The sequence below is a fragment of the Alteromonas sp. ABD4_190 genome (assembly GCF_056160105.1).
The window spans coordinates 1,095,761-1,211,103 of sequence record NZ_JBSWWN010000001.1 but is presented as its reverse complement, the minus strand read 5'-3'; the positions used below and the strand labels follow the sequence as shown (position 1 = coordinate 1,211,103).

Here is a 115,343-nt window from a genome sequence, read left to right as displayed (position 1 = left end):
CGCTCACCGCCGTGTTGGCAAGCTTTGCTTTTCCTACAAGCTTAAGCTTAGTGACTTCAGAAGTTAGCCAAGCTGCACCGAAAGGTGTGTCGGAAGTCCTTACTACTTTGCTTTATAACATGGTAGATAATCCGGTAAATGCATTAGTAAATGGAAATTATATTGGAATTCTCACGTGGGCTGTAGGTCTAGGTTTAGGTCTTCGTCATGCTAGCGAGGCAACAAAAGCGCTACTTCAAAATATGGCAGATAGCGTAACAACCGTAGTGAGTTTTGTTATCAGGCTTGCGCCTTCCGGTATTTTCGGCTTGGTAGCCAATACCATTGCTACAACGGGCTTTGAAGCATTGCTTGGCTACTCTCATTTATTAACGGTACTCATCGGCGCAATGCTATTTATCGCACTAATAACCAACCCGCTGTTAGTCTTTTTGGCAACCAAAAAGAATCCGTACCCTCTGGTGTTTAAATGCTTAAAAGAAAGTGGCATTACGGCATTTTTCACTCGGAGTTCGGCGGCGAATATTCCGGTAAACATGGCGCTGTGTAAACGCTTAAAGCTTGATGAGGACACCTATTCGGTATCTATTCCGTTAGGCGCCACCATTAATATGGCTGGGGCTGCAATCACAATAACCGTGTTAACACTGGCTGCGGTTAATACTTTGGGAATTGCTGTAGATTTCCCTACTGCTGTATTGTTAAGCGTTATCGCTGCGGTATCAGCATGTGGAAGTTCAGGTGTTGCTGGCGGGTCGTTATTGCTTATTCCGCTTGCCTGTAGCCTGTTTAATATACCCAATGAAGTGGCTATGCAGGTGGTTGCGGTGGGCTTTATTGTTGGCGTACTGCAAGACTCTGCTGAAACAGCATTAAATAGCTCCACCGATGTCTTGTTTACCGCCGCTGCGTGTGAAAGAGCCGGTGGCAAGTAAACGCAAATGTTTAACGCATCAAGTGTGCGAGCTTATTGCATCTACCGCTTCAAAAATTAGCCGTGCAGCCAGCTTTGCTGTGCGGCTATCAATATCATAATTTGGGTTCATTTCCGCAACGTCACACAGTCTCCATTGATATCCATAAGTACTTTGGTGCTGTGCTAAAAAGTGCAGCGTATTGATAACAAGCGCTGGGGAAATCCCCAACGCACTGGGAGCGCTAACGCCAGGTGCCTGTGCTGCTGGAAATGCATCTAAACATACTGTGACGTAAAGCTCATCGATGTCTTTTAGCATCGGAGATAGTAGCTCATCTATTCGCTGCATACACAGTGATTCATCATTTAACGCCACATCGGTTAAATAGCGCGTGTTGGACGTATTGGCAAAGTTAAACAGCGCTGGTGTATTGGCTGCTTTCGATACGCCCAAACAAGCGTAATGAAACGGTGTATCGTGTAGCTGGCAGTGATCATACACTTGCCTGAATGGCGTACCTGAACTGGTGTTTGGTGAAGGCTTTCTTAAATCAAAATGTGCGTCGAAATTAATAATTCCAATGCGGGCACTTTTCGACTTAGCATTGAAAAACCCTTGATAGCTACCCCATGCAATTTCATGTCCCCCTCCCAGCCCAATGACCAATCCATCATTTTGCTTGAGCGCATAACAAATGGCGTCGGCATATTGGGTTTGTGCCTGGGCTAAGTTCTCTTTAGCGGTAACATTCCCTAAATCAGCCAATGCTGCGCTTGGCCAGTGCCAGGGTAAATTTGCAAGCGCCTGGCGAATAGCGTTTGGACCAGCAGCTGCACCTACGCGGCCTTTGTTAAATGCCACACCTAAATCACTTTCAAAACCAACAAGGGTAACGGGGTTGGCTAATGAATTATCTTCGCCCACTTCAAGTTCGTTAATTTTTTGATGCCAACGCAAACCATGAATTCCGTCTTCACTATCTATTCTGCCTTGCCACTTAAACATGTTTACCTTCCTTAAACACCGCAACGGGGCGGTGGCCATTAATACAATAGGCGAGCTCTGCCGGCGTTTCGATATCCCACAGCGTTAAATCAGCAAGCTTGCCTGCTTCAATAACACCTCGGTCGTGCAGTCCTAGTGCACTAGCCGCGTGTGCAGTAGCGCCGCGTAGCGCTTCTTCTGGCGTAAGTTGAAACAGCACACACCCCATATTTATCGCGGTAAGGATTGAGGCTAACGGCGAACTACCTGGATTAAAGTCAGTGGCTAAGGCCATGGGCACATTGTGCGCCCTTAGAGCATCTACCGGCGGCTTTTGCACTTCACTTAAGTAATAAAAAGCGCCTGGTAAAAGCACGGCAGCGGTGCCACTTTGGGCAAGTAAGGGAATATCGCTGTCAGCTAAATATTCGATGTGGTCTACCGATAGTGCGCCGTACTTAGCCGCCAAGACTGCACCTTTGCTGTCGCTAAGCTGCTCTACATGAGCTTTAATGGGTAAACCGTACTGCTGTGCGCAGCTAAAAACACGTTCTGTTTGAGAAGTTGAAAAACCGATAGTTTCACAAAATACATCAACGGCGTCAGCTAAGTTTTGCGAAGCAATGTGAGGAAGTGCCTCGTTGCAAATGAAATCGATATATCCTTCTGAGTCGTCAGCAAATTCATTGGGCAGGGCGTGAGCGCCTAAATAAGTGGTTTGAATGCTAACAGGAAGGTGTTGTTCAAGGGATTTAGCCACGCGCAACATGCGCACTTCAGTGTCTAAATCCAGCCCGTAACCTGATTTAACTTCAATGGTAGTAACACCTTCTTCGCACAGTCGCTTTGCTCGCTTTATCGCGGTATTAAGCAAAGTGCGCTCATTAGCACATCGAGTTTTTTCAACCGTCCCTTTAATGCCACCGCCGCGCTGCGCAATGTCTACATAACTTGCGCCCTGCAATCGCATTTCAAATTCTTCGGCGCGATCGCCGCCATACACTAGATGCGTATGACAATCGATAAAGCCAGGCAATAGCCACGGGTGTTTGAGCGTTGAACCTTCATTTTGAGGAATTAATGTAGTGGCATCTACTACGTTTTTGGCCTGCTTAAACACTTCGCCCAGTGAGTGGTGGCAAGGAATTAACGCAGCAATTTTGCCGTCTTTTATGGCGATGGCGTGTGAAGGCAATTCGCCATAAGGCAACCCATTGTCTTGCATAGATGCAATGCGAACGTTGTAAATAAGCGTGTCGTACTGATAACCCATATTGCGCTCCACCTTAAGTCACCTATTTCCTAGCTCTTTGCCTACTTCTGCCCAGTGCCTTCACTGAAACAATGTGCAGATTTTAAAAGTCAGTGTACTTGTGTATACTTGTATATACAAGTATGCTGTTATCATATTATTAACAACTGAGTTGTGAACCCACGATATGCAACCTCGATACAGGGTAATTAAAACAGCAATTTTAGATGCCATTGAAAGCGGTGAAATGAAGCCGGGTAGTCAAGTGCCCTCAGAAAACCAACTTGCCCAGCAGCACGGTGTAAGCCGGATGACTGCGCGACGTGCGCTAAGCGAAATGGTGGACGAGGGCATTTTGATGCGCAGCCAGGGAATAGGCACATTTGTGTCAGATAGCCGCCCTATGAGTTCAATGTTAGAAATCAAAAGTATTCGCGATGAAATTGAGCGGCGGGGGCATAGATACACTAACGAGATATTGGTGCTGGAAACTGCGCCTGCCAGTGATGCTATTTCACAACGCCTAGCCGTTGATGTAGGAGAGCCTGTATTTCACAGCATTATTGTGCATTGCGAGAACAACTTGCCTGTTCAGTATGAAGATCGGTGGGTTAACCCAGCTTGGATTGACGACTACCTAGATAAAGACTTTAAAGCGCAAACTGCAAACTTTTATCTAAACCAAGTCGCGCCTCTCTCTCAGGCGGACCATAGTGTTGAAGCTGTAATTGTTGAAAAAGATATTGCACAAGCGTTACTGATAAAGCCTAAAGAGCCCTGCCTAAAGATTACTCGGCGAACATTTTCTCGTGGAGCGGGGAAAGCAACTGATGCAAGTGCTGTGGTTAGCCACGCTGTGCTTTTCCACCCTGGCAGTAGATACCGACTGGGAGGACACTTGGAGTTTTAAGTGCAAACGCGCCTAAGACGCTAACTCTCAAGGCGCTTTTTTAAAGATACTGCTTCTTATAACAAAAATATTTCAGAAAAAGATGCCTAGGAGAAGTTTATGAAACGCCTCGACCCTACAAGAGAAATACGTGCCCCAAGAGGCAGTATGCTAAATGCGAAGAGTTGGCAAACCGAAGCGCCGCTTCGCATGTTAATGAATAACCTGGATCCAGAAGTGGCGGAACATCCGCAAAACTTGGTGGTTTACGGTGGCATTGGGCGCGCGGCTCGAGACTGGGCGTCATACGACAAAATTGTTGAAGTGCTTAAGCGCTTAAATACTGACGAAACATTACTTATTCAATCGGGCAAGCCGGTTGGCGTATTTCCTACCCATGAAAACGCACCTCGTGTGTTGATTGCAAACTCTAACCTTGTACCGCACTGGGCTAATTGGGAGCACTTTAACGCTCTGGATAAAGAAGGTTTGATGATGTACGGGCAAATGACGGCAGGGTCATGGATATACATAGGCTCGCAAGGCATTGTGCAAGGCACGTATGAAACCTTTGTGAGCGTGGCAAAAACACATTTTGAAGGAAGCGCTGAAGGACGCTGGATTTTAACAGGCGGCTTAGGCGGTATGGGTGGGGCACAGCCCCTTGCGGCTACTATGGCCGGCTTTTCAATGGTGGCAGTGGAAGTTGATGAAACCCGCATAGATTTCAGAATTCGAACGGGCTATCTGGACAAAAAAGCGCATTCCTTGGAAGAAGCTATGGGCTTGTTAGATGAAGCTAAGCAAGACGGCAAACCCGTTTCAATAGGCTTGCTCGGCAATGCTGCTGAGGTATTTCCCGATATGCTTGAAAAAGGGATTATTCCTGATGTGGTAACCGATCAAACCAGTGCCCACGATCCGCTTAATGGCTATTTGCCTGTAGGTTGGACGCTGGATCAAGCCGAAGCACAACGCAAGAAAGATGAAGCGTGTGTTGTTAAAAAAGCAAAACAGTCGATGGCGCTGCAAGTTAAAGCCATGCTGGGCTTTCAACAGGCGGGCGCGGCAACGCTCGATTATGGCAACAACATTAGACAAATGGCGCTGGAAGAAGGCATTGAACATGCTTTTGATTTTCCTGGTTTTGTACCCGCCTACATTCGACCGTTGTTCTGTCAGGGCATTGGCCCCTTTAGATGGGCTGCTTTATCTGGCGACCCAGAAGATATCTATAAAACGGACGCTAAAGTTAAAGAGCTTATACCAGATAACCCGCATCTACATAACTGGCTAGATATGGCCAAAGAACGTATTCAGTTTCAGGGCCTGCCCGCGCGTATTTGCTGGGTTGGACTAGGTGAAAGACAAAAGTTGGGGCTTGCCTTCAATGAAATGGTGCGCAGTGGCGAGTTAAGCGCACCGGTAGTGATTGGTCGAGATCATCTAGACTCTGGCTCGGTCGCTTCCCCGAATAGAGAAACCGAGGCCATGCTCGATGGTTCTGATGCGGTTTCGGACTGGCCTTTACTAAACGCGTTATTAAACACTGCGGGTGGCGCAACCTGGGTGAGCCTTCATCATGGTGGCGGTGTAGGAATGGGCTTCAGCCAGCATTCGGGCGTGGTAATTGTTTGTGACGGCACTGATGCAGCAGCTGAGCGAATTGCTAGGGTACTACATAACGACCCTGCTACAGGCGTAATGCGTCATGCGGATGCTGGCTATGACATCGCAAAAGACTGTGCGGTTAAACATAACCTTGATCTTCCTATGGTAAATCCCGAGGCTAATAGTCAAGGGGCTGGCAGTGCAGATTCAAACCATAGCTCACACCAAAACTTAGACGGGGAGGCGTGATCATGTCCCGGAACTCTTTTTTCGCGGAGCAAGACGGTATTAAAAAGCTTACGCTTGTTCCTGGTACCTTGAACCTAGAACAGTTAAGAGAAGTACATCGAAGTCACGTTCATTTATCGTTAGATGAAAGCGCAGTACCCGCTATAAACGCCGCCGAGCAAGTAGTGCTTAACGTGATTAAAGAAAATCGAACCGTGTACGGTATCAATACCGGCTTTGGGTTATTGGCTAATACCCGTATTAATGTTGACGAGTTAGAGTTATTACAGCGCAGTATTGTGCTATCGCATGCGGCCGGCACGGGCGACTTTATGCAAGAAGATACTGTGCGCCTGCTCATGCTGTTAAAAATAAACTCGCTGGCCCGCGGTTATTCGGGAATCCGTTTAAGCGTAATAAAAGCGCTCATTACCTTATTTAACGCACAGCTTTACCCCGCTATTCCTGAAAAAGGGTCGGTAGGGGCCAGTGGAGACTTAGCGCCTTTAGCACACATGAGTGTAGTGCTTTTAGGAGAAGGGGAAGCTTTCTACAAAGGTGAACGTATAAGTGCGGCTAAAGCATTGGAAATAGCGGGCATGGAGCCAATTGCGTTGGCACCTAAAGAAGGCTTAGCACTATTAAACGGTACACAGGCATCAACAGCGTTTGCACTTCAGGGGCTATTTTACACTGAAAATGCGCTTCACAGTGCTATCGGTATTGGCGCGCTCACGGTTGAAGCCGCGTTAGGTTCTCGCGTGCCCTTCGACGCGCGCATTCACGAGGTGCGCGGCCATAAAAGCCAATGCGATGTAGCCTCGGCTTTTAGAGCATTGCTAGATACTTCAGAGATTGGCAACTCACATCAACGATGTGAAAAAGTACAAGATCCGTATTCGCTGCGCTGCCAGCCACAGGTAATGGGCGCTTGTTTACAGCAAATGCGCTACGCCCAAGACATTTTAGTGACGGAAGCTAATGGCGTTAGCGATAACCCGTTAGTTTTTGTAGAAAGCGGCGATAGTTCAAGTGTTGGCGATGCTACCGCTGGCGATATTTTGTCTGGCGGAAATTTTCATGCGGAAACGGTGGCGATGGCAGCAGACATGTTGGCTATTGCGCTGTCTGAAATTGGTGCGTTGTCAGAGCGCAGAATGTCGCTAATGATAGATACTCACTTAAGCGGTCTACCGCCATTTCTAGTTGAAAACGGTGGGGTAAACTCAGGGTTTATGATCGCACAGGTTACCTGTGCGGCACTTGCTAGTGAAAATAAAACCCTTGCGCACCCTGCTTCTATTGATTCTTTGCCAACGTCTGCAAACCAAGAAGACCATGTTTCTATGGCTACCTTCGCAGCCAGACGTTTAAGAGATATTTTCGATAACGTGGCAGGTATATTGGCCATTGAGTGGTTAGCGGCCTGCCAAGGTTTAGATTTTAGAAAGCCGCTTGCAACAAGCGAAAAGCTGCAGGTGCTGATGCAGCTATTAAGAGAGCAAGTGCCGTTTTACGATAAAGACCGCTATTTTGCCCCAGACATAGAAAAAGCCAAGCAACTGATTAAGCGATGCAACCTTATGGATAAAACGCAGTTAAACCTGTTAGGTTAGTATGATCCAGGCTTGGTGTTTCGAGTAAACACTTGTAGATCATAAATAGAGTAGAGGTGGGAATGATATGCAAACAAATGGACGTTGGTTAATTTCAAATGAGGCTCGTACTTCTATGAATCGTACTTCGATGAAACGCGCTGTGAAGAAGGGCACTTTTGTAAAAAGCACTGTGCTGGGTTTATTCGCCGCGTCGGTGTTTACGTTGGCAGGCTGTAGCGACAGCGAAGTGGGCGATGTGTCTCTTGGTCTTTTCACCACAAAAGATATCAAAATTGATGCGCTTCAAGACCCTGTTGTCACTGGCGTCACTTGTCATATTTCAAGTATAGAAGCGAATCTAGATTTGTCTGACCCGTCAGACAGTTCTATTGCGTGCAGGCAAACCGGCCCCATCACTGCCGAGATGCTAGACGCTATCGATAAATCAGATTCTGGCGAAGTGATTTTCAAAAAATCAAAGAGCGTGTTTTTTAAGAATATGAAGCTTCGACGAATTTATGATGCTGACTCAAAAACGCTGATTTACTTGTCGTACAGCACGAAAGAAACATCGGGTAGCTACAAACATAGTTTATCTACCGTTCCCCTTTGGGAAACCCTTGCGTTTAAGACGTCCGCGTAAATTTCAATGTGCAATTAACGAAAATGCCCCTTAAATACTGGGGCATTTTTTGTTGTGTCTAGTGAAAACGGTGCCGATGTTCATCGCACACCTTAATTGAGTAGAATATATTTAACAGTAAGGTTTCGCCTTTACGTTCTTGATCGCACCACTTCTTGAACCGTCAAAAAAAGCGCGTATAAACCAGCATGGCACTCAGTGCTGTATCATCGTCTGTCAGCGGGCTATCGCTAATGCTATCGTCAAAGAATGTGGCGCCAACCTCTAAGCGGGTCATGCCACCCAAAAATTGGCGGGTGGAAACAGCAACGCGAACCTCTGTGTTAAGTGCGCTATCGCCATTATATGCGCTTCGCAACGCTGTGGCTTCCTCGGGGCGTACACCGTAATAATAGTCGACATAGTTGGCGTCTTGGTAGTTAACGCCTACCGATGGCTCTATCATGAAGTTATTTACTCTAAACTGTTTGCCTATTCGAGCAGATGCCTGGTAGCCATCGAACTTACCAAGAATGTCCGCGTTGGTTGACAATGAATACACCCAGCTTCCGGTATTATAATTGAGGCCAACGCCAGCCGCGTAACTAAAGTCTCTGTCTTCCATACCAGTAAACACAGCGCTGTCATCTTCTTCGTAACCTGCAAATACCGGCACAAGCTGGGCATCAAGGGTAAAGCCCTTTTCTCTAAATAGTTCGTAGCCTATGAATGGCCCGTAAACACGAAGCTTTTCACCGGTGTAGCCAACAATAGGAATAGGCACAATGCGGTTATCAAAATCGGTATACACATCTTGGGATGCGGCGACACCAAAACCCCACATCCAGCCTTGGGGCTGTTGTGATCCCGTTGGTTGTTGTGCAGTGACAGTGGAAGAGAATGCGAGTAATGTTGATAGGCTAGCTACGCCTAAACACTTTAGTAGAGTCATCAATAAATTTCCTTTTTTATCACAATACAGCCTAAGCTTCCGGTTCGATCATTTTTGAGCGTGCTCTTTACGCTTACCTATTCAAATGTGTAATTTAAAAGGGCGATATCTTTCTCAAAGTGGGTGGAGACTAGATCAATTAACGCACTATTATAGTAACGGCGGTAATCATCTCTGTTGTTTGCTTTTCGTCTGTGAGGCAGCGCTATATTGGGTAGTGCCAACTTATTGCAAATGTGCTCAAAATCGCGGTCTAATTGCTCATAACGCCCGATAAAATCAGTAAGCAACTGCCCATGAAGGTCGATAAGGTAATCCGTTTGCAGCTGAAGCGATGTGTCTATGTGGTACTGATAAGGGCGCGAATTATCAAATTTCCATTTCATAAAGCTTTCAAAATCATCATAACCTTGCATGACAGCAGGACGCTCTCGTTTAATGTGATGATAAGAGCTTACCTGTAAATCCCAAGGGTTTCGTACCACTGCAAATTTAAATAGCTGATTAAAGTACGCTTCGGGCAACATTTCTTTTGCAGCAATAATACGTGAGTGTCTAGGAAAACGGCTTCCAATTTTGTGTTCGGTCAATTGACTCATTTTATTGCAAATAAACTGAGGTACAGAATAACGATGGCCCCACCGATATTTATTGAGGGCGGCGCGAACACTGGTTCCACCGGTTTTGGCAATATGTACAAACAAGAATTGCTTACTATGAGATAACAGCACTGACTTCCCCGATTCGTAAAATGATATGCAGGTGATTTACGCGATGAAAATTTTCCTAACCTCAACTCAGTATGAGGAATGTTTATTACAGTGAGATTTAACGCAATATTGAAAGTTTAATAGTAAGTGATACTGCAGCTCTCATAGAAATCGAGCGTGATATAGTTCGCATCGACCACTTGTAGAGAAGGGAAGTAAGGTTGTATTACCTTTAGCGCCATTTTATGCAAAACCAGAAGAGTATAAATTTAGTATTAAGCTTGATGGCTTTTAAATAAGGAAGTGATATGAAATTCGTGACAAGGCTTGGTGCGCTGGTCGCTGTATCAATGCTTGCAGCAGGATGTGTAACACAAAAAGGTATGGACTCAACTGATAGTATGCCTACCGAATCGAATGTCGAAACAACAAGTTCAGTTGCTAAAACAGACAGCGAAGCGTTGAAGCAAGGCGTTAATACTTCAGGGCAAGAAAGCGAAAACGCAGCCGAAACTGCTGACAAGCCGGCAGAATTACCCAAGCAAAAAGTAGGGGTTTTCATTAACGTTAATGAATTTCCCTCGCATACTCATATTGGTACCACCAAGTTTAATAACTTCACGAAAGAGTATGCATACGACTGGCAACTAGCCTCTACGTTTTTTACCAAACTAAAGACAGCAATCGAACAATCAAACCGCTTTGAAGTGGTTGATGTAACGCCCAAAGTCAAAGGTGCATGGCAGCTAGATTTCGTGGTGAAGCAGAATGATAATTGGGCTTTTAACGAAAACCAAAATGCCCTTAGAAAGTCGCTGCTAGCTGACGGTGTTTCAAGGATCATTGTCGTCCAAGAGGCACCTACGGTAGCCATCACTGAATGCGGTACATATGGCTGCTCAGAACATGAGAGCAAAGGCGTTGGTTTATTTACAAGAAGTTTTTTAGGAACCGATCATTACGTCGCGTCTGCTAGTTTTGATGTAAGCTTTGAGCGCTTAGATAAACCTGTAGACATTGCAGCGCAACCCGAATTTAGCGAATTACAAGATGACGCCGCGAAGAACGTGCGCATTGAAAAGTTTGTTGCACCTGAAAACTTCGATGAAGTCACAGAAAGCGAGTTAGCGCCTATCAAAAAATCAATTATTAGTTACTTCGACCGTGTAGCTGAAACGGTGGCCAAACACTTATCAAATCAGTAAACCTAATAAAATGTAAACTGGGCACTAAATCAAGTGCCCGTTTTTTTTATGGTTTCCAATAAACCTAAAGGTTTGCAGATCGCGTTAGCGGTTTGTACACGCTTTATTATGCACTTTCTTTATGCGCCAAAAACTCTTCGTAGTTTCCATCGAAGTGATTCAGCTGTTTGTCTTTTATCTCTATAATTTGTGTCGCTAGCGATGAGACAAACTCGCGATCGTGGCTAACAAAAATAACCGTACCGTCAAACTTGTACAGTGCGTTATTTAACGCTTCAATGGATTCCATATCCATGTGGTTGGTAGGTTCATCCATTACTAATACGTTGATGTCTTCAAGCATAAGCTTTCCGAACAATAAACGGTTTTTCTCACCACCAGAACATACCTGAACACGCTTATTGAAATCGTCAGATGTAAACAGTAAACGGCCTAACATACCTTTAATTTGAAGGTCATCGTGTTTCGGGCTGCGCCATTGGCTCATCCACTCAAACATAGTGATATCTTCAGCAAAGTATTTGGCGTTGTCCTGCGGAATGTAGCCAATTGCGGCATTTTCTGCCCACTTATAGCTACCAGCGGTAGGCTCAATGTCATTCACTAGGCATTTCAAAAGTGTGGTTTTGCCAGCGCCGTTTTCACCAATAATCGCCAAGCGCTGTCCCGCTTCCAACAGCAAGTTAGCATTGTCAAATAACGGAAGGTCTGGATAGCTATGGCCCAAGTCTTCAAGAGTGATTGCAAGACGGTGAAGCTTCTTATGCTGCTTAAATACAATATAAGGCTTACGACGGCTCGACGCTTTTACCTCGGCTAGTTCAATTTTCTCAAGACGGCGGGCGCGCGAGGTGGCTTGTTTCGCTTTTGACGCGTTGGCAGAAAATCGTGCTACGAAGCTCTGTAGCTCTTCAATTTCCGCTGACTTCTTAGCATTCTCTGCATGAAGCTGCTCTTGAACTAGCATGGCAGCTTGAATGTAGTCGTCGTAGTTACCCGGATAAACGCGCAGCTCACCGTAGTCGATATCGGCCATGTGGGTGCATACAGAATTTAGGAAGTGTCTGTCGTGCGAAATAATAAGCATGGTCGATTTACGCTTATTAAGCTCTTCAGCAAGCCAACTGATAGTGTAAATATCCAAGTTGTTAGTTGGTTCGTCTAGAAGCAGAATATCAGGATCGGCAAATAGGGCTTGGGCTAAAAGTACACGTACTTTTTTACCGGGTGCGACTTCTTTCATTAGACCAAAATGATAGCTTTCGTCGATGCCTGCAGAGTTTAAGATATCGCCAGCGCGTGCTTCGGCGGTGTAACCATCCATCTCGGCGAATTGGGTTTCCAAGTCCGCCACGCGCATGCCATCTTCTTCGCTCATTTCAGCCTTGCTGTAAATGGCGTCGCGCTCTTGTTTAACTTCCCATAGTTCACGGTCACCCATGATTACAGTATCGACTACGCTAAACTCTTCAAAGGCAAATTGATCCTGACTTAAGATACCTAGCTTTGTGCCAGGCGCCATAGAAACGTTGCCCGACGAAGGAGTAAGTTTACCGCTTAGAATTTTCATAAAAGTAGACTTGCCACAACCGTTTGCGCCAATCAGGCCGTATCGGTTGCCGTTGCCGAATTTTGCGGAAATATTTTCAAATAATGGCTTAGAGCCAAACTGCATTGTGATATTTGCGGTGGTAATCAAAACAGGTATCCAGGGGTAAAACGATGAGAAGAGATAATAATGAAAGCGGTTGTCACTTCACTAATATATAAAAGCGCGCGCACTATAAGGAATTGAGGGCTACATGTCGAGGGAATTTTGAACAGTTTTTGCGCGGGCGTTATTAGAGAGCTGGGCGTAATATTTTTTTGCAGCATGTTGTTTAGGTTAACAGCAAGCAAATAATTCCAGCATAAAGAAAATATTACATAACAATCAGCGCGCGGTGATGCATCAATACAGTATTAACGAATAAGGCTTTGTTCACCACTTTTCGCATAAAGGTTGTTTAAATCATTATTTTAAATAGGAAAAAATGAAACATTGTCTGTTATGAAAAAAGGCCTTTTTAGTTGGTCCTAATCTTGCTGTGCTTATCTACTGAAAATAAACCGCAGCGCGCAAATGCGTCTGCTGAATTAGTGCGAAGTTTTATTTCACTCTAGTTTATCGTGGGTTAGATAACGCAAAAGAAGAATAAAACTGTGCATTTCAAAGAGGGAAACATCATGAAGTTTTTGAAAAAAATTGCGATTGGTTGCTTTTCGGCAACGGTTTTAATGTCTGGCAGCGTGCATGCAGAAGCAATTAGCTCAGATTCCGTAATGCAAACTCAAGCCGCTCACTACAATAAGCAGCAGTTAATTGACATGGTTAACCGTTCAGACGTACAGAGCAAATTGGTAAGCTTAGGTGTTGATAGCAACCAAGCTATCGCCAGAATCAACGGCATGACCGACAGCGAAATTGCCCAATTAAATGATGAAATTAATCAAGCGCCAGCGGGTGGTGTTGTGGGCGCAGTGCTTACCGTACTTGCTATTATCGCAATTTTAGACCTAATTGGTGTAACTGACGTTTACCCATTTATTCGTCCAGTGAACAGCTAATTGAATGATCAATTCAGTTAAAAAGGCCTGCGCGTTAGCAGGCCTTTCGCTTCTATTTTTGCTTTCAGGCTGTCAGTCCACACCTCAAGCTGACAAGCTGCGGCAAGAGGGACTTGCCTCTTTACCTGAATCTCACACTATTCAATCTGTTCCGTTTTTTCCCCAAGAACAGTTTTATTGCGGGCCTACCACACTATCTGAAGTGTTTGGTTACTATGGTGAAAGCACCTCTCCAAATGACATTGCGCCTAAGTTATTCATTCCCAATAAAGAAGGGAGTTTACAACTAGAAATGGTGAGCGCTACCCGACAATTTGGTTTTTTGCCATATTCTGACCGAGGGACTTTATCGTCAATTATGTCGTTAGTTAAAGACGATATCCCAGTGATTGTTTTTCAAAATTTGTCCATCCAGTTATTACCCCAATGGCACTACGCTGTTGTTATTGGGTTCGATAGTGATAAGGGGACGGTTACTTTACATACCGGCCTTACGCCTAATCACGAAATGTCGCTTGAGCTTTTTGAAAGAACGTGGGGAAGAGGAAATTACTGGTATTTGGCACCAGTTCCTCCTAATGTAACCTCGCCTGAGATGACACCGTTCACTTATGTAAGTGCGGCTTACGATATGCTTAAAGTGGGAGATAAAGCGCGTTCATTGGCGTTTTTGGAAACCGCGTCGCATACATGGCCAACGTACTGGTTAAGTTACTTCTTGATTGCCAATTATTACTTAGAGCAAAACGACAGCCAAGCAGTGGCTTGGTTTAAGAAAGGCTATGAAGTAGGGCAGAACCAACATGTTTATGTTCACAACTACGTATTAGCTTTGCGCGAAAATAATCTGCAAGCAGAAGCAAATGCTATTTTAAAGCAAGGGCTTGAGCGATTTCCTAACAATGAAGCACTTTTGAAATTGACTGATAAGTAATTTTAAATCTCGAGCGAGTTCGCATTTTCTACAATTTATCGGCTACTATTAATTTAGGAAGTAACCGTGAAGGTAGGCAATGTCGAAAAAACTAAGCTCATCAACAATCTCATATCAAAATGGAATAATCTTCAGTCGACTCCATGGTGCTTTCAATGAAAAAAGTGCCGAAGAATATAGTGAAAGTCTGTTTAAATTAGTCGTAGGACTTAATAAAAAGCCCTTTTCCCTTCTGGCGGACATCAGCCAAGTCGAGGGGGCGACTCCTGAGGCCTTCGACATACTCAAACGTATTATAAAACGCCTCCCTGAAATGGGATTAATAGCGAAAGCTTATGTCTATCGAGGACCTGTTATACGCGGAATAATGTTTCAGAGGATCCCCGAACTCAAAAATATGGATTATCTGTTTTTTACGGATATTGAAGACGCTTCTTCATGGTTGTCTCGCGAACATGAACGCAAATTAACTCTTCTTTCTAATTAGTACTAAGCGAGAAATAAACTAATCACACGCTCAACTGTCTCATTTCTCAAATTTGGTTGGTGCAGTTAACCACTAACTGTAAATAGGCGCTTTGCTAGAGCCCTATAAAACCAAGCCCTATGTTGTGAGAATCGCACGTTTTTTATGGTGTTAGTTTGATTGCTGTCAAGTTGGATGAGCATTGTGAGTAAATAACTGGTGTGCCTTTTGCGTCTTCTTTCCCGTATTAACGTATAGCTTATGTTAAAGCGCCATACTTTCTTTACGCAGGAGCACCGTCAGCCGTGGATAGCCCCCAATTTTTTGAAAATTAGCAGGTACTAGCAATAGTCGGATTAGTCGGTATTGTTATTGTGCTTTTCATCATTAAACGCCTTATATTGGTGCGCTTGAAAGCCAAGGCCCGTTCCGAAAGCAGCAGCATGTCCGATATTTACCGCGTGCTTGTACTCTCTCTAAATGCACCGTTGAATTTACTGATTTGGGTCATCTTTCTGCTGTTAGTAAAAAGTATCGTTTCAGTATTTCAGATAGAAGATGAAAGGGCTATTGAGGCGTTAACCACTGTTATCGAGGCAGGTCTTATAATAACGCTGTTTCTTTTCTTCGAACGCTTTGTTACCTACTCGTTAAGCCGTTATCGCGACCAATCAACCATTGTGAAAAACACCAGCGCTATAGCTGGTGGTGCTGTAAGAGCAGTGTTCGCCGTACTCGCCATTTTAATTATTTTGAGCACAATGGGCGTATCGATAACGCCCATCGTTGCTTCATTAGGTATTACGTCACTGGCAGTAGCATTAGCCTTACAGCCAACGCTTGAAAATTTCTTCTCAGGTATTCAGTTGGTAATGGATAAGCCCATTCGCATTGGTGACTTCGTTGAACTTGACTCGGGAGAACAAGGGTTTGTTGAGAAAATAGGCTGGCGCTCTACGTGGGTAAGAATGCTGCCCAATAACATTGTAATCATGCCAAACAGTAAGCTTTCAAATTCCAAACTAATTAACTACTACTATCCCGAGCGCGAACTGTCGGTGCCCGTAGAAGTTGGCGTGCACTATAACTCTGATTTAGAACATGTTGAAAAGGTTTGTTTAGACGTAGCCAATACTATTTTAAAAGAGCACGAGTACGGTGTTAAAACCTATCAACCCTTCGTCATTTTTCACACCTTTGATAATTCCAGCATTAACCTGACCATAATGCTGAGAACCCGTGAATACTTTAATCGCTTCTTCATTAAAAGTGCGTTTATAAAAATGCTGAAAAAGCGGTTTGATGAAGAGGGGATCATAATACCGTTCCCAATTACCGCGCTCAATATAGAGCAAGAAGGCGCGGCAAGTGTGTTGTCGTCAGCGAATGAGCACGAAAGGCCGCAAGGCTGAGCATAGGTAATGACGCTAGCGCATGGCTTTTCGATTGTATTGAGATCATCGGAAGCACAATTATCTAGTGCTTTTTCAAAGTGATGCAAATGGCGATACTGGCAATACTTAGCGCACAAGTCATTAAACTGAAAGCCTCGGTAGGCTCTAGCGTTAGCAATGTTACTGCGTAAGCGCCTATGGCGGCCCCTGTTAGGTGAAAAAAGCCAGTAAGTGCAGCTAAAAAACCGGCAGATGTTTCAGAATAGCTAAGCATAATAGTTACGCTACAAGGCATAGCAATACCGATGAAAAAGAACATTATATAGCAGTAAGCCAAAATACTGATTAACCCACTCTTTATGCTAAAGAAAACGGTCAATGCAAAAAGCACGGAAAATACCGCTAAACAGAGACTAGATACCTTAAATTTTTGCAAAGGCGACAAAGAAGTCAGCCGAATATTGAATACGCTGCCTACAACGAAAGATAAGGTGGCTAGCAGTGAGTAAACCGAGAACAGGGTTTTAGAAAGGCCGAACTGCTGCATTACCATAGAGGGCGCAATGGTAATGAAGCAAAACACAATGCCATACAAAAGCCCACTGGCCATGCCTACCGAGACAAGCTTTACTATTGTGCTTTTTATAAGTACTAACGTGTGACTAAAAACACTGTCAGATACTGGCGGCGTAAAATGACTAAGAATACTAGAGACTGAAAATAGCAAAAGTATGGCAAGTAGCCCCATTACCAGCACGAAATAAAAAATAGCGGAAATACCCAAAGACTCGCCAATTATTGTACCTATTAGCGGCGCTATTGCTGGGGCAATAGCAAAGGCAATATTGATAAGCGAAAGTGAAGTGTTGAGCTGCTTTTCGCTAAATATTTGACGTGACAGCCCTCGCGATACTGATACGCCAACGCCCCCACCTAAGCCTTGCACCACACGACCTATGAGAAAAGTACACTCTTCACTGGCAAGCGCCACCACAAGCGTACCTGCAATAAATACTAAGATTCCGTAAAACAAAAATATTTGCTTGTTTATATAGTCGCACACTATGCCAGACGCTAACTGTGAAACTGAGAACGCGACTAAAAACACAGCGACGCTTTGCTCGATTATGCTCACCTGACTGCCATACATGGTAGCTAAGTCAAAAAAGAAGGGGCTGTAAATGCTGGTAGAGACTTGGCCAAGAACAGACAAAATTGTGAAGGTAACCGTTAGCGAGTAAAACGCCTTGCGCGACATGGTGTGCTTCATCTAATAAGAAACCGGTAACAAAGTAGACTAATTATAAAGATAGGCTACAGATGAGGTATTACAGTTTTAATAAAGGCGCTTTTTTTAAGTTTGAGTAGTAGTGTACAACGGACCTCATCATGGGAAAGGGGCGGTGTTAGGCTCTTCATCATTAACGGGGGACATCCGCATTCATTAAACTGATTTTGCGAAGAATCATTTAATGGAGAGTACAGATGTCCCACGCAGGTACTATTTTAGGCATAAGTGAGTTAGAAATAGAACGTGTTCATCGACATGATTTTATTGAAGTGTGGGCAAAGCCCACTAAAAAGCCGCTATGCAAACATTGTGAGAGTCGACATTTACGCATAAAAGCCACACATAAGCGTACTGTGAAGCACACGCGCCAAGGTAATCAGGTGCTAACACTACATTTAAAGGTACCTAAGTATCACTGTCGATGCTGTGGTCGTTATTTCAGGCACCCTTTTGTTGGGATCCGGCCACGCTATCGGGCGTCGGAGTGCTTTCGCTTAGAAGTCTTTGAAGCGCACCACGGTGGTGTTACGCAGCGTGGTATCTCACGCACACATCGCATTAGTCCCACTACGGTAGAGCGTTGGTACCAATCACACATCAGCCAAAAATATAAAGAGATTATCAGTCGCCCCTGCCCAGAGATGCTGGGGATAGATGAACACTTTTTTACCCGTAAGAAGGGTTATGCGACGACGTTTGTAGATTTACGACATCGTAGTGTGTTTGATGTAAAACTGGGACGTTCTGAATTAAGTTTACGCTCGTACTTACGCCACCTTCCCAATAAAGAGAACGTTAAGCTCATCGCGATGGACTTATCGGAAACCTATCGTGGTATTGCCAAACGCTATTTCCCTAATGCTACGATAGTCGCTGACCGTTTTCATGTGGTGCGCTTGATAAACCATCACTTCTTAAAAGCGTGGCAGCAACACCACCCTGAAGGACGTAAGAATCGGGGTTTACTTAGTTTGATGCGACGACATCAATGGCATTTAAGCGAGGAGAATAACAACAACCTACAACGCTACTTAGCTGACTATCCGGTGTTAAAAACACTGTATGAGGTCAAACAGAAGCTCATCAGGTATATGCTGTTAAAGACTATGAATGAAAAACGAATGGAGCAGACATTACCGAGGTTCTTAGACTTGCTTGAACAGTTACATCACAGTCCACTTCGTACACTGGCCAAAACCTTAACTTCGTGGTTGCAACCTATCATCGCCATGTGGCGCTTTACACGAAACAACGGGATCACTGAAGGCTTCCACAACAAAATGGAAATGATATCGAGAAGAGCGTATGGTTTTAGAAACTTTGAAAATTATCGAATAAGAGTGATGACCCATTGCGGATGGGATGGTGTTATCAATCGTGTAAGGTGAATGCTGATCCCCCGTTTATGGGGTAGAGCCGAAAAAATGGTGGCCCCACCCTGACTTGAACAGGGGACCTGCCGATTATGAGTCGGATGCTCTAACCAACTGAGCTATGGGGCCATTTTGAGATGTGCTGTGTAATTATGTCTGCAAATTGCTTTGCATAACAACCACAAGCGAGCGCAAGTATAAGCAGTTTTATTTACCTTGTCACGCCTAGCTGATGGCTTTGTGAATTGTTTGCTTTATTTTTGTTCACTTTGTCGCTGTTTTGCTTGTTTTATGAATAGCGTTAGCAAACATTATTCGAAATCCAATACTTCCCACCCCCCTAATTACTTAGAAGAAAGCACTAGAAAAAAGCAATACGGAAAAGTACTGGAAGAAAAGCTAACACTTTTTTGCCCCAATAACGCTTATTTACTCTTTTGGCATGTTAGCGAGCCTTGACTCACAAACGCTAAAAGCAGCACTATTGCGTTTAAAAATAGTGCGCTCATTTTATCGATTATGTGGTGAGTGAAAGTGCAGCGGTTTTTGGCTGTGGAATATTTGAAGGAATTACTGAAGTAAATGAAAATACCTTTTCACATGAAAGTTATATATACGTTGCTTTTCTCTACATTGCTTACATTGGTAGGGTGCGACGTGATTAACCTAAAAGGGCGCGAAGCGGGAGAAATACCCTTTAAACTTGTGGGTGTGGATACGGGCGCGTGCCCAATGATCATGAGCATTGGGCAGCAGCGTTGGAATATCGATTATTTCGGATTCTATCTTAGTAAACCCGAAGTGCGCATAGATGGAAAATGGCAACGGGTGAAGTTCAAGCAAACTCAATGGCAAACGCCAAATGAAGCACTGTTGAAGTTTCACAATAAGTGCAGCAACCCAGACGATGCTAACAGCAAAATAGTGTTAGATGTGTCAGAGGAACTCTTAAAGTTAGCAACTAACCTCCGTTTTACTATGGGGTTACCTTTTGATGTTAACCACGCTGATCTCCTTACTCAACAAACGCCTTTGAACGATAAAACGATGTTTTCAAGTCGTCAAAATGGGCACCAGTTTTTAAGGCTGGATGTTTCAAAAAATGGTAAAGAAACACGTAAATGGTCTTATCATTTGGGAAGCGTAGGGTGTTCATCTGAGTCAGCATCAGCGCCCCCTGAAAAGTCATGTGCATTTACTAATCGCGTAGAGTTTATTTTGCCAATGACTCAGTTAGATACTGACTTAGACTTGGAGGTTTCTGTTTCAAACATAGTGGCACAAGTTGATATAAACGAAGCTGAAAGCTGTGTTTTCAAGTCTCCTGAAACTAAGCCCTGTGAGAAGCTTATCCATAATCTCGTTTATAGACCGTGGATAAAATGGCAGTAAAATTGAAATAAACATAATTAAACACTAAAAATTAGCGATTTATTGCTCACATTTCGCAATTTATGTTTATACTTTGCACACATATATCAACCAAATGCTTATGTGCTGATTATTAACATCGTGATAGACTCGACGTTCACAATTTATGTTAATTATAAAAAAAGCAGGTAAGCGGTCGCGGAGATGAGAATGACTGAAAAACCCTTCATTACAAGTGGTCGAAACACCATCATTCATAAAATTAGAAAGTTAGATCTATTGGTTATCAATGGCGATGAAAACCCGCCAATCATTGTAACCTACAAAGGCATTAAGCAATACGAAGGTAAAGTACCTGAGAATAAGCGAGATGCGAAAATGATGGATATGGAACTAGTCGATGTAACGTCTAGCGATGTTTTCGGCGACGAAAAAACGTTAGTGTTTATTCAAACGCTAAATGGAAAAGAATATAAAATTGATTACTCGAAAATTGGTACGGGTATGTTTATTAAAATTCACCAAGACAGTATTTTCTAAAAGCAGAGCTACCTCTTGCAGGTAAGCCGGCTTTTAGCAAGGTGGGGTTAGGCAATCTGACCCCAATTGTTTGGCTCTTGAGAGTTAACACCTGTTATTACCCCCCTACTGATTTAAGTTCTTCCGCTACTCCCTCTCACCTCCTGACTGTTTCAAAGTGTGTCTTCAGCGCGACTAATAACAGTTTAGATAGATAGTTAAACCTTATCTTTTGTGCGCTTATCGCTACAACTCAGGTAACCGTATTTTAACGCTTCTGTAGCGTAAACATCATAAAACTTAACTAGGTTATGGGTGCGGCGACAAGTAGAGGTCGTCACCGCGTTGCCTAATATTATCAGAGGAAATTGTTATGTTTACGTTACGCCGTGTTACCCAAATCGCTTTACTAGGAACCACACTTTCTTTAACTGCTACTGCTGCTAATGCTGGCTCTTACCCAGCAGAGATAGAAGATAAGCTAATTGCTGTATGTGAAGCCGTAAAGAGCGATAGCCGCTTTAAATTACATCGCGCGGTAAAAGCAACAGGCTTAAATATGAGAGACCTGCACGAGGGTTTGGTTTGTAATGGCCAAGATATGTTGACCTTTGCAGCTACTCATAACGCGTCTAAGAATGCTCAGCATATCGCGCGCCGAGTAAATGCAAGCCCAAGCATATTGACCGCTAAACGCTAATTTGAGTTTTTTGCCCTGGACTTAGGGCTATGTGATGCATAGCCCGTTTTTTTTCATCTTTCTTCAGCTATTTCTTTAAACCGCAGCGCCATAGGGCCTAGCAAGTTATAGCATCAATTAAATTGCAAAGGGAGTGCAGATGATCTCATTAGTATTCTTACAATCTGCATCTAAGCAAGCTTCACTTTGCAAAATCTTGAAGCAACTAAACCTGTTTAGCCATGTTTTTGGAGCTGAGTCGGTGGGTCACTGTTTAGCTTTGGCTGAAAAGTACCCTCAATCAATCGGTTTCTATTCGGTTTCAAAGTCATGCCGTAATCTTGCTTCAAAGTATTGGTTGGCGGTGGGCGACATGGATGAAGAGGCACTTCTGGCGTTCTCGCACAACGCATCGGGTTTTATTACACCGCCTTTTGAAGAGGACCAGTTAATACGTGCTATTGGATACGTTAAAAGCAAATTTGACTGTTTCGAACGTGATTTTCAATTTAACACAATGGTAAAAGGGCTGTGCAAACAGTACGGGGTATCTAAGCCCGCGTTGTTAGCGACATTACGCCAACAGTTAAGCAAGAGTATCAAACCTCATGTGGTTAGTATTAGAACTGAGAATGGGTGGTGTTGCTTAAATCCCGCCGATATTAAATGGATAGAAGCGGCAGGGGACTACATGTGTGTACAAACACTGTCTGAATGTTATGTGGTTCGCACAACTTTGTGTGAATTACTGAAGCGTCTTGGCGAGCAGTACTTTAAGCGCTGTAATCGCTCAGTAGCAGTAAATGCCAAGCACGTCGCGCATTTAGAACAAAGGCTAAATCAGCAAAGAGTGGTTATGCAAGATGGCGAGATCTTTAAAATAACCCACAAGTACTACTATCAGTTTTGGCATGTCGAGGGCCAAGAAAATCAAGAAAGAACATAAGGCCCATAAGACCATAGTCCCGCTGGTGGTGGAACTCGCTAATCGTTACACTTAGTACTTTATACTTAAAGGCAAGGACAGAAAGTGCGAAATGTAAGTAACGCAGTAGTGGGGGCCATAGTGGTTTTCGCTGCGTATTATGCTGGGCTTTTCGCCGTTACCATGTTGGCGTTACCTATTCCAGGGCCATTGGTTGGGCTTTGTTTGCTGCTTGGTATGCTTTTCATATCTCCAAAGCTGGAAATGCCTACTGCTCGGTTTGTTACTCTTCCCTTAAAACATATGTCACTGTTTTTCGTTCCCGCCGTACTTGGTGTGTCTATCTATTGGGATGATATTGAAGCCAATGCGCCAGCAATCGCCATTGCCATTCTCCTTACTACTTCATTAAGCTTAGGCGTCACAGCTTGGTTCGCACAGAAGTTATTTTGTAGCAAATTGAATAAACCTTCCAGCGCTTCACAAACGGAAGGGGAGCTTGAATGATTGATGCTTTGAATCAGGTAGTTAGCTTAAATGGGCTGTTATGGCTATGTATCACTGTTATCGGTTACCTTATTGCGCTTTGGGTTAATAAAAAATGTAACGGTCACCCAATCGCGCACCCCATTATTTTTACGGCTGCGTTTGTTTCTGTACTCCTTTATTTGACTAATACTGAAGTTGTTGAGTATCAGAACTCGGCATCATTATTTCATTGGCTATTAGGGCCTGTTACTGTAGCGCTTGCATTACCAATTTATCGGCAATGGCAGTATTTAAAGCACTACGGATGGAGGTTAATAGTCAGTATTGGCTTTGGTGGAATAATTGCGCCTGTTACCGCATGGCTCACGCTTTTTGCGTTGGATGCACCATCGGCCCTAAAAATGACCATGTTAGCTAAATCAATCACCACACCTCTTGCGATGGAAGCCAGTGCTCACATCGGCGGAATTCCCGCGCTAGCAGCCGTTTTTGTTATCACTACAGGTATTGTGGGCGCTATTGTAGCGACCGGGGTATTCTCTGTATTTGACGTGCGTGACCGACAGGCACAGGGCATTGCTTTAGGTACTGTTGCGCATGCTATTGGAACCGCCAAATCAATACAAATGGGTGAGGACGTCGCCGCTATGGCTACCCTTGGGCTTTGTGTAAACGGGATATTTACGGCTTTGATACTCCCCCTAATCTTTGGCGTTTTTGTTTAAACTTTCAGCCCGAGACTTCAAACTTATAGCTATGTTGTAAGCTTATAGTTAAATGTAAAACACGCTGGCAATATTCCCCAAAAGTGCTATTTCTTAGTGAGGTGTTTCGTATCACCATATACAGGTTATCTGTTTATAACGCCGATAGGGCACTACCGCTTACTGTACCTGAAGCAGAAATCATTACTTCAGTTCACAGTAGTTGTGCCGATACAGTTGAAATTACTAGAAAATATCAGCGGCAGCTGGTTGTAAAAGCTAGGTGGTAAAAGAACTTAATGTTTTCAGTACTCGTATGTGACGACTCGTTAGTTGCGCGCAAGCAAGTAGCTAAGTGCCTTCCCCAAGATTGGGACGTAGCCGTGCACTTTGCAAAGAATGGCCAAGATGCTTTGACTGCGCTCGCCGATGGCAAAGGCGATCTTTTACTTTTAGATTTGAATATGCCAGTGCTTGACGGGTACGGCACTTTAGAGGCTATCCAACAGCGTGGTCTTAAAACTAAGGTTATTGTGGTGTCTGGTGACATTCAACCGGAAGCGCACGAAAGAGTGACGTCGCTCGGGGCGTTGGACTTTATCCGCAAGCCTGTAGACCCCAAAAAGCTTGCTGAGGTTCTTGATAAATATAATATTCTTCACGCCGAAGAAGAAGAGCCAGAAGAAATTACGCCGCTTGACCCTGATATTCGCGATTGTTACCAAGAAATAACCAATATAGCGATGGGGCAGGCGGGCGATCACCTCGCGCGCACCATGAATGTCTTCGTAGAACTTCCTATACCTAATGTAAACCTAATTGAAGTATCTGAACTTCACATGATGCTTTCTGACATTGAAAGTCACGAACAAGTCACTGCAGTTTGCCAAGGCTTTTTAGGACCCGGTGTTAGCGGTGAAGCGCTTTGTATTTTGAGCGATTCAAGCTTTGATGATGTTGCTAAAATTTTAAACGTTGAAGGTGAAGTAGACGACCAGCTTCAATTAGAGCTGCTTATGGATGCGGCGAGTATTCTTATTGGAACCTGCCTGACGGGGTTAGCAAACCAAATGGATATTAACTTCAGCCAAGGCCACCCTATTGTGCTTGGTCAGCACCGTGCCATCACTGAAATTATTGGTATGAATCAAATTAAGTGGAAGCGAACATTGGCGATAGAGCTTAGCTATGGGCTTGAAGGCTACAATGTTCAATGCGATTTGATTTTGTTGTTCACGGAAGAATCCATGAAAATGATGAATTCAAAGCTTGCCCACTTGTTGGAGGATTTCTAATGAGCCAGCATTTAGATGAGTTACAAGAATTCCATTGGATGATGGACATGCTACAAACGGTAGATGTGGGGATTGTTGTACTTGATCGTAATTTTACCGTACAGGTATGGAATGGCTTTATGGAAAGTCATAGTGGACTTTTGCCGAGCGAAGTAAGAGATAAAACGTTATTTTCGCTCTTCCCTTCAATTAAGCAAGACTGGTTTATTAAAAAAGCTAAGCCCGTCTTCGACTTAAAAACTCGCGCTTTCATGACATGGGAGCAGCGCCCGTATTTATTCAAGTTTCCTAACTACCGGCCGATTACAGGTAGTGAGTCATTTATGTATCAAAACATCACACTATCTCCACTTACTTCCGCAACGGGAAAGGTGGACTTTATAAGTATGATGATCTACGACATGACTGATGTGGCGGTGGGTAAAAAACAGCTCGAGGCACTGCAAGTTACGATGTCCGAAGAGCAAGAAGCGAGATTAGTCGCGAGTAAATTAAAACACACCTTATCTTAACCACAATAGGTAATGCAGCAGAGGCTTATAGCCACTTTGCAATTTCATCTACATTGAGTTTTTCACGCACTACGCCTGAGGTTTTAGCATCAAGTGCGGCGGGAGTATGTATGCAATTAATCAAGTCTTCATTTTCAGGCTATTTACCACGTACTGTGGCGCGTGGGTTAGCCATTTTGGGCGGCGCATTTATTTTAGCTGCCTGCGGTGGTGGCGGAGGCGGCGATGGTGACTCGAGCGATGGTGGAACGGGCAATGATAATTTAGTGATAAATGCTGGCCCTGATGCAACAGTAACAGAAGGCGTAACTTACTCGCTTAGCGCAGAGGTGAGCGGAGGTGATGGCAATTACACGTATAACTGGAGTGCGTCCCCTACGCTATCGATTACTCATGAAGATACGAGCTCTTCTGCAGCAAGCTTTGTGGCACCGGTGGTTAATAGTGCCACTGAATATACACTTACTGTTTCAGTTAACGACCAAAGCGGAAATACAGCCAGTGATTTTACTGTAATTACGGTCGCACCTGTGAATATTGCCCCCGAAGCCAGTATAGACGTTCCTGAATGGGACGACTTAGCAGAGAACACTTTCCCCGGTGGTGTTGAAGTTGTTTTTGATGGTACTGGTAGTAGTGACTCAGATTCGACTGCCACAGAGGGCGAAATAGCCGATTACACGTGGACTCAAACCAGCGGAACTAATGTGATAACCGGTGTAGAAACTAACCTTTCTACTTTGACTATCGTAACGCCCATTGCCAACGATGCACAGCAGCTTACCTTTCAGTTAGAAGTGACCGACAGCGAAGGCGCAACTGATACTGATACCGTCACCATTTCTGTTCAATCTGAAACTGAAACCTTGCCGGTTGTTGACGCAGGGTTTTCGCAGGGCGTTTTCAGTGGCGAAGTGGTTATTTTAGAAGGCGAGGCCAGTACCAGTATTCCAAGTGCTTTACCGCTAATCTATTCGTGGGAGCGCAGTAATAATGTTTCTTCGAGCAGCAGGGCTACCGCTGACGCGACTAATCGCCCCGTAGATGACAGCGATGCGCTATCCACATTTGCCATAGCACCTTCGGTATCGTCTTCTACCGTTGTGGCCTATACCCTCACTGTGACCGACGCCAACGGTAACAGCGTTGAAGATACGATTAACGTAAATGTACGCCCAATGCCTACGCCGCTTTTAAACGACACAGGCTTCTTACAGCAGGCTACCAATAACGCGTTAACCGAGGCGCAGCAAAACGACTTTCCTGGGCAGGACGGGCAGCGTGGCGCTGATATTATTGAGCAAAATGGCTTAATAGAAAAGGCTGGGCGTGGTAAAGCTGGCTTCGACTTCACGCGCTTAAACGCTAACGGTGATGAGCAAGATGCCAGTGCTGATACCTGGTCATGCGTTCGAGATAATGTAACCGGGCTAGTATGGGAAGTGAAAACTGACGATGGTGCATTTCAAGATAAAGACTATACCTATTCTTGGTACAGCGAAGAGGTAAATGGTGGTTTTGAAGGCGACCAGGCAGGCGTGAATGCAACGTGCTTACTGACCAACTGTAATACGTCAGCGTATGTTGCAGCAGTCAATGCGCAAGGCTTGTGTGGCTTTTATGACTGGCGTTTACCCACTCATCATGAACTATTTTCTTTAATGCACTTAGGCATTGCCGACGATGTTGCTATTGATGAAGATTATTTCCCTAATACAGGTGCAGTCTCTACCGAACCACTTTGGTATTGGACATCCGTGCCTAGTGCAGACGGGGTAAATAGCGACGACGCGCAAAATGCATGGGCATTGGACTTTGACTCGGGCGTAGATAACTTTCTAAACAAGTCATCAGCGGCGCGTGTTCGTTTAGTAAGAGCAGGGAGATAGTCATGAGTAAGCTAGTTAATACGATCACCAAAAAAGTGATGAAAAAATCAATGATTACTTCAATTAACCTGTTCGCTACATCTGCACTACTTATAGGTACGTCTGTGTCGGTTCATGCCCAAGAATGTTTATCAGATGGACTAGAAACCACGCCCAACGATAATTTTGAAGCAGTGACTACCAGTACTTTGTTGGATACCACTACAGATTTAGTCTGGAGACGATGTTCCGAAGGGCAAGCCTGGGATGGCTCGACGTGTAGCGGTGAAGCGGTGAAATATACTTGGCAGCAGGCGCTACAGCTTGCGCAACAGGCGAGTAACGAAGACCTTCTAGGGTGGCGCTTGCCCAACGTCAAAGAGTTAGCCACCTTAGCTGAACGCGACTGCGTGCGACCAGCCATTAACAGCTCACTTTTTCCGGCAACGCCTCCGGATGATTTTTGGACTTCTACGCCTTCAGCGGACGATCCGGACCGTGCATGGGTTGTTGCGTTCTTTAACGCTAGCCATTCCATTAAAGAAAAAGACCGATTCATATATGTACGTTTGGTGCGCACCTACACCGATGAATAGGTGCAGGTTAAAATCTGCATCCTTTCTAATTAGTCTTTCGTCTAATATCTGATGCTGAGACTTTTTATCAACAAAGCACGCTCTATAATGCGTGCTTTGTTGTTTTAGGTCTGAACGTAAAAGATACAGATATTTATCGTTCTCATTAATGACCCGTTTACGTGTTGCGTAAATTGATCATCTCGACATGTTCAACCTGATTTTTAGCACGTTAGACTCATGATGGCTTTTTATTTCTTAGTAAGCTAGCCACAATGATGGTATGAAAATGATATCGCGCCTTAAGGCTTTTCTCTTCACAATTTGTTTATTAACTGGGCTTAGTGCAACGGCGCAAGCTGAATATACGTGCAATATCGATTTTGCCTACGGTATTGCCGTAAATAATGCGCAGCTGCGCGTAATGGATAAAACCCGTACTGTGGTTCAGATTAATGACCAAAACCAACTGTTTGTAGGCGGACGTTGGCAAACCTTAAGCGAACAAGACAAGCAGTGGCTTAACGAGTATTCTTCAGGTTTGCACTATGTGGTTCCCAAAATGATTGTTTTGGCTACCGAAGGTGTGGACTTGGCAATTGATACCATTGAACACGTGTATTTAGGTTTAGTTGGTAGCGACCACGACAGCTACGAGCGTTTGAACGCCGCGATGAAGCGCGTTCAAAACCGCGTGAAAGATAAATTCAGGCATGCCAGTAACCACTATTTTATAGGCCCCGGATCGCTGGAAAGCGTTGATGAATTCGTTGATAGCGAAATTGAAGCGCAGCTTGAGGAAGCTATTTCTACTTCAGTTGGCGGCATATTATCGGCAATTAGCGGCATCAACACTGGAAGCGGCGAGGTTAACCAAGAGAAAGTAGCGGAAATTACTCGTCAGCTAAATAACGTAGGTGAGCACCTAGATGTAGGTGATAAAGCTACCACCTTGCGTAAAAAAGCAGAGTGGTTTTGTGAAAAACTTAAACGCCTAGACGTAGCGGAAGAGAACCTTCGAGCAAGTGTGCCTGCTTTCAAGCCTTACAATATCATTACTCGTCATGACGAAAGCGAAAACTAGACGCAGTTAGAAGAGTAATACTGTCTATTAAAAACTGATTAGAATAATAAAGCCTGCGCGAGCAGGCTTTTTCGTTCTAAGTGCTCATAGAAACCAGGAAAGCAAAGAGCTTAAAAGAGCGGGTTTAAACGAAGCACGACAGTAGGGAGTTAAGGTATCTTCGTCCTTTAGCAGTTACCTGCCAGTGACTATCTGAAATAGAAAGTAGCCCTTGGAGATGAGCATCAGACAATGCGCGCTTAACGTCATCCGTTAACTCAGTACCTGTAAAGTCACTAAAGTCACTCATCGGGCAAGGCTCAACTAAGCGAAACCTGTTCATAAAGAATTCAAACGGCAGATCGTCTGCACTAACCAGCGTTTGCGTATCTAAATACGGGCGGCTCATTTCCATATAGCCTCTTGGATGCTTCACTTTGACGGTACGATGAATGGTGCCGTTAGCGGCATCAGTAATCTTCCCGTGTGCACCACAGCCAATACCTAAGTAATCGCCAAAGCGCCAGTAATTAAGGTTATGGCGGCATTGGTGCCCCGCTTTGGCGTAGCCTGAAATTTCGTACTGGTGATAGCCTGCACGCTCTAGGAGGCTGTGGCCTTTTTCCTGTATTTCCCACAGAATGTCGTCGTCAGGTAGCTCTGGCGGCTTGGAATAAAAAGGCGTGTTTGGCTCGATAGTCAGCTGATACCACGACAGGTGATAGGGATTTAACTCAATACCTTGCTTTAGATCTGCCATGGCATTGTCGACGCTTTGTTCCGGCAATCCATGCATAAGATCTAAATTAAATGTAGGTAGCCCCGCGCTGTGCGCTTGTTTCACCGCATTTTCGGCTTGGCTTTCATTATGAATACGGCCTAGCACCTTTAAATGCTTAGGCTGAAAGCTTTGAATGCCCACCGATATACGGTTTACGCCTGCCTGATAAAAGCCCGCAAACTTACCTGCCTCAACGGTACCCGGATTGGCTTCCATGGTTATTTCAGCTGTATCGCTTAGGTTAACCCGCTGTTTAACGCCGTTTAAAATGTCAGCCATGGCTTCGCTTGAAAACAAACTGGGCGTGCCTCCGCCTATAAAGATTGTCTCGACAGGGCGGTCGCCAATGCGTTTGGCATCAATGGCTAAATCGTCCAGTAGATGCGCCACATACTCTTTTTCGGGCAAGTCAGACTTAAGCCCGTGAGAGTTGAAATCACAGTACGGACACTTTTGAACACACCAAGGAATGTGTATATAAAGGCTAAGCGGTGGATTACGCAAAAGTCGCTCTCATATTATCAAGCAAAATCGCTAGGGCGTTGCCGCGATGGCTAATGCGGTTCTTTTCAGCTTTCTCCAATTCTGCCGCAGTGCATCCATGAGTTGGCACGTGAAAAACGGGGTCGTAACCAAAACCGTCGTTACCCGAGCGAGCAGTTAAGATTTCACCTTGCCATTTACCTTGGCTAACCAAGGGTACTGGGTCATCTGCATGGCGCATAAACACTAAGGTACAAAAGAAGTGCGCTTTACGTTGGGTTTCGCCATCAAGGGCAGCTAATAGCTTGTCGATATTGGTATCGTCAGTTGCATCAGCGCCAGCATAGCGGGCTGAATAGATACCGGGTGCACCGCCAAGCGCGTCGACGACTAAACCTGAGTCATCGGCAATAGCTGGCAAGCCTGTTACTTGCGCCGCATGACGCGCTTTAATAATGGCATTTTCAACGAATGTTGTACCGGTTTCAGGCACATCAGATACACCTAATTCTTTTTGCGCCACAACGTCTACGCCGTAGTCTGCAAACAAGGATGCAAACTCACGCACCTTGCCTTGATTACCTGTGGCTAAAACAATTTTTTCTGGGAATTTCATTGTGCCAGACTCCTCGTTCTTTCTTTATTCCTGAAATAAGCTCGAATGCATTAAACGAGTGCTTGAGATTATTCAGGACGAAGGTTGGGAGTGGTTTGAGCAAACCCTCTGCCGCAGGGATGCGGCAGCGGAGCGCACATGGATGTGTTTACCGCGTGTTTGCGAAAGCCACTCCCAACCTTCGGCCTTCGCATCAATCACCCTCAACGTGCTCGTGTTTTACTTTTTCTTTTTAGGCTTAGCTTTTGCCTTGGTTTTATCTTTGGCCTTCACTTTTTTCTTTTTGGGGCCAATCTTAGGCGTTTTGTTTTTAGGGCGTAGCTCGTCGATGACGCGGGCTTTCAGTGGCTCGCCCATGTAACGTGCGGTTTTGGCCACCATGTCAAAATCGTGGGCTTCAACCAAAGATATTGCAGTACCCTTGGCACCAGCACGACCGGTTCTGCCAATGCGGTGTACGTAAACGTCGGCCTTGCGCGGCATGTCGAAGTTAATAACGTGGCTTACATTAGGTACGTCGATACCACGAGCTGCAACGTCAGTTGCCAATAAAATAGGAACTTCACCACTTTTAAAGCGAGCCATGGCTGCATTACGCTTGTCTTGTGGCATTTCGCCCTGTAGCCAACACACTGGAATGTCTTTAGACGCTAAGAAATCTTTTAGCATCTGTAAGCGGTCGCGAGTTTTTACAAAAACAACAGCAGATGTAGTCGTCTCTTGCTTTAAGATATTTACCAGCAGGGCTTGCTTGTGATTCATGTCATCAGCAAGGTGATACCACTGATGAATTTTGTTCTTCTCTTTGCGTGACGGGTTCGCTTCCACAACTTCAGGGTTGTTAAGAATGTCGTGGGCGAAGGTTTTAACCCCTTTACCTTCTAACGTGGCTGAGAACAGTAGGTTTTGCTTGCGCCAGCGCGCTTCGGCAGCAATTTGGTTAACTACCGTTGAGAAACCCATATCCAACATGCGGTCAGCTTCATCAAGAATTAAACACTCGATATCTCGGCAATCTGCGGCTTCTTTTTCGATATGCTCAAGCAAGCGACCTGGTGTAGCCACAAGAATATCAAGATTCTTGCTTAAGGTTTCTTTATCGGTACCGTAGTTAATACCGCCGGTTATTACGCCGCACACAATTTGTGTATGCTTTGTTATGGCTAGGGCTTGTTCATAAACCTGTAGCGCTAACTCGCGGGTAGGCGTTAGGATCAAAATACGTGTAGCACCAGGCTGTCTGCGCGGGTAATCAAGTAAAAATTGGCACGCAGGCAATAAGAATGCGGCTGTTTTACCGGTACCTGTAGGAGCAGAGGCCAAGATATCTCGTCCATCTAACGCATGCGGGATAACCAGTTCTTGAATGCTAGTTGGAGTTTCAAACCCCATATCGGCAGCTGCGTGACACAGTGCTTCGTCTAATTCGAGTTCTTCGAAAGTCATAGTATAAAAAACGCTCTAAATGAATGGGGCGTATTGTAGCATTGCTATACCAAAACATTGAGAAAAACTGGCGTTAAATTCGCACACCGTAGGTAAACTTTCACCAAAACAAAAAAGTCGACTTACGCAATGGCCTTTAGGGTATAAGATTATTCAGTTGTCAAAGCAATGGCAGCAAGCTTTGCTTGGTTAAGCGCGTCTTTTATTTCAGGGCCTTTAACGCCCGTGGCAATGATATTTTGCACGTTCACTTGGTTGGCGGAGGCTAATGCATTTTCAATGCGTTTTTGTTGGTGTTGCCAATCTACGCCCTTGTTATGAGCATAAGGCGCAAAAGCGCTAAGTAACAATGTGAAACGTTCCTCTCTACGCCACGCATCACAGCCATTGAACAAGGCAAGTAAATCGGCGGGCGAGTTCTGCGCGTTCAGAAGAAAGCCTTTGAATTTACAGGCAAGGCTGACTATTTCACTAACTTGGTTCTGCACTTTCAACCGGCTGCACAAACGTTTCGCTTCTTCCTCATTAAGGTGAGTGAGCAGGGCAGTAAACCTTGTTATCAGCCTAGCGGTTTCTGAAGCGATGCTTTCAGGTAATGGGGTTTCTGAACCCATGTCTTTAACAAGGCTCTCGTTTTCAGCTTTTTCTAGCGCTACCGCCGTTTTTAACGTTTCCAGAGCTGTATCTAGTTTACTTTCAAGCTCAGCAAACCAGTCATTAAGGCCATGAGCTTGGTTTAATACAATGAAAAAAACATGCGGTGTTTTCTCTAAAAGACTGCGTTTTGTTTCTTGCCATACCCGCTCTGCACTTAGCGTGCTTAACTCGCCGCTTTGCGCCATAGACTGCATAAGAGCCATGGTTTCAGTGGCGATAGTAAAGTCCAAATAAGCATAGCGGGTAGCAAAGCGTGCCACGCGAAATACCCGAAGTGGGTCTTCACTAAAGGCTTCTGATACGTGGCGAAGTATGCGGTTTTCTAAATCTTTTTTACCACCATAAGGGTCGATAAGCTTTCCAAGGTTATCTTGGGCTATTGCATTAACGGTAAGATCTCGGCGTAACAAATCTTCTTCTAACGTGACCGAGCTTGATGCATCGCACACAAAGCCTGTGTAGCCTTTCCCTGATTTACGTTCTGTGCGAGCTAGCGCATATTCTTCCTGTGTTTTTGGGTGTAAAAAAACAGGGAAGTCTTTGCCTACTTGGGTAAAACCCTGGCTGAGCATTTCTTGCGGTGTGGCGCCCACCACGACATAGTCGCGTTCAACAACTTTTCTGTTCAACAGTGCGTCGCGTACTGCGCCACCAACGAGATATACTTGCATGCTCTTCCAACGATTTTTTAGTCAGTAATACTTTTTAGATTGGGAATGCATCGACTTTTGACGTGTAACAAAAATCAACCTTCCCAAGGTAACAGAGGCGCAGTATAGCAATGTTACAAATAAAATTCGTCGCCACATCGTTATGCGCTTTCACTTCAAGGTTGCGTCTGGTAGTTTAATCGTCGTTAAAAATTAAAACAGATAGGCGCTTCAGCAACCATGTATTTGAACTACTTCGGGTTAAATGACAATCCTTTTTCGATTGCGCCTAACCCCGATTATTTGTATATGAGCCCAAGGCACAAAGAGGCTTTGGCCCATTTGACCTTCGGCCTTAGGGAAAGCGGTGGCTTTGTGATGCTTACCGGAGAAGTGGGCACTGGGAAAACTACAGTTTCAAGAAAATTGTTGCAGCAGTTACCAGACAATACTCAGGTAGCTATGATATTAAACCCTACCTTATCTGCCCTTGAGCTATTAGCTACGGTTTGTGATGAACTAGGCTTACCCTATACACCAGAGAAAGCCAGCCTTAAGTATTTTACTGATTTAATTTTGTCTAAGCTGGCCGAAAATCACCAAGCAGGCATTAACACAGTGCTTATGGTAGATGAAGCACAGCATCTACTGCCTGAAGTATTAGAACAACTTCGTTTATTGACCAACCTTGAAACAAACCGTGAAAAGCTGTTAAAGGTCGTACTGATTGGTCAGCCTGAATTACAGCAGCTGTTAAAGCGCAACGAGTTACGCCAGCTTGCCCAGCGTATTACTGCTAGGTATCACTTGCTGCCCTTAACTGCGCCCGAGGTAAGCGCCTATATTGCTCATCGCTTGAGCGTAGCCGAAGGTGATATCAGTATTTTTAGTAAGTCTACATTGCGCGCGGTGCATCAAATTACGGGTGGAATTCCAAGAGTGATTAATTTGCTGTGCGACCGAGCGCTAACCTTATCTTTTACTAAACAGCATGCGGTCGTGCAAAAGCCTATATTTTTGGCCGCGGCGGAGCAAATTCTAGGTGCAGATGTAGTAAGTCAGCGTGTGCAAAGCCAGCGTAAATGGTACCTGGCATCGGCGTTTGTTTTGGCCATTATTTTCGGTTACGGGTTAGGGAGCTTGTATGTCTAATATCGTTGCCATTGACTATTTGAAACCCGGTATGGTGATAGTTCAAATAACTAAGCAGAACGGGCCGGTTAAAATTAGAAAGTCGGGCTTAGTGACCAGCGCCGCCATGGTGCAGGGCTTGGCTGAAATGGGTGTGCAAGAGGTTGAAATAGACCCTGAGCAAACCGTGGAAATAGCACCCGCGACTACACATCACAGAACGCAAACCCAAGCTTTGCTTCGCGGCGAGCATGATACAAGCGCCACGTTTGATAGATCGCTCAATGAGCAGTTTAATCGAAGCTTGTTTTTACCCACAGTAGAAGGGCTTCCGTCAGCATGGAAGCTTTACACCAAGCAAGTAGCGCTTTTTGCCGTCGTTATTCTTGGCGGTTTATGCATTGGCTTTTCCGCCGCTACGGCAAAACGCTGGTGGCCAATGCTAACTGCACCCGCTGCTGTACCGGTGGCAGACTCTGAAAGTTCAGTTTCACAGGTTGAAGCAAGCGGAGGCGCTTCAGCGCTTACGACTACGCAAAGTAGTAATGAAGCACCAGGCACTTCAAGCAACAAAGGTGAACAGGTATCTTCTAACATCCAGGGAAGTGGGCAAAGCGCAGGTTTAAACGAAACTGCTAACACAGCGGTAAATGCCAACGTTAGTAACGGCGGTGCAGCTCAGCAAGGCACGCAAGCGAAAGCTATGGTAAATAACCAGTCTGTTGGCAACTTAGCTGCAACGCAAAATACTGATTTAGGTGCAGTTCCAAATACAAACCCAAACACAACAGGTACTCAGAGTCGCTACAATAACGACGTCTCCCAACGCTCTGGCGCCGAGCCAAGTAGTGGATATGAGCGTAGCTCTTCAACAGATTCAAGACAAACTGAGACTTCAGGGAATTATGAAGGGAAAGTATTAAATGAAGCTACGTCTCAATCTAACGTATCCGTGTCACCAGAGCTCATGGCGCGTTTTAATGCTGCCGTTGAAGCGCTAGACTCAAAGGCACAAGATAATACACCCGCTGAAGAGCAAACAAGGGTGACGGTTAAAGACGAACTACCCCGTGTAGATCAGCTACCCGTTCGCTTGTTAACACGACTTCCTACCATGAACTTTAGCGCGCATATGTATGCGTCTCGTCCTGCCGATAGATGGGTGAGAGTCAATGGCCGTCAAATAGGTGAGGGCGACTGGATTGCTGATAGAGTGCAAATCGTAAATATTGAAGCGCAGCGCGTAGTACTTTCTTTTGAAGATGAGCTCTTTACTATGGCGGCACTGACTGACTGGTAATAGCTATGAATAGAGGCTAACGGGCGCAATGACGAAATGTGGCCACGTTAATTTAGTCACGGTAAAATGAAAAAGGGCCTTCAAAATGAAGGGCCTTTTTAATGATGGCAAAACCTACGCTGGCATCTGATTTATGAAAACGTCTTTGAAGAATTTAGGTAAGTTCAAACTAAACTCTTCGGGGCGAACGCCTGACACAATCTCATCGTCGTACTGACTTAAATCAACGCGTTTCACTTCATTGAAATGCTGCGACGTAACGCTGTAAAAGGTCATAACGTGAGGGCTTACAGGGTCTTTAGGGTTAATCTTGCTCACAATACCTAATTTACCGCTCTTTAACCTCACCAAGGAGCCAACAGGGTGCACGCCAATACACTGGATAAATTGTTTTACCAATTCTTGGTCTAAGTTCTCTGTCGCAGTTAGTCGCTTTAGCGCCTGAGTAGGCGTGATACTGTTTTTGTGCGTACGATTAGATGTCATGGCATCGTATGCATCCACAATGGCAGCAATACGCGCGAACTCTGAGATTTCGTTACCAACCAATCCTCTCGGGTAGCCGCTTCCATCAACGCGCTCGTGGTGCTCTTCAATGATGCGTAGCGATAGGTCAGAAATATCGCCACACTGTTCAACTAGGTCTGCACCAATTTCAACGTGGGTTTTCATCACTTCCCAATCATCACTGGAAAATTCTCCTGTGTTATTGCGAATTTCATCTGGCAGGGAAGACATGCCTATATCCATCAATAGGGCGCCTAAACTCACTTGCTCTGTGGTATCTCTGTCATAGCCAAGAAATTCACAGAAAATGCCGCTCAGTACACTGCAATTAATGCTGTGCTCAAGAAGGTATTGGTCTGTATCTTTGATCATGGTAAGGCAGCTGAGCGCGTCCTTATTATCAAATACACTTTCTATGATGCTATGGGATAGCGACTCCATGGGAGACAGATCGGTAACTGCACCTTTTTGAAGTGATTTTAGAAAGCTGCTCTGTATGGTGAGTGCACTATTGTAAAGATCACTCGCCTCGTTAATTGAATCGCGGCCTATAGGCTTAACCTGTGATTTTGTAGTCTGTGGAGTTTCTTCTTTTGATGGCTCTGGCGCTTCTGGCGTTTGAGGAAGTTTTGACTTGGCTAGGTCTACTTCTACTGTAAGAATTCCCTTAGCTCTAAGACTATCAATGATGGCTTGGGTTTTCACAAGGCCTTTAGAGCGCATTTTAAGTGAACCTGTTTGTTCAAGTACTTGATTGACGTACATCCCTGGCTGCAAATCATCAATGGGTACCTGTTCTAACATTATCTCTCCTGCGGGGCACAACGTTGCCATCATCTGTTACTACAATAGGAATGAATAGTACGATATTCCAGTGAAAAAAGTGAGGAGTTTATTATCCTTTAGTATAGCTAGAGTCGGCGAATATAGGATTAACGAATTCGTGAGAAAACGTGTGACGTGTAAATGTGCCGAGAAGTTGCTTATAGCTCAAATCAGGTGAACTGATATTTTTAATGCGGATTGGTATTAGACGTCTTGATGCGAAGTTAAGGTAGAGGCATAGATGAGAGAAATAAACAGGGTGCCATCTCGCGACAGCACCCATGTGTCATGCTAGGGCTTTGTTAAGCGCTAAAGCCCCACGCTTTTACAACCACACGGGCTGTTTATCTTCGAAGGCTTCTATAGCGCTTGTGAGTTCAAGCGTTTGACCGATAGCATCTAAGCCTTTGATTAGGTTGTTTTTGTGATGCTCAGCAATAACGAAGCTGAAGCTTGTATCGTTAAAACTCACGGTTTGCGCCGGAAGATCAACGGTGATCTTAGTTGCTGGATCTGCCTTCACTGCAGCAAACAAAGCGTCCATTTGTTCGCTTGATAATGCCACTGGCACTAGCTGATTGTTAATGCAGTTACCGTAGAATATATCAGCAAAGCTGGTGGCAATAACCGTTTTAAACCCAAAGTCTGCAAGTGCCCACGGCGCGTGTTCTCGGCTTGATCCACAACCAAAGTTTTCGCGAGCTAGCAACAGACTCGCACCTTTGTGCTCAGGCTTATTCAGCGCGAACGCTGGGTTTGGCTCTTTCTCTTCTAAGTCCAAGTAGCGCCAGTCGTGAAACAAATGTTTGCCGTAGCCAGCACGCGTTACGCCAGTTAGAAACTGCTTCGGAATAATTTGGTCGGTATCGACATTGGCCTGATCAAGTGGCGCAGCAATGCCTGTGTGTTGTGTAAAACCTTGTTCAGACATAACTTACTCCTGATAATCTCTAACGTCAGCAAAGCGACCGGTAATCGCTGCAGCGGCGGCCATTGCAGGGCTTACTAAGTGAGTACGCGCACCACGGCCTTGACGGCCTTCAAAGTTACGGTTACTGGTAGAGGCACATCTATCGCCTGCCACTAGCTTGTCGTCATTCATACCAAGGCACATAGAGCAACCTGGCAACCGCCACTCAAAGCCAGCATCGATAAAGATTTTATCTAAGCCTTCTGCTTCAGCTTGGCGTTTAACGTTACCTGACCCTGGAACGACAATCGCGGTAACTGAATCGGCGACTTTACCGCGCTTGGCAATTTGTGCCGCTGCGCGCATATCTTCAATACGACCGTTGGTACATGAGCCGATAAATACGTGGTTTACTGCAATATCGGCAAGCTTTTCACCGGGTTTTAATCCCATATACTCTAGTGCTTTTACCGCGCTTTCTTTTTCAATCGGGTCGCTGAAATCTTCAGGAGCCGGTACCGGTGTGTTTACGCCAATAACCTGGCCTGGATTGGTGCCCCACGTAACCTGAGGAGCGATATCTGCCGCTTCAAGTTCAACCACAGTGTCAAAGGTAGCCCCTTCTTCGGTATAAAGGGTTTTCCAATAAGCGACTGCGTCTTCCCAGTCTTGACCCTTAGGTGCGTATTCGCGGCCTTCAAGGTAGGCGAAGGTTTTCTCGTCTGGTGCAACAAGGCCAGCTTTCGCGCCAGCTTCAATACTCATGTTACACACCGTCATGCGCTCTTCCATGCTCAAACCGCGGATAGCTTCACCTGCGTATTCGATAACATGGCCAGTAGCGCCAGCGTGGCCAATTTTGCCGATAATGGCAAGAATAATGTCTTTTGCGGTAATACCGACAGGAAGCTTGCCATTTACGTTGATAAGCATGCTTTTCGCGCGGCTTTGTTTCAACGTTTGCGTGGCCAATACATGCTCTACCTGAGAGGTACCAATACCAAAGGCTAGCGCACCAAATGCACCGTGGGTTGCAGTGTGTGAGTCACCACACACCACCGTCATACCAGGCTGAATTAGACCTAATTCAGGGCCCATAACGTGCACAATACCTTGCTTCTGGTGGCCCACTGGAAATAGCTGAATGCCGTGTTCTTCACAGTTTTTTGCCAAGGTTTGTAGCTGAAGCGCATTCGCCGGACCACAGGCATCAATTGCCAATGAACGGGTTGATATGCTGTGATCCATAGTACCAACAGTGCGATCTGGGCGACGTACTTTACGGCCTTTTTCATTAAGGCCAGCAAATGCCTGAGGTGACGTTACTTCATGAATTAAGTGACGGTCGATATAAATTAAGCTGTCTTCACCAATTTGGTCGATAATGTGGGCTTGCCACACTTTGTCATATAAGGTCTTGGCCATGAGATGTTTTTACTCCTGCGCCATTAATTGTTTAACGATTTCATCGCCTACTTGCGACGTGCTTGCCGCTTGGCTGCGTTTATCGGCAGGTAATAACTCGCCTGTAAGTACACCTGCTTCTAATGTTGCTACTACGGCTTTTTCAATAGCATCCGCTGCATCACCTAAGTTCATGCTGAAACGCAGCATCATGGCGGCTGATAAAATTTGTGCGATTGGGTTAGCAATGCCTTGGCCAGCAATATCAGGGGCCGAACCGCCTGCTGGCTCATAAAGGCCAAAGCCTTCCTCGTTCATGCTTGCCGATGGCAACAAGCCCATAGAGCCCGTCATCATCGCGCATTCATCAGAAACGATATCGCCAAATAGGTTTGAACACAGCATCACATCGAACTGCGCTGGGTTCTTCATTATTTGCATAGTGGCGTTGTCGATGTAGATGTGGTCTAGCTCTACATCTGGATAGTCTTTTGCGACTTCTTCAGCAATTTCACGCCATAAGCGGCTGGTTACCAGTACGTTGGCTTTGTCCACCGACGTCACTTTGCCGCGACGCTTCTGTGCTGCTTCAAACGCTGCAATAGCAATACGGCGAATTTCACGCTTGCTATAGCGCATGGTGTCATACGCGAACTCTTCTTCGCCTTCACCTTCTCGGCCCTTAGGTTGACCAAAGTAAATGCCGCTGGTTAGCTCACGCACAACTAAAACGTCTACGCCTGATTTAGCAATGTCTTCACGAAGGGGAGACAGGCTTTCAAGGCCCGGATAAATGCGAGCAGGGCGCAAGTTGCTGAACAGGTCAAAATGACTGCGAAGAGTAAGCAGTGCGGCACGCTCTGGGCGCTGCTCTAGCGGTAATGTGTCCCATTTAGGGCCGCCGATACTGCCAAACAAAATTGCATCGGCTTGCTCGCAGCCCAGCAAGGTTTTAGAGGGCAGAGCTTCACCTTCAGTATCAATGGCGTAGCCACCTACAGGGTATGCAGTACGGTTTAAGCTAACGTTAAACTTCTTTTCAACAGCATCTAAAACCTTATTGGCTTCCTGCATAACTTCTGGGCCGATACCGTCTCCGGCTAATACGGCAATTGAATACTGGCTCATTTATACTCCTGCAACGCGTTCTTGTTGATTTTTTTGCTGATCAATCTGATCGGCCAAATATGTGTTGTTTAATACAAAGATAAGGGCTTTAACGCCGGCTTCTACAATATCAGTAGCAAGGCCAATCCCATGGAATCGGCGGCCCTTATATGTGGCGATAACGCTCACTTGCGCTAAAGCGTCGGCACCTTCACCTTTTGAATCTAGTTTGAAGTCGACAACTTCTAAATCTTCGTGACCAAGTATAGACATAATGGCCTTATAAGCCGCATCTACAGGTCCGTTTCCTATGCTTGATTGGGTAATTTCTTCGTCGCCCACTTTCATTTTGACCGTAGCGCTTGGGATTATTTCACGGCCTGAGTTTGCTTGAAGGTAAAGCAACTGGAAGTGTGCTTGGTCGTGCTTTTGCTTATCGAAGAACAATAATGCTTCAAGGTCGTAGTCGTATACTTGACCCTTCTTGTCCGCTAACTTTAAGAATGCGTCATACACGGCTTCTAAATCGTAGTCTTCTGCTTTGTAACCCAACTCTGTTAAGCGGTGCTTAATTACATGGCGGCCAGAGCGTGACGTTAAGTTTAGGTTGTTCTTATTAATGCCCACACTTTCCGGGGTCATAATTTCATAGGTATTTTGCGCTTTTAAGACACCGTCTTGGTGAATACCAGATGAATGGCTAAACGCATTTGCGCCAACAATAGCCTTGTTTGATTGAACTGGCATATTACAAAGCTGGCTGACTAGCTTAGATGTGCGCGATATTTCGGTAGAATTAATGTTAGTTTCAAAGCCCAACATGTTCTTACGGGTTTGCAAGATCATAGCAATTTCTTCAAGCGATGCATTACCAGCACGCTCGCCAATACCGTTTATCGTACATTCAACTTGTCTAGCCCCTTGCTCCACAGCTGCTAATGAATTTGCTACCGCTAAGCCCAAGTCGTTGTGGCAGTGAACTGAGATTGTCGCTTTGTCGATATTAGGAACACGGTTAAACAATTGCTGGATAATACCGCCGAATTCTGTAGGTGTGGTGTAGCCCACTGTATCCGGGATATTAACGGTAGTTGCACCAGCATTAATCGCAGCTTCTACCATGCGGCATAGATAGTCGATGTGCGTACGACCGGCGTCTTCACAGGAAAATTCAACGTCATCTGTGTATTGACGTGCATGCTTAACCGCCTTCACCGCCATTTCAACAATTTCATCTTGTGACTTGCGAAGCTTGGCACCTACGTGAATCTCTGACGTTGCGATGAAAGTATGAATACGGAATTGTTCTGCGACGCTTAGCGCTTGACCACACGCATCAATATCGCCTGGCAAAGCACGAGATAGGCCACAAACAACAGAGTTTTTAACCTCTTTCGCAATCATTTGGACAGAGCGGAAGTCACCAGGAGAAGATACGGGGAAACCCGCTTCAATGATGTCAACGCCTAAGCGTTCGAGCGCCAGCGCGATCTGTAATTTCTCTTTGGCACTTAGGCTTGCAGGTAAGGCCTGCTCACCGTCTCGCAATGTGGTATCAAAGATCTTCACTTGATTTGTCATGACGCTCTCTCAGTTTAATAGTTAAAAAAAAACCCGTGCTTGGCACGGGTTTTTGTGAAATTAAATCGCTGGTCGCAATCTACCCGTGCAGTCTGGCTGCCATAAGGAGTAGAGATAGAAGAAGGAAACGAATACGCATTTGTTGTTTCTTTGCTGACCAAGTTGATAGCGACAATGTACCCATGTGGCATGAAGAGGTCAACCATTGTTTACAATAATGAGTATATTTTTCGTATATAAAAGCTATCTTTTAATTATTTAGGATGTGCATCCTAAATAATTTCGGCCCGAAAGCATTTTGAGCAGCGGTTTAACGCACTTAAGAGGGGGTGATTCACTCTGTCTGATGTTGGTTAGGATGTTTGTACTAAATTTAGCTGTGGAGGTGTGAGTGAAATTGAGGTTTTTTATGCGAATTTACTGGGTTTTTATTCTTTTTTTTGGGGCTTTGCTACCTATTGAGCAGCGTAAAGCTCTTCCAGTTGATTTGAGTAGATAGGCGCATTTCGCGAAGGGATAAAGCACGCGGTGAACGCTTGGATTTAAAACTCCATGCGTGGCCACAGCATGCAGCGGTCATTATCGCCTTTGAAGGCCGCAGCAGTATTTTGTTTTGAACTGAAAGTGCCGTGGCCGCTTCAATTTCATCGCGTAGTGGAGTTGAAGAAATGCACTCCCCTGTATTAGCAAACCATCCATTTTTGTTCAGATGGAGCTGGGTATTGTCTTGGTTTACCATATCAATTGAGTCAAGCTCAATGTGAGAGCCTTCCATATTTAAAATTAAAACAGGTACAACAAGACCATACCTAGCGTTTTTTCTATACCACGCTTCTCGCTTTTCTACATCGTCTAAATGATTAATGCCGGGGCACTTTGCAGATTGTTTGGCATACCAGCTTCCATTATGAGTATCTGTTTTTAGCGGGGATGGATTGTTTGAGTTGCCATTACCAATCATATATCGAGCAATAGCTTTCACGTGATAGGGAAGCCCGCCCATTCGACGCTTAAGCAGCGATAGGTTTTTTATCTCGCTATGAGCTAGAGAGACGACTTCTCTTTCATACAGAGCTGTACATATTTCATTGAATTGAGGGTGGCTTCCACCTAACTCTCCCGATTCGCTAAAAAAGCCTGCCTGAGATCGAGAAGAAGGTTTCTCTGCTGTCATCACTTATCTGCACAAATTTTTGATTATTGAATAACCGTATCAAGAAACTGTAATAAGTGCCATATAGGCGCTTTAAAAGCTGATATTGCTTTTAGTTAAGCAAGTGCGAGGGGACGGGTTCTAGCGATTGCTTTATCTGATACTCATTTCATGATGATTTATATTACCAATTTTATTATGCGTGGAAATGGATTTGAAAATTAAAATTTACCAATTTTTATATATGTGTATCTTTTTTAAGTTACTGTTAAATAATGTCTTAATTACTTTCTATGTTTCTTTAATCTCAAATTGTATAAATTTTATTTCTTATTGGTAAGGCTGTTTTCGTAATTTAGTTAAGACCAATTTTGATATTTTGTGTTGACCAATATGTGAGATTGATCTACTGTTTGTAACATCCTTGTAAAGTAGGTGTGAGGTAAATTTACAAGGTGGGTAGCAAGCGAACAACTTAAGCGGTAAGGAATGGGTGATTAGACATTTCTCAATCCTTAACAGGAAGACACACATGACACACAAATTATCTAAAATTACACTTGCGGTACTTTCGGCTACGACACTAAGCCTAACCGCATCAGTAAACGCACAAGAAACACAGCAAGAACAAAACGAAGATGTTGAAGTCATTGAGGTATCGGGCATTCGAGCGTCACTGGCTAGCGCAATGAATGAAAAACGTTTTAAGAATAACCTCGTTGAGGTTATCGAAGCAGAGGATATTGGTAAGTTACCAGACCAGAACTTAGCAGAAGTACTAGAGAACATTACCGGTATTCAGATCACTCGTGAAGCGGGTGTCGGTACAGGCGTACAAATTCGTGGTACAGATGCTAACCGTACAGAAATCAACGGAGTTTCAACAGTTGGTTCTGGTGCAGGTCGAAGCGGTATTGATTTTGAAGACGTTTCAGCCGCAATTATTGCTGGCTTGGAAGTGACTAAGTCGCCCGACGCTAAAACCATCGAAGGTTCAGTGGGTGGTACGATTAACCTAAAAACCATCCGACCCTTACAGCTTAATGAACAGCTTGCAGCATTTCGTGTACAAGGTGAGAACAGCAGCTTAACCACCGATAGCAACTTCCAACCTCGTATTTCGGGAACATTTGGCGATAATTGGGATACCGACCACGGTACCATTGGTGTGGTAATTAGTGGTAGTTATGCTCAGCAAGACGTAACGGCGTTTCGCCCGCGTGCAGACAGAGATAATATAGTGCGCTCTGACAGCGATTTTCCAAGTGCGCAGTCTTTCAACTTTTTGCCTATCCAGTTCTTTGTTCAAGACTACGATAACTTTGAGTACGAAACTAAAAACCTAGTGGGTACTATTGAATGGGCGCCGAACGACAACACCAAGTTTTTCTTTGACGCTATCATCAATGACCAAGAACGTTTGCAAGAAAGTTCTCGTGTCCAAGCTTCTGGTGTAAGTAATTTACGTCAAATTTCGGTTCCAGATGAATTCGAGACGATTGATTTTGGCTCCTTAGGTGGCACCGACCTGGGGTCAATAGAAGCAGCGCTACGTGGCGTCATACCGGTCAACTTAGATCATGACGACGATGATCCAAATTTACGATTTTCAACTGATACTAATTCTCGGGTAACAAAAAGCGAAATTTTCCGCTTAGGTGGTGAATGGCAAGGCGAAAAGTGGAGCGTATTTGCAGAAGTTGCATCAACGACATCTGATACTACAACCCCAAGCTTTAATACAACGCTTAACTTTATTAACCCGAATGCACCGTTAGATGCCGGTGGCGGTAACGATAACTCCGTTCCATTCGCTTACGATCTTACTGGCGGTGCATTGACCTTTGGTATTGCTGAAGGCGCTGAGTATGCGCCTACGGTTGAACAATTACTTGACCCGAACAATGTAGTGCTTCGTGATGTGAACATTGGTCGTGACACTACCGAAAACTTCGAAGATGCATTCCGCGTAGATTTCACTTATTTTGTAGACACCATGATTACATCAGTTGATTTTGGTTACCGCTACAACAAATCTGGAAGTAAACGTGAAGATATTGGAACAAGCGTTCCATTGCGTACAATGGACGACAGCCCTCGTGGCAGCTTATTTAGTGACTTGTTGGTTGCTGGACCTGACAACTTTAACGATGCGGATGGACGTGAGCTTTATGTCAGTGACTTCCTGTTGATTGATCCAGAGCAAGTGTCGTCTGACCCTGATGCAGTACTAGCCACGCTGCAAGCAGCGTTGGAAGAACACGGTTCTTCGAAAACGTTAAATGCGCCTTCAACGAGCTCTTCCGGCTTCTTTGACATCGAAGAAGAAACCCATGCATTGTATGCGCAGGCTAACTTTGAGTATGAAATGTTCCGCGGTAACTTTGGTGTACGTTATTTACAAACAGATGTAACGTCTGTGGGTAATTCAATAACAGTAGATGAAGACGGTAATGAGTTGGTTTCTCGAGTGACTAACACGGGTGACTACGACTTCATTCTACCTCGCTTCAACTTAGTGGCAGATGTTACTGATGACGTAGTATTAAGGTTTGGTGCGGGCAAGGATATTCGTCGTCCGAATTTCAACGACCTTTCAACGTCGGTAACTTTTAGTACAAGCCCTAACCCTAATGTAGCTATTGGCAACCCTAATTTAACGCCTGAAGAAGTTATTTCTTATGACTTAGCGGCCGAGTGGTACTTTGCTGAAGCCAGTGTTTTTAGCGTGGGTATTTTTCATAAAACTCGCAAAGACCTTTTCGTAGATCAGATTGTGACTCCTGTTGAGGATCCTATAACAGGCTTTCGCGATCTTACTGACCCGTGTGAGGGCGGCGGCATTTTCAATCCAATTGCTGATATTAACGTGTTCGGTCCCGACCTAGGTGCAGGTGTTTGTGTAGGTACAGAAACAAAAGTAAATGACACCGCCGAAACTACCCAGAAAGGTATTGAATTCGCGGTTCAATATGATTTATCTGGCTTTGAAAGTGAGCTTGGGTGGGCTTCAGGCTTTGGCGTTCTTGCTAATTATACAATACAAGAGTCCTCTGGCGGAGAAGTGGTAAACACTGCCACTAATAGAGCTGGTCAAGTATTTGCAGCAACCACAGGAAGCGAAGAAGAAGTTACTAGAGTTCAAGGTCTTCTTAACCTTTCAGAGAACGCCTACAACATTACGCTTTACTACGAAAAGTTTGGTTTATCTGCTCGTATGCGTTACACGTGGCGTGAAGCTTACCGTACCGATGACTTCGGCAGTACGTCAAGCTTCCCATGGGGGTTCCCTGCGGTACAAGCTGACCGTGGTCAGTTAAATGCAAGTGTGACTTACGATGTTAACGAAAACCTTAATATTGGTGTTGAGGCAGTAAACATTACTGAGTCTGAAGTAGAGCAGTACTGTGTTAATGAAGGTGCGCTTCTGTGCTTCCAAGGTCTGACTGACCGCCGAATCACCCTCGGCGCCAACTATCGATTCTAATAACCCAATATTGTGTTCAGGTGTCTGGAGAGCAATTTGCCAGGCACCATTTCAATCATGAAATTTGGTTTTACCAATTGTGGTGTGGGATTAGATGGATCTAGTATTTTTAATTTTTCCATATCAGAGTTTTTCAATCATATCCTTAAGTTCAGCTGTATCTAGATGTGTCTTTTTGGTATTACAGATTTATTGTTTTATCTGATTATTGGTTGACAAATTGGTAAGTAAGTAATACGGTGGATACATGCTTGAATTGGCAACAAACGAAACTAGGTGCCACAACAGAGCTCTATTCCTTTAATTTTCAGTTCGAGAGATAAGTTCGAGCAAACAACGAATATCGTCATTAGGAGACAGTTATGTCCAAACCAACTATTGGTTTTATCGGTTTAGGCCTTATGGGCGGCAATATGGTAGAGAACCTTCAAAACAAAGGTTACGCCGTGACAGTGATGGATTTAAATAAAGCCGCAGTAGATAAATGCGTAGAACGCGGTGCAAAAACAGCGCAAACAGGTAAGGCACTCGCTGAAGCATCAGATATCGTGATGTTGTGTCTAACCACCTCAGAGATAGTTGAAAAAGTTATTTATGCTGAAAATGGCGTATTGGAAGGCATGAAAGCCGGTTCGGTATTAATAGATTTCGGAACATCAATACCCGCTTCTACAAAGAAGATTGGTGCAGACCTGGCGAAAAAGGGTGTAGGCATGATCGATGCGCCTCTTGGCAGAACACCTGCCCACGCTAAAGATGGTCTTTTAAATATTATGGCAGCAGGTGATATAGAGACCTTCAACAAGGTTAAAAGCGTACTTGAAGACCAAGGCGAAAATGTATTTCATTTAGGGGCGTTGGGCGCAGGTCACACAACCAAGTTAATTAATAACTTTATAGGAATGACCACAGTTTGTGCCATGTCTCAAGCGTTTGCCGTTGCAGAAAAAGCGGGCGTAGATAAACAGCAACTTTTCGACATCATGTCAACGGGACCGTCTAGCTCTCCATTTATGCAGTTCTGCAAAAACTATGCGGTTGATAATGTAAGCGACTTAGGTTTTTCAATCGCAAATGCCAACAAAGACTTGGGCTACTTTCTGAAGATGGTAGAAGACCTTGGAACCGTATCGAAAATAGCGGAAGGCTCTTCAGCTAATTTGAACGCCGCGGTCGATGCAGGATTAAGCCAAGGTAATGTACCTGAGATTTTCGAGTACTTTAAAACGCTGACTAAGTAACGTATCGACTACGTCGTCATCGCTCTTAAAGTGATCAAAAGGCAGGTATTTTATGCAAGTGCAATTTATTAAGTGGTTAGCTGTGTTTATTGTTATTAGCGCTATGTCGTCAAACGCGGGCGCTAAACAATATACCGTTAGCTCACCAGATGAATACAACGCAATAGCATCGTCTCTTAAGGCGGGTGACGACGTAATTTTACAAAACGGTGTTTATCGAGACTTTGAAATTTTACTAGAAGGGGAGGGTAGCGTTGAAAAGCCCATTACGCTGACTGCGCAAACTAAAGGTAAGGTTATTCTGTCTGGTAGTTCTAACTTAAAGTTAGCTGGGCAGTATTTAGAAGTATCGGGTTTGGTATTCAAAGACGGATATACCCCTAGCAGCGCTGTTATCGCGTTTAGGAAAGATGCACAAACGCCAGCTAACTATTCACGAGTAAGTGAAGTAGTCATTGATGAGTACAGTAATCCGGACCGCCAAGAATCAGATTATTGGGTTGCACTTTATGGTAAGCACAACCGGTTTGACCATAACCACCTGACGGGTAAGCGTAACAAGGGGGTTACTGTTGCTGTTCGGCTTAACGGCGAGGCACATCAAGAGAACCATCACAGTATCGATCATAACTACTTCGGTTATCGCCCTGTATTCGGTTCAAATGGAGGAGAGACGTTAAGGATAGGTACAAGTCATTACTCACTGAGTAATTCGAATACTAAGGTTATCAATAACATATTCGAACAAACTAATGGCGAAGTTGAAATTATTTCTGTTAAGTCTGGTGAGAACCTGCTGAAAGGAAACGTTTTTCTATCCGCTAAAGGTACCCTAACCCTTAGACACGGTAATAATAATCGCGTTGAAGATAATGTGTTTTTAGGCAATGGCGTGGACCATACCGGTGGAATTCGCGTTATCAATGAAGGCCAAGTGATAACCAATAACTACTTGGAGGGGCTAACGGGCTATCGCTTTGGTAGTGGCTTTACGGTTATGAATGGTGTGCCTGACTCGCCTATCAATCGTTATCATCAGGTTAATAACGCGCAAATCACAAATAACTCATTCATTAACGTGTCACACATCCAACTTGGTGCTGGAAGCGATGAAGAGAGAAGCGCGGCACCTATAAATTCATTGTTTGCCAATAACCTTATTTACAATGCTTCGCTAAACCAACCTTTTACATTATTTGATGATGTGAGCGGCATTACATTCGCTAACAATGTCGCTAATACCAAAATGATAAAAGAACTTAGCGAAGGTTTTACTACTGCATCGCTACCCCTTGCTAAGGGAGAGAATGGGCTTACCGTCACTAAGTTAAACGAACCTGAGGAAAAAGGCGCAGAAACAAAAGATGTTGGTGTTGCTTCTGACATGAACGTCGTATCAAAAAGTGACGTCGGCGTAAGCTGGTATCCCAAAATAGTACCTGAAGTGAACTTCGCTGCAGGTAAAACAATTAGCGTAAGTGCCGATGCTGCTGAACTTATGACAGCACTTGAAAATGCCAGTGACGGAGATGTTATTACAATCGCACCTGGCACAATCGTTGTGCCCAGTGTTCTTATTATCGATAAGACAGTAACGGTAACCGCACAGACTCCCAAAGCTACAACACTGTCGTTCGAACGCTCCGCCTTGTTCGAAATACATGACAATGGAAATTTGAAGCTTGAAGGTTTGGTGCTTTCAGGGAAAGACAGCCCAGATGCTTTTGGCAATAGCGTTGTAAGAACGAAAAAATGGGGCATGCTCAACAATTATGTTTTGAACGTAGAAAACTGTGATATTGAGCATCTCGATATCAACCACTCTTTCAACTTCTTTACGTCTGGCAAAGGCGCGTTTGCCGATGACATATCGCTTTCGGAAAATAGTTTTAACGGTATTACGGGCCATGTTTTAAGTCTTGATAAAGAGATAGAGGACTACGGTATTTACAACGCTGAGTATGTCAGCATAACCAACAACACGTTTAGCAACATAAGTGGTAGCGTTGTAAATCTCTACCGAGGCGGTACCGATGAAAGTACCTTTGGTCCGCACTTAGATATGCAGGGCAACGTGTTAACTAATGTAGGCAGTGGTAAACGCAACAAACAAAGTGCCAGCGTTTATCTTCATGGCGTGCAAGTTTCAACGCTAAGTAATAACAACTTTAATGAGTCTGAGCCTGTTGTGGTTAATCACACCGTTGGTGAACCAATTACCGCAATAACAAACAATACTTTCCTAAATACATCTATGCCAATGATTAAAGAGCTGTTTGTACCCGGTCCGCACACTGCGGTCTTGAATGACAATGTTTCCACGAAAGCGAACGAGAGGTAATAGGCAATGATTAAAAACCTCTGTTCCCTACAACAAATGTCAGCGCTTTTACTTTTCATTTTTTGTTCGCTTTCTTTTTCTTCTCTTGCTGCTCACTCCAATTCAGTGATAAGGCAAAACAGTGTCGTGAAAATGCCCAATGCTGATAAACAAAGTAGGCATCTTCAAGGCGCTTATTTATGGGCAACGCGCGACACATTGCTTCAACGTGCTGCAAAGACTAATAAAAAACAGCGTCTAGTGGCCATGAATACTTTGGAAGTCAGCGAGCCTACCACGCACGTTTCTTTTGATTTTGATAAAAACCGTTACACGCTTTCAAGCCGTTTCGCTGTGTATGCGCTGTAATTTTTTAGGATTTACGTTATGAATAAGCAAAGCGAACATTTTTTATTTGGCAACGAGACAGAGATTGAAGACTTAGGCAATGGCTTAAAGCGTCAAATGCTGGGGTTTAATCATGAACTTATGGCAGTAAAGGTATTTTTTGATAAAGGTGCAGAAGGGTATACCCATGCACATCGCCATTCTCAGGTAACGTATGTTGAAGAAGGCGAATTTCATTTTAGCATTGGTGGCGAAATGAAAATCTTAAGGAAGGGCGATAGCTGCCTAATTCCACCTCATGTAGAGCATGGAGCAGTGTGCCCTACAGGTGGCATTCTAATTGATACATTTAGCCCAGCTCGTGAAGATTTTGTGGGAGAATAATAATGAAAATTAATGGCTTGCGATGGTGGGTAATTGCCCTTATCGCGCTAGCAACCATAATTAACTACATCGATAGACAGGCACTCAGTGTACTTTGGCCAGACATTGTTGAAGATCTATTTCCCGACGAATCTGCATTAGAGCGCAAACAAATTTATGCGAATATTTCTATTGTCTTCGTTTTCGCTTACGCCTTTGGGCAAGCTATTTTCGGAAAAATCTTTGATTGGATAGGTACCCGTATTGGGTTTGTATTATCAATAGGCGTGTGGTCTCTTGCTACCGTGCTTCACGCATTTGCACAAGGCTTTCTAAGTTTTGCTATTTTTCGCGCCATTCTTGGTGTAGCAGAAGCGGGTAACTGGCCAGGCGCAGCGAAAGGCAATGCCGAGTGGTTTCCAACCAGAGAGCGTGCATTGGCACAAGGTATATTTAACTCCGGCGCGGCTATAGGTGGAATAATTGCCATCCCTGCTATCGCTATGATGACTATTTACTTTAGTTGGCAGCTTATTTTTATTGTTGTGGGATCTCTGGGCTTTTTGTGGCTAGTGCCGTGGCTAGTGTTAGTCAAAGCACCACCCGGCTCACACCCGTGGATTACCGAAGAAGAAAAGCAGTACATACTCACAGGCCAGCGTGCGGAGTCTAGCGATGATGCTATTGATTGTGAGAACGAATATAACCCTTCTACAAAAGAGCTGCTTTCTAAAAAGCAAAGCTGGGGCGTAATTATCGCGTCCGCTGCTATCGACCCTATTTGGTGGCTATTTGTATTCTGGATCCCAATTTACCTGAACGAAGTGTATGGGATGGATGTTAAGTCTATTGGTCTGTATGGATGGGTTCCGTATGTTGGCGCCATGCTGGGCGCATGGTTCGGCGGCTTACTCGCGCAGAACCGCATAAAGGCAGGCTGGAATACCGATAAAACCCGGAAGCTAGTTATCACACTGGGTTGTGTGATTATGCTTCCTTCGCTACTGGCAATGGCTAATCCGGGGTCTGCAATTACAGCAGTCTTGATTATGGCGGTCATTTTATTCGGTTTTCAAACGGCTATCGGTAATGTTCAAACATTGCCAAGCGATTTGTTAGGCAAAAAGTCGGTGGGAACCTTGTCTGGATTTTCCGGTATGGCAGCCAAACTAGGCGCTGTGGGGTTAACTTCATTGGTACCCATGTTAACTGCTGATGGCAACTATACACCTGCCTTTATTATCGGCGCATCGCTTGCCATTATTGCCGTTGCTGCGGTGTGGCTTCTTATCCCCAAAGTTGAACCAATAAAACAATAGTTATTTTGCTGTGGGTGCTACTTAGGTGGCCCCGCAGTTTTATTGGATTAAAAAACAAGGCGTACCAAATGAAAAAGCTAAGCTTTATGGGCGAATGCATGGTTGAACTGCGCTCAAATCAAAGCTCTGATACTTCGTTACATCAATCGTTCGCAGGTGATGTATACAATTCTGCCGTTTATTTAAAGCGATGCTTTTCTGATGTGGAGGTTGGGTTTGTCACTGCTGTGGGTAACGATACGTTTAGTCTTCGCATGAAGAAAAATTTTGAGAAAGAAGGGCTAGATACTTCTCTTGTTTTTTCAAATGAAAATCGCTCTGCCGGTTTGTATTTAATTGATACCGATGACTCGGGCGAACGCAGCTTTACCTATTGGCGCTCACAATCAGCTGCTAAAACCGTCATGTCATTTATTAATCACGAAACACTTAACGCCTTGTCTGGCAACGACATGTTTATGTTCTCTGGCATTTCCATTGCCATTATCCCAAGTGACGAACGCCCATCGTTCTTCCGCTTTGTTGGGGCATTAAAAGAGTCTGGCGTAAAAATAGTATTCGACCCTAACTATCGTGCACGACTTTGGGAAACTACTGTTGAAGCAAGCGATTGTTTTAAACAGGCACTTTCAATGAGTGATGTAGCACTCGTTGGCGTTGAAGATATGGTTGAACTTTTCAACATCGAAAATGCAAGTGATGCATTATTACTATGCGAATCATATGGCGTTAAAGAGATTGTTATCAAAAATGGTCCCTCTTCGGTGTTTACCTTGTTCGATGGTAAGCGTTTGGAACATACCATTACTCCTGTTGCTAATGTGGTAGACACCACGTCGGCAGGAGATGCATTCAACGGTGTCTACTTAGGCAGCAGACTGAATGATGTTTCTATTTCCCGTTCAGTTGAATGTGCAGCTAAAGCTGCTGGCACTGTTATTCAGCATCGTGGCGCCATTATTCAAAAAGGGATTGTTGAAACAGCATTAGCAGAAACGAGCTAAATAACGCCTGGGTAATTAAAGCTCATTTCAATTAAGTGCAAGTGGTGGCACTTCTATCACACCGCTTGATATTAACCAAGTAAACGTTTTACAGGTCAAGGCCTACCAATATTAACTAATAGAGAGACCATTTATGACACGCTTTTCTGAACTTATGTCAGGCCAAACCCTGTTGCCGATCATTCAGGCAGACTCCCCAGAACAAGGTGTAAACATCGCCAAGGCAATGTCAAAAGCCGGTTTAAGCCTTGTGGAGGTTGTACTTAGAACTGAGGCCTCACTTGAAGCCCTTAGCGCTATTAAGTCAGAAGTACCTTCGTTAATTGTGGGGGCAGGAACTGTGATAAACGAAGAAATATTATCTGCAGCTATTGAGGTGGGGAGCGACTTTATAGTGACCCCTGCGGTATCTAGCTCGCTACTAAGTGCGTTAGAGGCATGCCAGATACCTGTATTGCCTGGTGTGTCGAATACCGCGGACATTCTTATGACGCTTGAAGCTGGTTTCACTGAACAAAAGCTTTTTCCAGCATCTTTATCAGGTGGTGCCCCTTTTCTAAAAGCAGTGTCATCGGTATTTCGCGATGTTAAGTTTTGCCCTACAGGCGGCGTGAATCAATTAAACAAAATTGATTACCTTTCGCTACCTAATGTATTTGCAGTCGGTGGAACGTGGGTCGCTAAAAAAGAGTGGGTAAGCGAAGAAAACTGGGAAGCAATAACGCAGTCTTGCCAAGAGGCAAACGCATAATTTTTTGCTTAGAAGGGGCGTTTATCCGCCCTTTGTTCTCATTAACTAACCTACTTGTATGACCAAATTGTAGTTTGATACACTTTTTTTTTGATTTTTTGTTTTAATTTTGTGCAATCATCAAAAGGTGATTATAATTAAGTTGTTGATAATAAATGCTAATGTTTTTATTTTTCTTGCTTTAGAGCTTGAATTGAAATATTACCAATTGCGTGTATATTGACGCTATATAAAGTTAAAAATAGCAATTTAGTTCGTTGGGTACTCTGCAAGGGCAGAGAAACAACAATACCGCGAGAGCTAAAGAAAATTGCACAGTGGGTGCGTAAAGCGTACTACGATTAATTGAAAAGGTTTCGAACATGAAAAGTCGTCGAATGTTCTGGCAAATTGCAGAAAAAATTAAGGCGTTGATTGCATCAGGTCTGTATCCACCAGGAACGCGTTTGCCCGCCGAGCGTGAGTTAGCCGAGACTTTCGATGTAAGCCGTCCGACGATCCGAGAGGCTATTATTGCCCTTGAAGTGCTTCAGCATGTTGAAGTGAAGACGGGGTCTGGGGTTTACGTACTCGATAAGCCTAAAGACAAGGAAGACGCTACCACAGAACAAATAAGTGCGTTTGAGCTTACTCAAGCTAGGGCACTAGTTGAAGGTGAAGCGGCTGCTTTAGCTGCATTGTCGATTACTAATGAAGAGCTTGCTGCCCTTGAGAAAACGTTAGAAGCAATGAAAACCGGGGTAAACGCTGAAGAAGCCGACCGTGATTTTCATATTATTATTTCACGTGCAACGCGCAATAAAGCCATACTGTTGGCAGTAAATAAGTTTTGGTCGTTAAGAGATTCTCAGCCTCAAATTATTCAAGCCTACAGCACGGTGTGTAGTCAGTCTGACCAAGATAGACTGGAAGAGCACTATGAAATCTTTGAAAGCTTGAAGGCTAGAAATTCACAGGCAGCGAGAGCTGCTATGCATGCTCACTTTAATCGCTTAATCGACGCGCTGTTCGCAGCGAGCGAGGCGCAGGCGCTAGAAGAAGTAAGAAAGAAAAGCAGTCAAACTCGCGACCTTTACTCTCTAAGCCATTTGCGTACTAACTAAGCCATTAGCGCGCAAAATGAGCCATTAGCGTACAGAATATGCCATAAGCGTACAAAACATGCCATTTGGGAACGGATTTCTCCGTTCCATCTCATATCAGTAGTTGCTAGTTACCATGTTCATTCTCAATTGAATAAAAGCTGGCAACTGCACGTTCTGCTTCATTTGCAGAATTGTTTACGTGATACACACCTACCTTGAAATACAGATATTGATCATCTTCATCATAACCACTATTTCCAATATTTAAAGAACGGGTGACGTCAGACTTTCCTTCTCTCGAAATTGCCACAGTAAGCATGTCATCTTCAACATCAATAACGTAGGTGAAACGCTCATTAAGTGCTATGCCATCAGTGGGGTTGGCTGCATTACTGTCTCGTGAGCCGATCATTTCTACCCATATTTCCTCTTTCTCACCATTTTCTGTTGCCACTGCTCTGCGTTCGTGGGCAAAGTAGATAGCGCCTAAGTTATTATTAGGCAGCTTGCGGTAGTACAGGCGTATCGGCTCGTCATCGTTGGCATGTATTTGACCTATGATTACGCGTCCTATTTGGAAGTTCTCGCCTGTAGTGGTAACTTCGTTTACCGCCATATCAACCTGCAAACGACCATCTACGCCGCCGGCAGCATCCTGATTGGCTTGAGAGGCAGAGGAGAGTACCCAGTTGTTTTTATTAACGCCTTGGGTCTTAGTACTGGTATCGCCCCGTCGCAACATTTCACGCAACTCAACGCGAACATAATTAGTATTTACAGAGGTTTTAAAACCGCGTGTGGGAGAACGCATCACTAAGGCGCCATCATTACCGACATAAAAATATTCAGAGTTGGTATATCCCTGCTGAAGCTTTGTTTCGCTTATGTTATCTGCTGTACCTGAGTCATCATTGTCTGTTGGAACGCTTAAATACCAGTATTGTAAATCGATACCCGTAGTTGAAGTAAGTGCAGATGAAATTTCACCGTCGCCTTCAGTGCAATTGAATACCTGAACCTCAACTATTGCGTTATCGTTATTAACAGAGTTTCCAAAAGTGGCAATGCGAATATGGCGAGCCGTTATAGAAGCGGGTAATGAATAAAGCTCGAAGCCTGCAAGCTGTGTATTTGAATTGATATTTGAGCCCTGTGTGTCCCAACTTTCACCATCTAGTGAAGTTTCAATAGAAAAGCGATAAGCGCGAGTTTCGCTGTCATACCACTTGATTTGAAGAGCACCTAATTGTTGTTCGCTATCAAATGAAAGCACGAGCGCGGAATTAGTGCCTGTTGATTGCCAACGGGAGGCGTTTGAGGTATCGCCGTCGATAGCTTTAGATGCAATAAACGGCGCATTTTCTTCATTCGCCGATGCGCCTAACCCTGTTAATGGTAACGAGTTACATGCTTCCGTCTCATTTGTTGGGAGAGTGGGAGACGGTGTTGGCGCAGAGCTACCGTCTGGAATAGGCGTTTGCGAGTTTGTGGACGATGAAGAAGAGCCACACCCATTTAGCGAAGTAAGCGTTAGTAAAACAAGCAATAAGCGAAACATATGCATTCCTTACTGGCGTTGAAAAAAAAAGGGCCCATGTTAGGGCCCCAATTACTCACAGTGAAACCCTGATCAATAGCGGAATTGCACGCCAGCGAAGACTCTTTGACCGTACACATTAATTTCTGCAAAGTTGTCTTGAGTTGGGCGATACTGGCGTCTAGGCTCATCAAAGATATTGATAGCCTCTATACTGAACTTCCAATTCTTATTCAGGCGATAAGACACACGAGCCTCAAATACTTCCGTATCGTCGATGAATCGAATAGCGCCAGGCGTATTAACATACTGTTGGAAGTAGTTGCTTCTATACTTGTAGTTAATAGATGCGTTTAAGCCTTCCCATTGATAATAGAGTTGCGTAGAAAGAACATGCTCTGAAAAACCGAACAGGTTAGCTGGTGCAACAATACCCGTACGCGAAATCAAATCACCCGAGCTAGGGTCGATTACGGTTGATTCGCCAAAGTTCTCATCTTGAAATTCAAAATTCGAATCTGCGTAGTTGTAGCTAAGCTTTATACCAAAACCACTTAACCAGCTATCTAGGTATGAAAACGAGTGTGTGGCGGTAATTTCAGCACCATAGATAGTGCTGGTATCGTCGCTAGTTTGAGGCGCAGTAACGATGGTTTCTAACTCTTCACCGTCAACTTCAAAAATTTCCGTTTGAGATGTATTTGAGAAGCCACCTTCAAAGCTTTTGTAATACAAACCAAGAGCAAGAATAGTATCTTCATTTGGATACCACTCAATAGCGGTGTCTACATTCCAAGATAGGAAAGGTTCAAGTACCGGATTGCCTACTGCCACTGCGCGCGCCAGTGCATCTGATATCTCGCCGGTGTCACTGTCTTCGTCTAGGCCTAAGAAGTTTCGGCCGAAACCTAAATCTGATGGATCTGGGCGTGACAGGCCGCGATAAATAGCGCCGCGAAACATAACGTCATCCGAGAGGTCGACGATTAAATTGAAGCTTGGAAGTAACTCGGTGTAATCACCGCCGCCTTCTACTTGAATGAGTTCGTCCGTAATGGGGGCAATGCCTGTAATTAGGCCATTTTCATCGCGTGTAGCCTGTAAGGGCCCTCGATATGACAGAGACGATACTTCTGTTCTTACGATGCGAAGACCAAAGTTGCCACGTACACCATAATCATTAATGAAAGTGTCATAGTCTGCCTGTAGATAGGCCGCGATGGTTTTCTCTTCAACGTCAACAGCTGCAATATCTTGTCTATCTGAATCATCAACTGTTGGGAAGGCGTTAGCTATCGTTAGCACCTCACCCGCATCGTTAGTCACTGTGCCAAGTAATGTCTCTGCTAAACAGATTGGATCGAACGTAGCGAAAGAGTTACCTGTTCCTGCGCTTATAACATTACCTTCGCTATCAACGTTAGTAAAAAGCGGTGCGCCTCCGGTCTCATCGTCAAAAAAGCCTGACTCAGGAAATGCGTTGTTTCGACAAGCATCATTAGCCATAGCTGCCGCCTCATCACTGAACGTTACCTCTGTTCGGTTGTTAGTACCACCGCCACCAGGTACGCTGTCGTATTCTAACTTAGATAGCCTAACACCACCTTTTACACCAATGATAAATTCAGAGTCTGGTATGTAGTCGAAGTCAGCGCGTACCGCTGAAATCTTGTTATTTCTGAATTGGTTTAGATCTAGGCGTGTTCTTGCTTCATCAGCAAAAGCACCGTGGTAGTTTACGTCGAAGTCTTGAAGTGTCCATGTAGGTACAAGAGAACCGTTGGCAAATATCTGTGCTGCAGTTCTTACTTCACCGTTACCATCGGCTCCCAGTACATCATTACCGTAGATGTCTACGTCTTCCGACTGAAGCCTGGTTTGAATAATATTTTCGCGTCGTTCAGTTTCAGAGGTAGATAGGTCAAGAGATAGGCTTAGTCTATCGTTTACCGTATAGTCGAAACGTAAGCCTCCTCCAGTGTACTCTTCAAGGCGTTCTGCAAATTGGCTGTTTGTTTCAATATTTTGTGTAGCTGTGAATTGCCTAAGTGCGCCGTTAGAGGTAGCCACAAGGTCAAAGGGCAGTCTTTCTGACGCCGGCGTGGTATAGCCATCAATGTGGTTGACTTCGGCAAATACGAGGTCGTTTCTTACTTCACTAAAGGTTCTATCTGAAAGCTGTACGTCGGCATTTATCTCTAGCTTGTTATTAGGGCGCCACTGAATAGCACCGAAGAATGATTCTCTATCGTCGTCAGTAACGTTTTGTCTAAACGAGTTTTGCGAACGAGAAAAGATAAACGGCTCCGAAGCATCAGGCGCTGCGCCGGTACTATCAGTAATTAAATTTAGCGCGCCGCCGTTGTCTTCACAGTCTGTGCGGCTGCTGTTAATTCCGTCACCAAATGCTGGTGAAACTCTGCATGCATTCCAACTCGTTCCTGTTCGAGCTTCCTGTTCGGGGTTTGTCGTTACGTTCTTTTGATAGCCTACAGATATACCTATGTCGCCGAATCGATCAGTTTCAAATTGGTCCACAAAGCTACTGGTGATACGCTGGCCAAAGTCGCGAATAGGGTCTTCTAAATCTGTATTGTCTGGATTCCAATTACCTTTGTATTCAAGCTGAAAGCGACGTTTACCGAAATCTAATGGTTTGATGGTATCTAAATGTATTTGACCTGAAACACCGCCTTCAATTAGCTCAGCAGACTGTGTTTTATAAATTGCAACTTTACTAAAAAGCTCTGATGGAAACTGAGAGAAGTTTACAGAGCGGTCACCACTCCCGTTCGCTGCTTCACGACCGTTCATTACCGTACTGCCTAGATAAGGGCCAAGGCCTCGAATTGAAATCTCCGTTGCACCGCCTTGCTCTCTGTGAGAAGACGCGCCAGTAAGGGTTTCTAATGCCTCACCAATAGACAAAGCTGGCAGGTCGCCAATGTCGTCAGCAGAGATACCATCAACAATTTCAGTCGATTCACGCTTTATCGAGATTGAGCTTTGAATAGTGCCTCGGATACCTTTAACTTCGATAATTTCTGTCGTTTCTTCATCTGAAGTGTTTGCCTCTTGCGCTGAAATTGGGTTGCTAATAAGCAGACCTGCAGAGCATGCAGCATAAACCAAAGCTGGGCTAAAATATTTGGTGCGAATGGCGTGTACGAACGGATTTGGTCTTCTCTGATTTATCATCGTGTCTTCCATAATGCTGTATCTTTTGTTTTGTAGGGCTTTCAGCAATTTAATTGGTTATCAAGTCTAACCAAAAAGCATGTTTGTTGTTACCAATTTGCTGCATGGTGTAAAGCCAATGCTAAGGGTTTGTTTACGTATTGGCAACAAATTTACAATAAAATAATTAAAATTGTCATTATTTAGCATATCTATGAAACGGTTAGTCAAAAAATACAGACTGTATTTTTATCTACTGGAAACTTATTAACCGTCTATAAATCAGTGGTTTAAAGATTATGTGGTTAGTAAGGATTAGTTCTTAATGTCAAAAAAATGTTATCAGTTTGTATTTGTGGTGGTAATGGTGGTTTCTTTGTGGTTACATACCAATAACTATTTTGGTTGTATTTATTGGTAAGGCTGATTTTATCCATTGGTAAGTTGTCGGCGGTAGGGTTTATCAGCATCAAAGAAAAATAAGCAGCGAGAGCAATAATGAAAAAAGTAAGTATTTTAACACTTAGCGCCTTAAGCCTAGGGCTTGCAGGGTGCGGTGGTGATGGTGGCGCTACGAACCAGCCTGGTGCCTTATCTCTATCAGGAACAGCCAAGGAAGGAGAGACGTTAACTGCATCAGTCAGTGATCCTGACGGTATTGATCAAGACACAGTGGTGTTTACGTGGTTTGCAGACGGTACACCAATAGCAGATGCAACCGATGCTTCTTACACGCTTACGGTAAATGAAGCCGGTACGCGTATTCGTGTAGCGGTTACGTACGTCGACCAGGGCAACACGCGTGAAGGTTTTACTACTGAAGAAACCGAGGTGGTAGAAGCGTTGCCTGTTAACTTTGAGGGTGTTATTACCATTTCAGGCTCTACAACAGTGGGGCAAACATTAACGGCAGACATAACAGACGATAATGGTTTGTCTGGCACCGCAACTTACAGCTGGGCTTCAGACGGTGCCGTTATCGAAGGAGCTGTATCTAATTCGCTTGAGCTTGTTGAGGCTTACGAAGGAACTGTGATTACGGCTATGGCTTCATATGTTGACGATAGTGGGTTTGACGAATCAATTACCTCTGAGCCCACGGAAGCTATTGCACCAGTGCCAGCTAATAATGAAACGGGCTCGCTTGATGACCCAATTACTGGTGAGTTAACAGTAGGTGCCACGCTTACTGCACCTACCCCTGTTGATGCCAATGGCGTTTCAGGTGAAATTAGTTACCAGTGGCAATCGCGTAACGTTGGCGAAGATTTATCTGCAGCGGTGAATATCGATGGTGCAACAGAAGCAACATTAGTCGTAACAGACGCTGACTTAGGCAAAGTGCTTTCAGTTAACGTATCTTACACCGATGATGCGAACTACGAAGAAAGCCTGTCGAAAAGTGCAGACGACCAGATATTCACGTTTTATGTGCAAGGTGAAGTTTCGCTTACTGCAGCGCTAGCTAACGCACAAGAAGGCGACTCGATTGGTATCGCGGATGTATTAAATACGAGTGATACTGCAGATGATTATGAAGATATGGCTGAGCTTTCTATCGCACAAAATAATCTTCTTATTAAACGTGTAGCTGAGACTAACGCGATTATTTCAGGCACTACATGTATTGCATTCAGTTCGTCAGTTAGCGGTGTCGTAATAGATGGTCTTGTGTTTGAAGAGTTAGTGATTCCGGTTGCGGGTAGCTGCGGTGAAGGCCGTGGTTCGATTGACCTTAACGGCTCTGGCAATACTATTAAAAATTCAAGTTTTCTAAGCGACTCAGGCGCTACGAGACCTAATTTGGGTTCAAGTGACGAGTCTCATTACATTACGGTTAGCGGCACAGACAATGTTATTGAACGTAACTTATTTACTGGTAAAAGCGTAAATGAAGCTGAAGAAGGTTCTGCTATTAGCATGTTCCTAGGTGTCGGTGACACGCCTAACTCATTAGGCGATCATCAGCGCAATATTGTTCAATACAATCTGTTCAAAGACTTCCTACCTACCACTATTGACGGTGACGGAGAGTTTGATACTGATTCAGGTAGCCACGCTGTTCAGGTTGGTCGTTCTGGTAGTGGCGATGGTGCTGGTCGAGGCGAACATGTGGTTCAATATAATCGCTTCGATCGCGTACTGATGGATCGCGGCCTTATTATTGTTCAAGGTGGTGGAAATAGTATTCATGCCAACACAATTGTAAATTCTTGGGGTAATGTCGAGTTGCGAAATGGCTACGGTAATACTGTATCGCAAAACATTATCATCTCAAGCGGCGAACCTTATACCGCAACAGTGGATGGTGTAGAAGGTACAAATAATAAAGACGGTGGCATTGCTTTCACGCCTTTAGGCCATGCAATTACTGATAACTTTGTTGCTAATGTAATTACTAATTCGTCAGACCGCGCTGCACTGCATATCGATTCTGATTATATAGATAGTGGTAATTCATCTACGCAAACATTGATTGATGCAGGGCTAGATTTAAATACGGTTATTGCACGTAACACCATATTAAATACGACTAACGCCATTCAATTTGAAGATAGTTCATCTCGCGATGGCTTGGAAAACTGTACTAACCTTGATTACACACTGGACTTCGACAGTAACCTTATTGCTAACCAAAGTGCTGAGAGTAACATCTTCGGAACTACTTCTGGTGCTGGCGCTACAGCTATTAAACAAGATGAATACCCTGCCCATGGTTGTGCACTAGATAATGACTCTGACTATGACAATAACCATATTTATGCTCAAACCGTTGCTGATTTAACACCGATAATGCCTAAGCGCGATAACACATCTTTGGTTGATGGTGTTGATGGCAACATATTGGCTGACAACTCAGAGGACGGTGCAAGCTTAAGTGACCCCACTGCTAATAACTTAGTAGAAGGTACGGGCAGCGATGCAGGTATTGGTGTAGCACTGGACGACCTTATCTTTATTGAAGAGAATATGGTTGGGCCTTATTCAACGTGGGAAGCACCGGCTCAGGGTAACTAAACAAATTAACTAGGCACACTAACTAGGCACATTAACTAGGCAAAGCAACGCTGCAAAGCAGTTTGGTGTATCAGTTAAGCGAGTATTGAAGCTGTAGCCTTTTCGCCAACAAGTATTTTTGTCGGTAAGGCAAACAAAAATGCCCCAATGAATGGGGCATTTTTATGTATTCACAACCGCAATGAATAACAAAAGCTCTCTAATTCTCTTCTGGTGTACTTTCTGTCACTGTGAGTTCAGTAAAGGTTACTCGCGTGTAGTCACCATTTTTTTCATCTTCTTCCCAATTACCCGTACCTAAACAGGCCGGATACCAGAATGCGGGGTCGTCTTTTGTGCTGCATTGGTTATAGGCGCCAGCTTTGAAGTAGTTCCAATCAAGCGTATAACCGTAGGGGTGATCGTATTTATCTACCTGTCCATACGCATCAACGGCATTGGCAAGGTTAATGGAATACTCAACAGTTTCATGATTATCTGACTCAAACCTAAGGTGCATGATATCGCCATGAACGTTCACGGTGTAGCTGAACGTCTCATCAAGCTTAATGCCTTGAGCGCCAGGGTCGGTACTGTCAGTCCACAGATTTCCCCAAACAGGATAGGCAATGTCTTTGCGTTTTGGGTCGCTTTTAGGAAGGTTTCGCTCATAGGTCCAAAATACCGAGCCGGTTTCGTGTTCAGGCCATTTTTTAAAATATATTTTTAGCGGTTCATTGCCCCAGCCAAAGCCTTTTACTTTCTTTTTCCATTTAGTTGCGTGAATTTGGCCTACAACCACAGAATATGCTGGTGGTTTCTCGGGATACTTAGCTCTTAGCGCTACGTGATTCACTTTCAATGTGGCCTGCATTTTTCCACCCACACGGGCAAATCGTCGCGCTATGGGATTACTGGCAACGGTAAAGCTATTTTCTGCTGACTGTGTTTTAACTGACTTATTGTTGCCACGCAGCATGTGGCGCAGTTCGCTTCGCGTATTTGTAGAGTTCTTTGTAGTTAATGCTTTGTTAGGGCTGGTGAACACCAATCCACCTTCGTTATTCAAATAGAAAAACGAAGGATGAGTAAAAGATTGAAGGTCTTCAACAGAAATGTTGTCAGCTTTTCCATCGTTGTTGTCGTCAGTAGGTAACGTTAAATACCACTCACTTAAATCGTACTGTTGTGCAGGCAGCGCGAGGTTGTCCGCCCATACTGGACTTGTAGTAGCTAATGCAGTGGCGAGTACAGTAGAGAATGTACTAGAGATAACAAGCCAGCGCTTTTGGGTTGGCAAAATTGCTTTCATAAACAGGCCTTATTATGTAATTAATGCTGTATACGTAGGGCTGCGGTTGCATAGCATAGGTTAATGTTTCCGCAACTTCATAGTAACAATATTGCCATTGGTTTACCAATGTGTTTAATTTGGTTTTACATTTTTTGGTTATTGGTAAGGTTTGTGGTGGGTTTGCTAATGGGTTTTATGGAGGGGTAACAAAAAAGCCAGGTAGCAATACTAACTGGCTTTTAAAAATAGGATGGTTAACAACAATGTTCTGTTAACTGTCGATAATAAAGACTTTTCAATGAGCCTTTTTTATTGACCTTTAATTTCGCTACGGCCTTTATAGGTAGCTGCATCGCCAAGCGCTTCTTCAATGCGAAGAAGTTGGTTGTACTTAGCAACACGGTCAGAACGACATAGTGAACCCGTCTTAATTTGGCCCGCCGCTGTACCTACTGCTAGGTCAGCAATGGTCGCATCTTCAGTTTCGCCAGAACGGTGAGAGATAACTGCTGTAAAGCCAGCGTCTTTCGCCATCTTAATTGCGTTAAGGGTTTCAGTTAATGAACCAATTTGGTTGAACTTGATAAGGATTGAGTTACCAATACCGTTATCGATACCGCGCTTAAGAATCTTAGTGTTAGTAACAAATAAGTCGTCGCCAACTAGCTGTACTTTGTCACCAATCTTCTTAGTTAGGCTTGCCCAGCCGTCCCAGTCGCTTTCGTCTAGGCCGTCTTCAATTGATACAATTGGGTACTGTGAAGAAAGGTCTGCAAGATAGTCGCCAAACGCTTCTGAATCGAAGCTCTTGTCTTCACCAGAAAGTACGTATTTACCTTCTTTGTAGAATTCAGACGCTGCACAGTCTAGTGCTAGCGTAATGTCTTCATTCATCTTGTAGCCGGCATTTTCAACGGCTTCAACGATAACTGCTAGGGCTTCAGCGTTTGAGCTGAGGTTAGGTGCAAAACCACCTTCGTCGCCAACTGCTGTGTTAAGGCCTTTAGCAGAAAGTACTTTCTTAAGTGCGTGGAAGATTTCAGCACCCATGCGTAGTGCTTCTTTGAAGCTCTTCGCGCCAACTGGCTGTACCATGAACTCTTGAATGTCTACGTTGTTGTCAGCGTGCTCACCACCGTTGATGATGTTCATCATAGGTACAGGCATTGAGTATTGACCAGATGTGCCGTTAAGGTCTGCAATGTGCTCGTAAAGCGCTACGCCTTTTTCCGCCGCTGCCGCTTTAGCTACAGCAAGAGAAACAGCAAGGATCGCGTTTGCGCCAAGGGTCTCTTTGTTTTCTGTGCCATCAAGGTCAATCATGATGCCGTCGATATCAGCTTGTGCTAGTGCATCTTTGCCGATAAGTGCTGGCGCGATGGTATCGTTAACTGCTGCAACTGCCTTTGTTACACCTTTACCTAGGTAACGAGACTTGTCGCCGTCGCGTAGTTCTAGTGCTTCGCGGCTACCAGTAGAGGCACCAGATGGTGCTGCAGCTCGGCCCATTACGCCCGATTCTAAATATACGTCTGCTTCTACAGTAGGGTTACCGCGTGAATCTAAGATTTCGCGTCCGATAATGCGACTAATTTTCGCCATGTTTTTTCCTCAACAATTGAATGGGGTGCAACGGGAGAGAGCACCCCTTTTATTAGAAATTAGTGATTTTCTTTCTGGTATTTTCCTGCCGCAGCAACGAAACCAGTAAATAGTGGGTGTCCATCCCGAGGAGTTGATGTGAACTCAGGGTGGAATTGGCCCGCAATGAACCAAGGATGATCAGGGATTTCCACCACTTCTACAAGTCGCTTGTCAGTGGACAAACCACTTACTTTCAAGCCTGCTGCTTCAATTTGGTCACGCAGGTTGTTATTGACCTCGTAACGATGACGGTGACGCTCGTAAATCTCAGCATTGCCATACATCTCGTGAACCTTGGTTCCTTCAATAAGGTGGCAAAGCTGGCTACCTAAGCGCATAGTACCGCCAAGATCTGAATTTTCGGTACGCGTTTCCGTAGTGCCAGCGGCATCTAACCATTCAGTGATTAGGCCTACAACAGGATAAGGCGTGTCTGGATTAAATTCAGTACTGTTCGCGTTTTCCATACCTGCCACATTACGCGCATATTCGATTAGCGCGACTTGCATACCTAAACAAATGCCTAAGTAAGGCACTTTGTTTTCACGAGCGTAGCGGGCAGCTGCGATTTTACCTTCAATACCGCGCTCACCAAAGCCGCCAGGTACCAAGATAGCATCTAACTGTTCTAGAATTTGTGTGCCTTTGCTTTCCACATCTTGTGAGTCGATGTGATGAATATTTACGGTCAGGCGGTTTTTAAGGCCTGCGTGCTTAAGCGCTTCATTAACTGACTTATAGGCGTCAGGTAATTCAACGTACTTGCCAATCATACCGATATTTACTTCAGCTGTAGGGTTAGACTCAGCGTAAAGCACTTGTTCCCACTCAGACAGGTCTGCTTCTTCACACTCAAGACCAAAGCGATCTACAACTAGCTGGTCCATACCTTGCGCTTTAAGTGCAGCAGGAATACGGTAAATGCTGTCTACGTCTTTAAGTGAAATAACCGCTTTATCAGCAACGTTGGTGAACAGCGCGATTTTAGAACGTTCGCTGGCTGGTAATGCACCAACTGAACGGCACACAAGAATATCTGGTTGAATACCAATAGAGCGGAGTTCTTTTACCGAGTGCTGAGTAGGCTTAGTTTTTACTTCGCCTGACGCTGGCATATAAGGCACTAGCGTTAAGTGCATGAACATAGCGCGTTCACGACCCACTTCTGTACCAAGCTGGCGAATTGCTTCCAAGAAAGGTTGTGACTCGATGTCACCTACGGTTCCGCCCACTTCAACGATAGCCACATCGTGACCTTCAGCACCTTCAATTACGCGGCGCTTAATTTCATTGGTGATATGAGGGATAACCTGAATAGTTGCACCAAGGTAATCACCGCGACGCTCGCGCTTAAGTACTTCTTCGTACACGCGACCAGTAGTAAAGTTGTTGCGCTTAGTCATGCGGGTGCGAATAAAACGCTCGTAGTGACCAAGGTCGAGGTCGGTCTCAGCGCCGTCATCGGTAACAAATACTTCACCATGCTGGATAGGGCTCATAGTGCCTGGGTCGACATTGATGTAAGGGTCGAGTTTTAACATGGTTACGGTGAGACCGCGAGCTTCCAGAATTGCGGCCAGCGATGCTGCAGCAATACCTTTACCTAGCGATGAAACTACACCACCGGTGACGAAAATATAATTTGTCATGCGAAACCTAGAACGTTTGGGTTGTATGGTAAATATAGGCTGAGTTTAGAACAAAACCAGCTACACTTTGGACGGGGCGATAGTATACGCAAAATCATGTGGGCAGACAATCAATTTGCCCACATGATGCGCAATTTATACGCGCTAAAGCTTGCTTTAAGATTGGCTCAAGCGCTTAAGTGTGTAGATAAGGTCTAGCGCTTGGCGCGGTGATAGCTCATCGGGGGATAAGTTTTCAAGTGTCTCTACCACGGGGTGCGGTTTATCTGGAAATAGCATTTCCGCTTGGCCTTTGGTATTTGATGTAGCTTTACCTGATGCGCTTGTTTTATTTAGGTCTTTATGAGTACGCTTTGACTCAGTTGATTTACCAGTAGCTTCAGCCTCGTCACTGGTCATAAGATGTGACGACTCTAAAACGGCAAGCTTTTGTTGGGCCGCTTTTATTACCGCTTTAGGTACACCTGCAAGTTGCGCAACCTGTAAACCAAAGCTTTTACTCGCAGCGCCTTCTGATACGGTATGCATGAAGCGTATAGTATCTTCAAACTCCATCGCATCTAAGTGCACGTTCACCACGCCACTTTGCGTATCTGGAAGTTCAGTTAGTTCAAAGTAATGCGTGGCAAAAAGGGTATAAGCATTCAGCTGCTTTGCTAAGTAACTTGCACAGGCCCAAGCCAGTGATAAACCATCATAGGTACTGGTACCGCGTCCTATTTCATCCATTAATACCAACGAGTTTTCTGTGGCATTGTTTAGGATGTTCGCCGTTTCTGTCATCTCAACCATAAAGGTTGAGCGACCTGAGGCTAAATCATCCGATGCCCCAATACGGGTAAAGATGCGGTCAAGCTTTCCTATGTGGGCGTTTTCTGCAGGTACAAAACTGCCAATACAGGCTAACAGGGCAATGAGCGCGGTTTGGCGCATATAGGTTGATTTACCGCCCATGTTCGGACCGGTAATAATCAGCATGCGGCGCTCTTTGTCTAGCTGTAGCGGGTTAGCAATGAAGGGGTCTTTCATTACATTCTCAACAACAGGGTGGCGACCGGAATCATAAGTAAGCGCACATTCTTGACTCAAGTTAGGTCGATACCAATCAAGTGACACGGCACGTTCAGCAAAACAGCACAGTACATCAAGCTTGGCTAGCGCAGAAGCCGTTTCAATTAACTTGTTTAGGTATGGCGCAAAATTGTCGAACAGTGCTTCATAAAGTTGCTTTTCAAGGGCAAGGGCAGCGCCTTGGCTACTTAATACTTTATCTTCGTGCTCTTTAAGTTCTGGCGTTATGTAGCGCTCTGTATTCTTAAGGGTTTGTCTTCGAATATATTCTGCAGGCGCTAAAGCACTGTTTGCACGGCTAATCTCAATAAAGAAACCGTGGACCTTGTTATAGCCCACTTTCAACGTGGAAATGCCGGTGCGCTCGCGCTCTCGTTGCTCCATAGCGTCTAGGTAGTCAGTAGCGCCTTGTGATAGCTTGCGTAGCTCATCAAGCTCTGCGTTGTAGCCCTCGGCAATTACGCCGCCATCCCGTATTACTACTGGCGGGTTATCGATAATGGCATCGTTTAATAAGGCTTGTAGCGCTGGGTAAGTGCCAATGGTTTCGCTGATACTACTGATTTGCCCTGTATCGAACCGAGCTAAGGCATCTTGTAAATCAGGCAATGCATTAAATGCATTTTTTAGGCGAGCAAAGTCACGTGGTCTGGCTGAACGAAGGGCTAAGCGCGCCATAATACGTTCTATATCACCAATGTGTTTTAGCGCTAGTCGAATATCTTCAGGGTCATCATTAATAAACGTTTCAACAGTATCTAAGCGGCTGTGCAATTCATGTTGGTCTGTTAAAGGCGAATGAATAACGCGCTGTAGCATACGACTACCCATGGCCGTGGTGGTGGTATCCATCACGCTAAACAGCGTACTTTCCTGTCCGCCCGACAAATTATGGGTAAGTTCTAGGTTCCTGCGGGTGGCGGCATCAAGCTGAACGCGGCTGTCTTGCTGTTCGGTCTGAATGCGGCGAATGTGAGGCAGAGCAGTGCGCTGGGTATCCTTTACATATTGTAAAACGCAGCCCGCTGCGCCTAATCCTTTAGTAACGCCTTTTATTCCAAAGCCATCTAACGTTTTGGTTTCAAACTGTGCGTTTAATTGCTCTGTGGCGGTATCAATGTCGAATTCCCATTCAGGACGGCGTCTAAGCCCTTTACGATTTTCAACCAGAGCCAAACTTTCAAACCCTTCAGGGTAGAGGAGTTCTGCTGGGTTAATGCGCTGAATTTCAGCAAGTAAGCTTTCATCGCTGTCGCATTCAAATACAACAAAACGACCGCTAGTGACATCTAGGGTTGCCAGACCATAATGCATACTATGACCGCAAACAGCGGCTAGGATATTGTCGCGGCGTTCTTCTAACAGCGCTTCATCGGTCACTGTACCAGGCGTAACAATACGTTGTACTGCACGTTCAACAGGGCCTTTACTGGTGGCCGGATCGCCAACCTGTTCACAAATGGCAACCGACTCGCCCATCTTGACTAAGCGTGAGAGGTAGCTCTCCACTGCATGATAGGGCACACCCGCCATTGGGATAGGCTCGCCGCCAGATTTCCCTCTTGCTGTTAGCGAGATATCCAGTAATTCCGCAGCTTTTTTGGCATCGTCGTAAAACAACTCATAAAAGTCGCCCATGCGATAAAATAGTAGAATATTCGGATGCTGCGCCTTAATAGTCAGGTACTGGCGCATCATAGGAGTATGTGATTCCAAAAAAATTGCCTCTGCGAATTTGTTGCTGGGTTTAATGCTTGTTAAGGAGAATAAATGATAAACTCACGCCCACTAAGATCAAGCGAAGATCTGATAAAGCACAACAGGTGTAACTAGGTATATTCAAATGAGCACAACATTTTCAACTGATTCGACGGTAAACACCACCCCTTTAACGCTTGATAGCGCATTATCTGCGCAGGTTCAGGCACTAGGAGATGCACTTAGAGCAAAAGGTTGGAGTGTATCTAGTGCAGAATCCTGTACAGGTGGGGGAATTGCTTTTGCTTTCACCAGTGTTTCGGGAAGCTCCGACTGGTTTAACCAATCTTGGGTGACCTACTCTAATGAAGCAAAGCAAAGCGTTTTGGGCGTAACAGAACAGACGCTTAAAGAGCATGGTGCAGTGTCGAAGCAAACGGTAGAAGAAATGGCAGAAGGCGTGCGACGTAATAGCGGTGCGCAGCTAGCTGTGACCGTAAGCGGCATTGCTGGTCCTGGCGGAGGCAGCGAAGAAAAACCGGTGGGCACTGTGTGGTTTGGCTTTTTATGTGGTGAGAAAAAAGAACAAGTTAAAAAGGTGTTCAGTGGTGATAGAGACGAAGTGCGAGAGCATGCTATTACCTTTGCCATAATGCACTTAGTTAAAATGTTGAGCAAAATTTAAAAACACTGGTTGAAACTGTATGCTTGTACAGTATAGAATGTGATCATTATTTGGTAACTTCATACAGAATATGAAAGCACCAAAACAGAATTTAACCGCAAATCCTAGAGGATACATACGTGGACGATAACAAATCAAAAGCTTTAACCGCCGCAGTTGGCCAAATTGAAAAGCAATTTGGTAAAGGCGCTATCATGCGCTTAGGCGATAACCAAGCCATGGACATTGAAGCGATTTCTACTGGCTCACTTACCATTGATATCGCTCTAGGTATAGGCGGTTTGCCATGTGGACGTGTTGTTGAAATCTACGGGCCAGAATCATCAGGTAAAACCACGCTAACACTTCAAGTTATTGCTGAAGCGCAGAAGAAGGGCAAAACTTGTGCGTTCGTAGATGCTGAGCACGCCCTAGACCCGGTATACGCTGAAAAGCTAGGTGTAAACATTGACGAACTATTAGTATCTCAGCCTGATACTGGTGAGCAAGCGCTAGAAATTTGCGACATGCTAGTACGCTCGGGTGCGGTAGACGTGGTTATTGTTGACTCGGTAGCGGCGCTTACACCTAAAGCTGAAATTGAAGGTGACATGGGTGATTCTCACGTTGGTCTTCAGGCCCGTCTAATGTCACAAGCGTTGCGTAAGCTTACGGCGAACATTAAACGCTCTAATACACTGTGTATCTTCATTAACCAGATTCGTATGAAGATTGGTGTAATGTTCGGTAACCCAGAAACCACCACTGGTGGTAACGCGCTTAAGTTCTACTCTTCTGTTCGTTTAGACATCCGCCGTATCGGTGCAGTTAAAGAAGGCGACGAGGTAGTAGGTAACGAAACTCGCGTTAAGGTAGTGAAAAACAAAGTAGCGCCTCCGTTTAAGCAAGCCGAGTTTATGATCCGCTACGGTGAAGGTATTAGTAAAGAAGCTGAGCTTATCGATCTTGGTGTTAAGCAAAAGCTAGTTGATAAAGCGGGTGCTTGGTATAGCTACAAGGGCGACCGCATTGGTCAAGGTAAAGCGAACGTAATGAAGTTCTTGAAAGAGAACCCTGAGATCGCAAACGAGATTGAAACTAAGATCCGTCAAGAGTTATTGCTCTCAAAAACCATGCAGGCTGAAGAAGCATTGCCACAGGGCGAAGACGACGTACTTCCTGAATAAGATAGGTTTTACAAGTATCTTAAAAACCCACCGAAAGGTGGGTTTTTTTATGCCTTTGCTACGCAGGATATATTAAGAAATATTTACTAACACTTAATATCCGGTTGAAACTTGTACAAAAAATAAAAACAGGGAATGCTGTAATAAAGTACGATAAGCGAAGACTACAAAGAAAAGGTTGGCTTTTGGTGTATTTCCAAGGTTCAACGTTTCAGAATATAAATAAGGAAAGTTTGCGGCTACAGCAAACAATGCCTTAAACAACAATTAATATTGAGAATAGCTTACATCAAGAGGGAAAAGGGAATGATTGAAATATCAGGTCTCGCTAAACGCTTTACGGTGGAGAACCCGAAAAAGCTTAGCGAACAAGAGAAGAAGGATCCGCGTTTAAAAGGGCGTTATTTTCAGTCAGTAAGGGATGTGTCTTTTACTTGCGAAAAAGGTCAGGTTCTGGGACTGCTAGGGCCTAACGGCGCAGGTAAAACCACTACTTTGCGTATGCTTTCAACAGCGCTTAAACCCGACAGCGGTAAAGTGCTCATTGGTGGTGAGGACGTACTTTCTAATCCAAACATTGCGCGAAAAAAGATTGGTTTTCTTTCCAGTTCAACAGGTCTATACGGCCGTTTAAGTGGGCGTGAAAATATTAGCTACTTCGGAGAGCTACACGGCATTTCAAAAACTGTAATTAATACACGTATTGAAGAGCTAGCTGATTTGCTCGATATGCAAACCTTCCTTGATAGAAGAGCGGAGAATTTTTCATCAGGCATGAAGCAAAAAGTGTCGATTGCCCGTGCTGTTATTCACGAGCCAGAGTTAGTGGTTCTCGATGAGCCTACAACTGGCCTTGATATTATGGCAACGAGTACCGTGATGGAATTCATTCAGCGCCTTAAAGATAAAGGTACACCGGTAATCTTCTCTACCCACCACCTCGACGAAGTACAAGCTCTTTGTGACAAAGTAACAGTTATTAATCAAGGTGAAACAGTATTCAACGACTCGCTTACCGCATTTAGTGCGCTTTCTGGTAATGGTGGAGAGGCAGGGCAAATGCATAAAAGCTTCCTAAAAACACTTTCAATGGATTCTGAGGAGATGGGCAATGTGGTTAATCTTTAAAAAGGAATTCAAAGAGCTATTAAGGGATAAGAAAACCATCATATTCATGATTGGTTTACCGCTTTTGTTATTCCCAGCTATTTTCGGTGTCGCGTTCTTTTTTATGAGTTCAGCGGCGGACAAAGCGGAAAATAAAGTACTGAAATACGCGATAGTTGGTGAAGCGTATGCGCCAGCAATTGTACAGTCTTTTAACGATGCCTCTGATAAATTCGAGCCAGTTACGATTGGCGATGAGACTGACTATGCCAAACTCATTAAAAATGAAACGTTAGACTTTGTGTTGGTTATACCAGAGAGTTTCGATAGTGACGTATTAAGTTCAGGACAACATAAGATTGAGCTTTATCTCAACGATGCTGGTTTAAATAAGGTGATGGGGCGTGTGTCCGACATCATTGATGAATATACTGATGCTTTCCAACAAACCGCTTTTTCGCAGCTCAATCTAGATGAAACCCAGCAAGAGGCATTGCTGAAGCCAATCAAGATAGAAAAGCAAAATGTCGCAGACGATCGCGAAGTGTGGGGTGAACGCTTAGGCGGTATGCTACCATATTTCATCTTCATCTTGTGCCTTCAAGGCGCCATGGCGCCAGCGGCCGACTTAGGCGCTGGTGAAAAAGAACGTGGTACCTTAGAAACCCTACTTATATCGCCAATGGATCGTCACAAATTGGTGTTGGGTAAGTTCTTTACGGTAGCCACCGCCGGCATTGTTACTGCGCTAATAACGGTGTCTTCCATGGCCATATGGGGGCTAGTGCTATCCCAAGGAATGGCTGTTGAATTTGTCGTAGAGATCATGTCGATGATCGGTCTTGTAGACTTCTTACTGATATTCTTGATGTTAGTGCCTGTGGTCGCAGTATTTGCGGCGGTACTGTTATCGCTTTCTATTTATGCTCGCTCTTTTAAAGAAGCGCAAAGCTACATGGGGTCACTAATTATGGTGGTTATCTTCCCCGTAATCATAGCCATGATGCCGGGCGTAGAGCTAAAAGGAGGCTGGGTTTGGGTACCGCTGACTAACGTTGCCCTTGCCATGAAAGAGCTGTTCAAAGGCACCATGGATTACTTTGCACTCTTTGGCATATTTACGTCTACCGCAGTGATTGCGGCAGGTCTTATTTTCTTTTGTATCCATTGGTTTAACAAAGAGAAGGTTCTGTTTAGATAGCAAAGCTGCTTACCTAGCACCATGTGGATGTTTAGCATCTTTGTAATATGCCCGCTAAAAGCGGGCTTATTCTTTATGGCAGCGAGGTTTTTTATAAGGTGGACAATTTAACACTTGAAGTGCAGGTTCTATACGCTTTAGTTTTGTGTTTACTACACTTCAAAGTCGATACGCTTGATAATACCCTCCCAACCAGGAGGGATTTTTCCTTGAAGGACATAAGAATAGGCGAGTAACTCGGCAATCACATAATAAAGCGATTCAGGGATATCTTGGCCCACATCAAGGGTAGCGAGGATTTCGCTTAAGTAAGGGTCTTCGTGAATTAATATCCCGGTTTCTTCAGCCATGGCTATGATGGCTTCTGCCAAATCTCCATAGCCTTTCGCAACCACTTTAGGGGCGTTTTTCTTATCGCCGCCATCATATTTTAGGCCGATGGCGCGTTTTGTCTTTTGAGAATCAGTCATACTCCTTCTACCTATACCCTAGTTTCAAAGATCTGATGAGGGCGTGAACTTAATGACTCAGGTATGTGTCCCCGTTGGTAGCTGGTGTTTTCAACAACCAGACCGAGCGAAGTAAGACGTTTATGTAAATAGGGTAGGGTGTCTCCGATACGTTTAAGTACCTCATCGCTTGAGGCATAAAAGTCTAAAGTAATGGTGCTTTTATCAATTTTAGATTTTGCCAACACTTGTCCACTGTCACCAATATCCAGTTTCATCGTGATATTCCAAAGAGAACGCTCGCCTGTTTGTGCGTGCTTGTTGTTGTGCCCACCTTGCTCTCGTTTTATCAAGAGTTCTGGCGGACTGTGGTGCTGTGAAAGCGATGGCAAAATGTAATAAAAACTATCTTGTCCTTGAATACGGCTGTCCACATTAGCAATTTTGTTTTGCTGGTGACTACTTAACAGCGTTTTAAGTTGAGAAAGCAACTGCTGGCGCCCGTCTAACTGGTGGATGTCTTGGCTAACACGACTTGGTTGAGCGGTTACCCCCATATTCGCCAACGTTTTTGAAACGATAGAGTCGGGCGCGTCTATTTGCGCTTTTAAGTTAGGCTGACGCTGCATGGCGCGACCCGCTAGAGCCAATTGAACTAAGGCGACCAGTCCTTGAACAAAGCTGGAAGCGTTTACAGGCGAGGTTAAGTTTATAGGTGTGGTAACTAGTGCCTGCGTGGATATTAGCTGCTGCAAGCGTTGCGACAAGCCTTGTTCATTCATATCTAGCGCGAGTTTCTTTGTTCCGCTTTTTACCCCCTCGATAGCAGGTTCGCTCTCGCCAGTTACGCTCTCATTTGTTTTTGCCCCTGCTAAACTGGCGTGACTATCTAAAACCACTGATGGTATCTCTGCGCCTTTACCTTGTGCAGCAGCCAGCTGCGCAGCGATGTTGCTCAGTAAGCTATTTGATAAGCCTTTGGCCTGTGAGCTTAACGCTTGTGCGAGAGAGGCAAGTGACACAAGGGAGGATTTACTCCCACCGTCTTTTCCTTGCATGCCATTATTCTCTGCTGAAACGGCAGCTTTCTCTTCAGTAAATATAGCTTTTGCTGTTGCAAGCAGTTGTTCATTAGATGGCTTGGGCGGGCCAATAAACTCGCCGTTGGATACCTTGGTTTGAGAAGGCTTTGCGTTGAGTGCATCAAGGCCTTTTAGGTGCTGCAAAATTTTATCAAAGTGGTGGGCTTCATGTGTTTTGGGCGCACCCTGGCTGGGCAATAATTTTTCATTCTCCACAATAGTTATAAGTTGATTTAGTGCTTGGTTGGTACTGCCTGTTTGACTCAGTAATACTCGAGAAAGTGCAGTGATTGCATTGTGAACATCTGTCCCTTTAAGCGATGTTGGAATTTCAGTTTTAACGTTTGGTGGGGAATACGAGAGTAAGCTAGCGCTATTGCCAACGTTGGCTTCTAGCCCTTTCGCTGCCGCTTTTGGTAATGTCGAAAGGTTAAGTTTATTTACCTGTTCCTGTGTCAGAGTTGGGGCTGCAAGGGAAGGGTTCTTGCTCTGAGGTAGATCAATTTGTAATACCGCGCCTTGTTGTGATGTACGAATCGAGAGCTTGTTGTCGGTCAAGGTCAACGCAGAAAGCACTTTTATCGCGTTAGTGTCGGCACCAGAACTTTTTAGCAGCGCGTTGAGTTGAGCCGGGTTACTCAAGTTATGCTCAACGGCTACGCCACCTTGCTTGAGCGAGCTGGAAATAAGCTGTTGTTGTAAGTTGGTACTTACATTTTTATGGGTTATGGCGATCAGCTGATTGTAGTTGGCTCGTGGATCTGTGCTTTGATTGGACAAACCTTGAGAAATTTGCAGAGCGATTCCACCGTTGTTTGCTCGGCTTAGCCCTATTACAACCTGCTGTCCAACTAGCTTTTGAAGCGCTGCTTTAGCCGTGCTATCCAGCTTTTCAGTGTTTATGCCTGTTAGGGGAACAACCTCGTTTTTAACCGTAGTGAGCAAGAGTTGCCCGAAGTTTTCACTCTTTGTAGAAATAGACAGCTGACCTTTAAGCGTAACGGCGGCGTTATTTGCAGCAAGCGCTTGTGCCACGGCTTTCAGTAGTTCAGCTTTATCGGGCGCTGACAATGACGCGCTTTGTTGAGACAAACTTGTAGAAAGGAGCATTGCAGACTGAGCGCCTAACAGACTCTGAGAAGCATTTTGAACACTTTTCGCTTCTGGGTTTGAGACCTGGTCAGAGGTATTAGGCAAAAGTGCAAGCTGTGCATTATTAATCGGTTGGTTGGAAAGCTTGGCGCTGACATCTGCGGGCAAGACAACGTTCAATACTTGGGCCGCCGACGGCGCTAAATTTGACGATGCATTACTCGATGTTATTGATATCGACAGCACTCGTTCAGGCAAGCGTTCAACTATCACTTTCGCGGCATTGTCTAACGCAGCAGCCTGCGACAACGCGGTATTGCTTAGAACAGGCATTGCTCCTCGACTCGCACCTTGAGTAGTGGAATCTGAAGATGATAAAGCGGCTGCCAATAGAGATGATAGTGGTGTTGTCATAATTGAGATATCGGCAATGTCGCGCTTTTCCTTACTTATTTGAGTATAGCAAAGCTCTGTTTGGAAGTTTCGTTATTGGGCCTGTCGATAAGGTGAAGCAAAATAATTCATCTTTTAGGCAGCTGGGCAACGCTTACTCACGACGGATGGCTGTCAGGAAAAATGCCTTTGTCATTGAAGTAAATCATATTTAATTGGAATTCGCGACTGCGAAAAAGCGTTCATGTGGTAGACTAGCGCCATTTTTTAGAACCTCTTTTTAAGGTTGGAGTAGCCAAGTAGTGTTAGAGGCGCGCGGATTAACCTGCAGCAAACGAGATAGAACCCTTTTTGAAGGGCTTTCACTGGTTGTCGAACCCGGTGAGTTGCTGTATTTACGCGGTCCCAACGGTGCTGGGAAAACCAGCTTACTTCGCATATTAACTGGGTTGAGTGCACCTGAGTCGGGCGCCGCTTTATATAACGGTGTAAACATTTCCGAAGACAAAACCGGCTATTATCGCGATCTTTTCTATTTGGGGCACAAAAGCGGTACTAACGGCAGTCTTTCTGCCCTAGACAATCTATCGTTTTGGCTAGCTCAGCACAATGTATCAGTGCCCGTTAACACGCTTTTTGACGTATTAGAAAAAGTGGGATTAGTGGGGCTTGAAGATGTGCCTGTTAGGTATTTATCGGCAGGACAACAGCGGCGTGTTGCGCTATCAAGGTTATGGCTTAAGCCAGCAAAGGTGTGGATTCTGGACGAACCGTTCACAGCGCTTGACGTAAAAGGGGTTCACATGCTTGAAAAAAGTATGAATGAGCACGTTGGTCGAGGCGGTCTTATTATTACTACTTCGCATCAACCCCTGTCAGAAACTGCAGGGAAACACCGTGTATTCGATTTGGAGTATCGCTTTTAATGTCACTTTATCAAGGTATTTTTAAACGCGACATGCACATTGCGTTCAAGCAAAAAGCGGAATTGGTGCAACCTCTGATGTTTTTGCTAATGGTGGTGACTTTATTTCCCTTAGGCGTTAGTCCGTCTCCCGACACCCTTCAGCGCATTGGGCCAGGGGTAATATGGATTGCGGCGATTTTGTCATCGCTCATGGCGATGGAAAGGCTGTTTCGCGATGACTTCCAAGACGGGTCGCTAGAGCAGTACATGTTATCTGGTATGCCATTACCAGCGGTGAGTGCAGTAAAAGTGGCTGCCCATTGGCTGGTTAGCTTCGTGCCTTTATTATTGCTTTCTCCACTGCTAGCGATGTTTTTAAATTTAACGGTCGATATGTATATCGCGCTCGTTTTAACATTGTTGCTGGGAACGCCTTTACTTTCTTTAATTGGTGCTATTGCAGTAGGGCTTACCGTTGGATTGCAAAAAGGTGGGGTGCTGTTGGCATTGCTACTTATCCCTGTCTTTATTCCGTTACTGATATTTGCCACGTCGGCTGTGGATTCTGCCGCACTGCAATTACCTTATCATGCGCAACTTGCTATTATTGCCGCCATGCTTTTATTGGCTGCGGCATTGGCACCGTTTGCCATCGCGTATTCTTTAAAAGTGAGTCAAAACTAATGTGGAAGTGGTTACACCCCTACGCAAAGACAGAGCGCGCGTATCAGCTCTGCCTAACTTTACAGCCTTGGTTTTGGGTTGGTGCTTTAGTGTGTCTGAGCATTGGCACTGTATGGGGGCTGGCATTTGCGCCTCAAGATTATCAACAAGGTGATTCATTTAGAATTATCTATATCCATGTACCTAGCGCCATTTTGTCTATGGGCACTTATGTCGCCATGGCAATTGCAGCCTTGGTGGGTATGGTGTGGCAGTGGCGCACTGCCTATATGAGCATGATTGCTATGGCGCCTATCGGCGCAGTAATGACGTTTGTCGCTCTGTTCACCGGCGCCGCCTGGGGCAAGCCAATGTGGGGCGCTTGGTGGGTGTGGGATGCACGCCTAACTTCAGAGCTTATTCTGCTTTTCTTGTACATGGGCGTGATTGCACTTTACGGTGCGTTTGAAGATAAGCAACAGGCGGGCAAAGCCGCGGGTGTAATGGCGCTTGTAGGCGTAGTAAATATCCCCATTATCCACTACTCGGTAGAGTGGTGGAACACGTTGCACCAAGGTGCGACCATTAGTAAGTTCGACAATCCTTCGATTGCTCCTGAAATGCTGTGGCCGCTGTTAATCAACTTGCTGGGTTTCGCGCTTTTTATCGGCGCGGTAACGACAGTGCGTTTACGTAATGAAATCGTGTTGCGAGAGTTGCACAGACCTTGGGTACAAGCCTTGGCAACAGCGAAAGTGTCGAAACAGACCAATGGCTCACCTAACGTCAATTTAAAAGAGGGCAGTTAACATGCAGTTTGACTCCTTTACCGATTTTTTAAATATGGGCGGCTATGCATTTTATGTATGGCTTTCGTTTGGCGTTACCTTCTTAGCAATGGGCATTATCGCCATTCAGAGTTTTATTAAGCACAGCACCCTCTTAAAGCAGGTTGTAGTGGAAAAAGAGCGCAAAGCGCGAATTAAAAAAGCGCGACAACAACAGCAAGACAGCATGTAGTGTTAATGCGAAAAGTGAACTTAGCATTCATTTGCGTTTTTATCGTTTATTAGTTTTTTCGAAGTGAGAGTTGCATGAACCCGAGACGAAAGCAGCGATTGACCGTAGTAGGAATTATCGGTTTTTTAGTAGTAAGTGCAATTGGATTGATGCTTTACGCTCTAAACGACAGTATTGACCTTTTTTATACGCCCAGCGAAATTATTGAAGGTAAAAACGGCCAGAAACCACAAGTAGGCCAGCGTCTTCGTATAGGCGGTATGGTGGTACCTGGCAGTGTGAAGCGGGATCAAGAAAGCTTAGCGGTGAGCTTTGACCTTATCGATACTGGCCCAACGGTTACCGTAACCTATACCGGTATCCTGCCTGATTTGTTCCGCGAAGGTCAAGGCATTGTGGCAACAGGAGTACTCACTGGTGCAAGCAACATTAAAGCGCAGGAAGTGCTGGCGAAGCACGATGAAGAATACATGCCGCCTGAACTAGCTGAAAAAATGAAGGGTATTAAACACGTTAAACCTGACAATATGCCTTCCTACGAGTCGTCTAACGGCACTGGAGGCAAATAATTTATGGTGCCTGAGATTGGAAATATAGCGCTAACGCTAGCGTTAGTATTGTCTATTTTATTAGCCGTTTATCCTCTATGGGGGGCGCATCGTCAGCATGAAACGTTAATGGCTACAGCCAAGCCATTAGCCATTGGCTTGTTTACGTTTACGCTTATTGCCTATGTGTGCTTGACCTACGCGTTTGTTACCGATGACTTTAGCGTGGCTTATGTTGCGCAGCATTCAAATAGCCGGCTTCCTATCTATTATAAAATTACCGCAGTATGGGGCGGTCATGAAGGTTCATTCCTACTGTGGGTATTGATGCTTTCAATCTGGACAGTGGCAGTGGCGATATTCAGCAAGGGTATTCCACTTGCTATGGTCGCGCGGGTGCTATCGGTATTGGGCATGGTAGGCATTGGTTTTTACTTATTTATGCTGCTTACCTCAAATCCCTTTAACAGCATGCTGCCGTTTTTCCCGGTTGACGGACGAGATCTGAATCCGCTGCTGCAAGATTTTGGTATGATCATTCATCCGCCTATGCTTTATATGGGCTATGTAGGCTTTTCTGTCGCTTTCGCGTTTGCTATTTCTGCGCTTATCTCGGGTCAGTTAGATTCAACTTGGGCGCGTTGGTCAAGGCCTTGGGTTATCTCTGCCTGGGCGTTTCTCACAGTGGGCATTGCACTAGGTAGCTGGTGGGCGTATTACGAACTGGGCTGGGGCGGCTGGTGGTTTTGGGACCCAGTCGAGAACGCCTCTTTCATGCCTTGGCTGGTCGGTACTGCCTTAATGCACTCGCTGGCTGTGACCGAAAAGCGAAAGGCTTTTAAGTCATGGACTGTGCTACTTGCAATTGCCGCATTTAGTTTGAGTTTATTAGGGACCTTTTTAGTACGTTCCGGGGTCATCGTTTCGGTGCACTCGTTTGCAAGCGACCCTACACGAGGCTTGTTCATTTTAGGCATATTGATTGTACTTAGCGGTTTTGGCTTGCTGCTTTACGCTATGCGTGCAGCTTCACTTAAAAGCCCAGGCCGCTATCAAGCGTTTTCCCGTGAAGTGTTGTTAATGGGTAATAATGTCTTTCTGTGTGCAGCAACATTAGTTGTTCTTCTCGGTACGCTACTGCCTCTTGTTCACAAAGAGTTAGGCTTGGGCAGTATTTCCGTAGGCGCTCCATTCTTTAACCAAATGTTCACCTTGTTAATTGTGCCCTTTGTATTGATGCTAGGGCTTGGTCCGCTAACGCGTTGGAAGCAGCAAAAAGCCAGCGAACTGCAAAAACAACTGTTGGTTGCAGGTGGAATTGCGCTAAGCGCAGGTGTACTAGTGAACTTTGCCTACGACGAACCAACTTACATGGGTGTACTGGGAATGGTGTTGGTGTTTTGGATCCTCGTCACCACAGTGCAAGAAGTCATGCAGCGTTTATCAGCTATGCCTTCAAATAGCTCTGATAATGCATCGGTACTATCTAAACTTCGCAAACTTACACCAAGCCACTGGGGCATGGTGTTAGGGCATGTGGGCTTCGCTATTTGTATCATCGGTATTACCCTTGTTTCAAACTACGAAATGGAGCGGGATGTGCGCATGGACATTGGCGATACGGTTTCTCTAGGTGGTTATGATTTTACCTTCAAAGACGTACGTAAAGTACAAGGCCCGAACTTTGAAGCGGACAAAGGCGTATTCGACGTTTATAAAAACGGCGAACAAATAGCGCATTTAGAGCCTGAGAAACGTTTGTATATTGTTCAGCGTATGCCAATGACAGAAGCGGCTATCCATTCAAACCTAGCACGAGACTTATTTATTGCTATGGGTGAACCGCTAGACAACGGTGCGTGGGCCATTCGTATTTACATTAAACCGTTTGTTATCTGGCTATGGGCTGGCGCAGTGGTTATGGCTATAGGCGGTATTTTCTCCATTAGCGACAAACGCTATCGTATGGCTAAAGTGAAAAAGATAAAACGTGTATTCGGTGGTAAAGGTGAAAATGACGCTGAGCAATCTCATGGTCAAGTATCCACTTCATCAAATGCATCAGTGAAAGGAGGCGCATAATGAAAAAAGCTCCACTTGTTGCCATTCCATTGGTGCTGTTTTCTTTGCTGGTTATTTTCTTATTCAAAGGGCTTTTTTCTGACCCTAGAGAGCTAGACTCTCAAGTTCAGGATAAGACGTTACCTGCATTCTCACTGCCAGATCTTATGCAGCCGGATATCACCTATACCCCAGAAGATTTAAAAGGAAAGGTGACTATCTTAAATGTATGGGGTGTATGGTGCGTGACCTGCGCTGTCGAAATGCCGTACCTTACTCAGCTAAAGAACGAACAAAACGTTCATATTGTGGGTTTGTATTTTGATCAGGACTTAGACCCAGACTTTGGCACAAAAACACTCAGTCGCGTTCAGAAAGAAGTTACCGACATGCTCAGCCGTTACGGCAACCCTTATGCATATAATATTTTTGATGTCTATCGCGATACGTCGCTCGACCTTGGCGTTACTGGTGCGCCAGAACACTTTGTTATCGACGCTGAAGGCATTATTCGAATGCACCACATAGGTGATATTAACGAGCGGGTGTGGAATTCAAAAGTTGGGCCGCTTTATAACAAGCTGGTGGCAGAAGCGTCTGGCAAAGTTAGTAAAGATAGGAAAGTGGACGTTGATGCTGTAATGAGTGACGCCCAAAGTGCTCAAGGAGGTGAGTAAGGATGTTAGCTAGAAATACTACTCATATACCTTGTGGAGCCTATGAGGTTGATTCAGATGTACGTGTTGCTGACAATTTAACTTTCAAATTTTCCGTTTTCAAAACGCTAGTGTCTAGTTTTTTTGCCCTTTTGCTGGTAATTGGCCCTTTCTCGGTACACGCCGCTGAAGATAAATTTACCTTCGACACTTCAGCACAACGTGAGAGCTTTCTAAAACTTACCGCTGAACTGCGTTGCCCTATGTGTCAAAACCAGAATATTGCCGATAGCGACGCCATGATTGCCCACGACATGCGCCGAAAAGTATACGCACTATTAAAGCAAGGCAAAACAGAGCAGGAGGTGATTGATTTTATGAAGTCGCGCTATGGCGATTTTGTGCATTATCAACCGCCGGTTACGGCTGCGACCTTGTGGCTATGGGCTGGTCCTGTCTTGTTTATTTTTATTGCCCTTATTGTGGTGATTCGCCGCAAATCGGTAACACCACCAGAAGATATGGCCGCTAAGTTAGCCAAAGCAGATGAAATGTTGGAGCGAGAAAAAGAATGAGTTGGTCTGAGTTTTATATCATTGTTTCAGGCTTGATCACGCTTGTTCTTTTAATTATCGCTTTCCCATGGTTGCGTAATAAAAACCACGCAAAACAAGACAGTTTAAGCAATACGCAAATTGTTAAGCAACGCCTTGCTGAACTTGACCGCGAGGTGCTAGAAGGGCTTATTAGTGAGCACGACAAGCGCCAGGCGGTTGATGAACTTAAACTGGCACTGGTGGATGAAAGTGCATTTCAATCTCATAAAACGGGTAATGCTAAATTGCCGCTGGCAATAGGTTGTCTACTTGCATTGGTATGCGGAGCAATTGTGTACTCGCAAGTTAACCAAATGGAACGTGTTGCTAAAGCCCAGCAGGCTGTTGAGGCGCTACCCGAATTGAGTCAACAGCTTGCCAGCGGTAATGCGAATAACCTGACACAACAAGACATTGCTAGTCTTGCTCTTGCTATACGTCAGCGTCTGAGAGAAGAGCCCGAAGACGACACCGGTTGGATGTATTTTGGCAGATTAATGCTGAGTATTGGCCAAGAAATACAGGCCATTGAAGCTATCGATAAAGCAGTGAGTTTGGCGCCGTCTAACGCTGCGAATCGCATTACGCTAGCTCAAGCTTTGATGACCACAGGTGATGTAAACAATCTGGAACGAGCACAATCTATCTTATTAGGCTTGCTTAATGATAACCCTGAGAATGATAATCTCGCGCTTATGATGGCAGTGGTGTCGGCTCAACTTGGGGACCTTGAAAATACTCGCCGTTTTTATCTGCAAGTTGAAGGCAAACTGCCAGCAGATAGCGATATGGCCCAGCGTTTAGTTGCGCGTATAAAAGAGCTAGAAGGAAATACCAGCGAAATGGTAGCGTTGCAAAGTTCTTATGCAGAACCTACGGGTGAGACGGATGTACAAGGCGATAACAAGGAGGCCGTTACTGGTTTTACTATCACCGTTAATTTGTCCGATAACGCTAAAGCAAACGCGCCTAATGAAGGCTTTTTAATTGTGTTTGCTCAAGATGCCAACTCAGATAATAGAATGCCTGCTGCAGTGGTTAAGTTGCCAATAGATGACTTTCCGGTTTCTGTAACATTAACTACCGAAAACGCTATGATGCCACAATTTACACTTGCTACCCTTTCTAATGTAGTGGTTACCGCAAGGCTATCGGAAGATGGTAATGTGGCAGTAGCTCAGGGAGAATGGCAGGGAAGTGTAAATGCAAGCGTTGCTGCCAATGAGCTATCTTCACTAAGCATTATTATTGATAAGGAATTATAAGTATGGACTTGTCTAAATCACTCGCGACCGGGTTGATTATTGCCGCAGGTTTTCTAGGGGGCTGTGCGACCAACAATGCGCAGCCTCAATCGCAGGAGGCTAATTCAAATGCTGCTGTAGTGGACACATCGGACCCACGGGATCCACTTGAACCGGTTAACCGTAAGATTTGGGACTTCAACTGGGATGTATTGGATGCCTACATCTTGCGCCCTATCACAGTTACCTACGTTACCGTTATGCCTCAGCCTGCACGAACTGGCTTAGTGAACATTACGGATAACCTACAAGAGCCAGCAAACTTTTTAAATAATATGTTTCAAGGCAAAGTGGATGATGGTTTAGACAGCCTAGCACGCTTTTTAATAAATACTACGGTAGGGCTAGTCGGCACCTTTGATGTCGCGTCAAAAATTGGCATTGAGCGTAAACGCGAGCAGTTTGGTGAAACTCTAGCTGTATGGGGATTAGATACTGGGCCTTTCTTGATGCTTCCATTTTTAGGTCCAAGCGACCCGCGAAGCTTTACCGGCGACTATGTTGACGGGTTTGCTTTCCCTATGTCGTTGCTTGAAGGTTCTGTAAACTTTGCTCGTATTGGTATTTCAGTATTGGAAACAAGAGCGCAATTACTTGACCAAGAAGCGCAGCTTGAGCAATCGGTTGACGATTATGCTTTCGTAAAAAATGCTTATTTTGAGAATCTAGAATTCCGCGTTACTGATGGCAAAAGTGGTGACAAAGCGATAGATGAAGAGCAGCTAGATGACTTTGCTGATTTTGAAGCTATGCTGGAAGGCAGTGACTTTGATAGCTATGAAGAAGCGTCAGAAGAAGCGGTTGATGAGTCTACAGATTCAGAAGATACATCAGCTGATGTCAGTGAGAAAGCTAAGCTAAAAGAAAAAGACTTCAAGTCGAAAGACGGCAAATAGAGAGTAGAGTAATAAATAGAACGAAGTTGGATAAAGTTCGGGGCCGAGTTATTTATTGTTATCTAATCTCAACTTCAACGTCACTCTAGCTATAAATGACCGCACAAAAAAAGCCATGCTTAATAGCGTGGCTTTTTAGTTTTTAGAATGTGAACAAGCCTATTAGCAGTGTTTAGGCGTCAAGCTAGTCCTTTGGATAGCCCATCGGGTTTTGCGACTGCCAGTTCCATGTGTCTGCACACATATCTTCTAAGCCTTTTTCAGCATGCCAGTTGAGCTCTGTAGCAGCTTTAGTTGGGTCGGCATAACAGGCAGCTACGTCACCGCTTCTACGTGGAGCAACTTTATAAGGCACAGTTCTCCCCGATCCTTTTTCGAAAGCCTTGATCATTTCGATGACTGAATAGCCCTGGCCAGTACCCAGGTTGTATTTGTCCAAGCCCATGTTGAGGTTCAGACGATCGAGCGCTTTTAAGTGACCACTAGCAAGGTCTACAACATGAATGTAGTCGCGAACGCCGGTGCCATCAACGGTATCGTAGTCGTCGCCGAATACGCTAAGCTGCTCCAGTTTACCTGTCGCTACCTGCGAGATATAAGGCATTAAGTTGTTTGGAATGCCGTTAGGATCTTCGCCAATTTGACCAGACTCATGCGCGCCAACTGGATTGAAGTACCGAAGCAATACTATGTTCCATTCATTGTCCGATACGTAAAGATCGCTAAGCATATGTTCAACCATCAGTTTAGACATACCGTAAGGATTGGTCGGTTGCCCTGTGGCCATGTCTTCGCGTAGCGGTAGCGATGCTGGGTCGCCGTAAACCGTAGCAGATGAGCTAAATACGATATTCTTCACATTGTGCTTTTGCATAGCTTTACATAGCGTTAGCGTGCCATACACGTTGTTTTCATAGTATGACAGTGGCTTTTGTACAGATTCGCCAACGGCTTTTAAACCGGCAAAGTGAATAACAGCATAAATATTATGCTCGCTGAAGATGTCATCTAAAACAGCAGTGTCGCGAATATCGCCTTGCACAAATGTCACCGACTTGCCCGTTAGTGTTTCCACACGACGCAACGATTCAGCACTTGAATTTGCTAGGTTGTCGAGTACGACAACGCCGTAGTTTTGTTCAAGTAACTGTAGAACTGTGTGGCTACCTATATAGCCTGCACCACCAGTGACTAGGATGGTCTTCATGCATTCTCCTTGCTAGACGGTTGCGCAATGTATTTAGCGCAGATGGAATATTGAAAAGGTTTTATAACCAATGGATAAAATAAAAATACCACAAAAGCCCAGAGTAACGAGGTCCAATTTGATGCGGTTTGAAGAATAAGTGCAAACACAGGCACGATAACAAGTAGCTTTAGAACATTCAGTAAGGTCTTTTCTGGAACAGTAAGCCGTTTTGCTGCTTGGTCGAGCAACTTAACGCGCTCTGTTAAAGGAAGACCTTGTAAGGCAGGAATGTCTCTTGTAGAAAAATAAAACTTCATAGGTTTGCTCTAAGCCTTTATTTCGAAACCTTAAATAAAAAACCGCCGGAACATTACGTTGCGGCGGTTATTGTAGGGTAATTGGTCAGCACTTAAAACATGCTAATGATAAATTACGCTTTTTCTTCAATACCTGCTTTTTCCCAGAAACGAGACTTAAAGCTCATTAAACCAATCACGATAGCAATAGCTATACTGAATAGGGCAATTTGAAGATACAAGTCAGGCATTTGCTCAACCTTTTCTGGATCAAAGTTACCAGAAAGCAGGCCAGCAATAATGTTACCGATAGAGTAGGTTAGTACAAACACCCCCATCATTTGCCCTGCAAAACGCTTAGGCGAAAGCTTACTTACGGCGCTAAGTGCAACTGGGCTTAGGCAAAGCTCACCAACCGTATGCAAGAAGTAGGTTGTAACTAGCCACATAGGCGCAACTTTAAGGCCTTGAGCGGCGTATTGTGACGCCATAAACATTACCAAGAAGCCCGATGCCATAATAACGATACCAATGGCACATTTGATGGTGTACGACGGGTCTATCATTCGCTTAGCAAGGTTAATCCAAAGGGCGGCGAAGAAAGGTGACAAAATTATAATAAATAGCGAGTTTGAAAGCTGGAACCATACGGTTGGAATTGCATCCATTCCGAATAGAGAAGTGATGAGCGAACCGCTTTCAAGTACACGGTCGGTATAGTTCTGTGCGAATAGGTTTAACGAAGAGCCTGCTTGCTCAAAACCAGACCAGAAACAGGCTGACGCAACGCACACTAAGAACAGCGCCCACATACGCTTCTTCTCGTTGTCGCTTAGTTGGCCTTTAAAATAAATAAAGCCGAAATAAAGGAAGAAGATGACCGTAAAGGCAACGGCAACCTGTTGAGCAAGGGCAACAGGCTCAATAACGATGGTGCCCATGTGCGCAAGTACAATAACTACAACAGCGATTGCTACTACTGCCCATACGCCCATCCATGCACGCTGCTTAGCGGCACCTTGATATGGGTTGGCAGGCGCAACAGAATCAGCCGATAACGAACGGTTGCTGAAGTAATATTGAATTAGGCCAATAGCCATACCAATAGCAGCTGCACCGAATGCATAGTGCCAACCCCAATTTTCCTGTAAATAACCAGTCACTAGGTAGGCGATAAGAGAACCAATGTTAATACCCATGTAATACAGCGCATAGCCACTGTCACGACGGCCATCATCCTCACCATATTGCTGACCAACCATGGCTGAAATATTGGGTTTAAGTAAGCCTGTGCCGGAAGCGACAAGAATAAGACCCACGAAAAATAGGTTTTGTAAGTCTATAGCAAGCACTACGTGACCTGCGAAGATGATAATGCCGCCGTACCATACGGCGTTCTTACCACCAATCAAGCGGTCAGCTAGCCAACCACCTGGCAACCCTAAAAAGTATACCGCGCCAGTGTATAGGCCGTAGATAGCGCCAGCCGTTGCAACGGTAAAACCTAACCCTTGGGTTTGTAAGCTTGCTGTCATGAAAAGAACAAGTAGCGCGCGCATGCCGTAGTAACTCATGCGCTCCCACATTTCTGTAAAGAATAGCGTTCTTAGGCCCCCTGGATGGCCAAAAAAGCTCGTATCGTTAGATGATTTCATAATTATATTTTAATTCCATATTGCTTATGGTTGTTATTGTAGAGCACTTATAGGATAGGCTCTTTGATAGTAGTCCGTAAGGCGGATAGCTTCTTATACTAGAGCTTGCTCAAAGACACAAGATTTGGGCGACAAACTTCATTAAAGCGTTGTCAATCGACTAAGTCTTGAACGACTTAGTCGATTGAATTGTTTGCTCGTTGAACTTATGGGGGTACTAAAGCTCGCGGATAGTAGCCACTACAATTCTTACGATGCCGTAAATAAGCAGCAATGAGACACCGAAAAGAACCAGGTTATAGATAACTGTGGGGTAAGCATTATCATCGGGAAGGGTAGGTGATTCTACGGTTACCAAGTGTTGCAATTTTTGATATGCCTCTACGCGCGCGTTTTCAAGGGTGATAAGCGATGAAGAATACGCTTGAATAGCCAACTGAAGCTGAACCTGAAGGTTGCTGTATTGGGCCATAAGTTCACTGACTGACAGAGCTTCACTTTCTCCTTCAGCTGTACTAATGCGCTCTTTCTGCTTTTCGACTTCTTTTTGAAGTGCAGCTATTTCACGCTTGATGTTTATCACTTCAGGTGCGACGTTAGACATCATAGTGGACATGGTACTTAGCTCAGCTTTTTTCTGGGCAAGGGTTGCTTCTAATGAAAAAGCAATCTGCTGAAACGCCGCGCCTTCAGCTGTAGGGTCAAGTACGTTGTATTTAGATTGAAAACCTAAAATTTCCGTCTTTGCTTGCTGAAGCTTTTGTTCAACAATCTCGTGTTCACCTTTGGCAAAAGTGAGCTTTGATTTCGCCAAGTTGTTATTGATGTTGTTGATAAACTCTTCCGCCTTATCAACAATTGCCTGGTTGATTATTTGCGCATATTCTGCGTCAAAAGCTCGGGTACGCAGGCTAATTACTGAAGATGCTGAATCGACGCTTACCTCAATATGATTTAAGTAAAACTGGTAAAAGTCTTCTTGCTTATGAGAAGACGACAGGCCGCTAAACATATCAGCTTTGTCTGACATGTAATGCTCTCGAAGGCCAATAGTCTCATCTAGATACTTAATCATATCGGCAGATTGAATATAAGCTTCTACAAGCTGACTTTCTGTGCCGCCTGATGCACCAGAAACACCAGCAGCCATCAATAGGGAAGATGGGTCAAAGCTGCTGCCGCCATCGCTTGATTTAACGATAAGCTGACTTTTACTTTCGTATTGTGGTGCCGCCCATAGAACAAGGTAGGCGGCATACAGTACCCATGGAAGTACAAGCAACAGCATTTTGTGTTTACTTAGAAGCGCATTGAGCTGTGTAAGAGATTTTTCCACTGTGATTTGAACCTATTTAAGTGATTTCTTATTGTCTGCATCCTGCGTATAAACGTCGATGCCTTCTTCGAGATCGTGATAATAAGTGAGTTTTCCATCGTCAATGATGACGGCAGAAGTACAGAATTCGCGAATTTGGTCAAGTTCATGGCTAACCATAATGACCCCGGCTTGCTCACTCTTTTCCTTAAGCGATAAACGTGCTTTTTTTCTAAAAAGCGGATCGCCTACTGATGTCGCTTCATCGATAAGGTAAATATCGAAATTAATATTCATGCAGCACGCAAACACCAATTTGGCACGCATGCCCGACGAATAGGTGCGAACGGGAAGATCAAAGCGTTTACCTAACTCAGCGAACTGTTGCACCTTTTCTTCGTATTCAGGGAGGGATTTAACGTTATTGATCCGTCCCACAAAGCGGGTGTTTTCACGCCCGGTCATTTGCGGGTGCACACCGGTTTGCAGAGCCACCGGCCACGACATCGATTTGTTCGTTAAAACACGGCCTTTGTCGGGGTATTCACTTTTCGCTAGCATGCGGAACAGGGTTGACTTACCCGCACCATTTTTACCTAGAATCGCGACGTTATTCTCGGTTGGAAAATCAAAATTGAGATTTTTAAAAATATATTGAGGACCCATTTTACTGGGATAGCTCTTTGTTAAATTTTCTATTCTGATCATCGAGATAACACCCTCTTCCACGTGATGTGGTACATCGAAAGGCTTAGAAATAGGGCGACTGTTGTTACTTCTAAAATGTAGCTTAATTCAACGCCATGTTTCCCGTATGACTCAAAGCATGCGAATCTGGCTAACTCGTTAAAGTGAACTAAGGGGTTCCAAGTTAGATAAGGCCAAACTTCTTCGGGCACGTCCTGTAAGCTGAAAAATACACAAGAGATGAATAGTAGAGGCCTAGAGAGCATAGACTTAATTTTGTCTACTTCGGGAACAAATGCGCTAGTGATAGCGAATACTATTCCGACCGCGACACCGAAAACCCACAATAAAGTGAAGAGAAATATGAGAAGCAAAGGATCATTTAGTACAAATGTTTCATCTAGAAGGTACAGAGCAATATAGAGAAGAAAAACCACGGTAGTTTTTATTATTAACTCTAGAAACCCAGCAGTTAAAATTGCAGCAAATGGCTGGACTTGTCTAAACGCGTAGAGCGGTTTATTCCTTCGTATTGAAGTAGAAACACCATTCATGCAGGAAGTGAACGTTTGAAGCCCCATCAATCCAATCATCATAAATATAAAGAGTGGGATTGAGTGAACGTCTCCATCGTGTAGAAGGCTTCGGAAAAATGAAAGAGCAAATATGAAAATAAAAGGCTCTAAAAATGCCCAGCCCAAGCCAAACTTATCGTTAAATTTACTTTGAAGCTCACGCAGGAAAAGCGCGAATATCACGCCTCTCCATGCATAGAGCTGATCTTTAAACGTTACCATGCTTAGTTAGTAGCAACGTTAGCTGCAATAGCAATTTGATAAACGATTTGGGTGATATCTTTAACAGCTTGCAGTACTTTGGTATCAATTGCAGGCAGAACGATAATCTGATCTCCTGGCTCAAGCTTGCTTTCATCGCTTGAAAGGAATGAGTCGTTCACGCTTGAAAAAGTAACGTTCCCATTTTTGCGAACAATAAGTATACGCTCGTCTTCAGCGCGTTCAGTAAAGCCGCCAGCCCAAGCTACGTAATCTTCAGTAGTTGCATCTGGGTTAAATACTACAGATTGCGGTAGTAGTACTTCACCGCCTACATGTATCAAGTCAGTCACTTCAGGAATAACGATGGTGTCATTAGGTTCAAGCAGAATATTAGCTATGTCGCCGTTTTCAGATACAACAACACGGCCTTGGGGCTCTACTTGCCTTGCTCGAGCTATAAAGTCTGCAACAAGCTGTGCTTCTTGAGCGCGTATAGCACCTTCACCAGTCGAGCTTATCGGAGCGGTATACATGCTTCTCTCAAGACGCTGTAAGCCTTCTTCAATGATTTCCTTTTGCTTGACGGCAACACTTTCTCTAAGTAGGTAAATATTTTGCGTGTCAGAGAGCGTGGTATCAGCTTCAATGTGGTCTAACACGTCAAGTAGGCGTGCACCTTTATCAACCATGATTTGTGATGCGCCTGCGAATGCGCCAGCAACATTGATTCGATATATTTGCGGCTCGTGATCCGCAATGTATTCTACCGTGTCGCCTGCGCTTAGCTCTAAAGAAGCGAACTCTTTTAAATCTAAATAACGTGCGAACTGTTTATTGTTTCGAACACCTGATACTGAGGCATGAGAAGCGAATTCACCAGGACGTGCAAAGTAATTAACCACGCCACCGTTAAGCTCTTCATTTAAAAATTCAAAGGTAAAGCTATTGCGAGCTCCGGTTTCAACAACGATAGTGTTGCCAATTGGGTGCACTAAAATGGTGTCGCCGTCTTTGAAGGATACTTCTGGAAGCTTTCCACTTCTAAAAAAGGCATACAAGTCTGCGGTTGCTACGACTTTACCATTGCGAACGACATCTATTTGCCTAAAACTGCCACGCTGGAAGTCGATGCCGCCTGCACGTTTTAAATAGTAAAGCACGCTATCTGAAGCCAGACCAGCGTATTGACCGGGGCGCAACACTGGCCCTGATACAAATATAGACACCGGTGTAGAGGTGAGAAGGTTCACGTAAACATTCACATCATTGGTATACACCTGCCTGATTTTCGCTGTAACCGTTTGGTTAACGCTTCCTGCTGGTGTATTTGCTACTCGAATAGGGCCAATATTAGGAATAAAAATATTGCCTTGGTTATCTACGGTAACTACGCTAGAGAAGTTAACCGCGCCCCATAACCAAATATTTATTTTATCGCCAGGTGCTACTAAGTAATTGTCGTTTAAGCCTGAACTGCGCTCTGATTCAAATCCACCAATAAATAAGTTTGCAGCAAATGGCGGGTTTTCCATAGGAGCTTGGGCAGGGAAAACCGTCTCAACAGTAGGTTCTCCAGGTAAATTTACACCGTTTCGCGGCTGAGTGGAAAATTGCCCCATTGAGTTCGCAGTACCTGTTGCGCCCGGTAGAGTTCGCTGTGTTGAGATACTAAGAGGAGAGACTGACTGCGCAGCGCCTCCGCTTTGCGATTGTTGAGCCCTTTCTCTTAGCTGCTGTAGTTGTTCGACACTTTGTGCGAAAACAGGTTGTAAAAGAAAGCAGCCAATTACTGCTGAACACGCTGTTACTGAAAGCGTTTTGATTGTGTTTTTTATATCCATAAACTTCATTAACTTATTCACCTTGCGCGGTAGCTGAAACTACGAGAGGAGAAACTACTTTCCATCGCCCATCCCGCTGGCAAGTGGTTACTTTGCGCTGTGCATCAGTCTGAACAGAGTCACTGTCTTGTAAAGAAAAGCGGATACACTTATTGCCAGTGGCTGAAATGTAGTGCTTGGTGGCTTCGTAATCATAGCCACCAAAGCGTATTGAAAAAGATTCTTTTTTATCAAAATAAATATTGGCTTTTGGAATATTTATTGCAGACTCTTTTTCCGGCGCTAGGGAATATGCAAGGGAAGAGTGCACCAAGGGTATGTCAGCTTCGGTAACTGTAGGTGAGTTTGTACACCCTGCTGCGCTCACAATTAGTGTGAACGGCAAAATTAAACGTTGGAATTGTTTGAACATTAGCCTTCATATCCATATAGCAATTTCGCGCTAGGATAACATAAGTTTTAAAAAAAGCATGTTTGCTATCGCAATAGCGCTACGGTTTAAGACTTCAAAATGACTAAATTATTATTGGAAAGTTCACAATAAGTAGGAAATTTAATAGTTAGTGAAATAATTTAGCTTGTGGTACGTCTAGATTTTGTATTTGAGAGTAACTGCGATGTCACGAAACGGCTTCATGTGGCAATTAGCGTGATAATTGTGCGTGGTAATCGTAGTTTAAACTGTAACTATTACGAAATGTTTTGAAACGATAATTTTGCAATTGGGGTGGTTACTTAAACAAATGTTTTATATCATATGGCAGTTTTCGACCCGCATAGTTATAACGATAAACCCTCACCGCGCTGGAAGAAATGGAAGTTGTACAAATATGGATTCGATATTGAGCTTTTTAAACAAATTTACAAGTGCATTGGTCAGGCTGAAAAACGCGAGTGTTTCTGTAACCAGTGACGAGAGGTTGTGTGTTTTATGCTAGCGTACTTGCAGTTCGTCCCGCTTTTTACTGCATTTTTCGTAGCCCTAATTCTTTTAGTGGTGATGACGCCTCTAGCGCATCAGTTTGGTTTAGTTGATCAACCTACAGCACGTAAACGCCACGCAGGTATCGTCCCTTTAACGGGGGGCGTGGCTATATTTATGGCAGTACTTGTTGCAAGCGTCGCCACCGATGTGTGGATGAAAAACAACCCGCTGTTCTTTACCGCATCTGCTTTTGTAGTATTGCTTGGTATGCTGGATGACCGCTTTGACTTAAGTGCGAAAGGTCGCCTTATGTGTCAATTTGGCGTGGCCGCCATTATGGCATGGAGCGCGCAAAATTATATTACGTCGTTAGGCAATATCTTTGGCACTGGCGAGGTGCTTCTCGACCTCGGTGGCTATTTCTTCACCATCATTTGTGTTGTCGGTGTTATCAATGCATTTAACATGATAGACGGCATTGATGGTCTTGCAGGCGGTATGAGCTTGGTTATATTGCTTACCGTGGCAGGTTTTTTAATTTTCACTGGCAATGGCGCCTCTATTATGGAGCCACTTATTATTGTGGCTGCTATTGTTCCTTTCTTGGCGTTTAACCTGAGTTGGAAAGGGTTCAAAGGGAACAAGATATTTATGGGCGATGCAGGCAGTATGTTTGTCGGTCTCACCATCGTATGGCTACTTGTTGATCACACCCAAGGTGAAACGGCAGCGTTTAGACCTATAACGGCGGTTTGGCTTGTTGGGCTTCCGTTAATGGATATGGCTGCAATTATGTATCGTCGCGCGCGCAAGGGGCAGTCAATGTTGAAACCAGACAGACAGCATCTGCATAATATTTTTATGCGTGCGGGTTTAAGTAGTAGACAGTCATTGGTGGCTATATTGGCGCTTGGCGCGTGCTATTGTCTGATCGGTATCCTGGGTGAAGTTTATCGCGTGCCAGAAGCGGTGATGTTTTATGGTTTCATGGTGCTCCTAATTATTTACAGCCTTGTGATCCAGCATATTTGGAGCGTACTTCGCTTTGTTAAGCGATTTAGGTCTTAGATTAGGTAAAACCCGTAGCGGGTTTAGAGAAATCTCTGTAACATACCTCCAAAAAAAGAAGCGCATAAAAGCGCTTTTATTTTCTTTGTTATTCTTTTAGCTGGTAAAAAATTCTTGATAAATCAATTCTCTGTCATTCACAACGAAAATAAAAAAAAGCATGTTGAATCGATTGTCGCCATGGCCGTTTACCAGGCGGACAATGCGAGATGGCTTCAAGAATCGATTGAAAGCATAACAAAGCAAACCTATTCGGATTTTCTTTTCATAATTGTTATTGATGGGCCGGTACCTAAGCCTATAACTCAAGTGCTTCAAAGCGCAGCCGAAAACGACGATAGAATCGTTCTAGCACAAAATAGCCACAATATTGGTCTTGCAAGCAGTATGAATTCTGCCATCGATTTTGGTTTGCAGTTTAACCCCTCCTATTTTGTAAGAATGGATGCAGACGATATCTCCGAAGCTCACCGCTTGTTGCGTCAAATTACTTACCTAAATCGGCATAGCAACATATCCGTACTCGGTTCAGCGCTTACTGAAATTAACGAAAGCGGGAAAAAAGTCGGAGCGCGGGTAATGCCAGCGTCGCACAAACAAATAACCCGAATACTACCTAGGCGTTGCTCGCTTAATCATCCTACGGTGGTGATCCGATATAGCGTGTTTCATGATGGCCACAGATACAATGGCGACCTACTCAACACGCAAGATTATTTTTTCTGGATTTTGCTAGCTTCACAAGGTTATATCTTCAGAAACCTAAAGGATCGATTATTAAAGTTTAGAAGAGTAAATAACTTCTATAAGCGTCGCGGACTAAGCAAATCTCTCAACGAATTTAAAGCGCGCATCTTTGCGATCACCAAATTAAAACAGTTTTCACCCTATAACTTTTTTTATGCTTGCGGTGTCCTATCATTGCGCTTAATGCCAGGAAAAGTGGTTAAACTGGCATACAAGCTCGACAGACATTTGTTAGAGAGGTTTGGTAAGCATTGAAAACAGGGATTGTCGTAATACTTTATAACCCCGATATTGGGCACCTTACTAATGTGATTCAGGCTTTTTCGGCGCCAGAATGGGATTTAGTGCTAGTTGATAATTCTGCCAATGCTGATGAGCGTTTGAATACATCTCTCTGCACTTACATTCATTGTGGAATTAATCTGGGTATTGCTAAAGCTCAAAATATAGGTTTGGAAAAGCTTTTTGATAAAGGTGTTGAATACGCTTTCCTACTCGACCAAGATAGCCAGTTTACACCTACCATTGCCAATGAATTATTACGCCAATTTACTAGTTTGGAGCAAGAAGCGCCTATCGCAGCTATAGGTCCTTCTATTTACTGTCAATTTTCTGATTGTGTTGATCAGGGTGTGCTTCAAAAAGGTAAAAAGATCTCCGATAGCTTGAAGGAAGTGAAACAAATTATTGCCTCAGGCATGCTTATCTCTCGTCGTGCTTTTGAGAGAGTGGGTGGAAAAGAAGAGGCGCTTTTCATTGATGGTGTTGATCATGAATGGTGCTGGCGAGCTCGAGCAAAAGGTATGGTCATTTATCAGTCGTTGAGCGCTTGTATGCCTCATCGGCAAGGCGACGATAGAGTGAAAGTGTGTGGTGTAATGTTTAAGCAAGGTGCTCCTATCAGACTCTACTATCAGTTTCGCAACGTGCTTATTCTTGCCCGTCGTAGCTACGTTCCGCTTTATTGGAAGCTTCGTCATGTTTGTGCAATACCCGTAAGGTATCTTGTTAACCGATTTTGCTTTGGGCAAGGAAATGCGAGAGGGCAGTACATGCGCCATGGGTTAAAAGATGGTCTTAAGCGCCACGGCGGCCCTTTTCAATCTAACAAGTGTTTTAAATAAGCGTCGCTAATCAGCTACTTTTAACTAAAAGGTATGCTGTAAGGTAAAAATTTACTCACTGCACTTTCACTGTATTGGTGCATTAGATATTATTTATCCCAAATTTTGTGCATTAATGAGTGAAAAATAACCGTAATGCCCATTTTCAAGACGCAAGTGCTCTAAAAGGGTAATTGGAACATCGATTGCATTACTCTTTTGTATAATAGCGAATATAGATAAGCTTAAGAAGTAAATGACGGCAAGGCGCCGACTTGAGCGAGTAACTAGGATTTTAAAAAAGGATATTAACTTATGAGTCAGGTGAAAAAAGCGGTAATTCCTGTAGCAGGTCTTGGGACGAGAATGCTTCCAGCAACGAAAGCTATCCCTAAAGAGATGTTACCTGTGGTTGATAAGCCACTAATTCAATACGTTGTTAGTGAATGTGTTGCGGCAGGTGTAAAGGAAATTATTCTAGTAACTCACGCTAGTAAGAACAGCATTGAAAACCACTTTGATACTTCATTTGAACTTGAAGCAACGCTTGAAAAACGTGTTAAGCGTCAACTTTTAGAAGAAGTTCAGTCAATTTGTCCGAAAGACGTAACTATCATGCATATTCGTCAAGGCGTAGCTAACGGTTTAGGTCACGCTGTATTGTGCGCTCGCCCGTTAATCGGTGATGCTCCTTTTGCTGTAGTTCTTCCTGACGTGATAATTGACGATGTGGCAAGTGATCCTAAAAAGGATAACCTTGCTGATATGGTAGCTAAATTCAATACCAGCCGTGTAAGCCAAGTTATGGTTGAGCAGGTACCAGAAGAAGATATTTCTAAATTTGGTATTGCTGACCTAGACGGCGCAGCTATCGCACCAGGAGATTCAGCTAAAATTCACAAGATGGTTGAGAAGCCTCCTCTTGACGAAGCGCCTTCAGACCTAGCCGTAGTAGGTAGATATGTGCTTTCAGAAAAAATTTGGGATTTGCTAGAGTTTACACCACCAGGTGCGGGCGGCGAAGTTCAACTTACCGATGCTATTGATGCACTGATGAAGCTTGAACAAGTAGATGCTTACTACATGAAAGGTAAGAGCCACGATTGCGGAAGCAAGCTAGGCTACATGAAAGCTAATGTAGAATATGCATTACGCCATCCTTCTTTAGGTGATGAGTTTAAAGAGTACTTAGCGTCTGTAGTGAAATAATAAAGTATTTCGGAAGCTACAAGTAATATAAAAATGCGCCAATATTGGCGCATTTTTTGTTTTTAATCACTCTTTGAACGCAGCTAGACTAACCATTAGATTATCGTTTAGGGGCGTTAAGCTAATATCATTTACTTAACACGCACATGATTTTCTATTTTGCTTAGCATTTTTTCGCCAATGCCTTTTACTTGGGTTAGTTGTGCGACTTCAAGAAAGGGCCCTACTTCCTCTCGATACTTAATTATTGCCTTGGCTTTAGACCGACCGACGCCTGGCAGCGAAATTAACTGCTCCACAGACGCTGAGTTTAAGTCGATGCGCTGCTGTAGGTTTGTTTCTTTATGCTGTGTTTGCTTACTACTTTCTACTTCAGCATGAACCATAGGAGCTTGAATAGCTAGCGCTGATAGAGCGAGTAAGCCAGAGATTAATTTTTTCATCATCTTTCCTTGTAAGTGTTGCTAAGTACGCTACCCAATTTTGAGGCATTACGTCTTAGCTAAATGGTATTAAATTTATGTACCCAGAGTGCACTGACTTTTTCTAGTCTTAGTACTATCGAAAGTAACTCGTCCATAACTATTAGACTCTATTCGATGTAGCGATTAGTAACAAAGCGCAAAGCACTTTAGTGTGTACAAACAAGATAATAGAGGCGGGTTGAAAAAGCGGTAGTCCAGTTTTAGTACAGGTTTTAGTCGGAAAGTGGAAAGTAATGTATAAAAAAACGGGCTAGAAAGCCCGTTTTCAAATAATATCAGTGCTAAAGCACAAAGCGTTTATAGACGGTCAAGAAGCGCTTGGGTAAATTCTGTAGTACCGGCTTCACCACCTAGGTCGCGAGTGGTGCGGTCGCCAGATTCAATAACGTCTTTCAATGCTGCGCGAATTTTCTCTGCTTTATCACCCATGTTTAGGTATTCAAGCATTTGCGCTGCAGCAAGTACTACAGACGTTGGGTTCGCAAGGTTTTTACCCGCGATATCTGGTGCAGAGCCATGAACCGCTTCAAAGATCGCACAGTCTTCACCAATGTTTGCGCCTGGTGCCATACCAAGACCACCAACAAGACCCGCACACAGGTCTGAAAGGATGTCACCGAAAAGGTTAGTGGTTACGATAACGTCAAACTGGTGAGGGTTCATCACAAGCTGCATACAGCAGTTATCTACAATCATCTCAGCAGATTCGATGTCTGGGTAACGCTCGCCAACTTCACGGGCAACTTTTAGGAATAGACCTGACGTCGACTTAAGAATGTTTGCTTTGTGAACCGCTGTTACTTTCTTACGGCCTTCGCGACGTGCAAGCTCATAAGCGAAAGTTACGATTTTCTCAGCGCCGTCACGAGTAATTTTACTCATTGCTTCAGCTTCGTTGCCGTCTTCTGAAACAACTTGCCCAAGACCAGAGTACATACCCTGCGTGTTTTCACGTACAGTGATGATATCAATATCTTCGTAACGTGCTTTTGTGCCCTTAAAAGACATTACCGGGCGTAGGTTAGCGTACAGTTTAAACTGCTTGCGAAGACTAACGTTGATAGACGTAAAGCCTTCACCAACTGGCGTAGTTAGAGGGCCTTTAAGCGCAACTTTATTTTTTGCGATAAGGTCTAGTGTTTCTTGAGGTAGAAGCTCGCCATGTTCTTCCAGTGCAACTAAGCCCGCATCGGCATAGTCATAGGCAAAGTCACAGCCAACCTTATCTAGAATTTTTGTGGTCGCATCGATAATGTCCGGGCCAATGCCGTCACCGCGAATGACTGTAATACGTTGCTGAGTCATGTGGAGGGATCCTCTGGTAATTCTGTTGTCAAAATCGTTAGGTTTATTCAATTTTTGATTTGGCGCGCGAGGTGCCAAGTTCTGCTTGCTTACTTATTATAATTGAAATTGTAGGGAAAAAGGATAAAGCACTGCAAAAGTTGCCGTATTTTATACGATAGCCGGCGCAAGTTATAGCCATTCGTAAAGATAAATTAAGGTGATAGGGCGATAAATTTGTCGTTAGACACTGATCTAGTTATTAAATAGTGTTGCAGCATGTATAGGGCATTATTTAATAAGTCGCTCACGTAAATTATCACGCGTTTGCTAGAAGGTCGGGATAAATAGGGTGGGCTCTAATAAAGCAATCTTAATTGATTTGAGTGCGGTTAAAAGTTCGTATGCGTAGCTACAGAGAAAGAGGGCAAAAGAGTAGCTGTCCATTGGACTCAAGTGCATTGAAAACATCATTAGGTTGCATATTTAGAATGCTGATGAGCGTTTTCACGTTAATATCATGAAGTAACGAATAGACATCTTGGTGAAATAGACATGCTTTCGCGAGAGCAAAGCTTAATACTAAAATCGCCTGTTCTTTTTGAATCGACTTTGGAACTTCAGTGCTCGCTTTTCCACATTGATGTATTACCGCGCGCCAGGTAGAACTCTGATGCCAACTACCAGCGAGTTCCGACGCTATTGCTAGCCAAGGCGTATCCGACTTCACTTTAAACGCGTTATTAATAGATACGATATTGTCGAGGCGAACAGGCAAGGATTTAGATACTTTGAAACCTGGGAGTGTGAATAGGGGAGTGCAAATAAAAGTCATCGTTAAGGCTGCCGACTGCGGCGTAAACTTCGAATCTACAATTTGTGCAAAGTAGCTAGAAAATGAGCACGCTAGTAAGGTTATTTGCTTACACATTCCCATAAGTGGAAATTGATTTTGCGTTAACCGCTCTAAAAGAGCGAACTGAATAAGCATGTCTCCCACTCGTTCTATACCGTAGGTTAATACAGCCTGTTTTATGCTTTTCACTGGCAGTTGTAACCTGTTGTCTTGACTCGCAGTGAGCATCAAAAAATGATTAAAAGTGGGGACTTTTTCAATTTTTTCACACAGCTGTTCAATCACTACATCTTGCTTTTGCAATTCGTCGATAATGGTAATAAGCGCTTTGGGGGGATGTTGAATAGCGAATGTAGAAGGCAGGTACGGAGTGCCGCCCTGGTTCACTCTGGCATTGGCGGTGTCTGTGTACAGCGCTATGAAATGCTCAAAGGGTATTGATAAAGGCACCGGAGCTTGAATAGCCGATAAAGGAAGCCATTTACCATCTTCGTCATCTTTGCTAAGCGTAAATACATAACCATGATTTTGCTGCACATCTACCAAAACGCCAGGCACACCCTTAGCAAAAACTTTTGCTCCGGGAAGCAAACCTTCGAATAGCTGAATAAGCGGTGCGATATGATGGCGATGATAGGCAGGTAGACGACAAGCTATGTGGGTAAATACCGCTTGGTAATCGTTTTTTTTCGCGTTTGTTGCAAAAACACCAGAGAGAAGACTAAGCCTCTGCGCCAAGTTTAGTCGGTTATCTGCAATAAAGTTAATGTATTTTCCCGTCTGAAAGGCTTTTTGCAATTTTACCGTATCTTGCCAAATGGCCAGATTGTGTTTACGCAAAAAGCGAATAACTTCAGGAATGCTATCTCGTGGTGTTTTAGCGCTTGATAGCCAAAAGGTCGCAAGTAAAGACGCAAGAACGTGCTGTAAATAATGATCGTTGAATCGACACAGCTTGCCAAACAGTGCCAATAGCAAAAGTTGTTGCGTGTCTTTAGGTAAGTCGTTATCGATATGAAGCGTGGCCGCAGCTAAGGCTGGGTTTGCATTAACTAACGTCAATATCCGTTTTGCGTTTTTTAACCAATGATTAATACGCTGCTCGACTGATAACTCAGCTTCGCCTAGATGAACAAGGCGTTTAAGTGTGGAAATGATGCCGGTCACTCCCCATCCTTTTAACTTTTTTGATAGCTAGAGTAAGCCCCTTCACCCCAAGCTATAAGCTTATCGTTTTCGAACAGCAAAGGTGTGCACTCATCTTGCGTAGTCAATCCGTCTGCACGTACGTGCTGGGTTCTAAAAAACATAACCTGAATCGCTGTAGCACCTTGTCGTTTAGCTTCTGTGATGTCAGGCGAACCTAGTAAAGCAAGTACCTCTTCTCGTGTACTACCTAGTTTCAATTTAGTAATTTGAACTCGGTTGTATTCTTCACGGTCTTTCCAATCCATATTTTCAGGTTTATCTGGGTAAAAGGCGATAACCATAAAAACAAACACCGCGTATAACGCGACGCCCGCTAAAATTAGACGAATAACCTTGGTATTCATGACCGTTACTTCTCGTTTTCTATACTCAAATGTTAGTTAGGGTTATTAGCGTCTCAAAGCATGAGCCTTTGACAAGGTATACTGATCGCTCGCAACATTTTTCTGTTTAACACCGCTCTGATCAAGTGTACCTTAAAACGCCTATTAAGCATAAGTAGTAAACGTAAGCAAATGCGTCTCCTTACAATTTTGCTTGCTTAGCCACTTTTCACAACATAACAAGGTTCGTAGGCACTGCCAGGTAGCTTCATCCTGTGTTGTTTTACAAATGATTCTAATAGTGTATCGACTTTTTCCATAAGAGTACTATCGCCGGTAAGCTCGAAGGGACCGTGTTCTTTGATTTGTGCGATGCCTTCGGCCTTTACATTTCCAGCAACGATGCCTGAAAATGCTTTACGCAAATTTGCAGCAAGATCGCTTTCACTTTGATCTAGATGTAGCTGTAATGCTGCCATGCTTTCGTGAGTGGGAATGAAAGGTTGTTGGAAGTCCTGTTCAATTTTAAGTGACCAGTTAAAGCTGAAAGCATCACCCATTGCCCCTCTAAATTTTCTAACTTTTTCAAGGTGTTTACTCATAGTACGGGCGACTTCTTCAGGATCATTCACGATAATTTGATACTTTGACTGGGCCTCTGCGCCCAACGTGGCTCCAACAAAGGTGTCGATGGCTTCAAAATACTCTTCGCTGCCTGCAGGTCCGGTTAATATAAAAGGGAATGGTTGTTGCGCATTGCGCTCATTCATCAATATCCCAAGTAAATAAAGCAGTTCCTCAGCTGTTCCTACACCGCCCGGAAATACAATGATTCCGTGCCCTAATCTCACGAAGGCTTCTAAACGCTTTTCAATATCTGGCATGATAATGAGCTCGTTCACAATCGCATTAGGTGGCTCGGCGGCAATAATACTGGGTTCAGAAATGCCTATATATCGACCTGATTTGTGACGTTGCTTTGCGTGACCTATCGTCGCTCCTTTCATTGGGCCTTTCATTGCGCCCGGTCCGCAGCCAGTACAAATATTCATATCGCGCAGGCCTAACTGATAGCCTACTTCTTTCGTGTATTTATATTCGACTTGATTGATAGAGTGACCGCCCCAGCACACTATAGTATTCACGCTATCGTTACCTTCAAGGGCTTTAGCGTGACGTAGCATGTCAAACACCATATCGGTGATCTCACTTCCGTCAGCGGGCGCTGTCTGATGAAGAAATGCATACTTGTTGCCCATGTAAAGTAAATCACGCAGTACAGCAAACAAGTGTTCATGAACACCGCGAACAAGTTTTTCGTCTACGAATGCGACTTCTGGCGGATTAACAAGTTCGATCTTTACGCCTCGCTCTCGGCGGATGAGTTTAATTTCAAAATTCTCAAAAGGGGCGAAAAGCGCTTCAAAATCGTCTTCATCCACTCCGCTGTTCAATACTGCAAGGCTGCAGTTTCTAAACATGGAGAAGAGCTCGCTATTTGTTGCATCTTGGAGGCGGGATACTTCCACTTGCGAAAGCTGACTCATTGAGCCTACGGGATTAAGCTGAACTTTCTTCATACTTCACACCTTATAAGTCAGTGCTTAAATCAGTTACTACAAGATTGCGGCCGTTTCGCTTCGCTTTGTAGAGGTATTCATCCGCGCGTTCGAAAACCGTTTCAGTTGTGTCTTCTTTACCAAAGCAGGTCGCGCCAAATGATGCAGTAATTTTGACTTTCTCTTGCTTAAATTTAAACGGCATAGCAGCCAGTTTAGTTCTAATTTCATTAAGCTTTTCGTCAATCTCTGTCATCTGCGATTCAGGCAGTAGCATCACGAACTCTTCGCCTCCCCACCGTGCCACAAAGTCTTTTTCAGAAAGGTTCTGTTTCAAAAACTTACTTACCACCTGAAGCGTTTTGTCACCGGCGGCATGACCAAATCGATCGTTAATCGATTTAAAATGATCGATATCGACTACGGCGACAGCAAGTGTTGTCCCAACTTCCTTATAGTTAGCGAAAGCGGCATCCAGTTTCTCGTTATAAGCTTGTCTATTTGGTAAACGAGTGAGCGGGTCGGTACGACTTTGCATCGCTTGTTCAGCCAGCTTCTTTTTATAAACGCTGGTTTGCTGTTGCAATGTATCGATGCGTGACTGCATGGACGATAGCAGTGCCAAAAGTGCTTCTTGCCCTTGTTCATCGTTGTCTTGCTGTTCGCTTAACGTTGCTACAAGTTTTTCTACGCGAAGCTGGGTCTGCTCTTTCAGGGATTCTAATGATTCACTCTCTGAAACAGTTTCTTCAATATAACTAATATGCCGTTTAATCTGCTCTGTACCGGCTTTGCGTTGTTCGAACTGCGCTTGGCTATCTTCTATGGCTATATTTACGTCGTTACTGACTTCACCAAGTGAACGATGAAGGCTCTGTATAACTTTGCCAGTCAGGCTTGCTTCAGACATTGCATCTTGCACAATCATTCGCAAAATAACTACGCAGCTTTTAAGCAACTGGTCTTCACTCATGCCCTCGTCAAGACGTTGCTTGATATCGTTAAGCTGCTGGTCGTTCTGTTTCTTTTGTGCATAAGAAGCGATGAGATGATTGAGTTCAACTAGAATTGAGCGGTAATGTGGGTTGTCGTCTTTTACCGAGCGAGCAGGGACACTTTGCTGTACCTCTGCTGAGCTTCCAACCTCATTAGAAGGTTCAAGCCCTATCATTTCTTTATTCAGCGCAATGCGGTGAAGCGCAATGGCTTTAGCGTAAAGCTTATAGATACTGAAGATATCGCCTACAGGCTGGTTAAGTTTAATTAGCTCTTGTGTAGTAAGGCCTTTCAATTCGTTGTCTTCAAAGACAATTTTCTGCAGCTGTTTCATTGCATCTTCTAGCGTCGAAACGGTGTCAATACTATACTTTCTTAACGTAATTTCTTGACGCTGAAGAGATTTGTTGAGCTTCTCAATACTTACAGCGGCAAGGCTAAAGTTAGGCGTACCTGAAAGATGACCGCGCAGCACTTTGAGTTCGGAATCTATTTTATCGGAAAAGCCCTCATAAAATGCTGAGAGCCTCACGATAAATTGACAAAGAAGCGCGTTGTTTTGTTTTAGGGCTTGTAGTTGTTTTGCTTCCATAATCTCGTCTTTGTTCTAAGTCGCAATTATCGTCGCGATTTAGTTAGCTTTTGTTTGTGTGCTTCATCGCTGTATTACTGACGCGCCTGACGATGGTTAGCATAAGGTGCTTCGAAATTCGAGCGGAAAGGGTTGATGTCTAAGCCTCCGCGCCGGGTATAGCGAGCACAAACTGTTAACTTAGCTGGCTTACAATGCTGCATAATATCGTTGTAAATACGCTCAACGCATTGCTCATGAAATTCATTGTGCTGCCTAAAGCTAATCAGATATTTTAAAAGCCCTTCGTGATCAATGGCTTTTCCTTCATACCTAATTTGAATACTAGCCCAATCTGGCTGACTTGTGATTAAACAATTAGATTTAAGTAAATGAGAAACCAAGGTCTCTTTGGTATCGACATTATTCTCGGTAACCGCTAAAAATTGTGTGTTAGGTGAGTATTGCTCGATTTCCACATCAAGGTTATCTAATAAAATTCCCTCGAATTCCTTAAACTGCAATGCGGTAAACTGTTGAGGAAGAATGAGTTTTACCTGAACCTGCTCCCCTGCACATTTAGATAAATCAGCTTGAAGTACTTTTTTTACGTCTTCTGGTGACGCAAACTTTGATTGATTGAAGCTATTCAGGTAAAGCTTGAACGATTTTGATTCTATGAGGTTTGGGGAAGTAATAGGAACATTACATTCCAAAATGGCCACATTAGGCTTTCCTTTTTCATTAAGCCAAGAAAGTTCATATCCCGTCCAAGTGTCTATCCCGTCAAACGGTAATTCAGAATCGTTAAGGGATAGCGTATCTCGACTTAAACTGCGAGGTACCCCTTGCAATAAGCTTGGGTTGTATTCAAATTCATAGTCAACCTGTTTTCCCAGAGACAGGTCATCAGGTGCGGAGATAATAATTTTTTGAGGCGAATTGTCAGTCGACATAAGAACCTTTCATCTATCTACTTAAAGTGCTAATCGGTGTGCTGCTACAGCTTAATTTTATGAGGGTACGTTATGAACTAGCAGCACAGCCTAAGCAACCCCAGTATTGACTTAACTGTTTAGTTGTATAGTGTACCCCAAAAATACGAGGGTAACGTCAAAATGGCTCTAACAATTCCTGCACAATTAGATAAATTTGTATCATCTTATGTCGAACAAGCTGAAGGTAGGGGATTAAAAATCGCATTTGACAGCGAATGGCCATCGCCTTGCTACAAAAATAGTGCGAATGACGGTGAGCTCGTCAGTTGGGCTCCCGTGCTGCAATCTCCTCCACACTCTTTCGATAATGTTGAAGAAGCACTGACCTTAACGCTCAATCCAGATTATTGTCAGTTTTTCACTCGTTATTACAGTGACAATTTAAAGGCAGTGGCACCTCAAGGTAACTGCGAATTGCTTCAAGTGTTTAATAGCGAAGACTTTGAAAGGCTACAACAGAATTTGGTCGGTCACTTGTTAATGAAGCAAAGGCTCAAACAAGCACCTACGTTGTTTTTCGGGTTAACAGACGAAGAGGATTTTATATTAACGGTCGTCAACGAAAGCGGTGAAGTTGCATTAGAACAAGTAGGAAGAGAGCCTGCTAAAATACTTGCCCCGTCTCTAGCCGTATTTCTTGAGCAACTCACTCCTCGTGCTTGAAAATAGCGCCTTTATATAACCTACCTACAAACACTCACTACTTTCTTTGTTCGCATTAGTGTTTACTGAGCATTCATCAATTTAAGTAATGCCTGTTTTAATTCAGCAACTTCCTTTTCTAATGTTTCCACACGGGTTTGAAGGCTGTCTGGTCGGTGTGTATTTAACGAAGTACTTTGTGCAGATTGGGCTTCTTTGCCGGTGGCGTCGAGCTGAGGCCTATGTGCATTGAATCGTTTAATTGCTTCAATAGCTTCTGTTACTGACACCTTAAATGGGGCTTTAGACCTTAAAATGCCTACCGTTGGCGTTTTGCCTTCCTGATACATTTGAAGACATAAAACGTGCAGTTGCTGTAAGTTCGAATTAGACATAAGAGTAAAATTTTTGTAGATCGCGAATATAGCCAGTGTAGCTTGTTCACATAGTCAAATTCACTAATAAGTTACTGATTTCGCTATTTTTTAGATGTGAAAAAGTTGGCCGTAAGATAAAGTCAATATAAATCAAGAGGATATGCTTTTGGTACTATTCTTGTTTACTTAGTTTTGAATCACGTTTGTTCACACCATTAAGTGGATGAAAAATAAACGGTGCATTGCATTCAGTGTCGATTCACATAGTAAGAGTAATACTCTGCATGGTTATAAGTATCGACAATGTTTGCATTTGTAAGGTTTGCAACTGAAAGGCCATTAGGCTCTTAATTTAAAAATAAAAAACAACACACATATTTAAGGAATTCACATGAAAACGGTTCTTCTTTCTGTAGCTTTAGCATCTTCTGTTTTGCTTTCTGGCTGTGTCGTATCTGTAGGGGGCGGGTCAGATAGCCACTATGGCGCAGATTGGGAAGATAGAGAGTTTAATAACCGCAAACATATCGCAAATCTTGAGACGGGCACGAGCTATGAAAGTGTTTTAAGAAAAATGGGCGTTGCAGACTTTAACGAACTGTTTGAAAAGCAAGACGGAACATATCGCGTACTATATTACCGCACCCAAAAAACAATGGGCGATGGTATAACGACGAAAGATGAGTGTACGCCCCTTGTTTTTAGAAATAGCAGCTTAGTAGGGTGGGGCGATAGCGCATACAGCCTAATGCACTAATTTGTGATTTAGCGAATGTATAGCGATGTAAAAATTGCCGAAAAGTTAAATGTTAATTAAAAGTTAACATGAAAGGGGTTTTCAAGTAGGCTAATGTTTAGACAGTGTGAGTGGGTGATGGCGCGAAGATAAAGTGAGTGCCGTGTTGACCACTTGTTCTTATTTTACCGAACTTTTACCGAGTTTAGTAAAAACAACTAAACAGCTTTGCGTACATGGAGCCCCTATGAACACCGATGCCCACAACAACGCGTTAGCCCCCTTGCAAGACACTGTCAAAGCGATTTACCTTTCAGTCGACGATCTCAAAGTTGCCGCATCTATACTTTACAATGCGTATGTTGATGACCCACTATTCATCGATATCTTTCAGGCGGAAAAAGAAGGTTATGAAAGTCGCCTTCGGTCAGCCATTCGCGAGGAACTTAACGCATTTTGGGTGGCAGAACAGCCCATGATTGGTTTATTTGACGACGATAGATTGATTGCGGTGGCATGCCTTACCGCACCGGATGCGGCTTTTGGTGCAGGGCGTTACTGGCACTGGCGATTGAGAATGCTGCTAACCGCAGGTTTGTTCGGCACCAAACAAATGCTGGAAAAAGAAGAGAAAGTAAGAGCGCTAGTACCTGCAGATAATTTCCATATGCTGAGTTTTATTGCGGTGCATCCTGATTATCAACACCACGGTCTCGGGCATATATTGCTAGGCGCCATCGATAGTGTTGTCGAAGAGGACGACAAAAGCGAAGGCGTTTCGGTATTTGTGACTGTAGATAAACATCGTACGTTTTTTAACGACGATAACTACCAGGTTGTTGGACAACTAAGCCTTTCCCACGTTCAGGGGGAAGTCATGTTCAGACAGAAGTGATACTTTTTTATTCAAAGTAATGCCCCTAACAGAATATCGCCATAAACAGTTCCAATCTTTACGCCAAATTTACTACAGCGTTTGTAAGACATGTCCTACAAATGCTGTGAGTGATCTTACCTAAATTATGAAAGAGTTATTCATACTAAAGTATATAACCCTTGTTTTATAAGGCTTTTTTCTTGTTAGCCAAAAGTCGTACAAAAACTTTTCTTAAATCTCTGTAATTCAATATGGCGGTAATATTTGGAAGGGATACTATGAACATGTCACAAGGAAACACGACGAGTCAGGGATTGAGTCAGAAATTCATTAATGGAATAAATTAGGACAACTTAAGGAAGAGATTCTCACAAGGTTGTGAGTAAAAGGAAGGGACGCAGTAGGGAATTGCGAAACAAGGAAGTGACAAAGGACTGAAGGGAACGAACGGATTTCATGGACGGTAAGTGTGATAGGAATGTCACAGACAGGACGTAGCATGGATAAGGACAAAGCTAGCAGGGAGCTAGTGGCAAGGAGCCAAGGGCAAGGCGGCTTGTAAGGAATTTCTAGTTTGCATGGACGAGCAAACCAAGGATGAAAGAGGGACATGCTAAAGGATTAGGAAAGCTGTAGCAGGATGTGCAGCAAATAAAGGACGAAGGAAGGGAAGGTCAGCGGAGTCTGACATGGACAGCCTCAGGATGAGGAACACTGCATGCAGGATGTGCAGTAACAAAGGAAAAAAGGAAAGGGACCTACGCATGGAAGTGTAGCTCGCACAGGAAGTCGCGAGAGTAGATGGAAAGGGGCGTATACGGATTTTAATCGGGAAGATTTTAGTCGCAAAGGATCGCGGAGAAGGATACTCAAAATTCCAGGAAAAAGGGGAGCCGTCAGGTTCCCCTTTTTTTTGCAATGTTCGTACTCCTTGGTGTGTCACCTTGATGTACAAGCACTATACCTACCCTAAAACGCTGTGATTACGAACATATTAAATCGCGTTGAGTGGGTAAGGATCTATACGGACCGGTATTATATAGCGCTCAGTCAAACCAGTGGCGCGTTTTGTTTGCAAACCACACTAGCGAAAGCATAACGGGCACTTCAACTAATACGCCGACCACAGTGGCAAGTGCTGCGCCGCTGTGCAAACCAAATAGTGAAATGGCTACGGCGACCGCCAGCTCGAAAAAGTTCGATGTACCAATCATACATGCAGGTGCTGCAATATTATGCGGCAGTTTCATACGTTTTGCCGCAAAGTAAGCAATGGCAAAAATACCGTAAGTTTGTATTAGTAGCGGTATTGCAATAAGCACGATGTCTTGCGGCTGCGATAAAATAGTTTCGGCCTGCAGACCAAACAAAATAACAATAGTGAGAAGCAACCCAATTACTGAGAAAGGCTTAAATTTGCTTACTAGTGCGTCAACCGCGTTGTTTCCTAAACCTGTTTTCTGCACGCTGTTGTTTTTGTTTTCCAATTGGCGGCGCGTTACATAACCCGCTACCAGCGGCAATACCACATAGAGTGCTACAGAAAGTAGCAGAGTGTCCCAAGGAACCGTGATGTCTGTCACACCAAGCAGCATGGCGGTAAGCGGTGCAAAGGCAACGACCATAATAAGGTCGTTAATTGATACCTGAACTAAGGTGTAATTAGCATCCCCTTTGGTAAGGTGACTCCACACAAAAACCATGGCAGTGCACGGTGCTACACCCAGTAAGATCATGCCCGCAATGTATTCAGTGGCGGTTTGCGGGTCTACCCAGTCGGCAAAAATGCCTTTAAAGAATAGCCAGCCTAAAAGCGCCATACTGAAAGGTTTGATAAGCCAGTTAACCACAAGCGTTAGCACTAGGCCCTTCGGCTTTTTACCCACATCTTTAATAGAGCCAAAGTCTATTTGTACCATCATTGGGTATATCATTAGCCAAATAAGTACTGCCACTACAAGGTTTACGTGGGCATATTCAAGCGCCGCAATAGACGCAAATACACCCGGCATGGCATAGCCTAGGCCGACCCCTGCAATAATGCAAAGACCTACCCACACTGATAAATAACGTTCAAAGAAACCCATCTCTACTCACCTTTGTCTTAATTTTACAACGATTTTTGATTAACGCGCTTGCTCACTTCGTCTGCGCTTTCAACGCGCTCAGAATAGCGATCAACTAAAAAGTCTTTGTTGTCGCGGGTAAGCAATGTGAATTTCACCAGTTCTTCAACTACGTCTACAATTCGGTTGTAGTAAGGTGATGGTTTCATGCGACCATCGTCTTCAAATTCTAGAAACGCTTTTGCAACAGAAGACTGGTTAGGGATGGTTAACATGCGCATCCAGCGGCCTAAAATGCGCATCTGGTTTACCGCATTAAACGATTGTGAACCGCCTGATACCTGCATAATGGCCAGCGTTTTCCCTTGAGTAGGGCGCACGCCACCAAGGCTAAGCGGTACCCAGTCGATCATGCTTTTCATGATGCCGGTCATGCTACCGTGACGCTCTGGCGAACACCAAATTTGGCCTTCAGACCACAACATAAGCTCGCGCAGTTCTTTAACTTTTGGGTGTGACTCATCTTCAGTATCAGGCTGCGGCAAACCGCGCGGGTCAAAAATTTTGGCCTCTGCACCAAAGTATTCAAGCAATCGGGCTGATTCTTCTATAACTAGGCGGCTATAAGAGCGTTCTCTAAGTGAGCCGTAAAGCAATAAAATGCGCGGCTTGTGGTCTGAAAACCTTGCTGCAAAGTTAGCCATAATGGGTTTGTGCATTTGCTCCATTACCGCGTTATCAGAGGGGCTTTCAGCTGTTGTTATTTCCTGTTCCATTGATTGACCTTTGCTCATTACTGGGCGCCTAATTTTGATAGCGCCTCTTTAAGCGCTGCTTTATCTAAGTTTTTCTCAGCAAGCTCTGCTAATGCCGCTACACGCTTTTCAATAATATTGATGGTGTTGTTGAATGCTTCAGCTTTTTCCTGTTCGCTACCTTCTAACTTAGACGGGTCTTCTAAGCCCCAGTGCACCTTAAGCGATTTGCCGAAATAAACGGGGCATGATTCACCCGCCGCTGAATCACAAACGGTTACAACGAGGTCAGCGTTATAATCTTCAAATTCATCCCACGATTGGCTTTGAAGCCCGTTGGTCTCAAATCCGCGCTCTGCAAGGTATTTAAGAGAGAGAGGGTGAACTTCACCGACAGGCTGACTGCCCGCGCTGCGCGCTTCTACATTACCGTTAGAGGCATTAGTGATGGCCTCGCAAAGAATACTGCGGCAACGGTTGTGCGTACAAATGTATAAAATCTTCATATAAAAACCTTATTTAAATGGCTGAAGCTACTTTAGTTAGCTATCAAAAAGTTGAAAAAGTTAAAAAGTAAGCCGCTTGCAATGTGCTAAGGGCAATCACCTTCGTGATGTACATCAAAGTAAGTGAGCGTTAGCAATTTTCGCAGGACAAATTCGCTAATGGCTCACCAATGTATGCACTATTATTCGACGCAGTGTTTTTGATAACGTCTAGCGCCCAAGCAGGCAAGTCAGGATGAAGTTGGTAATACACCCACTTGCCCTTACGGGTATCGAGCACTAAACCGCATTTTCGTAAATCTGCAAGATGACGTGAAATTTTTGGCTGGCTTAGTTGGAGCGCATCGGTGAGATCGCACACGCATAACTCGCCTTTTACGCTAAGCATTAGTAGCGTCTTTAAGCGAGTGTCTTCCGACAGGCATTTGAAAAATGTTAAGGGCGCTATCTGCGCAGGTTCACAACAAATCGACATAAAAATCATCACATATGAAATTTCGTATGTGATGTATCGTATATGAAATTCCGTATATGTCAATAACGCATCTGAAATTTCATATATGTGTAATAGGAATGAAGTGGTTTAAAAGCTAATTAAGGAAGTGCTTAAATCTATTGGCTTTCAGGAACGGCGGCCTCAAACGACATCGCTACTTGTTTGCCGTTTACCCCATTGTAGTGAATGATAACTTCGTTCATAAAGGCGTACCATGTCGGGTTCGGGTGCCAAATAGCCATAAGGTCTTTTTTAGCATTTTGTTCACTTTCGCCCAGTACGTTAATTCTATAAAGATAGGTAAAAGCAGCACCCCGCCAATTCAGTTTACAGTGGGTGAGTACCTTGTCTTCCTTAACATCTACGCTTTGCATAAATGCCGCGTAATTTAAAAAGTTAGCGAGCGTTGGGCCTTCCCAATCAACGGGCACATTAAAGTAGTCGAGTCCTAATTCTGAGGTAGTTAAAATCTCACTCGCTCGATTTCCTGGGATCAAATCTATAACGTGTGTTACCCCTTCCTCTTTTAACAAAGAAAGATGAGAGGCATCAGGCAAGCCTGAAGAATACATAAAGGGCGCGTTTTTTTGGTAGTTAGTGAGCGTTGAAAGGGTAGGTGTGGTCTCAACCTGCGTGTCGGCACTTGTTTTCGATGCTGTAGCGTGAGCGTTCACAGGTGCACTTAAACCTAGCCCTAGACCGATACAAGCAGCGGTAACAGTAAAACTAAATGTAGGCTTTTTAAACGATAGTGACTTTTTCATTCTTGTATCTACTGCTGGCTGGGGCTTTTTCATAATTTAGCGCTCAATGTTGACACTGTTTAAAGGTGGCAATGTTGCCACGTCTTACGTTACACACTTGATTGCGTGTTGTCCAAACGGTAAAGCCACCCTTTTGTAATTAGGGCTAGTTGACCTTTGATTTTAAGTAAAGGTAAACAAGACCAAACAGTGGGATAGAGATAACAGCCGTTAGATTTTGGGGTAAGGCCTCAACTTTTTACCGCCTTAGGCTTCAAAGAAGGTGCTTTATTTCAGTTGAAGATCAAATACTGACGTGAGGGTTAGAAGGAGGGCAGTGCTCAAGGCACTAGAGCAGGGGATTATTTAGTTACACTTTTATACGACATGCTAAAGAATAAGATACACAGGTTGGACCACTATGATAAACTATACTCATAGAATCGCGCGTGGTTTTGGAGAAGTACATGAGCAAGTGGTTAACAGTTCTATTTTTAGTTTTAGGTGTGAGTACGTCCGCTCATGCTAACTTGATATTAAATGGTAGTTTTGAAAATAACGATATCAGAAGTAACAGCTGGAAAGCCTTTACCGCTGGAACCGTAGAGGGTTGGAGCGGCACGAATATGGAGTTATGGGATAACTTTCAACGTTT

At 44.2% G+C, this 115,343-nt stretch carries 101 protein-coding genes and 1 tRNA gene (2 of these 102 running past the window's edge); 56 read left to right on the top strand and 46 right to left on the bottom strand.

The features are described 5' to 3' along the window. A protein-coding gene (gene sstT, locus ACXAFM_RS05335; protein WP_474833728.1) for a serine/threonine transporter SstT crosses the window boundary here: on the top strand, nucleotides 1–935 show its 3' portion. Its footprint begins 286 nt before the window's first position; only the last 935 of its 1,221 coding nucleotides appear in the window; its start codon lies off the left edge, out of view; its stop codon occupies nucleotides 933–935. An 18-nt stretch (nucleotides 936–953) separates the two neighbouring features. On the opposite strand, the gene hutG is transcribed toward sstT, so the two are convergent. Together hutG and hutI are read right to left on the bottom strand one after the other, a co-directional pair. After that, nucleotides 954–1,922 (bottom strand): formimidoylglutamase, encoded by a 969-nt coding sequence (hutG, locus tag ACXAFM_RS05330; RefSeq protein ID WP_474833727.1) that lies wholly within the window; start codon nucleotides 1,920–1,922, stop codon nucleotides 954–956. After that, nucleotides 1,915–3,174 carry an imidazolonepropionase gene (gene hutI / locus ACXAFM_RS05325; RefSeq protein WP_474833725.1) on the bottom strand — a complete coding sequence of 420 codons (1,260 nt, stop codon included), beginning with the start codon at nucleotides 3,172–3,174 and terminating at the stop codon, nucleotides 1,915–1,917. Before hutI ends, hutG begins: the two co-directional genes overlap by 8 nt. A gap of 166 nt (nucleotides 3,175–3,340) precedes the next feature. On the opposite strand from hutI, the gene hutC reads away from it, so the two are divergent. From hutC to ACXAFM_RS05305, 4 genes are all read left to right on the top strand, one after another. Beyond that, nucleotides 3,341–4,063 carry a histidine utilization repressor gene (gene hutC, locus ACXAFM_RS05320; RefSeq protein WP_474833723.1) on the top strand — a complete coding sequence of 241 codons (723 nt, stop codon included), beginning with the start codon at nucleotides 3,341–3,343 and terminating at the stop codon, nucleotides 4,061–4,063. A 99-nt stretch (nucleotides 4,064–4,162) separates the two neighbouring features. Continuing rightward, nucleotides 4,163–5,902 carry a urocanate hydratase gene (gene hutU, locus ACXAFM_RS05315; RefSeq protein ID WP_474833721.1) on the top strand — a complete coding sequence of 580 codons (1,740 nt, stop codon included), beginning with the start codon at nucleotides 4,163–4,165 and terminating at the stop codon, nucleotides 5,900–5,902. A gap of 2 nt (nucleotides 5,903–5,904) precedes the next feature. Then, entirely contained in the window at nucleotides 5,905–7,497 is a 1,593-nt protein-coding gene (hutH, locus tag ACXAFM_RS05310; RefSeq protein ID WP_474833719.1) for a histidine ammonia-lyase, read from the top strand. A gap of 130 nt (nucleotides 7,498–7,627) precedes the next feature. Then, entirely contained in the window at nucleotides 7,628–8,122 is a 495-nt protein-coding gene (locus ACXAFM_RS05305; RefSeq protein WP_474830520.1) for a CreA family protein, read from the top strand. Between the two features lie 163 nt (nucleotides 8,123–8,285). Here the strand turns inward: ACXAFM_RS05305 and ACXAFM_RS05300 are convergent, their stop codons facing one another. Together ACXAFM_RS05300 and ACXAFM_RS05295 are read right to left on the bottom strand one after the other, a co-directional pair. Continuing rightward, nucleotides 8,286–9,053: a MipA/OmpV family protein gene (locus tag ACXAFM_RS05300; RefSeq protein WP_474833717.1), complete on the bottom strand. Its 768-nt coding sequence runs from the start codon at nucleotides 9,051–9,053 to the stop codon at nucleotides 8,286–8,288. Between the two features lie 77 nt (nucleotides 9,054–9,130). After that, nucleotides 9,131–9,784 carry a sulfotransferase family 2 domain-containing protein gene (locus tag ACXAFM_RS05295; protein ID WP_474833715.1) on the bottom strand — a complete coding sequence of 218 codons (654 nt, stop codon included), beginning with the start codon at nucleotides 9,782–9,784 and terminating at the stop codon, nucleotides 9,131–9,133. Nucleotides 9,785–10,071: 287 nt separating this feature from the next. Between ACXAFM_RS05295 and ACXAFM_RS05290 the strand changes: the two genes are divergently transcribed. Beyond that, on the top strand, nucleotides 10,072–10,968 hold the full coding sequence (locus ACXAFM_RS05290; RefSeq protein WP_474833713.1) for a hypothetical protein: 897 nt from the start codon (nucleotides 10,072–10,074) through the stop codon (nucleotides 10,966–10,968). A gap of 106 nt (nucleotides 10,969–11,074) precedes the next feature. Here the strand turns inward: ACXAFM_RS05290 and ACXAFM_RS05285 are convergent, their stop codons facing one another. Then, nucleotides 11,075–12,667: an ABC-F family ATPase gene (locus tag ACXAFM_RS05285; protein ID WP_474833710.1), complete on the bottom strand. Its 1,593-nt coding sequence runs from the start codon at nucleotides 12,665–12,667 to the stop codon at nucleotides 11,075–11,077. 527 nt (nucleotides 12,668–13,194) lie between these two features. On the opposite strand from ACXAFM_RS05285, the gene ACXAFM_RS05280 reads away from it, so the two are divergent. The 4 genes from ACXAFM_RS05280 to ACXAFM_RS05265 all read left to right on the top strand — a co-directional run bounded on the left by ACXAFM_RS05280 (nucleotide 13,195) and on the right by ACXAFM_RS05265 (nucleotide 16,387). Then, nucleotides 13,195–13,575: a PA2779 family protein gene (locus ACXAFM_RS05280; protein ID WP_118490142.1), complete on the top strand. Its 381-nt coding sequence runs from the start codon at nucleotides 13,195–13,197 to the stop codon at nucleotides 13,573–13,575. Between the two features lie 4 nt (nucleotides 13,576–13,579). After that, entirely contained in the window at nucleotides 13,580–14,509 is a 930-nt protein-coding gene (locus tag ACXAFM_RS05275; RefSeq protein ID WP_474833707.1) for a PA2778 family cysteine peptidase, read from the top strand. Nucleotides 14,510–14,588: 79 nt separating this feature from the next. Continuing rightward, a complete protein-coding gene (locus ACXAFM_RS05270; RefSeq protein ID WP_474833705.1) occupies nucleotides 14,589–14,996 on the top strand; it encodes a hypothetical protein in 408 nt (135 codons plus the stop codon). A 326-nt stretch (nucleotides 14,997–15,322) separates the two neighbouring features. Next, on the top strand, nucleotides 15,323–16,387 hold the full coding sequence (locus ACXAFM_RS05265; protein ID WP_474835548.1) for a mechanosensitive ion channel family protein: 1,065 nt from the start codon (nucleotides 15,323–15,325) through the stop codon (nucleotides 16,385–16,387). A gap of 64 nt (nucleotides 16,388–16,451) precedes the next feature. On the opposite strand, the gene ACXAFM_RS05260 is transcribed toward ACXAFM_RS05265, so the two are convergent. Then, entirely contained in the window at nucleotides 16,452–17,639 is a 1,188-nt protein-coding gene (locus tag ACXAFM_RS05260) for an MFS transporter (protein WP_474833702.1), read from the bottom strand. A 215-nt stretch (nucleotides 17,640–17,854) separates the two neighbouring features. Between ACXAFM_RS05260 and ACXAFM_RS05255 the strand changes: the two genes are divergently transcribed. Then, nucleotides 17,855–19,048: an ISL3 family transposase gene (locus ACXAFM_RS05255; RefSeq protein WP_474825753.1), complete on the top strand. Its 1,194-nt coding sequence runs from the start codon at nucleotides 17,855–17,857 to the stop codon at nucleotides 19,046–19,048. Nucleotides 19,049–19,085: 37 nt separating this feature from the next. On the opposite strand, the gene ACXAFM_RS05250 is transcribed toward ACXAFM_RS05255, so the two are convergent. After that, nucleotides 19,086–19,162: transfer RNA gene (locus ACXAFM_RS05250), tRNA-Ile, on the bottom strand. Nucleotides 19,163–19,615: 453 nt separating this feature from the next. Between ACXAFM_RS05250 and ACXAFM_RS05245 the strand changes: the two genes are divergently transcribed. The 11 genes from ACXAFM_RS05245 (at nucleotide 19,616) to ACXAFM_RS05195 (ending at nucleotide 29,054) form a co-directional block, all read left to right on the top strand. After that, nucleotides 19,616–20,425, top strand: coding sequence for an MbnP family protein (locus ACXAFM_RS05245; RefSeq protein ID WP_474833698.1), 810 nt, complete (start codon nucleotides 19,616–19,618; stop codon nucleotides 20,423–20,425). Between the two features lie 189 nt (nucleotides 20,426–20,614). Next, entirely contained in the window at nucleotides 20,615–20,944 is a 330-nt protein-coding gene (locus ACXAFM_RS05240; protein WP_474827542.1) for a hypothetical protein, read from the top strand. A 352-nt stretch (nucleotides 20,945–21,296) separates the two neighbouring features. Then, the gene (locus ACXAFM_RS05235; RefSeq protein ID WP_474833695.1) at nucleotides 21,297–21,623 is read left to right on the top strand and encodes a DUF3718 domain-containing protein; all 327 of its coding nucleotides are present in this window, start codon (nucleotides 21,297–21,299) and stop codon (nucleotides 21,621–21,623) included. A gap of 139 nt (nucleotides 21,624–21,762) precedes the next feature. Further along, on the top strand, nucleotides 21,763–22,548 hold the full coding sequence (locus tag ACXAFM_RS05230) for a LytR/AlgR family response regulator transcription factor (protein WP_474833692.1): 786 nt from the start codon (nucleotides 21,763–21,765) through the stop codon (nucleotides 22,546–22,548). Between the two features lie 84 nt (nucleotides 22,549–22,632). Then, the gene (locus tag ACXAFM_RS05225) at nucleotides 22,633–23,034 is read left to right on the top strand and encodes a CidA/LrgA family protein (protein ID WP_474833688.1); all 402 of its coding nucleotides are present in this window, start codon (nucleotides 22,633–22,635) and stop codon (nucleotides 23,032–23,034) included. After that, a complete protein-coding gene (locus tag ACXAFM_RS05220) occupies nucleotides 23,031–23,741 on the top strand; it encodes an LrgB family protein (protein WP_474833685.1) in 711 nt (236 codons plus the stop codon). The genes ACXAFM_RS05225 and ACXAFM_RS05220 overlap by 4 nt, the downstream gene beginning before the upstream one ends. Before the next feature lie 278 nt (nucleotides 23,742–24,019). Next, complete coding sequence (locus tag ACXAFM_RS05215) at nucleotides 24,020–25,015, top strand: response regulator (RefSeq protein WP_474833683.1); 996 nt, start codon at nucleotides 24,020–24,022, stop codon at nucleotides 25,013–25,015. Further along, the gene (locus ACXAFM_RS05210) at nucleotides 25,015–25,527 is read left to right on the top strand and encodes a PAS domain-containing protein (protein ID WP_474827530.1); all 513 of its coding nucleotides are present in this window, start codon (nucleotides 25,015–25,017) and stop codon (nucleotides 25,525–25,527) included. Before ACXAFM_RS05215 ends, ACXAFM_RS05210 begins: the two co-directional genes overlap by 1 nt. A 110-nt stretch (nucleotides 25,528–25,637) precedes the next feature. After that, nucleotides 25,638–27,416: an Lcl C-terminal domain-containing protein gene (locus ACXAFM_RS05205; RefSeq protein WP_474833680.1), complete on the top strand. Its 1,779-nt coding sequence runs from the start codon at nucleotides 25,638–25,640 to the stop codon at nucleotides 27,414–27,416. A 2-nt stretch (nucleotides 27,417–27,418) separates the two neighbouring features. Continuing rightward, nucleotides 27,419–27,991, top strand: coding sequence for an Lcl C-terminal domain-containing protein (locus tag ACXAFM_RS05200; RefSeq protein ID WP_474833678.1), 573 nt, complete (start codon nucleotides 27,419–27,421; stop codon nucleotides 27,989–27,991). 268 nt (nucleotides 27,992–28,259) lie between these two features. Then, a complete protein-coding gene (locus ACXAFM_RS05195) occupies nucleotides 28,260–29,054 on the top strand; it encodes a YggN family protein (protein WP_474833676.1) in 795 nt (264 codons plus the stop codon). A 124-nt stretch (nucleotides 29,055–29,178) separates the two neighbouring features. Here the strand turns inward: ACXAFM_RS05195 and hemW are convergent, their stop codons facing one another. The 4 genes from hemW to ACXAFM_RS05175 all read right to left on the bottom strand — a co-directional run bounded on the left by hemW (nucleotide 29,179) and on the right by ACXAFM_RS05175 (nucleotide 33,687). After that, complete coding sequence (gene hemW, locus ACXAFM_RS05190; protein WP_474833674.1) at nucleotides 29,179–30,318, bottom strand: radical SAM family heme chaperone HemW; 1,140 nt, start codon at nucleotides 30,316–30,318, stop codon at nucleotides 29,179–29,181. After that, nucleotides 30,311–30,913 carry an XTP/dITP diphosphatase gene (locus tag ACXAFM_RS05185; RefSeq protein ID WP_014948475.1) on the bottom strand — a complete coding sequence of 201 codons (603 nt, stop codon included), beginning with the start codon at nucleotides 30,911–30,913 and terminating at the stop codon, nucleotides 30,311–30,313. Before ACXAFM_RS05185 ends, hemW begins: the two co-directional genes overlap by 8 nt. Nucleotides 30,914–31,132: 219 nt before the next feature. Beyond that, on the bottom strand, nucleotides 31,133–32,359 hold the full coding sequence (gene srmB, locus ACXAFM_RS05180) for an ATP-dependent RNA helicase SrmB (RefSeq protein ID WP_474833670.1): 1,227 nt from the start codon (nucleotides 32,357–32,359) through the stop codon (nucleotides 31,133–31,135). A 149-nt stretch (nucleotides 32,360–32,508) separates the two neighbouring features. Beyond that, a complete protein-coding gene (locus tag ACXAFM_RS05175) occupies nucleotides 32,509–33,687 on the bottom strand; it encodes a tRNA nucleotidyltransferase/poly(A) polymerase-related protein (protein WP_474833667.1) in 1,179 nt (392 codons plus the stop codon). Nucleotides 33,688–33,906: 219 nt separating this feature from the next. Here ACXAFM_RS05175 and ACXAFM_RS05170 point away from each other — a divergent pair, with 219 nt between their 5' ends. Then, a complete protein-coding gene (locus ACXAFM_RS05170; RefSeq protein ID WP_474833665.1) occupies nucleotides 33,907–34,818 on the top strand; it encodes an ExeA family protein in 912 nt (303 codons plus the stop codon). Continuing rightward, nucleotides 34,811–36,097 carry a general secretion pathway protein GspB gene (locus ACXAFM_RS05165; protein WP_474833662.1) on the top strand — a complete coding sequence of 429 codons (1,287 nt, stop codon included), beginning with the start codon at nucleotides 34,811–34,813 and terminating at the stop codon, nucleotides 36,095–36,097. The genes ACXAFM_RS05170 and ACXAFM_RS05165 overlap by 8 nt, the downstream gene beginning before the upstream one ends. Nucleotides 36,098–36,211: 114 nt before the next feature. Here the strand turns inward: ACXAFM_RS05165 and ACXAFM_RS05160 are convergent, their stop codons facing one another. From ACXAFM_RS05160 to ACXAFM_RS05135, 6 genes are all read right to left on the bottom strand, one after another. Then, nucleotides 36,212–37,408, bottom strand: a complete 1,197-nt coding sequence (locus ACXAFM_RS05160) for an HD-GYP domain-containing protein (RefSeq protein ID WP_474833660.1) — start codon at nucleotides 37,406–37,408, stop codon at nucleotides 36,212–36,214. A gap of 346 nt (nucleotides 37,409–37,754) precedes the next feature. After that, nucleotides 37,755–38,360, bottom strand: coding sequence for a 3-isopropylmalate dehydratase small subunit (leuD, locus tag ACXAFM_RS05155; protein WP_474833658.1), 606 nt, complete (start codon nucleotides 38,358–38,360; stop codon nucleotides 37,755–37,757). Between the two features lie 3 nt (nucleotides 38,361–38,363). Further along, a complete protein-coding gene (gene leuC, locus ACXAFM_RS05150; protein WP_014975820.1) occupies nucleotides 38,364–39,764 on the bottom strand; it encodes a 3-isopropylmalate dehydratase large subunit in 1,401 nt (466 codons plus the stop codon). Between the two features lie 9 nt (nucleotides 39,765–39,773). Beyond that, the gene (leuB, locus tag ACXAFM_RS05145; RefSeq protein ID WP_474833654.1) at nucleotides 39,774–40,871 is read right to left on the bottom strand and encodes a 3-isopropylmalate dehydrogenase; all 1,098 of its coding nucleotides are present in this window, start codon (nucleotides 40,869–40,871) and stop codon (nucleotides 39,774–39,776) included. After that, nucleotides 40,872–42,431: a 2-isopropylmalate synthase gene (leuA, locus tag ACXAFM_RS05140; protein WP_474833651.1), complete on the bottom strand. Its 1,560-nt coding sequence runs from the start codon at nucleotides 42,429–42,431 to the stop codon at nucleotides 40,872–40,874. A 451-nt stretch (nucleotides 42,432–42,882) separates the two neighbouring features. Beyond that, entirely contained in the window at nucleotides 42,883–43,605 is a 723-nt protein-coding gene (locus ACXAFM_RS05135) for a hypothetical protein (protein ID WP_474833648.1), read from the bottom strand. 511 nt (nucleotides 43,606–44,116) lie between these two features. Between ACXAFM_RS05135 and ACXAFM_RS05130 the strand changes: the two genes are divergently transcribed. From ACXAFM_RS05130 to ACXAFM_RS05090, 9 genes are all read left to right on the top strand, one after another. Beyond that, on the top strand, nucleotides 44,117–47,071 hold the full coding sequence (locus ACXAFM_RS05130; RefSeq protein WP_474833645.1) for a TonB-dependent receptor: 2,955 nt from the start codon (nucleotides 44,117–44,119) through the stop codon (nucleotides 47,069–47,071). A 362-nt stretch (nucleotides 47,072–47,433) separates the two neighbouring features. Then, nucleotides 47,434–48,312, top strand: a complete 879-nt coding sequence (locus ACXAFM_RS05125; RefSeq protein WP_474827501.1) for an NAD(P)-dependent oxidoreductase — start codon at nucleotides 47,434–47,436, stop codon at nucleotides 48,310–48,312. Nucleotides 48,313–48,364: 52 nt separating this feature from the next. After that, nucleotides 48,365–50,653: a polysaccharide lyase 6 family protein gene (locus tag ACXAFM_RS05120; RefSeq protein ID WP_474833642.1), complete on the top strand. Its 2,289-nt coding sequence runs from the start codon at nucleotides 48,365–48,367 to the stop codon at nucleotides 50,651–50,653. A 126-nt stretch (nucleotides 50,654–50,779) separates the two neighbouring features. Then, nucleotides 50,780–51,001, top strand: a complete 222-nt coding sequence (locus ACXAFM_RS05115) for a hypothetical protein (protein WP_474833639.1) — start codon at nucleotides 50,780–50,782, stop codon at nucleotides 50,999–51,001. A gap of 18 nt (nucleotides 51,002–51,019) precedes the next feature. Then, nucleotides 51,020–51,364, top strand: coding sequence for a cupin domain-containing protein (locus ACXAFM_RS05110; RefSeq protein ID WP_014948493.1), 345 nt, complete (start codon nucleotides 51,020–51,022; stop codon nucleotides 51,362–51,364). 2 nt (nucleotides 51,365–51,366) lie between these two features. Beyond that, nucleotides 51,367–52,662: an MFS transporter gene (locus ACXAFM_RS05105; protein WP_474833636.1), complete on the top strand. Its 1,296-nt coding sequence runs from the start codon at nucleotides 51,367–51,369 to the stop codon at nucleotides 52,660–52,662. 68 nt (nucleotides 52,663–52,730) lie between these two features. Beyond that, nucleotides 52,731–53,666, top strand: a complete 936-nt coding sequence (locus ACXAFM_RS05100; RefSeq protein ID WP_474833633.1) for a sugar kinase — start codon at nucleotides 52,731–52,733, stop codon at nucleotides 53,664–53,666. A 133-nt stretch (nucleotides 53,667–53,799) separates the two neighbouring features. Next, nucleotides 53,800–54,417 carry a bifunctional 4-hydroxy-2-oxoglutarate aldolase/2-dehydro-3-deoxy-phosphogluconate aldolase gene (eda, locus tag ACXAFM_RS05095; protein WP_474827491.1) on the top strand — a complete coding sequence of 206 codons (618 nt, stop codon included), beginning with the start codon at nucleotides 53,800–53,802 and terminating at the stop codon, nucleotides 54,415–54,417. Nucleotides 54,418–54,779: 362 nt separating this feature from the next. Next, nucleotides 54,780–55,520, top strand: coding sequence for a FadR/GntR family transcriptional regulator (locus tag ACXAFM_RS05090; RefSeq protein WP_377946856.1), 741 nt, complete (start codon nucleotides 54,780–54,782; stop codon nucleotides 55,518–55,520). Between the two features lie 106 nt (nucleotides 55,521–55,626). On the opposite strand, the gene ACXAFM_RS05085 is transcribed toward ACXAFM_RS05090, so the two are convergent. Then, nucleotides 55,627–57,060: a polysaccharide lyase family 7 protein gene (locus tag ACXAFM_RS05085; RefSeq protein ID WP_474833628.1), complete on the bottom strand. Its 1,434-nt coding sequence runs from the start codon at nucleotides 57,058–57,060 to the stop codon at nucleotides 55,627–55,629. Nucleotides 57,061–57,132: 72 nt separating this feature from the next. Then, nucleotides 57,133–60,237, bottom strand: coding sequence for a TonB-dependent receptor (locus tag ACXAFM_RS05080; protein ID WP_474833625.1), 3,105 nt, complete (start codon nucleotides 60,235–60,237; stop codon nucleotides 57,133–57,135). Nucleotides 60,238–60,714: 477 nt separating this feature from the next. On the opposite strand from ACXAFM_RS05080, the gene ACXAFM_RS05075 reads away from it, so the two are divergent. Continuing rightward, the gene (locus tag ACXAFM_RS05075; RefSeq protein WP_474833621.1) at nucleotides 60,715–63,234 is read left to right on the top strand and encodes a poly(beta-D-mannuronate) lyase; all 2,520 of its coding nucleotides are present in this window, start codon (nucleotides 60,715–60,717) and stop codon (nucleotides 63,232–63,234) included. Nucleotides 63,235–63,433: 199 nt separating this feature from the next. Here ACXAFM_RS05075 and ACXAFM_RS05070 read toward each other — a convergent pair whose 3' ends face one another. The 4 genes from ACXAFM_RS05070 to mutS all read right to left on the bottom strand — a co-directional run bounded on the left by ACXAFM_RS05070 (nucleotide 63,434) and on the right by mutS (nucleotide 70,569). Continuing rightward, entirely contained in the window at nucleotides 63,434–64,525 is a 1,092-nt protein-coding gene (locus ACXAFM_RS05070) for a polysaccharide lyase family 7 protein (protein WP_474833618.1), read from the bottom strand. A gap of 291 nt (nucleotides 64,526–64,816) precedes the next feature. Next, nucleotides 64,817–66,109: a phosphopyruvate hydratase gene (gene eno, locus ACXAFM_RS05065; protein WP_014975823.1), complete on the bottom strand. Its 1,293-nt coding sequence runs from the start codon at nucleotides 66,107–66,109 to the stop codon at nucleotides 64,817–64,819. A 59-nt stretch (nucleotides 66,110–66,168) separates the two neighbouring features. Beyond that, the gene (locus tag ACXAFM_RS05060; protein ID WP_474833615.1) at nucleotides 66,169–67,800 is read right to left on the bottom strand and encodes a CTP synthase; all 1,632 of its coding nucleotides are present in this window, start codon (nucleotides 67,798–67,800) and stop codon (nucleotides 66,169–66,171) included. Between the two features lie 156 nt (nucleotides 67,801–67,956). Then, nucleotides 67,957–70,569, bottom strand: coding sequence for a DNA mismatch repair protein MutS (mutS, locus tag ACXAFM_RS05055; protein WP_474835547.1), 2,613 nt, complete (start codon nucleotides 70,567–70,569; stop codon nucleotides 67,957–67,959). A 145-nt stretch (nucleotides 70,570–70,714) separates the two neighbouring features. Between mutS and ACXAFM_RS05050 the strand changes: the two genes are divergently transcribed. The 4 genes from ACXAFM_RS05050 (at nucleotide 70,715) to ACXAFM_RS05035 (ending at nucleotide 74,728) form a co-directional block, all read left to right on the top strand. After that, entirely contained in the window at nucleotides 70,715–71,254 is a 540-nt protein-coding gene (locus ACXAFM_RS05050) for a CinA family protein (protein ID WP_474833612.1), read from the top strand. A 119-nt stretch (nucleotides 71,255–71,373) separates the two neighbouring features. Next, entirely contained in the window at nucleotides 71,374–72,420 is a 1,047-nt protein-coding gene (gene recA / locus ACXAFM_RS05045; protein WP_474833608.1) for a recombinase RecA, read from the top strand. A 306-nt stretch (nucleotides 72,421–72,726) separates the two neighbouring features. Then, a complete protein-coding gene (locus ACXAFM_RS05040) occupies nucleotides 72,727–73,548 on the top strand; it encodes an ATP-binding cassette domain-containing protein (RefSeq protein ID WP_474833606.1) in 822 nt (273 codons plus the stop codon). Beyond that, complete coding sequence (locus ACXAFM_RS05035) at nucleotides 73,532–74,728, top strand: ABC transporter permease (protein ID WP_474833602.1); 1,197 nt, start codon at nucleotides 73,532–73,534, stop codon at nucleotides 74,726–74,728. The genes ACXAFM_RS05040 and ACXAFM_RS05035 overlap by 17 nt, the downstream gene beginning before the upstream one ends. A gap of 152 nt (nucleotides 74,729–74,880) precedes the next feature. On the opposite strand, the gene ACXAFM_RS05030 is transcribed toward ACXAFM_RS05035, so the two are convergent. Both ACXAFM_RS05030 and ACXAFM_RS05025 read right to left on the bottom strand, forming a co-directional pair. Then, nucleotides 74,881–75,198, bottom strand: coding sequence for an EscU/YscU/HrcU family type III secretion system export apparatus switch protein (locus ACXAFM_RS05030; protein WP_474827462.1), 318 nt, complete (start codon nucleotides 75,196–75,198; stop codon nucleotides 74,881–74,883). An 11-nt stretch (nucleotides 75,199–75,209) separates the two neighbouring features. Beyond that, nucleotides 75,210–77,765, bottom strand: a complete 2,556-nt coding sequence (locus tag ACXAFM_RS05025; RefSeq protein WP_474833599.1) for a flagellar hook-length control protein FliK — start codon at nucleotides 77,763–77,765, stop codon at nucleotides 75,210–75,212. A 281-nt stretch (nucleotides 77,766–78,046) separates the two neighbouring features. Between ACXAFM_RS05025 and ccmA the strand changes: the two genes are divergently transcribed. The 10 genes from ccmA to ACXAFM_RS04975 all read left to right on the top strand — a co-directional run bounded on the left by ccmA (nucleotide 78,047) and on the right by ACXAFM_RS04975 (nucleotide 86,395). Further along, complete coding sequence (gene ccmA / locus ACXAFM_RS05020; RefSeq protein ID WP_474827458.1) at nucleotides 78,047–78,670, top strand: cytochrome c biogenesis heme-transporting ATPase CcmA; 624 nt, start codon at nucleotides 78,047–78,049, stop codon at nucleotides 78,668–78,670. After that, nucleotides 78,670–79,335, top strand: a complete 666-nt coding sequence (gene ccmB / locus ACXAFM_RS05015; protein ID WP_076011841.1) for a heme exporter protein CcmB — start codon at nucleotides 78,670–78,672, stop codon at nucleotides 79,333–79,335. The genes ccmA and ccmB overlap by 1 nt, the downstream gene beginning before the upstream one ends. Further along, entirely contained in the window at nucleotides 79,335–80,123 is a 789-nt protein-coding gene (locus ACXAFM_RS05010) for a heme ABC transporter permease (protein WP_474833595.1), read from the top strand. Before ccmB ends, ACXAFM_RS05010 begins: the two co-directional genes overlap by 1 nt. A gap of 1 nt (nucleotide 80,124) precedes the next feature. After that, complete coding sequence (gene ccmD, locus ACXAFM_RS05005; RefSeq protein WP_474833591.1) at nucleotides 80,125–80,334, top strand: heme exporter protein CcmD; 210 nt, start codon at nucleotides 80,125–80,127, stop codon at nucleotides 80,332–80,334. Nucleotides 80,335–80,408: 74 nt separating this feature from the next. Beyond that, a complete protein-coding gene (gene ccmE, locus ACXAFM_RS05000; RefSeq protein ID WP_474827450.1) occupies nucleotides 80,409–80,903 on the top strand; it encodes a cytochrome c maturation protein CcmE in 495 nt (164 codons plus the stop codon). A gap of 3 nt (nucleotides 80,904–80,906) precedes the next feature. Beyond that, complete coding sequence (locus tag ACXAFM_RS04995) at nucleotides 80,907–82,964, top strand: heme lyase CcmF/NrfE family subunit (protein WP_474833588.1); 2,058 nt, start codon at nucleotides 80,907–80,909, stop codon at nucleotides 82,962–82,964. Further along, nucleotides 82,964–83,620, top strand: coding sequence for a redoxin family protein (locus ACXAFM_RS04990; protein ID WP_474833586.1), 657 nt, complete (start codon nucleotides 82,964–82,966; stop codon nucleotides 83,618–83,620). Before ACXAFM_RS04995 ends, ACXAFM_RS04990 begins: the two co-directional genes overlap by 1 nt. 2 nt (nucleotides 83,621–83,622) lie before the next feature. Then, nucleotides 83,623–84,174, top strand: a complete 552-nt coding sequence (locus tag ACXAFM_RS04985; RefSeq protein WP_474827444.1) for a cytochrome c-type biogenesis protein — start codon at nucleotides 83,623–83,625, stop codon at nucleotides 84,172–84,174. Continuing rightward, nucleotides 84,171–85,460 carry a c-type cytochrome biogenesis protein CcmI gene (gene ccmI / locus ACXAFM_RS04980; protein ID WP_474833584.1) on the top strand — a complete coding sequence of 430 codons (1,290 nt, stop codon included), beginning with the start codon at nucleotides 84,171–84,173 and terminating at the stop codon, nucleotides 85,458–85,460. Before ACXAFM_RS04985 ends, ccmI begins: the two co-directional genes overlap by 4 nt. A 2-nt stretch (nucleotides 85,461–85,462) precedes the next feature. Then, complete coding sequence (locus ACXAFM_RS04975; protein ID WP_474833581.1) at nucleotides 85,463–86,395, top strand: MlaA family lipoprotein; 933 nt, start codon at nucleotides 85,463–85,465, stop codon at nucleotides 86,393–86,395. Nucleotides 86,396–86,579: 184 nt separating this feature from the next. On the opposite strand, the gene galE is transcribed toward ACXAFM_RS04975, so the two are convergent. The 8 genes from galE to ACXAFM_RS04935 all read right to left on the bottom strand — a co-directional run bounded on the left by galE (nucleotide 86,580) and on the right by ACXAFM_RS04935 (nucleotide 94,569). Beyond that, on the bottom strand, nucleotides 86,580–87,602 hold the full coding sequence (gene galE / locus ACXAFM_RS04970; protein ID WP_474833578.1) for a UDP-glucose 4-epimerase GalE: 1,023 nt from the start codon (nucleotides 87,600–87,602) through the stop codon (nucleotides 86,580–86,582). Next, nucleotides 87,599–87,901 carry a DUF6170 family protein gene (locus ACXAFM_RS04965; RefSeq protein ID WP_474833575.1) on the bottom strand — a complete coding sequence of 101 codons (303 nt, stop codon included), beginning with the start codon at nucleotides 87,899–87,901 and terminating at the stop codon, nucleotides 87,599–87,601. Before ACXAFM_RS04965 ends, galE begins: the two co-directional genes overlap by 4 nt. A 113-nt stretch (nucleotides 87,902–88,014) precedes the next feature. Continuing rightward, entirely contained in the window at nucleotides 88,015–89,535 is a 1,521-nt protein-coding gene (locus tag ACXAFM_RS04960) for a peptide MFS transporter (RefSeq protein ID WP_474833573.1), read from the bottom strand. A 217-nt stretch (nucleotides 89,536–89,752) separates the two neighbouring features. Then, entirely contained in the window at nucleotides 89,753–90,871 is a 1,119-nt protein-coding gene (locus ACXAFM_RS04955) for a KpsE/RkpR family capsule polysaccharide export protein (RefSeq protein WP_474827432.1), read from the bottom strand. A gap of 12 nt (nucleotides 90,872–90,883) precedes the next feature. Further along, the gene (locus tag ACXAFM_RS04950; protein ID WP_025254261.1) at nucleotides 90,884–91,558 is read right to left on the bottom strand and encodes an ABC transporter ATP-binding protein; all 675 of its coding nucleotides are present in this window, start codon (nucleotides 91,556–91,558) and stop codon (nucleotides 90,884–90,886) included. Next, on the bottom strand, nucleotides 91,555–92,334 hold the full coding sequence (locus tag ACXAFM_RS04945; protein WP_474827430.1) for an ABC transporter permease: 780 nt from the start codon (nucleotides 92,332–92,334) through the stop codon (nucleotides 91,555–91,557). The genes ACXAFM_RS04950 and ACXAFM_RS04945 overlap by 4 nt, the downstream gene beginning before the upstream one ends. A gap of 2 nt (nucleotides 92,335–92,336) precedes the next feature. Further along, nucleotides 92,337–94,166, bottom strand: a complete 1,830-nt coding sequence (locus ACXAFM_RS04940; protein ID WP_474827428.1) for a polysaccharide biosynthesis/export family protein — start codon at nucleotides 94,164–94,166, stop codon at nucleotides 92,337–92,339. A gap of 4 nt (nucleotides 94,167–94,170) precedes the next feature. Then, on the bottom strand, nucleotides 94,171–94,569 hold the full coding sequence (locus ACXAFM_RS04935) for a hypothetical protein (RefSeq protein WP_474827426.1): 399 nt from the start codon (nucleotides 94,567–94,569) through the stop codon (nucleotides 94,171–94,173). A gap of 519 nt (nucleotides 94,570–95,088) precedes the next feature. Between ACXAFM_RS04935 and wecA the strand changes: the two genes are divergently transcribed. The 4 genes from wecA (at nucleotide 95,089) to galU (ending at nucleotide 99,209) form a co-directional block, all read left to right on the top strand. Beyond that, nucleotides 95,089–96,150 (top strand): UDP-N-acetylglucosamine--undecaprenyl-phosphate N-acetylglucosaminephosphotransferase, encoded by a 1,062-nt coding sequence (wecA, locus tag ACXAFM_RS04930; RefSeq protein WP_474833569.1) that lies wholly within the window; start codon nucleotides 95,089–95,091, stop codon nucleotides 96,148–96,150. Between the two features lie 114 nt (nucleotides 96,151–96,264). Then, entirely contained in the window at nucleotides 96,265–97,152 is an 888-nt protein-coding gene (locus ACXAFM_RS04925; RefSeq protein ID WP_474827423.1) for a glycosyltransferase, read from the top strand. Further along, nucleotides 97,149–98,021: a glycosyltransferase family 2 protein gene (locus ACXAFM_RS04920; protein ID WP_474827421.1), complete on the top strand. Its 873-nt coding sequence runs from the start codon at nucleotides 97,149–97,151 to the stop codon at nucleotides 98,019–98,021. Before ACXAFM_RS04925 ends, ACXAFM_RS04920 begins: the two co-directional genes overlap by 4 nt. A gap of 294 nt (nucleotides 98,022–98,315) precedes the next feature. Continuing rightward, the gene (galU, locus tag ACXAFM_RS04915; protein ID WP_474827419.1) at nucleotides 98,316–99,209 is read left to right on the top strand and encodes a UTP--glucose-1-phosphate uridylyltransferase GalU; all 894 of its coding nucleotides are present in this window, start codon (nucleotides 98,316–98,318) and stop codon (nucleotides 99,207–99,209) included. 131 nt (nucleotides 99,210–99,340) lie between these two features. On the opposite strand, the gene ACXAFM_RS04910 is transcribed toward galU, so the two are convergent. From ACXAFM_RS04910 to queF, 7 genes are all read right to left on the bottom strand, one after another. After that, nucleotides 99,341–99,652: a ComEA family DNA-binding protein gene (locus tag ACXAFM_RS04910; protein WP_474827417.1), complete on the bottom strand. Its 312-nt coding sequence runs from the start codon at nucleotides 99,650–99,652 to the stop codon at nucleotides 99,341–99,343. 339 nt (nucleotides 99,653–99,991) lie between these two features. Further along, nucleotides 99,992–100,999 (bottom strand): isocitrate dehydrogenase, encoded by a 1,008-nt coding sequence (locus ACXAFM_RS04905; protein WP_012517475.1) that lies wholly within the window; start codon nucleotides 100,997–100,999, stop codon nucleotides 99,992–99,994. Between the two features lie 391 nt (nucleotides 101,000–101,390). Next, a complete protein-coding gene (locus tag ACXAFM_RS04900) occupies nucleotides 101,391–103,001 on the bottom strand; it encodes a histidine kinase (RefSeq protein ID WP_474827415.1) in 1,611 nt (536 codons plus the stop codon). Between the two features lie 11 nt (nucleotides 103,002–103,012). Next, nucleotides 103,013–103,387, bottom strand: coding sequence for a DUF3192 domain-containing protein (locus ACXAFM_RS04895; protein WP_269918820.1), 375 nt, complete (start codon nucleotides 103,385–103,387; stop codon nucleotides 103,013–103,015). Nucleotides 103,388–103,584: 197 nt separating this feature from the next. Further along, nucleotides 103,585–104,946 (bottom strand): nucleotide 5'-monophosphate nucleosidase PpnN, encoded by a 1,362-nt coding sequence (ppnN, locus tag ACXAFM_RS04890; protein ID WP_474833566.1) that lies wholly within the window; start codon nucleotides 104,944–104,946, stop codon nucleotides 103,585–103,587. Between the two features lie 10 nt (nucleotides 104,947–104,956). Next, a complete protein-coding gene (locus tag ACXAFM_RS04885) occupies nucleotides 104,957–106,513 on the bottom strand; it encodes a GGDEF domain-containing protein (RefSeq protein ID WP_474827411.1) in 1,557 nt (518 codons plus the stop codon). A 74-nt stretch (nucleotides 106,514–106,587) separates the two neighbouring features. Beyond that, the gene (gene queF / locus ACXAFM_RS04880; RefSeq protein ID WP_474827409.1) at nucleotides 106,588–107,448 is read right to left on the bottom strand and encodes an NADPH-dependent 7-cyano-7-deazaguanine reductase QueF; all 861 of its coding nucleotides are present in this window, start codon (nucleotides 107,446–107,448) and stop codon (nucleotides 106,588–106,590) included. 162 nt (nucleotides 107,449–107,610) lie between these two features. Between queF and syd the strand changes: the two genes are divergently transcribed. After that, nucleotides 107,611–108,153 (top strand): SecY-interacting protein, encoded by a 543-nt coding sequence (syd, locus tag ACXAFM_RS04875; RefSeq protein ID WP_474827407.1) that lies wholly within the window; start codon nucleotides 107,611–107,613, stop codon nucleotides 108,151–108,153. 62 nt (nucleotides 108,154–108,215) lie between these two features. Here syd and ACXAFM_RS04870 read toward each other — a convergent pair whose 3' ends face one another. Further along, a complete protein-coding gene (locus ACXAFM_RS04870; RefSeq protein ID WP_474827405.1) occupies nucleotides 108,216–108,527 on the bottom strand; it encodes a hypothetical protein in 312 nt (103 codons plus the stop codon). A gap of 373 nt (nucleotides 108,528–108,900) precedes the next feature. Here ACXAFM_RS04870 and ACXAFM_RS04865 point away from each other — a divergent pair, with 373 nt between their 5' ends. Both ACXAFM_RS04865 and ACXAFM_RS04860 read left to right on the top strand, forming a co-directional pair. Further along, a complete protein-coding gene (locus tag ACXAFM_RS04865) occupies nucleotides 108,901–109,266 on the top strand; it encodes a DUF3192 domain-containing protein (RefSeq protein ID WP_179982590.1) in 366 nt (121 codons plus the stop codon). 226 nt (nucleotides 109,267–109,492) lie between these two features. Beyond that, complete coding sequence (locus ACXAFM_RS04860; protein ID WP_474808347.1) at nucleotides 109,493–110,140, top strand: GNAT family N-acetyltransferase; 648 nt, start codon at nucleotides 109,493–109,495, stop codon at nucleotides 110,138–110,140. 1,028 nt (nucleotides 110,141–111,168) lie between these two features. Here the strand turns inward: ACXAFM_RS04860 and arsB are convergent. The 5 genes from arsB to ACXAFM_RS04835 form a co-directional block, all read right to left on the bottom strand. Then, nucleotides 111,169–112,209 carry an ACR3 family arsenite efflux transporter gene (gene arsB, locus ACXAFM_RS04855; protein ID WP_474827402.1) on the bottom strand — a complete coding sequence of 347 codons (1,041 nt, stop codon included), beginning with the start codon at nucleotides 112,207–112,209 and terminating at the stop codon, nucleotides 111,169–111,171. 23 nt (nucleotides 112,210–112,232) lie between these two features. Then, entirely contained in the window at nucleotides 112,233–112,916 is a 684-nt protein-coding gene (gene arsH / locus ACXAFM_RS04850) for an arsenical resistance protein ArsH (RefSeq protein WP_474830516.1), read from the bottom strand. A 65-nt stretch (nucleotides 112,917–112,981) separates the two neighbouring features. Further along, entirely contained in the window at nucleotides 112,982–113,449 is a 468-nt protein-coding gene (locus ACXAFM_RS04845; RefSeq protein WP_474827400.1) for an arsenate reductase ArsC, read from the bottom strand. A 130-nt stretch (nucleotides 113,450–113,579) separates the two neighbouring features. Further along, complete coding sequence (locus tag ACXAFM_RS04840) at nucleotides 113,580–113,933, bottom strand: metalloregulator ArsR/SmtB family transcription factor (RefSeq protein WP_474830514.1); 354 nt, start codon at nucleotides 113,931–113,933, stop codon at nucleotides 113,580–113,582. 128 nt (nucleotides 113,934–114,061) lie between these two features. After that, nucleotides 114,062–114,742, bottom strand: coding sequence for a protein-tyrosine phosphatase family protein (locus ACXAFM_RS04835; RefSeq protein WP_474827398.1), 681 nt, complete (start codon nucleotides 114,740–114,742; stop codon nucleotides 114,062–114,064). A gap of 413 nt (nucleotides 114,743–115,155) precedes the next feature. Between ACXAFM_RS04835 and ACXAFM_RS04830 the strand changes: the two genes are divergently transcribed. Further along, nucleotides 115,156–115,343: the 5' end (the start) of a carbohydrate binding domain-containing protein gene (locus ACXAFM_RS04830; RefSeq protein ID WP_474827396.1), read on the top strand. Its footprint extends 448 nt past the window's final position; 188 of the gene's 636 nt are visible here — the first part of the coding sequence; its start codon is at nucleotides 115,156–115,158; its stop codon lies beyond the right edge, outside the window.

Bases quoted from the DNA above. Each gene is read 5' to 3' on its own strand.
- hutG (WP_474833727.1), bottom strand. From the start codon at position 1,922: ATGTTTAAGTGGCAAGGCAGAATAGATAGTGAAGACGGAATTCATGGT.
- hutI (WP_474833725.1), bottom strand. From the start codon at position 3,174: ATGGGTTATCAGTACGACACGCTTATTTACAACGTTCGCATTGCATCT.
- hutC (WP_474833723.1), top strand. From the start codon at position 3,341: ATGCAACCTCGATACAGGGTAATTAAAACAGCAATTTTAGATGCCATT.
- hutU (WP_474833721.1), top strand. From the start codon at position 4,163: ATGAAACGCCTCGACCCTACAAGAGAAATACGTGCCCCAAGAGGCAGT.
- hutH (WP_474833719.1), top strand. From the start codon at position 5,905: ATGTCCCGGAACTCTTTTTTCGCGGAGCAAGACGGTATTAAAAAGCTT.
- ACXAFM_RS05305 (WP_474830520.1), top strand. From the start codon at position 7,628: ATGAAACGCGCTGTGAAGAAGGGCACTTTTGTAAAAAGCACTGTGCTG.
- ACXAFM_RS05300 (WP_474833717.1), bottom strand. From the start codon at position 9,053: ATGACTCTACTAAAGTGTTTAGGCGTAGCTAGCCTATCAACATTACTC.
- ACXAFM_RS05290 (WP_474833713.1), top strand. From the start codon at position 10,072: ATGAAATTCGTGACAAGGCTTGGTGCGCTGGTCGCTGTATCAATGCTT.
- ACXAFM_RS05280 (WP_118490142.1), top strand. From the start codon at position 13,195: ATGAAGTTTTTGAAAAAAATTGCGATTGGTTGCTTTTCGGCAACGGTT.
- ACXAFM_RS05275 (WP_474833707.1), top strand. From the start codon at position 13,580: ATGATCAATTCAGTTAAAAAGGCCTGCGCGTTAGCAGGCCTTTCGCTT.
- ACXAFM_RS05270 (WP_474833705.1), top strand. From the start codon at position 14,589: ATGTCGAAAAAACTAAGCTCATCAACAATCTCATATCAAAATGGAATA.
- ACXAFM_RS05260 (WP_474833702.1), bottom strand. From the start codon at position 17,639: ATGAAGCACACCATGTCGCGCAAGGCGTTTTACTCGCTAACGGTTACC.
- ACXAFM_RS05255 (WP_474825753.1), top strand. From the start codon at position 17,855: ATGTCCCACGCAGGTACTATTTTAGGCATAAGTGAGTTAGAAATAGAA.
- ACXAFM_RS05245 (WP_474833698.1), top strand. From the start codon at position 19,616: ATGAAAATACCTTTTCACATGAAAGTTATATATACGTTGCTTTTCTCT.
- ACXAFM_RS05240 (WP_474827542.1), top strand. From the start codon at position 20,615: ATGACTGAAAAACCCTTCATTACAAGTGGTCGAAACACCATCATTCAT.
- ACXAFM_RS05235 (WP_474833695.1), top strand. From the start codon at position 21,297: ATGTTTACGTTACGCCGTGTTACCCAAATCGCTTTACTAGGAACCACA.
- ACXAFM_RS05230 (WP_474833692.1), top strand. From the start codon at position 21,763: ATGATCTCATTAGTATTCTTACAATCTGCATCTAAGCAAGCTTCACTT.
- ACXAFM_RS05220 (WP_474833685.1), top strand. From the start codon at position 23,031: ATGATTGATGCTTTGAATCAGGTAGTTAGCTTAAATGGGCTGTTATGG.
- ACXAFM_RS05215 (WP_474833683.1), top strand. From the start codon at position 24,020: ATGTTTTCAGTACTCGTATGTGACGACTCGTTAGTTGCGCGCAAGCAA.
- ACXAFM_RS05210 (WP_474827530.1), top strand. From the start codon at position 25,015: ATGAGCCAGCATTTAGATGAGTTACAAGAATTCCATTGGATGATGGAC.
- ACXAFM_RS05205 (WP_474833680.1), top strand. From the start codon at position 25,638: ATGCAATTAATCAAGTCTTCATTTTCAGGCTATTTACCACGTACTGTG.
- ACXAFM_RS05200 (WP_474833678.1), top strand. From the start codon at position 27,419: ATGAGTAAGCTAGTTAATACGATCACCAAAAAAGTGATGAAAAAATCA.
- ACXAFM_RS05195 (WP_474833676.1), top strand. From the start codon at position 28,260: ATGATATCGCGCCTTAAGGCTTTTCTCTTCACAATTTGTTTATTAACT.
- ACXAFM_RS05185 (WP_014948475.1), bottom strand. From the start codon at position 30,913: ATGAAATTCCCAGAAAAAATTGTTTTAGCCACAGGTAATCAAGGCAAG.
- srmB (WP_474833670.1), bottom strand. From the start codon at position 32,359: ATGACTTTCGAAGAACTCGAATTAGACGAAGCACTGTGTCACGCAGCT.
- ACXAFM_RS05175 (WP_474833667.1), bottom strand. From the start codon at position 33,687: ATGCAAGTATATCTCGTTGGTGGCGCAGTACGCGACGCACTGTTGAAC.
- ACXAFM_RS05170 (WP_474833665.1), top strand. From the start codon at position 33,907: ATGTATTTGAACTACTTCGGGTTAAATGACAATCCTTTTTCGATTGCG.
- ACXAFM_RS05165 (WP_474833662.1), top strand. From the start codon at position 34,811: ATGTCTAATATCGTTGCCATTGACTATTTGAAACCCGGTATGGTGATA.
- ACXAFM_RS05160 (WP_474833660.1), bottom strand. From the start codon at position 37,408: ATGTTAGAACAGGTACCCATTGATGATTTGCAGCCAGGGATGTACGTC.
- leuD (WP_474833658.1), bottom strand. From the start codon at position 38,360: ATGTCTGAACAAGGTTTTACACAACACACAGGCATTGCTGCGCCACTT.
- leuC (WP_014975820.1), bottom strand. From the start codon at position 39,764: ATGGCCAAGACCTTATATGACAAAGTGTGGCAAGCCCACATTATCGAC.
- leuB (WP_474833654.1), bottom strand. From the start codon at position 40,871: ATGAGCCAGTATTCAATTGCCGTATTAGCCGGAGACGGTATCGGCCCA.
- leuA (WP_474833651.1), bottom strand. From the start codon at position 42,431: ATGACAAATCAAGTGAAGATCTTTGATACCACATTGCGAGACGGTGAG.
- ACXAFM_RS05135 (WP_474833648.1), bottom strand. From the start codon at position 43,605: ATGACAGCAGAGAAACCTTCTTCTCGATCTCAGGCAGGCTTTTTTAGC.
- ACXAFM_RS05130 (WP_474833645.1), top strand. From the start codon at position 44,117: ATGACACACAAATTATCTAAAATTACACTTGCGGTACTTTCGGCTACG.
- ACXAFM_RS05125 (WP_474827501.1), top strand. From the start codon at position 47,434: ATGTCCAAACCAACTATTGGTTTTATCGGTTTAGGCCTTATGGGCGGC.
- ACXAFM_RS05120 (WP_474833642.1), top strand. From the start codon at position 48,365: ATGCAAGTGCAATTTATTAAGTGGTTAGCTGTGTTTATTGTTATTAGC.
- ACXAFM_RS05110 (WP_014948493.1), top strand. From the start codon at position 51,020: ATGAATAAGCAAAGCGAACATTTTTTATTTGGCAACGAGACAGAGATT.
- ACXAFM_RS05105 (WP_474833636.1), top strand. From the start codon at position 51,367: ATGAAAATTAATGGCTTGCGATGGTGGGTAATTGCCCTTATCGCGCTA.
- ACXAFM_RS05100 (WP_474833633.1), top strand. From the start codon at position 52,731: ATGAAAAAGCTAAGCTTTATGGGCGAATGCATGGTTGAACTGCGCTCA.
- eda (WP_474827491.1), top strand. From the start codon at position 53,800: ATGACACGCTTTTCTGAACTTATGTCAGGCCAAACCCTGTTGCCGATC.
- ACXAFM_RS05090 (WP_377946856.1), top strand. From the start codon at position 54,780: ATGAAAAGTCGTCGAATGTTCTGGCAAATTGCAGAAAAAATTAAGGCG.
- ACXAFM_RS05085 (WP_474833628.1), bottom strand. From the start codon at position 57,060: ATGTTTCGCTTATTGCTTGTTTTACTAACGCTTACTTCGCTAAATGGG.
- ACXAFM_RS05080 (WP_474833625.1), bottom strand. From the start codon at position 60,237: ATGATAAATCAGAGAAGACCAAATCCGTTCGTACACGCCATTCGCACC.
- ACXAFM_RS05075 (WP_474833621.1), top strand. From the start codon at position 60,715: ATGAAAAAAGTAAGTATTTTAACACTTAGCGCCTTAAGCCTAGGGCTT.
- ACXAFM_RS05070 (WP_474833618.1), bottom strand. From the start codon at position 64,525: ATGAAAGCAATTTTGCCAACCCAAAAGCGCTGGCTTGTTATCTCTAGT.
- eno (WP_014975823.1), bottom strand. From the start codon at position 66,109: ATGGCGAAAATTAGTCGCATTATCGGACGCGAAATCTTAGATTCACGC.
- ACXAFM_RS05060 (WP_474833615.1), bottom strand. From the start codon at position 67,800: ATGACAAATTATATTTTCGTCACCGGTGGTGTAGTTTCATCGCTAGGT.
- mutS (WP_474835547.1), bottom strand. From the start codon at position 70,569: ATGATGCGCCAGTACCTGACTATTAAGGCGCAGCATCCGAATATTCTA.
- ACXAFM_RS05050 (WP_474833612.1), top strand. From the start codon at position 70,715: ATGAGCACAACATTTTCAACTGATTCGACGGTAAACACCACCCCTTTA.
- ACXAFM_RS05040 (WP_474833606.1), top strand. From the start codon at position 72,727: ATGATTGAAATATCAGGTCTCGCTAAACGCTTTACGGTGGAGAACCCG.
- ACXAFM_RS05035 (WP_474833602.1), top strand. From the start codon at position 73,532: ATGTGGTTAATCTTTAAAAAGGAATTCAAAGAGCTATTAAGGGATAAG.
- ACXAFM_RS05030 (WP_474827462.1), bottom strand. From the start codon at position 75,198: ATGACTGATTCTCAAAAGACAAAACGCGCCATCGGCCTAAAATATGAT.
- ACXAFM_RS05025 (WP_474833599.1), bottom strand. From the start codon at position 77,765: ATGACAACACCACTATCATCTCTATTGGCAGCCGCTTTATCATCTTCA.
- ccmB (WP_076011841.1), top strand. From the start codon at position 78,670: ATGTCACTTTATCAAGGTATTTTTAAACGCGACATGCACATTGCGTTC.
- ACXAFM_RS05010 (WP_474833595.1), top strand. From the start codon at position 79,335: ATGTGGAAGTGGTTACACCCCTACGCAAAGACAGAGCGCGCGTATCAG.
- ccmD (WP_474833591.1), top strand. From the start codon at position 80,125: ATGCAGTTTGACTCCTTTACCGATTTTTTAAATATGGGCGGCTATGCA.
- ccmE (WP_474827450.1), top strand. From the start codon at position 80,409: ATGAACCCGAGACGAAAGCAGCGATTGACCGTAGTAGGAATTATCGGT.
- ACXAFM_RS04995 (WP_474833588.1), top strand. From the start codon at position 80,907: ATGGTGCCTGAGATTGGAAATATAGCGCTAACGCTAGCGTTAGTATTG.
- ACXAFM_RS04990 (WP_474833586.1), top strand. From the start codon at position 82,964: ATGAAAAAAGCTCCACTTGTTGCCATTCCATTGGTGCTGTTTTCTTTG.
- ACXAFM_RS04985 (WP_474827444.1), top strand. From the start codon at position 83,623: ATGTTAGCTAGAAATACTACTCATATACCTTGTGGAGCCTATGAGGTT.
- ccmI (WP_474833584.1), top strand. From the start codon at position 84,171: ATGAGTTGGTCTGAGTTTTATATCATTGTTTCAGGCTTGATCACGCTT.
- ACXAFM_RS04975 (WP_474833581.1), top strand. From the start codon at position 85,463: ATGGACTTGTCTAAATCACTCGCGACCGGGTTGATTATTGCCGCAGGT.
- galE (WP_474833578.1), bottom strand. From the start codon at position 87,602: ATGAAGACCATCCTAGTCACTGGTGGTGCAGGCTATATAGGTAGCCAC.
- ACXAFM_RS04965 (WP_474833575.1), bottom strand. From the start codon at position 87,901: ATGAAGTTTTATTTTTCTACAAGAGACATTCCTGCCTTACAAGGTCTT.
- ACXAFM_RS04960 (WP_474833573.1), bottom strand. From the start codon at position 89,535: ATGAAATCATCTAACGATACGAGCTTTTTTGGCCATCCAGGGGGCCTA.
- ACXAFM_RS04950 (WP_025254261.1), bottom strand. From the start codon at position 91,558: ATGATCAGAATAGAAAATTTAACAAAGAGCTATCCCAGTAAAATGGGT.
- ACXAFM_RS04945 (WP_474827430.1), bottom strand. From the start codon at position 92,334: ATGGTAACGTTTAAAGATCAGCTCTATGCATGGAGAGGCGTGATATTC.
- ACXAFM_RS04940 (WP_474827428.1), bottom strand. From the start codon at position 94,166: ATGAAGTTTATGGATATAAAAAACACAATCAAAACGCTTTCAGTAACA.
- ACXAFM_RS04935 (WP_474827426.1), bottom strand. From the start codon at position 94,569: ATGTTCAAACAATTCCAACGTTTAATTTTGCCGTTCACACTAATTGTG.
- wecA (WP_474833569.1), top strand. From the start codon at position 95,089: ATGCTAGCGTACTTGCAGTTCGTCCCGCTTTTTACTGCATTTTTCGTA.
- galU (WP_474827419.1), top strand. From the start codon at position 98,316: ATGAGTCAGGTGAAAAAAGCGGTAATTCCTGTAGCAGGTCTTGGGACG.
- ACXAFM_RS04910 (WP_474827417.1), bottom strand. From the start codon at position 99,652: ATGAAAAAATTAATCTCTGGCTTACTCGCTCTATCAGCGCTAGCTATT.
- ACXAFM_RS04905 (WP_012517475.1), bottom strand. From the start codon at position 100,999: ATGACTCAGCAACGTATTACAGTCATTCGCGGTGACGGCATTGGCCCG.
- ACXAFM_RS04895 (WP_269918820.1), bottom strand. From the start codon at position 103,387: ATGAATACCAAGGTTATTCGTCTAATTTTAGCGGGCGTCGCGTTATAC.
- ppnN (WP_474833566.1), bottom strand. From the start codon at position 104,946: ATGAAGAAAGTTCAGCTTAATCCCGTAGGCTCAATGAGTCAGCTTTCG.
- ACXAFM_RS04885 (WP_474827411.1), bottom strand. From the start codon at position 106,513: ATGGAAGCAAAACAACTACAAGCCCTAAAACAAAACAACGCGCTTCTT.
- queF (WP_474827409.1), bottom strand. From the start codon at position 107,448: ATGTCGACTGACAATTCGCCTCAAAAAATTATTATCTCCGCACCTGAT.
- syd (WP_474827407.1), top strand. From the start codon at position 107,611: ATGGCTCTAACAATTCCTGCACAATTAGATAAATTTGTATCATCTTAT.
- ACXAFM_RS04870 (WP_474827405.1), bottom strand. From the start codon at position 108,527: ATGTCTAATTCGAACTTACAGCAACTGCACGTTTTATGTCTTCAAATG.
- ACXAFM_RS04865 (WP_179982590.1), top strand. From the start codon at position 108,901: ATGAAAACGGTTCTTCTTTCTGTAGCTTTAGCATCTTCTGTTTTGCTT.
- ACXAFM_RS04860 (WP_474808347.1), top strand. From the start codon at position 109,493: ATGAACACCGATGCCCACAACAACGCGTTAGCCCCCTTGCAAGACACT.
- arsB (WP_474827402.1), bottom strand. From the start codon at position 112,209: ATGGGTTTCTTTGAACGTTATTTATCAGTGTGGGTAGGTCTTTGCATT.
- arsH (WP_474830516.1), bottom strand. From the start codon at position 112,916: ATGGAGCAAATGCACAAACCCATTATGGCTAACTTTGCAGCAAGGTTT.
- ACXAFM_RS04845 (WP_474827400.1), bottom strand. From the start codon at position 113,449: ATGAAGATTTTATACATTTGTACGCACAACCGTTGCCGCAGTATTCTT.
- ACXAFM_RS04840 (WP_474830514.1), bottom strand. From the start codon at position 113,933: ATGATTTTTATGTCGATTTGTTGTGAACCTGCGCAGATAGCGCCCTTA.
- ACXAFM_RS04835 (WP_474827398.1), bottom strand. From the start codon at position 114,742: ATGAAAAAGCCCCAGCCAGCAGTAGATACAAGAATGAAAAAGTCACTA.